Raw genomic sequence first — 115,343 nt, 5'->3', positions numbered from 1 at the left:
GCTCCAGCAATCAACGAAGGGCATCGGCGTTTGTCGGTGCCCTTCGATTTTTCTCTTGCAGATGTCCAGTTTTGAAAACAGTTGAAATTTGACGAACTTTTTGACGAACTTCTCGCCATGCGCTAAACTCTAAAAGCGATTTTGCAGGTGACGAGCGGTTTTCTCGGAAATGGAGCTCGGGATGGAAATAGCTTCCCAAGCTTGTATTCGCGGGTTCGAGTCCCGTCGCCCGCTCCATGAACTTCCCGACCCTGCCTTCCGGCGGGGTCTTTTTTTTTGACGCGGATACGGTTTGGGGCGCGGATGGCCGCTCTTTGGAGATAATCTCGCATAGTGCAACGTCCTTGCGCGAAACGAGACCCCAATGGATGCAGCCTTCCGATACCTCAAATGGAACGACGATGTCGTCGGCCTCGTCGTGCCCGACTTATCGGTGCGCTTCGCGGAGCCGCGCTTCAACACGACGGTCGGCCTGTACACCCACGGCCAAACGTCCTGGACGCCCGACCAGTTCCTGCAGTTCCTCTCCGAGCGCATCATGAGTCCGGCCCGCCGCGACATCGAGCGTCTTCTGTTCCGTTGCGGCCTGTCGGAGTACGACGTGTTCAAGATCGCCGATGCCACTCGCGCCATCAACCCCCGCGACGAGCTGTGGCTGGCCTCGACCCCCGATGCTTCCATGGCCGAGGCGGCCACGGAGGTCTTCGACGCCATCTTCCTGCAGCGCACCGATGCGGCGGGAGACAGCGTCGATACGCCGGAGGGTGCGAACGTGAAGCGCTACGGGGCGAGCCAGGGCGCCTACGGCATCGTGAAGCAGCGCATCAGCCCTCTTTCCACCGACGTCGAGTCGGAGGTGGCTGCGTCCCTGTTGGCCGAGATGCTGGGCATGCCCTGCTGCCGCGCGTGGCGCTTCGGCGACGACGCGGTGTTCAGCGCATTCGAGTACGACTTCACCTGCGAGTACCTGGTGCACATGCGCCGTTTGTTCGATGGCCCGCGCGGCGAGAACGAGCTGGAGAACCTGCTGGCCGTGCGCCCCCAGTACGCCGACGACCTCTACCGCATGATCGCCTTCGACTTCATCACGCGCCAGGACGACCGACACCTGTCGAATATCGCCGTGCTGGTGACTGAGGGCGGCGAGGTGTTCTACCCGCTCTACGACAATGGACGTAGCCTCTTCTACGAGGACACCGAGTCCTTCGCGCGGAAGGCCGCCGCCGACCCGCGCGCCTTCGCCACCACCTTCGGCTACGTCGGCACCTACTGGGACCACGCTCGCGACATTGCCGCTAAGGGCGTGCGCTTCGGCGACCTGCTGAACCTCGACGTGGACGAGCGCACCGTCCGCCAGCTTCTCGTTGAGGCCGGCTTCACCGACTACCGCCTGGAAGCCGCCACGGAATGGATCGCGAATGCGGTGGAATGCCTGAAGTCGCTGGGATGATGAAGGGCGAGCCAAGGGAACCGTTCCTCTGACCTACTCGTGACTTAAAGGTCGAAACTCTCGGGGGCTAGGGCAATCGCTTCTCGGGCGAGTTTCCTCTCGCCCATAGCCGGAGGTAAGCGAAGCCGATGAGGGCGGGCGGAGCCGGCGCCGCTGCCTGCGCCGCATAGATTCCGATGAATCCGCAGCCCAAGGGGGCCGCCAGGAGCCAGGTTAGCCCCATCCTCATGATGAAGGCGTCGATGAGAGAGTTCGCAAGGGCCAGCTTCGGCGTGCCCAGCAGGGCGACCCCGAGGGATGCGACGAAAGCGCGGCGCTGCCTTCCAGAAGGGACGGCGCATGATCTGCGGATACTGACATGGAAAGCCTTTCGATGGGGGTGAATACAAAAAGAGAACGGACGCTTGCCCGTTCTCGTGCCCATCGTTCATGTGCGCAAGCCGAAACAACCTGAGGCGGGTTTTCACGGCCGACGATTGCTCGGGCTCTGCTCCGGTCAGCGTCTCGTCCGTATGCTCCCGAAGCCATCCCAATGCAGAGTTTCATGGCTGTTCCTGTCGATATTTGCAAACGCGAGGATTATCCCACCGGGCAAACGTGCTGGCAAGTAGCTGTTGTGCTGCAGTCGCTTTCATGTGCTCAGGAATAACAACGAATGCCGACTGTTGCCTCAGAGCGCTACTTAGCCTTAAATAGCGCAGAATACGGTTGTATAATCCATTGAAATCAGAAGAAAGATCAATCGTGGTGGTCGGCATGTCTTCCTCTTTTGGTGAAACCTGAAGTATTTTCTTGAGGACGATCGAAAAGCACCGATGGTGAACCAGCAATCGGAAGCTTACGTTAAACATCTATGACCGCGCAGAGGCGGACGAACTCATCGACGTGCATGGAGTGCTGCCCGTTGAGGACGTACCAGAGGCGCTTCCTGCCCACGTCGATCCGGCGGGCGAGCTCGGCCACGCTGATGCTGCGGTCCTGTCGGGCGCGCTCTATCCTCGTGACTATGAGATCGGCCTGGTTCATCCGTCTCCTTGCTCTGAGCTCGCTCCCGGCATCTGGCGCAGGGGCGCGAACCCTTGGAGGTTCTCGAATCGTCGCAAACCGTACCAATTCTCCTGCTACGTATGGGGAAAAGGGCCTACTATAGGGCGGGTTGTTCCCATTTTGGGAACACATGAGGGCAACGAAAGGATGTAGCGATGCGGGAGTCACCTGGCTACGTTTGTTCAGGGGTCATCTGAAAAATGCAACCAATTTTGCTCGAACGCCCGTTCCATCACATTTATTGACGTCAGAGACGCGGAGGAAGATGGGCTATGCGAAAAGCATTCGTATTATGATGCAAACATATGCTTGTTGAGAGAAGGATTGCGGCATGGTGGTATCGAAAAGGAAGTCTCTCGCTGGCATAAATGGCATCCCTTTGGAGCAGGACCAATATGCCGACCCCGTCGTGTTTGGGGTCTCCTCGCGCGCATCCATCGCAAGAGGGACAGTAGGCAAGGTGCTGCTCCCTGGCGGGAGAGTCTGGAACGTCGGAAACATCCTGCGCAAACGCGAGTACGGCGGGGAGTTGTTCGGAAGTTTTGTCGTCCACTACTCGCTCAAGGTCGGAGGATCAGAGAAGGACGTCTGGTGGGAAGACGGCAGATGGTTCTCTCGCGAAGGGGCATAAGGTATAAGGCAGAAGACCGAGGTTAACCTTCCCAGATCGGACTGAATTCCCCGCATGGCTTCACAAGATCGTCGGCTATTGTGGCGCGCCCCTTTCGAGGACGCGCCACGAAACACTTTTGCTCGACCCCCGTACGGCAGACGAGCTCGGTCATACCAGCGCTTCGGGTCATAGCCTGAAGGTCGTTGGCTCGAATGCAGCCCTCGCGACCAATAAAACACCAGGTCGGAACGTAATCTCTGACCATATTTATTCTCTTGAGCAGCTCTATGTGGGCGAATATGGGCTAATTATTTGGCTAAAATACCGTGGAACAACCTGCAACCTGGGAAACCCCGTGAAACGCCAGGGTCACTAACCCAAAACCCTGCCAATCGGCGATCCTGCGATTCCATATTGCGAACGCAAAGCTTCGCGTCCTCCTCCCTTCGTAGAAAAATCCTCTCGCGCCCCTCCGATGGGGCGAATAGAACCGAATAGAACCGAAAAACACCCCTCTCGTTTGCTGCTTACCCGTCCATTCCCAATAATCTATCCAAATATCAAAGAAGAGATGTTTCTTTTCGGAAAGCCGAAGACGGAGAAACGAGCGGGGGGATCTCAGCAGCTTTTTCAAATACCAAAGCGATGGGGGCCGCTAATGGGTCCGGCGATCGCAGCCCTGCTGGTTTGATTTGATAGGCAGGCCGTAGCGTTGCTCAATCTTGAATCGCGTTTGCTTCAGCCGCCCGGCGATGTGCAGATGAGCTGAATGACAGAGCAGATCCGGTGTTTTCCGGATCTGCTCGGTATCGTCAGGTCAAGTGGAAGAGCCGGTCTTCATAAGAACTCATGCTTCATCTGCAACTGCCCAGAAGAAAGGCGGCAGCCGCAATTGCTAGTTCAACGTTACGTCGTAAGATGCCAGCGTCTCGTAAGTGTCATTATCCCAGACCTCAATAACCATCTCGACGTTCGTCATTTCGCTAACGCTTGCGATATCATCGGAATCGGCATAGAAGAACGCGCCCTCTGCCAGCTTGCCAGGCAATACGACTTCGCCGCCCCAGAAATCGACCATCTTGCCATTGACGGAGCACGCATCAGAGGGAACCGTTACGTAGATGGACTTGTCGGATTTATTGTTCACGTCAACAACGTAGCCCGGGCCTTCCCATTCGTCGCTCTTCTTCGCCACGACGTCAATCGTCCACATGTCGTCGTCAACAACGGTGACGGGAGTGAAGGAGGCATCGTAGGTCACTCCGCTGTCGGCAGAAGTAGCGTCATCTCCCTCGTCACTAAGGATGCCCTCCATGCTCGCGGCATCTTCTTTGATCTTCGCTGCCTCTTCTGCGATGACCTTCTGGAAGGTCATCTCCTCGCCATCAACAGCAATCGTAAGCTCTTCGCCATTCAGTTTGCCCGTTACGGAACTGCCTTCGATGGTCAGCGTGAGCTCGGTACTGCTCTTTGCTTCCCAAGTGCCCGATATTTCCTCGCCCATCACATCAAGAACAGCAGTTTTGTCTTCGTTGAGGTCGAGTACGACGTTCATGCCGAACGCCTCCATGGCCGCAATGTCGTCTTCGGTTGCGCCTGCTACGTTCGTCATCTTCCAGCTTCCCTGGAAGTACGCCGAAGCGTCTTTCTGCGCGCCGCTGCAGCCGGTAAACGCAAGGCTCAAAGCGATTACGAGCGCCAGCGCGGTGATTGATAACAGTCTCTTCATGATTTCCGTCCTCCTCAGTTCGAACGTTTTGTTCGTGAGACGGTTGCCTCACACCGCTATTGATACACTTCGAAAGTCTGCTAATCCATTACCTCGTTGTGTATTTTCTCGGGGCAAAAGAAAAATACTTAAATTGAGTAGTGTCGCTGTCTTATTGTACAACCGCAGTTCAATCGCATGATTTCTGAATCAAAGGGCCTAAATCGAATACTTCGGTTCTGCAAGTCGATGCGCGGACAATGTTTTGCTGGCATAATAAGCCGTGAGACTCGATCTTTTTCCTATCTGCTGCATGCAACGATATGAATGGGGGTTGTGCGTATGAGAAGGATGGTCGGCATCATTCTTTCGTTGGCGCTCGCCTGCGGGCTGTTGCTCGATGCCGGCTGCGTCCGCTCGCCGAGCAACCAGCCGACTACCATCACCATCTGGCACGTCTACGGTGGCCAGACAGATTCTCCGCTCAACGATCTCATCGATGTTTTCAACAACACGGTTGGCGTCGAAGAGGGCATCCGGGTTGAGGTCGCCATGGTGTCGGACAACAAGAACATCCACAACGGCATCATTGCCGCAGCGGCGGGAGAGCCAGGGTCGCCGAAGCTGCCCGATATGTTCGTTTCCTATCCGAAGACCGTTCTTGCTCTGCCTGATCAGAGCATCCTTGTCGATTATCGCGATTACTTCACCGAAGACGAGCTTGCAGCCTTCGTGCCAGCTTTTCTGGAAGATGGCGAAGTCGACGGCCATCTTGTGTGTTTGCCCGTTGCCAAGTCAACAGAGTTGCTCTTCGTCAACAAAACCGATTTCGACCGCTTTTCCGCTGCAACAGGCGTAACCCTTGACAGTTTGAGAACGTGGGAGGGTCTCTTTGACGCTTGTTGCGTCTACGAGGAATGGACCGACAGCCTTACGCCGGATATCGAAAGCGACGGGAAGGCGTTTCTCGCCCATGATTACCACTTCGATTACTTCCAAGTGGGCATTGAGTCTCTCGGAACGTCGTTTTTCGACGGTGACGACATCTCGTTCAGCTCGACGTTCGCCCGCGTGTGGCAGCCTTATGCGCGCGCGGCAATCAGCGGAGGCCTGTGGCTGGGAGGCGGCTATGCGACCGATCCCCTTCGGACGGGGGAGGCGGTTGCCAGCGTTGGCTCTTCGGCGAGCGTTCTGTATTACACCAACGAAGTAATTCGCGCCGACAACACCTCCGAAATCGTCGAGTTCGACATCATGCCCGTCCCGACATTCGCCGGCGGGGAGAAGATGGTGATGCAGCGAGGGGCAGGGATATGCACGGTAAAGTCGACGCCCGAAAAGGAGCAAGCCGCCATCCGGTTCCTGAAGTGGCTTACCGACCCCGAGCGCAATAGCCAATTTGCCGTAAGCACCGGCTATATGCCCGTTGTTCAGGAGGCGTACGATTCCTATTTGCCACAATGCATTGAAAAGCTAACCGACCAAAGATACGTTGAGCTTTATCGCGCCTACATAGAAACCCAGCGGGACTACCTGTTTTACAAAGCCCCTCAAACCGATTCGTATCTGCAGCTTGAAGATGCTTTCGAGTCGAACGTGCGAAAGCATCTCTCGGCGGCGCGCAACAGCTTCATCGAATCCGGAGACGAAAGCGGCGCGGCTCTCGACAGGCTCATCGCCGATAGCTACGAGCAGTTCAAGAAGGGATTCTGATAATCCGGCAGCATGGACCCCGGTTACGAGCCATGCGATCGCGGAATGATGGCCTAGCATCTGCTTGTCGGGAGGTCAGATTCCCATAGATTGAAACCGGATTCTCGGTTGGCGAAAGGAGGGAGTCGCGCATGAACCGCATACGGCAGATGACCGAGCTTATGCATGCGACGCGCAAGGAAGTCTCCATGCGGCGCAAGCTTGTCGCATATTGGGCTTCGATGATCTTCGTCCTGCTTGCTGCGATGCTCGTCCTCGCCAGCTTGTTCGGCGTGTTCTCCATCAGGGAGAGCAACCTCCGTCACGCACTCGATGCCCATCATACCAGCACAGTGGCAAGCGTCAAAAAGCAAACGAGCGTGCTTGCCGCCCATGCCATCGCGTTGTCTCAGGAATCTTCGAACGCCCTTGATCACCAGCTGCTCACCCATCCCACATCCAAGCTCAACGACGACCCGGAGGGCATTGCCTGCGCCGAACGCGCGTTGTTCTCCGTGTTGCGCACCGCGCTTGAGACGAGTCCGTGCAGCGGCGCTTTCGTCATCATCGACGCCACTGTCAACACACAGATCGACAACGCCGAAAACTCTCGCGCCGGTGTGTACATCAGGTTTGCGAATCTCAGTGTAAGCGAGGTTGTCGGTCAAGATATCGTTCTATTTCGCGGGACGCCCCAAATCGCTCGGGAAAACAGCCTCGAGCTCCATAATCGGTGGAGGCTGGAGTTCGACAGCTCTCTTATGCCCGGATACGAAACGATGCTCCGCGGTTCGACCGGGAGGGTTTCGGAAAGCTGCCGATGGACAAGCCGTTCGCAGCTTCCCGGCACCTGGGAGGGCGTGGTCATGGTCGTCGCTCCTGTCTGCTCTTCGAACGGAACGGTTCGCGGGGTGTGCGGTCTGGAATTGAACGATTTGCTTTTCAGCCTGTCCCATCCCGCGCAAGATAGCGAGTACAGCTCTGTGATGACGGCCGTAGCCCCTGTAAGCAACGGCGTTGCGGACTTGTCCAAGGGCATGACCGGAGAGCTCAAATCAACGTATCTGTCCGACGCCGAAAAACTCTACGTTCGCGAGGGCTCCGGCTTCAACGTGTATGAGGCGTCAAATGGCACGTTCGTCGGCCTTCACACGCCGCTTGGCCTGCAGACAACAGACGGCGAGGACGTGTGCGCCATCACCCTCGTTCCCCAAGAGTATTACAGCGCGATGGCCTTCGCCGACCGCATGAAGATCATCGTCGCCTCTTCGCTCCTGTTTGTCGTCGCGCTTATGCTGTCCCGGTATTTGTCGCGTCGATTCGTAAGGCCGATATCCGATGCGGTTGACGCCCTCAAGGCGGACGGATCCATCGGGGACGGCCTGACGGGTTTTTCCGAAATAGACGCGCTCGTTTCAGTATTGGATTCGAAAGCGGCGAGCATCAAGCCGAGCTTGCTTCCTCCCGATGTCGCCTCTTTGCTCGATGAGTTTTCGGCTCGTTTCGCCACGCTTACCGCCACGGAGCGCAAGATAGTAAAGCTTTATGCCGACAACTTGGAAACGAGCGAGGTCGCCGAGCGTCTGTTCATCAGCATCCATACCGCACGCAAGCACAATGCGAACATATATCGCAAGCTGAACGTCGGCTCGCGTGAAGAGTTGGTGCTCTATCTGGAGCTGTTCCGCCGATGCAAGAAGCTCGATGCCCTCTTCGGCGAAGGGGGCGTTTCGCAGAATCCGGAGGCTTAGCTGCCGGTCAGGCTCCTGATCAAATTAAGTACTTTCCCGCGTTCGCGTTGAAATACCCAATAAGGTAATGGAACTTCGCGGACCTCCCCCCGCATAATGCAGTCAACGGAAGGGCTCTCGCCCTGACCTCGCCCCGCAATTCAAACCCCGTCTCGGCGCTCGCCAAGAACTGCGCGGCAGCTATCAAGCGGGCTAGGAATGCAGGCGGCCCTTCCTCTGTGGCGTCGCAGTGGCTGAATGCTGCATTCGGTAAGGGAGGATGAACCATGGGACTGTTCGGGAAGCTTTTCGAGAAGAAAGAGTGCGCTATCTGCGGCGGAGAAATCGGTCTTTTGGGCAACCGCAAGCTTGAGGACGGCAACATGTGCAAGGCGTGCGCAGCCAAGCTGTCGCCATGGTTCGATGAGCGCCGGCACTCGACCGTCGCGCAAATCGAGGAGCAGCTTGAATACCGCGAATCTAACAAGGAAAACGTCGCCGCGTTTCGCACGACGCTATCGCTCGGTGAAACCGCCAAGGTTCTTCTCGACGAATACGTAGGCCGCTTCATGGTTACCTCGGCGCGCAATTACTCGGAAGCGAACCCCGATGTGCTCGAGCTTTCCGATATCACGGGATGCACTTACGATATCGACGAGGGCATCGACGAGGTGACGCGTTTCGACGAGAACAACGAGGCCGTAAGCTACGATCCTCCGAGATTCACCCACTCCTACAATTTCTATGTAACCGTTTACGTCAACAACCCGTATTTCGACGATATGCGCTTCAAGGTGAACAGCCGAACCGTCGAAGTCGAAGAGAGGCGCGGGCCTGCGGTTTCTGCGAACCCGGGCAGCATCAACCTCGTTATCGGCTCGCTTTCGGGAGCAGAGACGTTCAATCCCGAAGCCAGCGTCGAGTACTGTACGTACCGCGACCTGTGCGAAAGGATAGTAGCAACCCTTCTTGAGAACCGCCAAAGCGCACGTGAGGAAATCGCAGCGGCGGCGGCGCCCAAAGCAGCGGTTGCGTGCCCGTATTGCGGTGCGACAACAACGCCCACAACGACGAACTGTTGCGAGTTCTGCGGCGGAGCCCTTGGCGATTAGGCTTCGCGCTGAATCGGACACCGGGCAACTGATCAACGGAGGCGGCCATGGCTTCGAGCGTGAAAAACTACCAGTGCCCTTCCTGCACGGGTCCTCTCGGATTCGATGCGGAAACAGGGTTGCTCGTATGCCCCCGACGCCATAGAGGCCCTCTATGGCGTGCGCACCGAACCCGAGGCATCGGCTGAAAAGGCCGACATGGGTTCCAAAGAGGGCGGTTCGCCTTGGAGCCTGGCGGGAACAGGGGGTTCGACGATGCGGAAGAGCAGGAGATGCGATCATGCTGCTGCCCCTCGTGCGGGGCCGAGCTCGTTTGCGATCATGCGACCATAGCCGCGTCGTGTCCCTGCTGCGACAATCCGACCGTGATCCGATCCAGGGTTGCAGGCGCGCTCAGGCCCGATCTCGTTATCCCGTTCAAGTTGGAGAAAGATGCGGCCGTTGCTGCGCTGAAGAAGCATTACGTGAAAAGGCCGTTTCTGCCGAGGTGCTTCAAGGATGAGAATCGAATTCAATCGATCAAAGGGATCTACGTCCCGTTCTTCTTGTTCGACTACACTGCTTCCGGGATCTCTGATTTATATAGTAAATAGTGCATATTTAGACAAAAGGAGAGGCCTCAGCCTCTGTATTTTTTGAGCTCATCTTTCTTGTGCTATGCTGGGCGCGGCAACTTCGCTGAAAGGACTTCCATGGCCGCTCTGCAACCTGATCCCTGTGCGCTCCTTCCCTTTTCCGCCGGACAGCTCACGCCGATGCAGGCGATTGAGGCGCGCCATGCCGTGCGCAGCTACACCGACGAGCCTCTCGCGCCCGAGGCGGTGGAGGCGCTGCGGGAGGCCATCGCCCGGGTGAACGAGGAAGCGAACCTGAACATTCAGCTTGTGCTTGATGAGCCGCGGGCTTTTACCGGCTTTAAGGCGCGGCTTGTGAACTTCACAAATGTGCGCAACTACCTGGCGCTTGTGGGGCCTGAGTGCAAGGAGCTCGACGGCATTCTGGGTTACTACGGCGAGCAGCTGGTGCTGCTGGCCCAGTCGCTCGGACTGAACAGCTGCTGGGTCGGGGGCACCTTCAAGGTGGTGAACCGCGCTTACAATGTGGATCTGGGCCAGAAGCTGGCCGCCGTGGTAGCGCTCGGATATGGGGCCACGCAGGGGGTGCCGCATCGGTCGAAAGCGCCCCAGGAGGTGGCCCCGGGCTACGACGGGGCGCCGGAATGGTTCAAACGCGGGGTGGACGCGGCCCTGCTCGCTCCCACGGCCTTAAACCAGCAAAAGTTCTCCTTCTCGCTTGACGGCGAAGAGAACGACGTGCCGGTGGTGCGCGCATCCACCAAGCGCGGCGCGTTCACCCAGATGGATCTCGGCATCGCCCAGTGTCACTTCGAGATAGGCGCCGGGAACGCCCTCTATCGCTGGGCCGAGTAGTAGGCGTTAGGAGTCAGGAGAACCGGCCCCCCTGACTCACGGCCAGAGAAGAAATTCGCTATCGTTTCCTTGTCTCGCCTCAGGGCGCGGTGCTGTGAGCGGGAATGTGGAAGCCGCTGCAATCGACGCCCTCGTGCTCGAGCAGCCACAATTTGCGATTGATGCCCCCGGCATACCCTGTCAGGCTTTCATGGGCCCCTACTACGCGGTGGCAGGGAACGATGATGCTTATCGGGTTGCGCCCCACTGCGCCCCCGACGGCTTGCGCGCTCATGGACTCTTTGCCCAAATGCGTCGCCACATCCTTTGCCAGGTCACCGTAAGTGCGTACCTCGCCGGACGGTATTTCGCAGAGCAGCTTCCATACGGCCTGTTGAAAGCCGCTCCCGTTCGGCGCCAGGGAAAGCGCGGCGATAGCAGGAGACTCGCCGGCGAAATAGGCGTCCAACCAGTGGGACGCCTGATCGAGATGATCGTTCGCGCCTTCTGTCATCGGCCTGTCCAGGGTACCGGCGAAATACTTCTGACCGTTCAGCCAAAGCCCTTTCAGCCCTTCCTCGCTGGCCGCTAGCGTCAGCATCCCCACCGGGGAATCATACGTGCAAGAAGCATAGTAAGCATCCGTCTTGATGGCCATTTCTTTCCTCCCGGTTCTTCGATGAAAACCACTCTCCGGCGATTTTACCTGTTATCGAGTCAGCCTATGAGCGGTTCGCGTGAAGAAGCCCAAGGAGGGGGAAGATGAAAGACAGCTGCTGGCTCTGGAGAGAGGCAGAATCGGTACCTGTATAGAGGGAGGGTCTCGATGAGGGCTTACTTCAGCCTGCGACCCTATGGGGGTCGGCGCGAGGAACAAAGTGCGACATTCTTGCGTCATAGATGCGGTCGTGATCTGGCATGCTTGCCTCCCGCAAAGCGATATACGGAGGAAGCAATGGCAGCACAGGAAGCAACAGAATTCGTAGCATTTAGTAATGCCCGAATGTTCAATTACGTCGTTTCGAAAGAAGACGTGTGTCAAAAGCTCGTGGAGAGAATTCTTGGCATCGAAGTAGATCGTATCGAGTTCGAAGCAGAGGAACACTCAATTCAGCCGGGCCTGCAGGGCCATGGCGTAAGGCTTGATGTGTACGCGAGAGGAGGCGGGAAATCCTTCGATGTGGAGATGCAGGCCCAAACAGAATTCTATATAGGCTGCCGATTGCGCTACTATCAGTCGGTCATCGACTACGATCTCCTGCGCAAAGGGATGGAATACGGCGATCTGCCGTTCAGCTATATAATTTTTCTTTGTGTGAATGATCCTTTGGGGTCAGGGCTGCCCGTTTATACGGTTGCGCCCCAGTGTGAAGAAATGCCAGAGTGCCATTTGGAAATGCGGTGTAAATGGCTTGTGTTGAATGGAAGCGCATGGGCCCAAGAAGAAGACGAGGGCTTGCGAGCGCTTTTAAAATACATCGAAAGCGGTATAGTTACGGAAGGCGACGAGCTGGTCAAGCAAATCGATCGCTTGGTTTTGGAAGCAAACAACGACGAGAGGGTGAAGGGCGAGATGATATCCGTAAGTACCGTCGAGGAAAATGCTGAGCGTCGCGTCCGTATGGCGAAGAAGTTCTACCGTGAAGAAGGCTTGGAGGAAGGGCGAGCGGAAGGGCGAGCCCAGGAAACGGCTCGCATCACGGCCCTTGTTTCCCGTCTTGTGGCCGATGGGCGCGAAGGGGATCTCGTTCTCCTGGAAGATCCTGAAAAGCTCAGGCTTCTCTTGTCGGAATACTCCCTCTAGCTTGCTGAGTTAAGGGGGGATGTCGGTTCGTTTGGCTCCCCGCGGTTGCTCCGCTTGCGAGGGCTGACCAAGGTCAGCCCCTACGGCGGGGTGGAGTGGAACGGGATGGTCTATTTCCCCGGCATGACCAGCTTCAGCAGGCGCAGCTTCTGCTCGTTGAAGGGCGGGTTGCGGATGCCGGTCTCGATGAGGGTCGATTTCTTCATGGTTGACTTGTAGTGGGTGAACGCGTCAAAGCCCACCTTGCCGTGGTAGGCGCCGATGCCGGAGTTCTGCACGCCGCCGAAGTCCATCCGATTGCTGCTTGCGTGAATGACCACGTCGTTGATGGCGGCCCCGCCGCAGCGCACGGCATCCAGGATGTGCCGCTGGAATGTGCGGCTCTCCGAGAAGATGTAGCAGGCCAGTGGATGCTTGATCGACCGCACAATGTCCAGCGCCTCGTCCACATCGCGCCAGGTGATGACGGGCAGCGCCGGGCCGAAGATCTCCTGGCTCATGAGCGGGTCGTCGATGCGCACGCCCGTCACTACGGTTGGTTCAATCTGCAGTGTCGTGGGGTTGCGCCGGCCGCCGAAGGCGATACGGGTGCCTTGGGGGCGATCGTCGATGAGCTGGCACACCATGTCGAAGTGCTTCTGGTTGATCATGTGCGGGTAGTCGGGGCTGGCCAGCACGTCCTCGCCGTAGTACTCGTGAATCCACCGCTGCAATTCTTCCACGAACTCGTCGGCCACGTCCTCGTGCACAAGCGCGTAGTCGGGCCCCACGCAGGTCTGGCCCGAGTTCAGGCACTTGCCCCAGGCGATGCGCTGGGCGGCGCGACGGATGTCGGCATCGGCGGCGATGAACACAGGGCTCTTGCCGCCAAGCTCCAGGGTGACGCTTGTCAGGTTCTGGGCCGCGGCCGTCATGATCTCACGCCCCACACGCGGGCTGCCGGTGAACATGATCTTGTCGAATTCCACCTGCAACAGCCAGTCGTTCATGTCGTTTGATCCGTGCCAGCAGTACACGTAGCGCGGGTCGAACAGCTCGCGGCACATATCGCGCAGAAACTGCGACGTGTGCGGCGAGGTCTTCGACGGCTTCAGGGCCACGCAGTTGCCCGCGCCGATGGCGTCCACTAGCGGAATGAGCGTCAGCTGCAGCGGGTAGTTCCACGGCGAGAGCACGGCGGCCACGCCGAAGGGGTAGGGGTACACCGTGGACGAGGAGGGGAAATGCGCAAGTGGCGTAGGCACGCGCCGCGGGCGCGCCCATTGGCGCAGCTTTCTCAGGTAAAGGCGAATCTCGTCGTAAACGAGCCCCAGCTCAGTGGCGTACGACTCGAAGGCGGATTTTCCCAGGTCGGCATGGAGGGCATCCAAGGCCTCCTGCTCGTGGGCAAGCAAGTAGGCTTGCAGCCGGCGCAGCTGGCGCAGGCGGAAATCCACGGGTAAGGTGGCGCCGGTTTCGAAGAAGGCCTCCATCTCGTTGATCTGGTTCTGCACGTCAGCCATGGAGGTGGCAACGCCGTAGTTGTTGGGGATGGGGGTCGCGGAAGGCGTGGAAGAGGTATCGTTCATGAGGGGGTTCCTTTCGAGGGAAAGTTACAACCGACGCAGCACGTTCCAGCCGGCCATGGTGATGCAGGAGGGAACGACCTTGCCGATGAGGCGCAGCGCCGCCGACTGAGGGCTCGCGCAGGCCACGGCGAAATGGGCCTTGTTCGCGCAAAGCGCTCGGCGCACCACGTCCTGCGGCGTCTGCTCGCCGAGGAGGTGCCCCACGTCGTGGCCGCCGCCGGAGGTGCGTGCCACCTTCTCGAAGCCGGTCTTCACCCAGGTGGGGCACAGCGCCGTGGCGGTGATACCCGTGCCGTGCAGCTCCCAGCGAAGGGCGCGCGTGTAATGCAGCACGAATGACTTAGTGGCGGCGTACACATTCATATGGGGCAAGGGCGTGAAAGCAGCGGCGGAGGCCACCTGGATGATGCGGCTGCCCCGTTCCATATAGGGCAGCGTCGCACGAGTCATATCCACCAGCCCGCGGCAGTTCAGGTCGATCATGGAATCCACCGCGGCATCGGAGATGGTCTGCCAATCGCCGAACTTGCCGAAGCCGGCCGCGTTCACCAAGAACGTGACGCGGGGGTCTTCCGCGGAAAGCGTTGCGCGAATGTTCGCGATGTCGGCCTCGCTGGTGAGGTCGGCGGCTACCGCGCGGGAGGGCGTGTCCAGCTCGCCGGCCACGTCTGTCAGGGCCTTCTCGTTGCGCGCGACCAGCCACAGCTCGTCGGCCACCTGCCGCGCATCTAGCTGCCGCGCGAACTCGCGCCCCAGCCCGGAGGACGCGCCCGTGATGATGGCTACTCGTTTCGAAGGATTCATGGAAAGCCTCTTTTCTGAACAACCGTGGGTTTAACCTAACAGTCAGAAGGCTGTTTCCGCATTGGAAGCGGGCAACCGTTACAATGATGTGGCTCTATAAAAGCTCGAAAGGACCAAAGCCTCATGGCTGCTGAAAAACCAACGCCGCCCTTCGACACGTTCGTGTTCGACGTGGACGGCACGCTGCTCGATACGCTTGACGACCTCGTCGTGCTCACTAACGACGCGCTTGCCGAATTCAACCTGCCTCCGCGCACCCGCGAGGAGATCAACTCCTATGTGGGCAACGGCGTGAAGGCGCTCATGTACCAGGCGGTTCCTGAAGGGACGCCCCAGGACGTGGCCGACGCCTGCCTCGCCCGCTGGAAGGAGAACTACGGCACCTATCCCAACGACCTGACGAAGCCCTACCCGGGCATCCCCGCCCTGCTAGCCGAGCTGCGTCGGCGCGGCTGCAAGCTGGGCGTGCTGTCGAACAAGTTCGATGGAGGCGTGCAGTTCATCATGAACAAGTGTCTCCCCGACGCTGTGGATGTGCAGCATGGGGAAGGCGGCCCGCAGAACTTCCCACGCAAGCCCGACCCCACAGGGCTGCTCACCACCATTGAAGAGCTGGGAAGCGCGCCGGCGCGCACGGTGTACATCGGCGACTCCCCGGGCGACATCCACGTGGCCCGCAATGCCGGCTGCTATGCGGTCGGTGTGGACTGGGGCTACCATGACCCGGCCGATTTCGCCGCCGAAGGCTGGGAACCCGACCTGCTCGTGAGCGATCCGAAGCAGATTCTCGTTCTTGCTCCGGAAGTCTAGCGCCTGTGTCGCAGCGAGCCCACCTCATACTCTCCTGGGTTATCGTCGCCCTGTGGACGGGCGTGATCTTCTTCATGTCCGCCCACACCGGCAGCGATTTCGACGGCACCGGCCCGCTGGCCGCGATCAAGCGTTGGCTCGTGGGCCTTGCTGCCCCCGTTTTCGGCCCCGATACCGACATCGTGAATGTGGCAGCTCATTTTACCGAGTACCTGATATTCGGTGTGCTGCTCGTTGTGGCCGCGCGGCGCACCTGGCCCGCGCTGGGATGGGGAAAGCTCGCGCTCGTCGCCGTCGCCCTCGCCAGTCTTTACGCCGTGACCGATGAGTTCCACCAGTCCTTCGTCCCCGGCCGCATGTGCGACCCCGCCGACTGGCTCACCGATACGCTGGGGGCTGCATTAGGAGCTGGCACTGCTGTTCTTGCGCTTGAAAAGATGTTGGCAAAGAGGCAAATGGGTTGATCGGGCGAGGCAAGCGGCGGGATCAGAGAGCGAAAGTCTCCGGCAGATCTGGAGGGCGATTTCGGGCGGAAATTTCGACTTGTTAGGCATGTGCATAGGTTCAAGTACGCACCGAATTGCTATGTATAATGTAATTCATGTATTAATATGCGAATCGAATACGATCATCTAATTCGCACTATTATTGAGCGCCTGGCAAACTCTAACAAGTCGAAATTATTGTCCTCGCAAAGCGCTAGTTCTGCGAGAAATGGGCACGAGAAGCTCCTGCGCCTATTCCGCGTCCCCGTAGCCGTCGGGGTTCTGGGACTGCCAGCGCCAGCCGTCTTCGCACATGCGGGCCATGTCGTATTCGGCCGTCCAGCCCAGCTCGTCGCGGGCCTTCGTGGCGTCGGCGTAGCACTCCGCGATGTCGCCGGGGCGCCGGGCCATGATGCGGTAGGGAATCTCGTGACCGCACGCAGCCTCGAAGGCGTGAATCACGTCGAGTACCGACGAGCCCTTCCCCGTGCCCAGGTTGAAGATGCCCACGCCACGGCGCGTTCCGTCTTCCGCCGGCTCGCCGGCCACCGAGCCCACGCCGATCGGCGCGCCGGTACCCACGCGCCCGGCCATCCAATCGAGCGCCGCCACATGGCCGCGGGCCAAGTCCACCACGTGAATGTAGTCGCGCACGCCGGTGCCGTCAGGGGTGGGGTAGTCGTCGCCGAACACACCGACCTGCTCCAGCTTGCCTACGGCCACCTGAGCCACATAGGGCAGCAGGTTGTTCGGAATGCCCTTGGGATCCTCGCCGATGCGACCGGATTCGTGGGCGCCGATGGGATTGAAATAGCGCAGCAGCACGACGTTCCACTCGTTATCGCCCGTGTACAGGTCGGAAAGGATCTGCTCGAGCATCGATTTGGTCCAGCCATAGGGGTTGGTGGCGTCGTGCTTCGGGCAACTCTCAGTGATGGGCACGAACTCCGGCTCGCCGTACACGGTGGCGCTCGACGAGAACACGATGTTCTTGCAGCCGTGCTCGCGAGCAACTTCGCACAGAACCAGGGTGCCGGCGATGTTGTTCCAGTAGTACTCAAGCGGCTTGGCCACCGACTCGCCTACGGCTTTGAAGCCGGCGAAGTGGATAATGACGTCCACGGCGTGCATGGTGAAAATGGTCTCCAGGGCCGCGCGGTCCAGAATGTTCGCCTCGTAGAAGGTGAGAGAGGGCCCCGGCGCAACCTTGCGTACCGCAGCGCCGGCCACAGCCGCGACGGCCTCGGCCTCTTCCTCGTTGGGCAGATCGGCAAACACGGGCGCCACGCCGGTGATTTCGCCCACGCGCCGCACGGCCTCGCGACTGGAATTGCTCAGGTCGTCCACGATGACGACCTGGTAGTTACGCTCGAGCAGTTCCACCACGGTGTGGCTACCGATGAACCCGGCACCCCCCGTCACCAGTACGCAGGTTTCGGCGGGATCTTTCGCAAGCAGGGCGTTCGCCATGGGAGCCTTCTTTCTTGGAAACGACGACGCAGGTTTTGCGCTCTTGAATCGCATGACGCTATGGTATCAGGTTGGGATGGCTTGCCGCTATATTTGATGGAAAGCGCATGGTCAGGGCGGCCAGCGAGTTAGGGGGTTCTCCTGACTCGCTTAGGGCAAGTCAGGAGTCGAGAGAACCGTCCTCCGACTCGCGCCCCCGCCTCACCCGCGCCCAAAGAAAGCCGCCTTCAACGAAAAGGCGACTTCTATGGCTCGCATCCTCTATAATCGTTCTCGCAACAAAACTCGCAGAAAAGGCCCAGGAGGCATTGCTCATGGCTGACATTCATTTTGGAACCGACGGCTGGCGCGCCATCATCGGCGAAGATTTCACGCCCGACAATCTGAACCGCGTCGTCGCGGCGGCGGCCCGCATCTTCAAGGAGGAGGCCGTGGCCGCTGGCCGCGATCCGCAAGCCCCGGGTACGCTCATCGTCGGCCATGATTGCCGCCAGGACGCCCACGCCTATGCCGAGCTGGCCGCGCAGGTGGCCGCAGGCGAGGGCTTCAACGTGCTGCTCACCGAGGACTATTGCCCCACGCCCACGCTGTGCTGGTCGGTGGCCCATAACGACGACGCGGTGGGCGGCATCATGCTCACGAGCTCCCATAACCCCGCCGAGTATCTGGGCGTGAAGCTGCGCATGGCCGACGGCGGCGCGAGCCCCGCCGAGTTCACCGACCGCGTCGAAGCCGTGCTGCCGCCCGAGCCGACGGACATTCTCGGCCCCTTCCAAACGGCCGACCTCATGACCGACTACCTGGCCGCCCTGCGCGAGCTGGTCGACGTCGAGGCCATCCGCGGCGCCAACCTGCGCGTGGTGTGCGATCCGCTTTACGGCGCCGGCCGCCACTATCTGGCTGGCCTTCTGCGCGACATGGGCGTGGAGGTCGTGGAAATCCACAACACGGAGGACCCCACCTTTGCCGGGCTGCATCCCGAGCCCATTCAGCCTTGGGTCGATGAAGGCCTCGCGAAAGTGGGCGAGCTGGGCTACGATGCCCTGTTCATCAACGATGGCGACGCCGACCGCATTGCCGCTGGCGACTCGCGCGGCAACTACGTGAACGCTCACCGCATCATCACGCTGCTCACGAAGCACATGGTCGACCGCGGCGAGACGGGCCGCGTGGTGTCCACGGTGACGGCGTCGGCCATGCTCGACCGCATGTGCCGCAAGCTGGGGCTGGAGCTCGTCAGTACGCCCGTCGGCTTCAAGTGGATCTACGGCGAGATGGAAAAGGGCGGCGTCATGATCGGCGGCGAGGAGTCCGGCGGCATCGGGCTTCCCGATCACGTGAAGGAACGCGACGGCCTGCTCATGGCGCTTTTGCTCACGGAATGCATGGCCCAGTCGGGGAAGGACTTGGGCACGATCATCGACGAGATGCTCGCCGATATCGGCCGCTTGGAGTTCGCTCGCCGCGGCCTTTCTGTCACCGACGATCAGATGGCCCGCTTCCGCGCCGAAACCGTGCCCACGTACACGGCCGACGAGATTGCCGGCAAGCGCGTGCTGGACGTGGATCGTCGCGATGGCGTGAAGCTGCTTTTGGAAGGCGACGCCTGGGTGATGATGCGCCCCTCCGGCACCGAGCCGCTCGTGCGGATCTACGCCGAGGCGGCCACCACCGACGAGGTAAACGAGCTTCTGGACGCTGCCGAAACGGTGGTCACGAGCCTGTAGGCCGTCTCGGCACAACGCGCCCGAAAGGCCGCCAGAGCCACTGTGCCCTGGCGGCCGCCCGACTTTTGAAGCACTGTTTGTAAAACAACCAAAATAGCGAAAAAATAGTGAAATTGGAGTTTCGCTATTCAGAAGGTCTCTCTACCGCAGCTTCTTCAGGAGCGCCCAGGCGCGTTGTTTGTCGGCGGGGGTGTTCATCATGCCTTCGAAGTCTTGGAAGATGGCGGCGGTGCGGCCCATCAGGCGATTGTCGGCATCCAGGGTCACCGGTGTGCGGTAGGCGGCCGAAAGCGCCTCGGCGGCGAAGGCGTCGCAGGCCACAAGCGCCACGGGGTCGAGGCCTTCCACGATGGTTCGCACGTCTTCCGCGCCCAGCTTGCCCTCGGCGGTTTCCACGACCACCTGCGCCAGAGGGGCAGTGCCGAACTCCAAGCTCACCGCCGATTTCTCTAGGGCCTCCAAGGCTGCGTCGCCCAAAGGGGTCTCGCTCAGCACGAGCAGCGTGGAGGTTGGCGCGCCGGTCAGGTGGCTGCCGTACAGCATGAGCACCGATTCGCCCGTTACCTCAAAAATGTTACTTTTCACGGAAGAAATCACACTCCCTCTTGCGCTGCGCTCGCACTCGCGATAAAACATTCCTGTATATAGTAGCAAATTCCAAGGAGGCGCCCATGTGCACCAATGGAGTCAACACCGGCCAGCTGGAAATGATGATCGACCAGATCGACGACCACATTAAGCTCGAGCGCCGCCATGCGCACGATCTGGGGCATTTGGCCTCCGACGCCGGGTTTGCCACGGTGGGGGAAAAGCTGCATGACGTGATGCGCCTGCTCGACGAGGTGCGCGCCGCACTTGACGAGGCCAAAGAGGCCATGGAAGATGACGCGAAGGATGCCGCCGGCTTCACCGTCGCCCGCGTCTAGGCGGCGCGACCGATGAGCAACGACCTTGTTCGTTTCTCCGTGGCCATGCCCGAGGGGCTGCTCATGGAGTTCGACCAGCTGGTGGCTCGCCGCGGCCTGGCGAAGAACCGCAGCGAAGTGGTGCGCGATTTGGTGCGCGACGCCCTCGTGGAAGAAGAGTGCGCAACGCCTGGGGGCCTTGTCATGGGCACGCTCACCATTATTTACGACCACCACTCCAACGATCTGCAGGAGAAGCTGCACACCATTCAGCACGACTACTTCGACACCATCATCTCCACGATGCACGTACATGTGGACGAGCATATGTGCTTGGAGGTTATCGTCATGCGCGGTGAAACGGGCCTCGTGCAAAGCGTGGCCAACCTCATTTTGGGCACCAAGGGCGTGAAGAACGGCAAGCTGGTGCTTACCACCACGGGAAGGTTTATGTAATGGCAGACGAGAAGGTAATGCTGGGGCATGGTTCCGGCGGTTCCATGATGAAGCGCATCATCGACGAGGTGTTCTTCGAGGCCTACGGCACCGACGAGCTTCTGCGCGGCGATGACGCGGCGGTGCTGCCGGCCCTCGCGCCGGGTGAGCGCATCGCCTACTCCACGGACAGCTTCGTGGTGACGCCGCATTTCTTTCCCGGCGGCGACATCGGCCGTTTGGCGGTGTGCGGCACCGTGAACGACGTGGCCACCTCCGGCGCCCGCCCGCTGTATCTCTCCTGCGCCTTCATTCTGGAAGAGGGCTTTCCCATGGATGACCTGCGCCGCATCTGCGCTTCCATGGCCGAGGCGGCGCGCGAGGCCGGCGTACGGTTCGTCACCGGCGACACCAAGGTGGTGAACCGGGGCCATGGCGACGGCATCTATATTAATACGAGTGGCGTGGGCGCTCTCGCCGAGGGCGTGAACTTGGGCGGCGCGCAAATTCGTCCCGGTGATGCAGTGCTGGTGAGCGGCACCCTGGGCGACCATGGCATCACCATCATGAGCTGCCGGGAGGGCTTGAATTTCTCCGCGAACATCGAAAGCGATGCGGCACCGCTGAACCACCTCATCGCCGATGTGCTGGCCGCGGCGCCGCACACCCGTTGCTTCCGCGATCCCACGCGCGGCGGCATTGCCTCGACGCTGAACGAGCTGGCCGAGCAGTCCGGCACCGACATCACCGTGGACGAGGATGCCATTCCCGTGAAGGACGCCGTGCTGGGCGCCTGCGAGATGCTCGGCTACGACGTGATGCAGGTGGCCAACGAGGGCAAGATGGTCTGTGTGGTGGCCGCCGATGAGGCTGAGGCGGCGTTGGCCGCCATGCGGAAGAGTCCCTATGGTGACGACGCCGCCATTATCGGGCGCGTGACCGAGGCCGACCCGGCCCGCGGCCCCAAGGTGTTCCTGCGCACCGCTTTCGGTAGCACCCGCATCTTGGACATGCTCGTCGGCGAGCAGCTTCCCCGTATTTGCTAGTTCGTTACGCACTCCTTAGCCGCCCCCTGAAAAGTTTTCTATTTCTACTTGCGCTTTGGCTCTTTCATGGTATCTTGCGCAGTGAAGTAACGGGGGGCGGAAAGCCCCTGCTTCATAGACGAGGATTATCACCCGAGAACGAAGGAGCTTCCCATGTCTCATCCCGTAATTGAAGCTGACGAGTGCATCGGCTGCGGCATCTGCGTTGACGCGTGCCCCCAGGAAGTGCTCGAGGTCGTCAATGGCGTTGCCGACGCCGTGAACGAGGAAGCTTGCATCGCTTGTGGCGACTGCGTCGAGGAGTGCCCCATGGGTGCTATCCCGGAGATCGTCGAGGACTAACTCTCAATTTTCGGTAAGTGCGATTGAACGCGGAGTCTTCCGGAGTCTCTTTTATCGAAATCCATTGAAAGCCCGTTGCTGCTGCAGCGGGCTTTCTTGCGAATTGAGTAAATGAACACGCAAAATGAGGTAGCCTGTCGTACCTTAAAGGGGTAAAATTGGCGAAATGAAAATGAGTTGCCCCACGAGAAGCAACATTCAGGAGTCACGTCGTATGCGAAAGAGCAACTGGATCATAGCCGCTGTGCTTCTGCTGGCTTCCGTTGCCTTCCTCTGGATTTGGCATGCGTTGCAGTTCGATCTCGTGGACAACCCTCTCGATATCGTGGTGACGGTTGTCTGGTGGGTCGTTATTGTCGCTGCCTGCGTTGCCATTCACTGGGCCGAAAAGAAGCGTCAGGAACGGATCCGCACAATCTTCGTTGCGCCGGGGCTGCTCTACAACAGCGAGATGGGAGTGGTGCGTCTGAGCCCCGATGATGAGGTGGTCGACGCGTTGCAGGCGATTCTCTCGAACCTTACCTATGGGTTCGAATTAGCCGAGCTGCCTGCCAACTCACGAGTGCGCTTCCAGCGCATCGTGCATTCCTCGAAGTTCGGCGATGCGGGAGCCACCTGGGAGGGCGATGTCGTGGAGGTTTCACGCCCCGATCGCCCCAGGGAGTTCCATGATCGCAATGAATTGGCCTCTCTGGTTCGCGGCGCCGTTTAGCAAATTTCTCTGAAGGACTTTCCTTATGGCGGCTTCGGCCGCTTTTTCTTGCCTGTCATTTCCATTTCAGAACAGAAGAATGACAAATTCATATCAAATGCAATGTCATTACCCTATCAATATCCTATCAACTTACCGCAAAAGCGACTTCCTCTTTAAAGCTGCGTAGAATTCTCATCGATATTGAAATCACTCTGCATTATGCGTATCGCCGGTGTTTTCGGTATCGCACTCACAGCCTGAAATGTGAGGATGCAAGGCGGCGAAAAAGCCGCCGGGGTTAAGGAGAAGTTGGTGGAAATGAACACAATACAGCGATTCGCCGACGCGCGTAACTGCCTCGAGGGAAAGATCGTGGCGGTCGCGCTCTCTCTGCTTATGGCGCTCTCGTTTCTGAACGTCTCGGTGTTTGCCGATGCGGCGCTGGCCGTCGAAGGCTTCGATGGTGAAGTGGGCGAGAAGACGACGGAGCCAACGCCGCCTGAAAATGCTCCGGAGAAGGCGTCCGAGAGCGTTTCGACGCCGACGAATGATGGCGCCAGCGAGACGCCCGCCCAGAAAGACGACGGCCCCCTCGATTCTCCGACGTCCGATGGCCTGCAAAACAATGCGGCCGTCCTGACCGTCGACACCGATGATGTGACGGTGGAGCTGACCGCTGCGGGTGCGCTTCCCGAAGGAGCGCGGCTGACGGTTGATGTGGCGGTAAACGACGAAGGCAAGACCGCCATGGAGAAGGCTCTGGAAGAGGGATACGGGCTGTACCGCATCTACCGCCTCGGCCTTGTTGACGAGGCAGGCGACCCGCTCACGCTTTCTGACATGGGCTACCGCGTTACCGTGACGTGGAATGGCATGTTTGCGGGCGAAATGAAGGCGTATCGCATTGATGGTCCCGACACGGTCACTGAAATAACGTTGGAAAAGCCCCTTACGACTCAGGGCGATATCAATCCCAACGCTCTCACGTTCTCCACTGATGTGCTCAATGCTCCCTTTGCGTTCGCCATGCCGACGCCCAGTGACGATGGGGGCGACAAGCCGAGCGGGCCTGCCGACCCGACCAATCCTGAGCAGTCCGTAATTTCGGATGAGAACACCGGTGAAGGCGACGGCGACAACGCCGAAAACGGCAACGGTTTCGGCAAAGAAGGCGACGTGCCCGGCACCGATAACGGCGATACCGGTACAGGCGCTGACGCTGACGTGGACGCTCCCGAGCAGCCTGCGCTGTCCGAGCCCGCCGCGAACAAGCCCGTCGATGACTCGGATAACGAGCATCAGCTCACCCTGTATGTGGGCGAGGTTCGCGATCTGCACCGTTTTGCCGCTTCTGGCGGCACGTGGACTTCCGAAAACTCGGCTGTGGCCGAGGTTGCCACCACAGGCAAGGTGACAGCGATCGCTCCGGGAGACGCGGTGGTGCGCTGCGGCGAGGTTACGATCAACGTTACGGTGCGTCCGGCTCTGACCGAAGACGCCGAAGGCCCTCAGCTTGCCTACTTCTACTTCCTGCCGCCCTCCGAAAATGGTTTGAACGGCGGTGCCGCGGTGGCGGCTGGCAGCGACATGAGCGGCGCTACGTTCCTCGGGTCGGGCGCCGTGTCGTTGCCCTCGGGCTATGATGGGCACAGCGCCCTGCTCAATGGCACGGTGCTGCCCCTCAGCAAGGATGCCAATGGCAACGAGATCCGCAACAATTATGACGTGCAGGTTGTTCCCGGTACCTTCACCATCGGCCCGGCCGGCTCTACGGTGGTGCCGCCGCGCAACCCGCTTCTGCCGCCGCGTTCGAGCCTGGGCGCGGGCATGCCGGCGGGGGCCACGACTCCGGCTGATGCCATTGCCGGCGTGGTGACGACGATGGTCGGAAGCCAGCGCGCTGCTGCCGTGGCCGAGCAGTTCGGGGCTGTGGCGGGCATCATTCTCGACGAGGACGTCCCCATGGCCGCAAGCGTCTCCTTCGATAACGAGGAGCCCGCGGTGACGCGTGTCGGCGGCGAGGTCATCGAGGACGACGCCACGGCTCTGGGCGCCTTCGACGAGCCCCACTGCTGGGTGCACTGGGTGATGCTCATTGGCGTTCTGCTCACGGTGGGCTACGCTGCCGTGGTAGTGGCGAACCGCCTCGGTTACGCCCGCAGGATTGACGACTTCAACAACTCGCTTACCAGCACGGTTACGACGGGAGCCGAAGATACTCGCGCGGCCCGAGTCGCCCATAAGGCCTAAGGGCGCAAGCGGCCGCAGAGGCCGACGAGTCGCACGGATCAGGACGCGCGACCGGCGGCCAACTCCATGGACTGCCCGCACGGATCAGGACGTGCGGGCAGTCTTGTTTTCAGATCTGGTTGAGCAAGTTCGAAGAAGGGTGCGACGGGCTATTGAACCTGCCAGAACCCCGACTTGTCGGAGCCGACGCGGGCGATGAGCCCCAAATCGCGCAGTCGGCGGAAGCTGCGGCGCACGGTGCTCTCGCTGATGTTGAGGTTCTTGGCGATGCGCGGTGCGGTAAGGCGTCCGTCGATATCGAGCATGGCGAGCACTTTCTCGTCATTCAGCGTGAGGCTCGTGTCCTGCTGGGTCGCCCGGGCTCGCGCCGTTTGCTGCACCTCGGGCAGGTCGGGTCGGGCCACGGGCGCGGCGTTGATGGCGTTCGCGTGCGTTATCGAGGCGGTCAAAAGGCTGTCTGAATCCATGGGGAAGCACACCATAGTCTCGTCGTCGCGTAGTTCGAAGATGGGCTCGGGCGTGCCGGCTTCCATGCAGCTCATGCGGATGCGCGAGACCCCGTTGCCCCAGCCGTCGATGATGCCGAGCGAGCGCAGGGCCGCCACGAGATTGGGGTTGTTGGGCCGCGATGTGTGGCGTCCGAGGAGCGCGCCCACGGTCCAGGTGCGGGGCGGTCGGCCCACGTTGTCGATGCAGAGGCGGTCGGTGAACACGCTCACCTGCACGGGGGCGCCGCTGTCGTAGTTCTTGTGGGCGAGCGCGTTCAGCACGGCTTCGTGCACCGCATCCCGAGGCGGTCGACCATGGCCACCGGCGGTGCCGAGACGGTAGGTGCCGTGCGGGGCCGGCTCCTCTTCCGGTAGGTACTTCTCAAAGAGCAGCTCGACGGTTGAGTGCACTTGCTCGATGAGGGAACCGAAGACCTCGTCCTCGTAGATGGGCGTGCCGCCGTGACTTCCAAAAAACCCGATGCGCACCGTGGCGCCGGGGATGTACTGGTGCGGCCGGTTATGCAGCAAAAGGATGCCGGCATTGGTGGGGGTGCCGACGCCGGTCATGAGGCCCGCATGGCGCAGCGTCTGCTCGATGGCCGAGGCCTCGTCAAGGTCGACCGTGAGGTCGGTATCGCGGGCCGCGCCGGTGAAGCGCGTGACGAGGCCCATGTTCAAATCGTCCAAGCTGGCCTGCACCACGGGACGCTGCTCCCACTTGACGTCGGCCTCCATATCGCGCTGCATGAGCCGATCGAGCGCCTCGTCGTCAAGGATGTGGTTCTCGCCATCTTTATAGAAGAAGAAAATACCGCGGAAGCTGATAGGGTCGTTGGCCGGCGGAATAACCACCTCCAAACAGAAACGACCGCTGTCGAGCACCAATTCCACCGCGCAGGTGAGGTTGAGCGATTGCGCGATAAGCCCGGGAATGGTTTTCATGAGGCGGCTTGTGCGTCGCTTCACGGCGCCGCGGCTGTCTACGTCGGCATCCAGAATGAGGCGACCTCCACCGGCGTTGGCGATGCCGCAGACCAGCTCGAGGCATTCCGTGTCACGCCAAGTGGCCCGGCGCGCGATAGGAAGCGAAGATTCGGATGGGAGCATAATGGCCTCTCTTACCCTGGCAGTACCGTCGCATTACATTATATATAAACAGCTGCTCTCTGTTCGACAGCGAGAAGAAGGGAATGCCGGGCTCGTTTTGCAATGAGCGATCGACTCATAGACATAAATCGTTCATATATCGCTTCACGAGAGGCGCTTAGGAAAGTGAAGAGGCACGCGCTCAATTTCTTTGAATTCCCCCTGATAACAGCATTGTTTTAGTTTGGCAACAGAAGCTTCGTGTCGTGTCTGCACCATATTTCGGCGCGTATTGTGCTGGGAAGTGAGCTTGTCTCACTGAATGTTGTTGAGAAAACTTGACAGCACCAGACTAAGGTTTTATAGTGCATCTCAACATCATTCATCTATACGTGAAACTGTGAAAGCGAGGCAGTACACAATGGCTAAGATTCTTGGCATCGACTTGGGCACGACGAACTCCGCCATGGCCGTCATGGAGGGCTCCGAGCCCGAAATTCTGGTGAACGCCGAGGGCGATCGCACCACCCCGTCTGTGGAGGGCTTCCGCAAGGACGGCGAGCGCGTCGTCGGCAAGGCCGCGAAGAACCAGGCGGTCACCAATCCTGAGAACACCGTCTCTTCCGTGAAGCGCTTCATCGGCCGCTCCTACGACGAGACTCCCGAAGAGCAGAAGACCGTCAGCTACAAGGTCCAGAAGGGCAAGGACGGCCGCGCGGTCATCGATATCGACGGCAAGGACTACACTCCCGAGGAGATTTCCGCCATGGTGCTTCAGAAGCTGAAGACCGATGCGGAGAAGCAGGTGGGCCAGCCCATCACCCAGGCTGTCATCACCGTGCCGGCTTACTTTAACGACGCTCAGCGTCAGGCCACCAAGGACGCCGGTAAGATCGCCGGTCTGGAGGTCCTGCGCATCATCAACGAGCCGACCGCTGCGGCGCTCGCTTACGGCCTCGACAAGGTCGACCATGACGAGAAGATCCTCGTCTTCGACCTGGGCGGCGGCACCTTCGACGTGTCCGTGCTGGAGCTCGGCGACGGCGTGTTCGAGGTGGCCTCCACCGCTGGCGACAACCACCTGGGCGGCGACGACTGGGATCAGCGCATCATCGACTGGATGGCCGACAAGTTCCAGGCCGAGAACGGCATCGATTTGCGTAAGGACCCCATGGCCCTGCAGCGTCTGAAGGAAGCGGCCGAGAAGGCGAAGATGGAGCTGTCCTCCACCACGCAGACCAACATCAATCTGCCCTTCATCACCGCCGACGCCTCCGGCCCGAAGCATCTTGACTACACGCTGACCCGCGCCGAGTTCGAGCGCATCACCAAGGATCTGCTCGACCGCTGCAAGAAGCCGGTGGAGCAGGCGCTGAAGGACGCTGGCCTGAAGATGGGCGAAGTTGACGAGGTCATTCTCGTCGGCGGCTCCACCCGTATGCCGGCCGTGCAGGAGCTCGTGAAGCAGCTGACCGGCAAGGCCCCGAACATGTCCGTGAACCCGGACGAGGTCGTGGCCATGGGCGCCGCTGTTCAGGGCGGCGTGCTCGCCGGCGACGTGCAGGGCATCCTGCTGCTCGACGTCACCCCGCTGTCCCTCGGCGTTGAGACCATGGGCGGCGTGATGACCAAGATGATCGAGCGCAACACCACCATCCCGACCCGCAAGACCGAAATCTACTCCACAGCGGCCGACAACCAGACCTCCGTCGAGGTGCACGTCCTGCAGGGCGAGCGCGAGATGGCCGCGGGCAACAAGACGCTGGGCCGCTTCCAGCTGACCGGCATTCCGGCTGCCCGTCGTGGCGTGCCGCAGATCGAGGTTACCTTCGACATCGACGCCAACGGCATCGTGAACGTGTCCGCTAAGGACCTCGGCACCGGCAAGCAGCAGCAGATCACCATCTCCGGCTCCACCGCCCTGTCCGACGACGAAGTGGATCGCATGGTGAAGGACGCCGAGCAGCACGCCGAAGAGGACGCCGCTCGCAAGGAAGAGGCCGAGGTGCGCAACAACGCCGACGCTCTGGTGAACGCCACCCAGCAGACGCTGGACGAGCTGGGCGACAAGGTGCCGGCCGACGCCAAGGCCCAGGCCGAGGAGGCCATCGCCGAAACCAAGAGCGCTCTTGAGGGCACCGACGTCGACGCTATCAAGGCGGCCACCGAGAAGATCCAGCAGGCCGGCTACAAGCTCGCCGAGGTCGTGTACTCCACCGAGGGTGCGGCCGCCGGCGCCCAGGCCGCCGCTGCCGAGACGGCTCCGGCCGATGACACCATCGAGGCCGACTACGAGGTCGTCGATGACGAGAACGAAGGGAAGTAAGAACGATGACTGAGCCCGAGAAGGACCAGGTCACCTCTTCTACTCCTCAGGACATGGCCGCCGATGTGGCGGCCACCGCCTCCGCCGATGACGCCCGCGCGGCCGAGGTGGTTGCCGACGCCGAGGTGATCGAGGCCAACGAGGCCGGTGAGCTGGATGCCGAGCTCGAGCAGGCCGCCGCTGAAGCGGTGGCGAGCGCGATCGAGGAATCCGAGGAGCTGGCCGCCGCCAAGGCCGAGGCCGCCGATTGGCAGGACAAGTACGTGCGCCTGCACGCCGAGTGGGATACCTACCGCCGGCGCATGACCGAGCAGCGCGAGGCCGAGAAGGTCCGCGCCACGGAGAAGCTCATGGAGAGCCTTATCCCGGTGCTCGACGACTTCGCCCGCACGGTGGACTACGCCGAGACCAACGGCGAGACCGGCTTGCTCGGCGGCGTAAAGGCCGTGCAGACCAAGCTGTCCGATACGCTGGCCAAGGGAGGCCTGGTCGTGATCAGCCCCGCCGGTGAGGCATTCGACGCCCTTGAGTGCCAGGCCGTGGGTACGGTGGACGATCCGAGCGTTCCCGATGAAACAGTGGCCCAGGTTTACCAGCCCGGATACAAAATGGGCACTAAGGTCATCAGGCCTGCCATGGTGACGATCACCACGGGCGGCCCCAAGAGGGAAAAGCCCGAAGAAGAGTAAGACGAACGAGGGCGGCCGCAGCTTGGCCGCCCTCGTGCTTGAAAGAGCAATTCTAAGTAACTAACTAAGGTAATGGAGGTGGAACGAATGGCGTCTACGCCCGATTATTACAAAACGCTAGGCGTTCCGCGCACCGCCACGGCCGATGAGATAAAGAAGGCGTTTCGCAAGCTCGCTCGCAAGCATCATCCCGATGCCGGCGGCGACGAGGCCAAGTTCAAAGAGCTGAACGAGGCCTACGAAGTCTTAAGCGACGAGAAGAAGCGCGCGCTTTACGACCAGTACGGCACGGCGAACGAGAACCAGATCCCCCAGGGATGGGGCGGTGGCCAAGGCTTTAACGTCGAGGATATCTTCGGTGGCGGTGGGGCCGGCGGCTTCGGCGGCAGTTGGGCCGACATTCTGGAGAGCATTCGCCACGGTGAAGGTGCGTTTGGGGGCAACTGGGACTTCGGCGGCGGTTTTGGCGGCCAGCCTCAGCCCCGTCGCGGCCAGGATATGAACGTGACGTTGAACGTGACGTTCGACGAAGCGTTCAACGGCACGGAGAAGCGCATCACCGTGCGCATTCCCGGCAAGAGCGAGTCCGACACCCACACGGTGAAGGTGCCCGCCGGTGCTGTCGATGGCGGCCGCGTGCGCCTGAAGGGCCAGGGAGCTCCTGGCGAAAACGGTGGTGCGGCGGGCGACTTGCTCATCACCACTAAGATTGACGCGCATCCCTACTTCGGTCGCGATAAGGCCGACGTGACGGTTGATTTGCCGATCAATGTGGCGGAGGCAGCGCTCGGTGCTTCCATCGTGGTGCCCACGCCCGACGGCAAAAAGATCAAGGTGAAGGTGCCCGCTGGCACGCAAGACGGCAAGGTGCTCACCATTAAAGGCAAAGGAGCGCCCGATCTGAAGAACAAGGGGCAGTTCGGCAACTTGAAGATTCAGATTCACGTTGAAGTGCCCACGGACATGAACGACGAGCAGAAAAAGGCCATGGAGGACTTCCTCGCCGCGACGGGAGAGGAGAAGCGCCCATGGGCCTAGATGACAAGAACCGGCCGCTGTACATGATCAGCATTGCCGCGGAACTGGCGGGCGTGCACCCGCAGACCCTGCGCTCCTACGAGCAGAAAGGTCTGGTCACGCCGCGGCGAACCAGTGGCAACACGCGCATGTACTCCCAGGCCGATATCGATCGGCTCAACCTGATCAACGAGCTGACGAGCGAGGGCATCAACCTCGCCGGTGTCACGCGCATCCTTGATCTGCAGAGCCGGCTGGATGAGCGCGAGGAAGAAGTGGAAGACCTGCACGCGCGGGTGCGCCGCCTCGCCGATCGCGTTCGCGAATTGGAAACCCGCACCCCCGTCGGCGCCATCGTCCGCGTAACGCCGACGAGGCGTTTACCATAAAGGAGAACGTATATGAGACTAGATAAATTGGCGGTGACGGCGCAAGAGGCTTTCCAGAACGCGATGGGCGTTGCTGGCGAAGCCGATGCCGCCGTTATCGAGCCCATTCACTTGCTGAAGGCGCTGCTCGATTCCGACGAGAACAACCTCGCCGCCATCGTGAAGCGCATCGGCGCCGACCCGGTCTGGCTGTCCCAGAACGTGTCCGACGAAATCGCCAAGATGCCCAAGCAGACTGGCGCCACTCCTATGGCCATTCCCGGACAGGACCTTATCAAGGTCATCGATAACTCGGTGAAGATCGCCGAGAAGCTCGGTGACAGCTACGCGACGAGCGAGCACCTGCTCATTGCCCTGTCCGAGGACAAGGGTGCCGCGGGTCGCATCCTCACCACGGCGGGCGTCACCCGCAAGAACATCGAGGCGGCCTACGAGAGCTTGCGCGGCGACACCCGCGTGACCTCGCAGACCGACAAGACCCAGTTCGAAGCGCTGGAACAATACGGCCAGAACCTCACCCAGCAGGCCCGCGAGGGCAAGCTCGATCCGGTTATCGGCCGTAACGAGGAGATCCGCCGCACCATTCAGGTGCTGTCGCGTCGTACGAAGAACAACCCGGTGCTCATTGGCGAGCCCGGCACCGGCAAAACCGCTATCGTCGAGGGTCTGGCCCAGCGCATCGTAGCTGGTGATGTTCCCTCGTCGCTGAAGGATCGCGAGATCGTCTCGCTCGATCTGGGTGCGATGATGGCCGGCGCGAAGTATCGCGGCGAGTTCGAGGATCGTTTGAAGAACGTGCTGCGTGAGGTGAAGGAAGCCGACGGCAACATCATCCTGTTCATCGACGAGCTGCACACCATCGTGGGTGCCGGCGCTGGCGGCGACTCTTCCCTGGACGCGGGCAACATGCTGAAGCCGGCTCTGGCTCGCGGCGAGCTGCGCGCCATCGGTGCCACCACGCTCGATGAGTACCGCAAGTACATCGAGAAGGACGCCGCCTTGGAGCGCCGCTTCCAAACGGTGCTTGTGAGCGAGCCGACGGTGGAGGACACCATCGCCATTCTGCGCGGCCTGAAGGAGAAGTACGAGATCCACCACGGCGTGCGCATCACCGACGGCGCCATCGTGAGCGCGGCCGAGCTTTCCGACCGCTACATCACCGACCGCTTCCTGCCCGATAAGGCTATCGACCTCATGGACGAGGCGGCCAGCCGCCTGCGCATTGAGATCGACTCCATGCCCGAGGAAGTGGATGCCGCCGAGCGCAAGCTCATCCAGATGCAGATCGAGGAACAGGCCCTCATGAAGGAGACCGACATGGCCTCCCAGGAACGCCTGGAGAAGCTGCGCCACGACATCGCGGCCGCCCAGGAATCCCTCGATTCCCAGAAGGCTGAGTGGCAGAACGAGAAGGACGCCATCGTCGACGTGCAGAACCTCAAGGCCGAGTTGGAAAGCGCTCAGCTTGATGAGGAGCGCGCCACCCGCGAGGGCAACCTGCAGCTCGCTTCCGAGATCCGCTACTCGCGCATTCCCCAGCTGCAGCAGCAGCTGCACGTGGCCGAGGAAGCCGTGAAGATGAAGCAGCAGGACGGCGCTATCCTGAAGGAAGAGGTTTCCGAAGAGGAGATCGCGTCGGTCGTGGCTGCCTGGACGGGCATCCCCGTGGCCAAGATGATGCAGGGCGAGATGGAAAAGCTCGTCGATTTGGAAGAGGTTCTGAAGGGCCGCGTCATCGGCCAGGACGAGGCCGTGGGTGTCGTGGCCGGTGCCATCCGCCGCAACCGTGCGGGACTTTCCGACCCGAACCGTCCCATTGGCTCTTTCCTGTTCCTCGGCCCCACCGGCGTGGGCAAGACCGAGCTGGCCAAGACGCTGGCCGAGTACCTGTTCGATTCCGAGAAGGCCATGGTACGCATCGACATGTCCGAGTACATGGAGAAGTTCTCCGTGCAGCGCCTGATCGGAGCGCCTCCGGGATACGTGGGCTACGACGAGGGCGGCCAGCTCACCGAAGCCGTGCGCCGCAATCCCTACTGCGTGGTGCTGCTCGACGAGATGGAGAAGGCCCATCCCGACGTGTTCAACATCCTGTTGCAGGTGCTCGATGACGGACGGCTCACCGATGGCCAGGGCCGCGTGGTGAACTTCAAGAACTGCATCATCATCATGACCTCCAACGTGGGAAGCCAGATCATCCGCGAGCATGCAGCCGAGGGTCGCGCCTACGACGAGGCCCAGGCCACCGGTGGCGAGACCATGGGCGAGATGGCCGAGAAGATGATGTCCATGACGCCCGAGCAGGCCGCCAAGCGCATGCAGGAGTTCACGAACAAGATTCAGGATGCCCTTTCCACGACGTTCCGCCCCGAGTTCCTGAATCGTATCGACGACGTGATCACCTTCAACGAGCTGTCCATCTCGGCTATCGAGCCTATCGTGGATCTGCAGCTCGAGCAGGTGCGCGACCGCCTGCAGGCTCGTCATATCACCTTGGACGTGACGCCGGCGGCCATGGAGCACTTGGCCATCGACGGCTACGATCCGGTGTACGGCGCCCGTCCGCTGAAGCGCCTCATCCAGCGCGAGGTGGTCGACCGCATCGCCGAGCGCGTCATCACTGGCGAGCTGCGCGACCGCAGCCACGTGCTCATCGACATCGATGCCGAGGGCAACTACGCCTGCCGCATCGAGGGCCCCATGGACCTGGATGGCCTGAACCTGGACGATCCCAGCTTCCTGACCGCCGGTGCCGACCCTAAGGAAACGTTGCAGGATCTGGATACTCTGAGCAACGGCGACCTCGGCGAGGATCCCATCGCCTAGTAAAAGGAGGGGCGACCTCGCCCCTCCGCGCACCGGTTTCCGGCATTATCGCCCGAACCCCCGCTCCGCTGTTCTCCTTCGGCTCAGGCGCCGCTCCTTCATGCTTTCATGGAGCGACTTGGGGTCGCGGATGGACAGCGTTCAGAGGTCTCGGTCAGCGACACCGGAAGCTGGCGCGCTACTCAACCGCATACCTCTTTCACAGCAAGCGCCCCGGGCAGCCAAGACCCGGGGCGCTTTTTGGTCACGAAGGTCCTTCCGTCCGTGTGGATAGCGACATCGTGACCGCGGTGACGATGAAAGCCTCCGTGCTGCGAAGCTGGGGGTTGGCGCTTACGACAGCGATTCGAGCATATCCAGGAGCTCCTCGCGCGAATGAATGTCCAGTTTCAGATAAATACTGCGTACCTGGGAGCGCACGGTGTGGAAGGAGACGGTGAATTGTTCTGCGATGGACTTCATCGTGTGTCCCTTGGCCAAAGGGACGAGAACGGCCGCTTCCCGCTCGGTGAGGTCGTGTTCCTTTGCGAGGTGAGCGCATTTGTCCTCGAGCGGCGAGGCGCTGGCGGCCGGCGATCGATGGGGGAGGCCAGTGTAGAAGAACCCGAATATCAGCACGAGCAGGGAGATCACGAGAAAGATCAGGGCGAGCACCAAAGCCGAGGGAGGGTCGAGGGCAAAGACCGTAACCAGAATCTCGCTTGCGAGGCGCGATGCGAAGAACAGGAATGCCGCCAGGCGAAAGCCGAGACAGGCAGGCTTTCCGACAGCGCTCGCCAACGTGCCCGGCAGGAAGAACATGAGTCCTCCCAGGAGGAACGCCGCCGTGTTGAGGAGGAAGGCGATGAGGTGTAAGCCGCTTTCGGGAAAAAGGATGACAAGCAGAGCGCTCAAGCAAATAAGGAGCACAAAGCCCGAGGCAAGCCAGAGGCCCGTGCGTAGCACAAAGGGCCTTCTCTGGAAGTAGAGCGCGAAAGCCCCCGTGACTACGACGCCCGCAAACGATGTAGTGGCAATCGAAATACCCGCCGAAGGTGTGAACACGGTGCGGAAGGCGAAGCTGAGCAAGCTGTAGGCGCAGATAGCTAGAGGCACGAGCGCCGAGAATTCGGATCGATCTTCCGGCGACGCCGGAGCCTCCTCTTCTGGAGGCAATGGAGCAAGGAGAACGTCAAGGGCGACGGCGACGAGCATCAGCACGAGAAGCCCGAAGCGCGCGGGGACGGTCAGCGCCATGTAGAAGGTGAGCGCAAGCACGGCCACTATTCCCGCGCAAAGCATTTGGAAGGATCCGCGCCGGGCCGAAAGGGGTCGGGCCATGCGCGACCAGAGGCAGAGGAGTGAGGCGCAGGTCGCACCCATGAGCACTTGGCGAAGAACAAGGTATTGGAGGAGCTCGCCGGAAGGAACGAGGGGCTGGGCAACCAAGAGCGTCGCAGTTGCAAGGCCGAACGCGAGAGAGGCGAACAGCGAGGGAGCGGGGCGGCCTTTTTTGGCGAGAGGGAGAGAGATGGCGAGCAGGGCGATAAAAGCTATCTGCCACGAGAAGGAGAGCATTGCCGGCGAAGCGTCCGATCCGGCTCCTGCGATTGCCGTCTGCCCCATGGCTATGAGCAGCCAACCCCAAATGAGGCCGGACAACAAGGCGAGCCGAACCGTAGCGGGCAAGGTTGACCCCTTCGGATCGTCCTGTTCGCACACGTAGCCTTTTTCGCGTCGCGCCATCAAATAACCTGTCCCCACCTGCCATTTAACACAAAATGAACGAGTGAATCGCGGGCATTTAGCTCATCGGGGGCGATGAACTGCCACCCCTTTTCCCCGATTCTCTTCGCGGCGGAATTATACCGCTGCGTAAAGGAAAAGGAAACATGGAACAAGGAGGGTAAGAATGAAGGAAAATGTCACTGCCGAGGTTTTCCCCACGCTGCGCAACATCTCGCTTTCGCGCAGGACGTTTGTCGCCTGTGCGGCCATTGCGGCCGCCCAGGCTGCTCTCGTGTCTGCGGGGTGCGCTCCCGAGGTGCAACCATCGGGGGAGGGACTTGCCTCGACCGCGGCGTTTGCCCCGGGGACGTATACGGCGTCCGCGCCCGGCAAGAAGGGCCCGGTGACTGTCGAGGTGCGCATGTCCGAAAATGCCATCGAGAGCGTCGAGATCGTGGAGTTCGAAGACACCGAGCGCATCAGTGCCCCGGCTCGCGAGCGGGTGCCGCAGCAGATCGTGGAGCTGCAGAGCTTGAACGTAGACACCGTGGCGGGCGCCACGCTGACGAGTATGGCCATCATCGAGGGCGTGGCTGATTGCGTCAACCAGGCGAACGGAGACGCTTCGGCGCTGAAGAAGGCCGCATCGCCGGAGAAGTCGGATGAGACCAAGGAGATCCAGGCAGATCTCGTGGTGTGCGGCGCTGGTGGTGCCGGCATGGCCGCCGCCGTCGCCGCGGCCCAGCAGGGCTTGGATGTGGTGGTGTTCGAGAAAACCGCCTATGCTGGCGGCAACGCGCTGGTCAGCGGTGGCTGGCTCGAGGTGTTCGAAGGCGTCGACGACATGAAGCCTGACATGACGGACGGCAACCGCGACATGTTCCATGCGACGCTCCAGAAGAGTCTGGACAATGGCGTTCCCAAGGACTTCGTCGATGCCGTGCAGGCCGACTTCGATGCGTATTTCGCCGCGGGCAACACGAAGGTGTACGACTCCATGGAGTACTACGCCCTGGACTACGCCTCGCGCAATGGCGGCCCGGCGAAGGAGTACTGGCTCCCCTATGCCCACAAAGTGAACGATCTGAACAACTGGCTTTTCGATCAGGGCTACACCGTGAGTGGCACGCTGGTCGGCATCGTCGGGTTCCCGTGGCCGCGCAAGGCCCATGCGGTGGACAAGGAGAACGGCGAGGGCTTCTTCAGCGTGTTCGACAACACGGTGGAGACCCAGAACCTCCCGATCACCTTCCTCTTCGAGACGCCCGTTTCCGAGCTGATCGTGGACGGCAAGGCTGTGGTGGGAGCCTCTGGCCAGTGCGCTGACGGCACCACTTATCGTGTTATGGCGGATCGCGGCGTCATTCTGGCTACTGGCGGTTATTCCGGCAATCCCGATCTGCTGAAGAAGTACAACGAGATGTGGCCCTGGGATGAGTCCACGGTTATTCCGACGACCAACAGCTACGGCCACACGGGCGATGGTCACGTGCTTGCCGAGGGCCTGGGAGCCGAGCTGAAGAACATGGGGCGTCAGATGGTGTTCCCCATTGCTGACTCCATCGACTATTCGACGGAGACTATCGTCGGCAATGCCGGTCTGGGGCTCTTCGTCAACGTGAACGGCGAGCGCTTCATCAACGAGTCGCTCGATCGCTTCGCCCTGTCCGCCGCCGTAATGAAGCAGCCCGAGGAGAAGCTGTTCATCATCAGCGATGCGCTCAACTCCGGTCTTGTGAACGGCTACAACGAGCAGGGCTACAGTGCGGACAAGCTCATCGAGGAGAGCAAGCTCTTCCGGGCGGACAGCATTGAGGAGCTGGCCCAGATGATCGGCGCCGATCCCTCGGTGCTTGCGAAGGCGGTTGACGATTACAACGCCATCGCACGTGGAGACGTGGCGGACACGGTGTTCGGCCGCGAGAACATGAGCGAGAAAGACGCTATCGTCGAGGCTCCCTTCTACGCCTCCCCGCGTACCTGGGCCGCCCATGTGACCATCGGCGGCGTTGCCGTCGGTCCCGATTACCAGGCCCTCACGGCCGACGGTGCGGGTATTGAGGGCCTCTATGTCGTGGGCGAATGCTCCGACGGCAACAGCGGTGTCTCCAGCATGAGCACAGGCCTTTCCTGCGTCAACCAGATGCTCGCCTAATCAGCCCCTCCCCATGGACGAGGCCCTCGCCGAACGGTCGGGGGCCTCGTTTGTGCTTGGTGGCCCTATGCCGGTTACGCAGCCACCTTCTCGGCGTTGCGACCTTGATCCAGTCCGCCGAAACGACTTTGGAGCTGTGCCGGCTATGCCGCGGCCTTCTCGGCTTTGCGAGCCTTGCGGGCGGCGGCGCGCTTCTGCATGGCGTCCACGCAGGTGGCCACGGCGGCATCACCCGTGACGTTCACCGTGGTGCGCATCATGTCCAGGATGCGGTCGACGCCGGCCACGAGTGCCACGCCCTCCACAGGTAGGCCCACCGACTGCAGCACCATGGCCAGCATGATCATGCCGCTGCCCGGCACGCCGGCGGTGCCGATGGAGGCCAGCACGGCGGTCATCACGATGGTCAGCTGCTGGCCGATAGAAAGGTCGATGCCGAACACCTGGGCGATGAAGATGGCGCACACGCCCTGGTAGATGGCGGTGCCGTCCATGTTGATGGTGGCGCCGAGCGGCAGCACGAACGAGGTGACCTCCTTCGACACACCCATCTTCTCGGTGCACTCCATATTAATGGGTAGCGTGCCCATAGATGATGCCGAGGCGAAGGCGAAGCCCATGACCGGCATTTCGCCGCGTAAGAACTTCAGCGGGTTCATGCGCGCGAACACCTTGATGATGCCCGAGTACACCAGCACGATCTGGCAGATCATGGCCAGGTACGCCACCACGATGAGCCACAGCAGCGGTCGCAGCACGTCGATGCCGTTGTTGGCGATGACGGGGCAGATGAGCCCGAACACGCCGAAGGGCGCCACCAGAATGATGCCGCGCATGATGGCGATGCACACGTCCGACATGGCGTTGCAGATTTTGATGACCGGCTCGGCCTTCTTCCCCGCGGCGATCATGCCGAAGCCGAACACCACGGCGATGACGATGACCTGCAACATGGTGGCGTCGGCCATGGGCTGGAAGAAGTTCGACGGGAACATGTTCACGATGGTGTCGATGAGTGACGGCGGCTCAGTGGCCTCATAAGAAAGCTCGCCCGAGGGCATGGTGTAGCCCGCGCCCACGTTCATCACGTTCGCGAAGATAAGGCCCAGCGTGACGGCACAGGCCGTGGTGGCCAGGTAGAACAGCACCGTTTTGCCGCCGATGGCGCCGACTTTCTTCACGTCGTCCAGCGACACGACGCCGGCGATGATGGAGAACAGCACCAATGGCACGACGATCATCTTGATGAGGTTCAAGAAGATGGTGCCGAAGGGCTTGATGTAGGTGTCAGCAATCTCCGGCGCTCCTTGCAACGCCATGCCGGCCAGCACGCCCAAAATGAGCGCGATGAAAATCCAGGTCGTCAGCGACAGGCGCTTGAACCACGGTTTCGGCTTGTCGTGGCCGTCCCCCTTGCTGCCGCCGTCAGGCGTCGATGGGGTTGCCTCGGCGGCGTCGGCAGGTGCCGAAATGATGGAGTCGTCGGCCATGGCAGTGCGTCCTTTCCCTTCGTGCATAAACCGCCCCTATTATAAGCATATCTGCAGGGAAATTAGGGCACGCGGCAAAGCGCTGCCAAGCGCAGCCAAGCGATCTAACGGCCCTGCAACAAATGGGGGAACGAGCCGCGCTGCTGTAGGGGAAGGGCCATAATGGCAACGAGGGGCGCTGGGGACGCTCCGGCGCGAGATGTGTGGAACGACATTTCTGCCCGAAGAAGATGGAGGCGACATGTTATGGTGTGCCGCACTTCAGGGGACGACATGCATGAAAGGAACGATGCTATGGATCGCAAGGAAATAGTTGCCGCCGCCGATGCTTACTGGGACGCTCATCGCGATGCCATCGTGGCCGATATCGCCAAGCTCGTGGAAATTCCCTCCACGGAGGATTTGGCCGCGGCCGCTCCCAGGGCTCCCTACGGGCCGGGCCCCGCTGCCGCGCTGGCGGCGGCGCTCGAGATTGCCGAGGGCATGGGCATGAGCGCCACCAACTGCGAGGGTCATATCGGGTTCGCCGATCTGCCCGGCGAGACCGACACCCAGCTGGGCATCATCGGGCACATGGACGTGGTGCCCGCTGGCCCGGGTTGGACGTTCGAGCCCTTCAAAGTGACGGAAAAGGACGGCTTCCTCATGGGCCGCGGCTGCTTGGACGACAAGGGCCCCTCGGTGGTGGCCCTGCACGCGGTGAAGTGCCTGGCGGGGCTCGATGTGGCGCGCCCCTACACCATCCGCTTTTTGTTCGGTGCCAACGAGGAAACCTCCATGGCTGACGTGGCGTGGTACCTCGAGAACTACGAGAGCCCGGCGTTCCTCTTCACGCCCGATGCCGACTTCCCCGTGTGCTACGGCGAGAAGGGCGGCTACGACGGGTGCATCACGAGCGCGCCCATCGCCGACCCGGTGATTCTGGACATCTCTGGCGGCGTGGTGACCAACGCGGTGCCCGGCGAGGCCTGGGCCGTCGTGCGCGCCGATGCCGCCGCGCTGCCCGCGGCCGAGCGCATTACCGTGGAAGACGCCGGCGACGGCACGGCGCGCATCGATGCTACGGGTGTGAATGCCCATGCCGCCTGGCCCGAGCGTGGCATCTCCGCCATCATGCTGTTGGCGAACTACCTGCTGGAGAACGGCCTGTGCAACCAGCAAGAACGCGAGTTCTTGGAACTCGTGCAAAGCCTCGTGTCCGACACCACCGGCGCCGGCGTGGGCATCGCCACGGCCGACGAGTACTTCGGACCGCTCACGGTAGTGGGCGGCACCATCCGCAAAGAGGGCGACCGCCTCGTGCAGACCATGGATAGCCGCTGGCCCACGTCCATCACGGCCGAGGAAATCACGGCCGCACTGACGAAGCTCACGGACAATATCGGTGCCACCTTCGAGAATACCCTGCTCATGGTGCCCTTCCTCGTGAAGCCCGACGATCCGGAGATTCAGGTGCTGCAGGACGCCTTCCAGTTCGTGACCGGCGACACCGAGCACAAGCCCTTCACCATCGGCGGCGGCACCTACGCCCGCGAGTTCAAGAAGGGCGCGTCTTTCGGCGTGAACATGCCCTGGATCGAGAACCCCGATTGGGTCGGTGGCGAGCACGGCCCCGACGAGGGCGTCTCCGAAGAGCTGCTGAAGACCTCCTTCAAGATCTACGTGCTGGCTCTCGCCGAGCTGCAGGGGTTGAAGATCGTGTAGAGGCGCTTCTCCCTCGACCTTGTTTCCCGGGCCCTGCATTCGCTGCAGGGCCTTTTTTGCGATTGGGCGTCGGCGGAGGCGCGGGCATAGGCATTTTCGATACTCTCATCTGGAATTAACCCGTGATTTCCTGATGATCGGACATGACGGCCCGTCAGCTGTGCTATAGAATAGATTAAATGCAATCAGAGGTTTACTTTTTGGAGGACGACGTGCTTAACGCAATTATCGTTGACGACGAGGCGCCTGCCCGTTCTGAACTGCGCTTTCTTCTCGATGAGGTCGGCGGAGTTGAAGTGACAGCCGAAGCTGCCAACGTGCGCGAGGCTATCGAGAAGCTGAAAGAGTATCCCTGCGACGTCATGTTCATGGATGTGAACATGCCCGAGGCCACTGGCCTTCAACTGGCCGAGGCTCTGCAGCATCTGAAGTTCCCTCCGGCGGTGGTGTTCGTGACGGCTTATTCCGAGCACGCGCTGGACGCCTTCAAGGTCAGCGCCATCGACTACTTGGTCAAGCCGGTGGAGACCGAGCGCTTGGCCCAGGCCATCGCCCGCGTGCGCGAGCAGGTGGCCCTGCACCTGCAGGCTCACAAGTCCGAGCGCATCCCCGTGGAAAAGGGCGGCAAGAAGATCCTCATCGGCATCGACAAGATCCGCTTCGTCATGGCCCGCGACGACTACGCCTACCTGCAGACCGATACCGACCGCTACTTCTCCACGGTGAGCCTGGCCCAGTTGGAGAAGCGCCTCGACGGCCACGGATTCTTCCGCGTGCACCGCGGCTATCTGGTGAACCTGTCTATGGTGGAGGAGATTGAGTCCGTCTCCGGCGGCACGCTGCTGCTTACGCTGAACGGCGTGGAGGAGAAGATCCCCGTGTCCCGCCGCCGTGTGAGCTCGCTCAAGAAGGCGCTGAACCTGTAGGACGCCTCGCTCTGAATGATGCGCTGACGAGCCCCGCCCAGGGGCTCGTTTCGTTCACAGAACCGCCATAGGGTTGTGGGGATGCGGGCGCGCTTCGGCGGCGTTTGCTAGAATATTTCCACTAGATTAACGAGGAGGGGCCCCGGTGCCAGGCGCAAGGGGCCCGTTTGCAATTCTGCTGGCTGGCGGAAATTGCCCAGAGAGAAGAGGAGCGCCATGCTCTCCGTTGACGTTGAGAAGCTGTATCCGGCGGCAAAGACCCTGGTGAAAGCTCGTGCGGCAAGCCGCATTCATGCCAAGGACGCCACGCTGTACGATTTCTCCCCCGAGGCGCAAGCGTGCGCGAGCGACTACATGGGATGGGTCGATCTGGCCACCAGCCCCTTGTGCGACATGGACGCTATCCAGGCTTTCGCCGACGAGGTGGTGGAAGCGGGTCTCGACACCATTCTGCTCATCGGCCAGGGCGGTTCCACTCAGGCGCCCATGACCATCACGAAATACAACAAACACGATTCCACTCGGGTGAAGTTCCGCACGCTGGATTCCGACTCGCCCGTGCGCGTGCGCGAGATGCTCACCATCTGCGATCCTCATCGCACGCTGGTCATCATCTCCTCGAAGAGCGGCGGTACCATCGAGCCGCGCATGCTGCTGGAGGCCGTGCGCGCCTCCTTCGAGAAGGAGCTCGGCGAGCACGTGGTGAAGCACCTGGTCGCCATCACCGACCCGGGTAGCGACCTCGATCGCCAAGCCCGCAAGGAGGGCTGGCGCGCCGTGTTCTCCGGTGAGCCCACGGTGGGAGGCCGTTTCTCGGCTCTCTCTGTATTCGGGTTGGTGCCGGCGGCGCTCACGGGTATCGATATGGAGGCCTTCATGGCCCACGCCCGCGAGGCCGAGGAGGCCTGTTCGGAAGACGCCATCGACAACCCGGCCATCAACCTGGCGGCGTTCCTCTACGACAATTACCTGAAGGGCCGCAACAAGTTCTCGTTCCTCACCCCCAAGCGCGGGCGCGTGCTGGGCCTGTGGATCGAGCAGCTGGTGGCCGAGTCGCTGGGCAAGAACGGTGAGGGCATTCTGCCGAACATCGAGATCGACTCGCTGCTGCTCACGGAAGACCCGGGCGATCGGTCCATCATCATGTACCAGACCCAGACCGACCTGTGGGACGAGCGCCGCAACTTCGAGATGAGCCTCGCTTACATCGACCCGGCTATCCCGCGGCTGAACTACCGCATCGATACCGTGGAAGAGTTGGCCGAGCACTTCGTCATGTGGGAGTACGCCATCGCCATGTGCGGCTATCTCATGCAGGTGTGTCCTTTCGACCAGCCCGACGTGGCCTCCGCGAAGGCCGAGGTGCTCGACATCCTGAAGAATGGCCAGCCCGAGCCCGATTTCACTGAGGTGTTCACCGACGAGGTAGACATGGGTCGTGTGGAAGTCTCCTTCGCCCCCATGTTCGAGGGCTGTGAGGACTTGCACGAGACGCTGTATGCGCTGCTGTCCTCCATTCAGCCCGGCGATTTCTTCGCGTTGAACGCCTTCCTGCCGTTCACGGGCGAGGGCCGGCGCGAGGCTATCGAGCAGATTCGCCACGGGGTGGCCGAGTCCTTCGGCTGCGTGTCCTGCCTGGAAGTGGGGCCGCGCTACCTGCATTCCACAGGTCAGCTGCAGAAGGGTGGCCCGAACATGGGCGTCTTCCTCATTCTGTCGGCCGACGAGTTGAAGGATATTCCGCTTCCGGAAGGGGCATCTGCGTCCAGTCTCGGCGAGCTGGCGAAAGCCCAGGCCGCAGGCGACTTGGTGACGCTGGTCAAGCGCGGGCGTCGCTGCGTGCATCTGCATCTGCCGGACAACTCCGGCGTGACGCTGCGCCAGCTGGCTCAGGTGGTTGACGATGTGATTGCCGACATTCTGACCGATCGCGCCTTGGCCGAGGCCGCTGCCATGGCCGAGGACGAAGAGCTGGCCGAGGCTACCGTGGTCGTGGAGGCCGCCGAAGCGAGTGAAACTGCCGTGGAAGCCGAGTTCGCCGAAGCGTCCCAGGACGCCGATGCTGAGGCCGTGGCCGCAGAAGTTGCCGCCGCCGAGGGCGAGGCCAGCGAAGCGTAGGCGTTCCCCGCATCCTCTCAAATGGGCAATTCATCCTGATGAAGTGAGGTTGATTCCCGTTGAAAGTCGCGTTGTATTACACTACACTTGCGCGCACGGACGAGCGGACTGCTTCTTTCGTCGAAGGGAGCAGCTATGTACGTAAGCTGGATGGAACTCCTCACGTTTTGTTTGGTGATCGTAGCGGTGATTGATTTGACCGCGCGCTTGCGGCAGTAGCCGCGCGGGCGACAATGAAAAAGCCGCCCCTCGCATAGGAAGAACGGCTCTTCATCACATTAGAACAGGTAATGTGAAGCAGTCGTGCCCGAATGCAGCGGGCCTCCGCTTGTCCGTAGTATATCGCGCTAAAGGGCCCAAGGCAAGGGAGCGGTTTATGATTGATGCGGTCGATATTCATGTGAAGGGCATTGTGCAAGGAGTGGGGTTTCGCCCCTTCGTTTACCGGATGGCGAAGAAGTACCTCATCAACGGCTGGGTGCTGAACGCTGCCGACGGCGTGTACATTCATGCCGAGGGCGAGAGCAAGCTGGTGGACGAGTTCATCATGGAGCTCTCGGACAATCCTCCGGCCGCGTCCCGCGTAGAGGAGATCGACATCAAGGAAGTGCCCCTGGAGGACTTCGACAGCTTCGAGATCCGCTTTTCCGACGATGATGCCGTAGAAGAGACGACGCTCGTCTCGCCCGAGCTTGCCACGTGCGAGGACTGCGTGCGCGAGCTGTTCAACCCCAACGATCGCCGCTACCGGTATCCGTTCATCAACTGCACGAACTGCGGGCCGCGCTTCACCATCATCGACCACTTGCCCTATGACCGGGTGGCCACGTCCATGGCGGCCTTCCCCATGTGCGAGAAGTGCGCCGCCGAGTACGCCGATCCGCTCGACCGCCGCTTCCACGCCCAGCCCGATGCCTGCTTTGAATGTGGCCCTTCGGTGACGTGGAGCGTTGGGACTGACGATGATAAGCTCGTCGGTAAGACGCGCGAGGAGTCGGATGCCATTTTCGCGGCGGCGGTGGAGATGCTCATGGAAGGGAAGATTTTGTCCGTGAAGGGGCTGGGGGGCTTTCATCTTGTGTGCGACGCGAACAATGCCGAGGCGGTGGCCGAGCTGCGCCGGCGCAAGCGGCGCGACGGGAAGGCCTTCGCCGTCATGGCGCCGGCGGTGGCTGCAGTCCGGGCGCTGTGCTTCGTGAGCGAGGAGGAGGAAGCGGTGCTCACCGGGGCGTCGCGGCCCATCGTGCTCTTGCGCAAGCGCCCCGACGGGGCCATCGGGGCCGGCGTGGCCGACAGGCTTTCCGAGCTGGGTGTCATGGTTCCCTACACGCCGGTGCAGCATCTGCTTATGCACGATTTCGCGGAGGCTTGGGAGGCGGCGCATCCTGAAGAGGCGGCCGCGGCCTGCGCCCCCGGCACGCCTGTGCCGCTTTTGGTAATGACCTCGGGTAACGTGCATGACGAGCCCATCTGCATCGCCGACGAGGAGGCCCGCGAGAAGCTGGCCGGCATCGCCGATGCCTTTTTAGGGAACAATCGCCCCATCCTTACGCGCTTCGACGATTCGGTCGTGCGGCTGATCCAGGTGGATGAGGTCGACGGGAAGCCCGGGCACGCCATCCAGTTCCTGCGCCGGGCGCGGGGCTATGCGCCTGTGCCCGTGTCGGTGGCGGCCGAGGGCGCTGCGCCTGCCGAGGGCGTCATTTTCGCCGCCGGCCCTGAACAGAAGAACACCTTCACGCTGCTGCGCGGCACCGACGGCTTCGTATCCCAGCACATCGGAGACGTGGAAAACGCCGAGACCTACGACGCGTGGCTGGCCACGAAGGATCGCTTCGAGAGCCTCTTCGAAATGGAGCCTGCGGCGGTGGCATGCGACTTGCACCCCGAGTACCTGACGAGCAAATGGGCCCATCACCAGGGACTTCCTGTGACCGAAGTGCAGCATCACCATGCCCACATTGTGTCGGTCATGGCCGAGCACGGGCTGACCGACGCAGTCTGCGGCATCGCCTTCGACGGCACGGGCTATGGCGTGGATGGGGCCATCTGGGGAGGCGAGGTGCTGCTGGCCAACCGCTCCAATTTCGAGCGCTTCGCCAACTTCGCCTACGTGCCCATGCCTGGAGGAGCTGCGGCCATCAAGCATCCGCTGCGCATGGCCTATGGCGTGCTGTGGGCCTACGACCTGCTGGAACATCCAGCTGCCGCGGTGGCTTTGGCGCCTCTGGGCGATGAGGCCGAGGTGTGCGACACCATGATCGAGCGCGGGCTGAACACGCCCATGACGTCCTCGGTCGGGCGCCTGTTCGACGCGGCCAGCGCTCTGCTGGGCATTTGCACGGAGCCCAGCTACGAGGGCGAGGGGGCCATCCTTCTGGAGGCGGCTATGGAAGCCGCCGGGGCCGACGTGGCCGGCGCTGCGGCTGTCGAAGAGACCGCGGGCGTGGCAGGTGAGGACGAGCTGGCGGCGAGGGAGCGCTACGCCGTCATCGTCGAGAAGAACACCGCCACCGAGACAAGTACCGCGCAGGACACCTCGGTGCTGCTCCTGGATGCCGAGCCCACCTTCCACGCGTTGCTGGACGACCTGTCGGCGGGAGTGCCGGCGTCCGTCATCAGCCGTCGCTTCCACGATGCCATGGTTGGCGCCATCGTCATGAACGCCGAGTTGGTGCGAGCCATGTACGACATTTCCACGGTGGCGCTGTCGGGTGGCGTGTTCATGAACCGCTACCTTGTGGAGCACGTGCTGGCTGACTTGGCCGCTGCTGGTTTCACCGTCGCCATCAACCGCGATCTGCCCCCCAACGACGGTTGCATCAGCCTGGGTGAAGCCGTGGTGGCTTCCGCTCGTTCGGGCGAGTAGGGCGCCTCTCGAAACCTCGCCGACTTCCTTGGGCGAACCTGCGACAATGGGGCATTGAGAAACGAATCGAAGGAGTAGCGTATGTGCTTGGCAATTCCTGCTAAGGTGGCGGCCCTGGAAGAGGGGAACTTGGCCACTGTCGATATTCTGGGTGTGACCCGCGAGATTTCCGTCGACCTGACGCCCCAGGTGCAGGTGGGCGACTACGTGCTCGTGCACGCCGGCTTCGCCATCGAGGTGGTGGACGAGCAGTTCGCCCTGGAGACCATCGAGCTGGTAAAGCAGTTCCCCGAACTGGCCGATTTGAACGAGGCTCCCATGCCGGCCTAAGGAGGGGCGGCAATGAAAAAGCCGCCCCTCGCATAGGAAGAACGGCTCTTCATCACATTAATAGGAGTAATGTGAAGCAGTCGTGCCCGGTGCCACGGGCATTCCGCTTGTCCGCATTCTACACCCTTGAAGGAGTGGTTGCAAGAATGGACGCCATGCAGCAAGAACTGAAGGCATTCAAAGATCCGGCGTTGGCGCGGGGGCTCATCGAGTCCATTCAAGCGCTGGCCCCGGAGTCTGCTACGCTGATGGAAGTGTGCGGCACCCACACCGTGGCCATTGCGCGCAACGGCATTCGCGGCCTTATGCCCGAGGGGGTTCATCTGGCGTCGGGCCCTGGATGTCCGGTGTGCGTGACGAGCAACCACGACATCGACAAGGTAATCGCGCTGGCCCGTGTGCCGGAAGTGGCCATCGCCACCTTCGGCGATATGACCCGCGTGCCCGGCTCCACGTCCAGCTTGCTGGCCGAGCAGGCGGCGGGGCGCTCGGTGGAGATCGTTTACTCGCCGCTGGACGCCCTGCGTCTGGCGCAGGAGAACCCGGATCGGCAAATCGTCTTCGTCGGCGTGGGCTTCGAAACCACCACGCCGCTCGTAGCTATGGCCATCAAACGAGCGCGCGCCATGGACCTTGCGAACTTCACCGTATACGGCGCCCACAAGAACATGCCCGGGGCGCTGGAGGTCATCATCAACGACCCCTCGCTGAAGCTGGATGCGCTCATTTTGCCGGGGCATGTGTCCACCATCATCGGGGCGGAGCCTTACCGCTTCCTGGCCGAGAAGTACGGCATTCCCGGCGTCATCACCGGCTTCGAGCCAGTGGACGTGCTCCAGGGCATCGCCATGATCATGCGCCAGCTGCACGAGGGACGCGCCGACATCGAGATCGCCTATGCCCGCGGCGTGATGCCCGAGGGCAACCCGGTGGCGCTCGCCGCCATCGACGAGGTGTTCGAGACCTGCGCGGCCACCTGGCGCGGCTTGGGCGAGATTCCTGGCAGCGGCTACCGCATTCGCGACGAGTTCGCCGAGTTCGACGCCATGCGCCGTTTTCAGCCCGACGTGGAAGAGGTGCGCGAGCACAAAGGCTGCCGCTGCGGGGACGTGCTCCGCGGCATCATGGCCCCGAGCGAGTGCCCGCTGTTCCGGAAGGTTTGCACGCCGGAGAACCCCGTGGGCCCCTGTATGGTCTCCAGTGAGGGCAGCTGCGCGGCATATTATCGGTACTACTAGATAGAGGTTCCGTTCGCCCTGGCGGGACGAACGGACGAGCCGATGCTGCAGGTGCGATTGCGATTGCACAGTCGCAACCTCGCTGATTTTCTTGGGCGAATCCGGGATGAGATGAAGATGGAACAGAAAAGTCACTACATGTACGTGTTGGAATGCGCCGACGGCTCGCTGTACACGGGCTATGCCGTGGATGTGCAGGCACGGCTGGCGGCGCACAACGCTGGCAAGGGAGCGAAGTACACCCGCGCCCGGCTGCCGGTGAGCTTGCTTGCCTATGCCGAGTTTGCCAGCAAACATGATGCCATGCATGCGGAATACATCTTCAAGCAGCTTTCCCGCAACGAGAAGGATGTCCTGCTCTCATCTGCCTCCCATTCAAATTTCGAAGAGGCCTTGACAAGCATACTCACCTGACATCGCTCAACGGGCGCGACCTAGAAGAAGCAGCAAGTCACATCGCCTTCGTGAATCTGGTGGCAAATGCCAGTTCGACCCCGAAATGGTAAGAGGGGGGAGGCCATTTCGGCTATGAAGTGGCACTTTCTGGCCATTTCGGCCTTCAACTGGCAGTGCGGTACGCCATTTCGGGGTCGAACTGGCATCTGCCCCTTGAATTTTGAAGATACCTAAGCTGACGGGTGGCGTTGATCGGTTGGGCCGGAGATTTGCTTGGGGCCCAGGTTCAATTCCTGCAGGTAGCTGCTGGGCTCGATGTCGCAGGTGCGGACGCCGTTGCGCAAGCGGATGCGGGGGATATGAAGACGCAGGCGCTCGGCGGTTTCCAAATCGCAGCTTTCGAAGCTGGTGAAGAGAAGCCGTCGGGTGGCGCGCTGCTCGGCCAGCGCAATGGTGTCCCGGTCGGTCGCTTCCTGGCGGACACGGGCGCCGCCGACGATGACGCCGGGGTCGCACATATCGCGCGAGGGGATGAAGCCGTTCACGAAGCCGCCGAAGATGACGACGTCGAAGGTGTGGCCGAAGAGGTCTTCGGGGGCGGCGATGGCGACGGCCGGTGCGGGTGACGTTGGAGTCGCCGCTGCATCGTTTTCACGCGTTTCAGTAAGGTTGGCGAGGGAGAGGGCCGTGTCGGCTTTGGACGAAGAAGAGCTCTCACGTGCTCGATTGGCTGCGGCCGCCGGCGAGGTGACGATTGTCGGCTGGTCGTTCCCGCTGCGCTTTGCAAGCAGTCTTTGCGCCTCGCGATAGGGGGTGAGCAGGCTTTGGGTGAAGGGGCTTGTTGCGGGAAGGCCGGGCAGGGCGTCGGCGTCCAGTGCGGCGAGAGCTTCGGCAAGATTGAGGCCCTGGGGTTGCGCGATGCGCCGCAGCTCTGAGACGGCGGCGGATCGTCCGAGGGCGTCGTCGAAGCTGAGCCATTGGCGCCAGGCAACGGGGTCTCCTGCAGGGGAGAAGGCCGCTGGCGCGTTATGGGTGCCGGCGTTGTTGGGGTTGGCGGCAAGCGGGTCGGACGGGTCTGCAGGTTGCGAGGCGCTTCGATAAAGTTGCCCCAAAATGCGTTCGCGCTCGTCGTCGCTGACGGGGGCGAGGTTGCCTTTTGGGGCCTTGAGGGCGGGATGGCCCAGCGAAGTTGCGGGAATACCCACGGACGCGAGCGCTCGCTGTAGATTGGTACGCCAGATGCGGTTAGTGCCCACGACGGCGATGACGCGCGGGTCGGTGCCGCAGGTCAGCTCCTCGGCAATGGCGCAAGCGATGAGGCCCATCTCGCTGGCAAGGTCGGGTGCCGCCTCCCAGGCGCGGTCAAGGGGATGGAAGGGCGTCTCCAGCGTCACGCGCTGCAGCGGGGCGTGGGCCGCTTCAAATTCTTCGAACCCCGTGGTGCAAGGGTAGGGCTCGAAGGCGGGGAGAATGTCGTCTTCGCTGCCAGCTATGGCGATCTTGTCGGTGGCGAGCAGGTTCACCAAGTGCTGGGAGGCGCGACTCATCAGCAGATAGTCATCCGCCAGCACGACGGGCGAGCCGAAGCGCTGGCGCAGCGCCGGTTCGGCTTCCAAAGCGCGCACGGCCAGGTTCACGGCTTCGCCCGGCAAGACGGCCTCTTCGAAAATGAGGATGCTGCGGGCCAGATCGAGAACGGCCTGTTCTTCGGTGGTCTGAATCCAGTCGGGGTCGCTGTCGCCCAGGTTCGCAAGGCCGCATTGCAGAAAGGCCCACAGCTCGCGCAGGCGTCGGCGCTTCAGGCCGCACGTTTTCAGATCCTCGTAGAAAACGGCCTCCTCGGCTTGGCTGAGCACGCGGCCGCCTCGGCCCGTGGCCCGCTGAGCGAGAGGATCGGCCAGAATGCGGCAGGCGTAATCGAAGGGTGTGGTTACCAGGCCCGTGCACAGGCCCGTGCGTGGGCCGTGCTGACAGGCGGCGGATTCGGCAGGCCCTGCGGCCTCTGCGGGCGCGTCCGCCAGTCCGCGCTGCGAAAGGCGAAGCGCGGCGTCATCAATCGTCACAGGAGATGCGCAGAAGAACAGAAATGGCGGCTGGGTGTTGGGGCTCGCGGGAGCCGCCTCGGCCCAGGCCGCGGCGCGTTCGACGAGCGCACCCGTTTTGCCCGAGCGGGGATCGCCCGTGATGCAAAGCGCTTCAGCTGCTGTTGGCGATAGGGTCATAGGTTGCCTTCTGCTCGAAGTTTCGGGAAAGGGAGGCCCAGCAGTTCGAGGACATTGGGGAATCGAGACCGCCGGGCTCCCCCTGAACGGCCTTTCGCAGGGGCGCAGGAAGGGGAGGCGCCTGATGCGGTAGGGATCCGAAGCGAAGGGAGGGGAAGAGAAAGCTTCGGGAAATGGGGAGTGCCGCATCGAAGGAGGAGGGGAAAGGCCGGTCAGGGAGAGGCTGGGCTGCGGTGTGATGGTCGTGCAGGTAGAAGGGCTTGCCTGCACGGGCGCCGCGCCCAGCTTCTTCCCAAGGAGAGGAGGCGGGCGTTACGAGAGAGCCTCGGACGGCTCGTCAAGGTCGAGGTCGGGCTCGACAGCCGGAGTGCCGCTCGCCCCAGCCGGCGTCGGCTCGAGCGCCGGGGCGCCGGCTTTCTTGGGGGCGATGAGCGGGAAGGTGATGGCGTGGCCGGGGCACGCGTCGGCGCAGGCGCGGCAGCGGGTGCACTCGTTGAAGGTGGCGCCCAGCTCCGGATGACGCGGGTTGATGGCCACCTCGCACACCTCTGCGCAGCGTCCGCAGGTGGCGCCATGAGCGGTTTCCAGGCATTTCTCATCGTCGATGGCCGGCTGGAACGTGCGGTTGGCGCGACCGATGAGGCTCATGAACGACGAGATGGGGCACAGGTGCGAGCACCATTTACGGAAGAAGATCACCTCGACGGCTATCAGCGCCGGGATGATGAGCACCGACCAGGTGACATCGCTGCCGCCGAACAGCGCGATAAGCAGAAACACCATGGCGAACGACAGACCCACGGGGCATACCAGGCAGAATACCGGGAATCCGAAGATGGCGGCGGAAAGCAGGGTGCCGCCCAGGATAATGTGGCGGGAATCGGCCGGCTTTCGGTCGGCGCAGGAGGAGCATCCGCCCGCGCACGAGGTTTTCAGGGCGCGCTTCTCGGCGGCGGAAAGGGGCGTGGCCTTCGTTGCTGGCGCCGCTGAGGTAGCTTCGGTTGCGGAGGGGCGACCGAGGTCGCCCCCTACGGAGGAGATCCCAGGGGCAGCGTCGGGCGCGGAGGAGATCCCGGAGGCAGTCCCTGCCGTAGAGGTGCCGCCCTTCTTGAAGATGCCGCGCAGCTTGCTCCACACGGGCACAGGGCAGAGCCACCCGCAGAAGGCGCGGCCCAGAAGCAGGATGGCAGCCACGGCCAGCACAATGGAGATGACCGCTCGCGGCACGAGCATCTTGCTGGCGAGCATGGTGCCCAAGGCTCCGATCGGGCAGATAAGCGAAATGGATTCCCAGCCGAAGGCCGACAGCGTGCCCGCGCTGACGTGGGCGGCGTAGGCCACGCCGGCCGCGCCCAGCAGGGCCAGAGGGATGATGATGCGAAGTTTCTGGCTCATGACGACTCCTTAGGCCTCGCTCTCGGGAACGACGATGATGGCGCGCGAGGTGGCGCCGGTGGTGTAGGAGCCCTCTTTCTGGGACACGCACACGCTTTGGCAGGCACCGCACCCGTTGCAGTGGTCGGGTATGACGACCGGGCGCATGTTCTCGTCCAGCTCGATGGCCTCGTAGGGGCACGCGTCGTAGCAGAACCGGCAGCCGTTGTTCTTGTCCCAGGCCAGGCACCATTCGCGAATGAGCACGGCCTTGCCGATGATGGTGGTTTCGGCGGTCGCGTCGGCGGGCAGCGCCAGCGCCTCGGTGGGGCAGGCCGCCACACACAGCGGAACCCCGTCGTTCTCATCGGCGCAGAAGTCGCACCAGCCGTCGTTGAAGTTCGTCGTGGGAGTACGCACGGAGACGATGCCGTCCTCGATGTGGGCCGGACGCAGCGCGCCGCGCGGGCAGGCTTCCACGCAGCGTTCGCAGCGAATGCACGACGCCACAAGCCGGCTCTCGTCCTGGCCTCCGGGTGGCCGCACCTGGGCCTCCGCGGGCACCAGCTTCAAGCCGCCCATGGCCAGAAGCACGCCGGCTCCTCCCACGCCCAAGGCGAAGGTGCGCCGGGACATGCCCGCGCCTTCTCGTTTCTTCTCGTCTCCCATGTCTTCTCCTCTACTTAGAGGGCCGACGCGACGGATGCGACCGGCCCGAACGCTAGTCCTCCGCGAGCAGCTCTTCCAGTACCTCGCGGTCGGTCTCTAGAAAGCCCTCCGTGAGGAAGGCGAGTCCCCGGTAGAAATCGGTCTTGGCGAACTTCTTCACCTCGGCGGTGAGCAGCGGCGCCCAGCTGTCCAGGTGCACGTCGAGGAAGTTGTACTGCGCGCGCACCCACGACGTTGCTGTGTCGGTATCGCCCTTGCAGAGCGCTTCTGCGGTGCGGTCGGAGAGAATTTGCAGGTACTCCAGCTCCAGCGCAATGTGATCCTCGCCCTCCTTCCAGCTCTCCTGCTTGGAAAGCCCAGCGGCACGGTACAGCGCGAGCACCTCGTCGCGGGCGCTCTGCATGAGCAGGCGCTTCTCGCTGGAGTACACGCTTTCGAAGGGATAGGCCGCCGCATGGCCCGAATAGCCGTGGCCGAAGAAGGTGCGCATGTAATCGGCGGCCAGCTCGGTTAACGTGTTCTCCCAAATGCCGGAGAGGTAGGTGGTGATGAGGCGGTTGCCCGTATCGCCGGCGTCGGTGCCGGTCTCGATGGGCCACAGCGTGTCGTGCAGCTCGTCGAGTAGCTCGGCGTCCACTTCCTTGGCGTACAGGCGCGACAGCAGCCCGTAGGTGGCACTGCGGTGCTTGAACAGCTCGATCAGCTCGGACGGCGCGAGAGCCGTCTCTTCCAGAATTTCCTCAGTCATGGCTCCTCCTTACCAGTTCACGCCATCGGTGAGGGTGGGTACATTGGCGCACGTCACGTCGTCAACGGCGGGCACTTCGTAGTCGTCGACCACCTTGGCCAGCGCGCCGGCCAGCGCCGCACGGCCCGCATCGGTGGCGTGCCAGGCGCCGTCGGCCCAAACGAAGGCGCCGGCGCGCTCCAGGCTTTCCACGAAATGCTGCACGTAGAAGCGACGGTTCTCGGCGATGGCCGGATCGGTGTCGACGGCCACGGACATGAGTCCCATGCCGGTGCCCTCTTCGGTGTCGGCCATGAGCAGAATGCGCTTGTACACGGGGAGGAACTCGGGCTCCTTGGCGAAGAGGCGCTCGATGCGCGCGGCGGGGTCGTCCTCGGCGAGCACCGTGGCGCCCGCTTCGGTGGTCTGCCAGTACACCGGTGGCGGGGTGGTGGGGCGCCAGAAGGTGCGGCCGTCCACCTCGACTTGCTCGGGCGCGCGCACCTCGTCGGTGTAGGGCTCGCCGGCATCGGTTACGCGCGCAAGGCCGCCGGCCACTTCCAGCATGGTGCAGAAGTTAGAAGGCGTGTACACGGAGAACTTCCGGCCGCTGATGCGCTCGACGGCTTCCTTCATGGCGCTGGTTGCCATCGGCGCCTCGCAGGCGGCCAGGATGCCCAGCAGCGTGGCGCGGTGCGGGCGCATCTGGGACAGAAGCTCGTGGGTGCGCTCGTCGGCAGGGCGGGCGGCGTAGGCCGGATCATCGGTGCGCACCGAGTTCTCGATGACGGGCACGCGATCGGGGTCGGGGGGCAGAAACTCCGTGCGTCCCTCCACGTTGGGCAGGAATATCTCGGAGGAGTCCAGCTCGGCGGGCTCATCGCTGACGGCCCAGGTGTCGAGGGTCGGGTCGAAGCTGAAGTTGAACGCGGACAAATCCGGTGTGCTCACGGGAGCTCCTTTCTAGTTCAGGCCGGCATCGCGCAGAAAGCGCTGGCTGCCGACGGTGGTCGGCCGTGCCGCTCCCATCTCGCTGATGAAGTGCGTGGGAGTCAGACAGGCAAGGGAGACACCGTCGCGGGTGATCGTGCGGCGGTAGGGAAGGCGAATCTGATCGGCCAGGGCAACGTCCGCCTGAGCGAAATAGGAGAGCACCACATGGGGCCGATCGCCGGCGACAAGGCGGGCGAAGGCGGCGCGCTGCTCCTCTTGGGCCGCCCGGCTCGCTTTGTCGTCGCCTGTGGCCGCCGCCGTGGGCATAAGGCCTTCAGTGCAGCCGACAACGAACAGCCACTCGACGTTTCTCTTCGGGGCGCGGAAGTCGAAGATGACGGCGGCGCTACCGCTCGGTACTTCGCCGGCCTCTGCGATGCAGGCGCGCACGCCCATGACCTTGCAGGCCTGGGCCAGCTGTACGGCCCAGGTGCGGTTCGGCACGGAGAAGCCGATATGATGGGGCAGCACGGCGTGATCGCGCAGCAGCACGGCGGCTCCTGCGGCAATGCCGCGCACCTCATCGGCGGGGCTTTCCCACTTCACGAGGGCGTGCACGCCACGCATCTCTTGGGGCTGCTGGGCCGCTGCGGACGCGTCGTTGCGCGAGACGGGCGAGTTGGCGGAAGCGTTCTCGGGTGCCATGGGTATCTCCGCTAGCCGACGAAAGCCGCTGCGACGGAATCGTAGGTGCGTGTTGCGCCATCGGCCCCGATGACGGCCCACAGGGTGTAATCGACGGGGAAGTCGAAGGGGTCTTCCTCCTCTTCTTCCTCTTCGCGCTGGGGACGCGGCAGTGCCTCGGAGTCGGTGGGAGGCACGGCGGTGTTTTCGTAGCTCTTGGCGATGACGTCCTCGGCGAGAAGTTCCTCGCGGGTCTTCTCCGGCGCGGGTTCGGCTGCCTCGTCGGCAACGCCGCCGCTCGGCGCCTCCTCGTCGGTGTCGGGCTCTTCCAAAACCTCCGGATGCTCGGCTGCCCAGGCCTCCCAGGCGGCGTCGCGCTGAGCGTTCCATGATTCGGCGCAAGGCAGCTCCACGCGCACGGCCTCGGCGAAGGTGCCGTCGTTGCGCAGATTGCGAGCGGCGGTGACCCGTTCGGCTACGGCTTCGTCGACGGCGCCTGCGCCCTGGGGCCGCACCGCGACGGTGAAGGCTCCGGCGCCCAGTTCGATATCCAAGGTATCGAAGTGCACTTCCGGATAGCCGATCTTGCGCTGGCGATCGTTAAACACCTTCATGTTGTTGCCGATCTTGCGCAGCATGTTGCCGATCCAAGGCCCCACGATGGTTTCCCACCGCTCGTCGGCGCCTTCGTCGGCAGAGTTAAGATAAGAGTAGGTGCCCATGTTCACGATGAGACGCGCCGTGTTGCGCACGGGGGCGTCCTCCGTGCTTTCACACGCATGGGTGCGAATAACGGGCGTGCCGATGTGGGCATAGCTCCGATTGATTTCGAGGATGGTCTGCTCGGCGGCGACGCGCTCATCCAAATCGAGCACGAGCGTCAGCGACGGTCTTAGCAGTGCCATGTTCCCTCCTTTTCTCTCGATTCCCCAATACGCCGAGAAGTTTAGGAGGGCTTTCATAGCCAGAATAATATGGCTCCTATGATTTTGCCTATGAAATGGCCTTTATGATGACGAAAACGCCAAGGGGGCTGCGCCCCGCGGCCTTTGTTCCGCAGCGGCTGGGACAAAGGCCGCGGGTCGCGGTTCCGGTCGATACGCAGAGAGGACGCAAGGGGGAATCATGGCGAGCATCGATACCATGCTGGGACTCATCGGGAAGCTGGAAAGCCCGTACATCACCGTGCACCAGGAGCGGTGTGCGCTTGTTCGCAACCGTCACGCCGACTGCCTGCGCTGCGCCGAGTCCTGCGCGTCGGGCTGCATCTCCTACGACGGCGAGGTGCTCACCGTGTCGCCGGAGAAGTGCATCGGCTGCGGCACCTGCGCCACGGTGTGCCCCACCTGCGCCCTGGAGGCCCACCACCCGAGCGATGCGGCCCTCACGGCGGCGGCCCGCGCATCGCTTGCGGCCAACGAGGGCGCGGCCTATCTCGGTTGCGGCGAGCTTTTGGAGCGGGCGCGCGGCCGCTACGATGAAGAAAAGATCGTGCGTGTGGAATGCCTTGGCCGCGTGGACGAGTCCCTCCTGGCCGATCTTGCCGTGGAAGGCGCCCGAGAGGTGGTGCTCATCCACGGCGACTGCGAGCGCTGCGATCACGGGCGGGGTCGCGCCTGCGCCGAGGCGGTGGTGGAAACCGCCGAGAAGCTGCTGGAAATTTGGGGCGCGCCCATGACCGTGCGCTTCTCGGGAAAGCTGCCGGCCTCGGCCAAGAGGGCCGCCGACTACGACAGCGGGCGCCGCGCCGTGCTCGCGGAAGGCGCCGCGCTGGCCGCCCGTGCCGGGGTAGTCGTAGCGGAAACGGCGGTGACCGAGGCGCTGGGTGACGCCAGCAACGCGGATGCCGAGGGCGCGTCGGTCGCCGATGCCCGCGACGTGGGTCGCTATCTCAAAGTGATGGACGACGGTACGCTGCCCCATTTTATCCCCGACCGTCGCGAGCGTTTGCTCGACAGCCTGGCGGCCTTGGGCGAGCCGGAGGACGTCATGGTGGACACGCGCCTGTGGGGTCACGTCGTCATCGACACCGATGCGTGCGCCTCCTGCCAGATGTGCGCCGTGTTCTGCCCCACCGGCGCTTTGGCGAAGTTCACCGACGCCGACGGCACCTTCGGCGTGGAGCACCGTCCGAGCGACTGCGTGAAATGCCGCAGCTGCGAGGCCATCTGCCCCGAGCACGCCATCGAAATCTCCGAGGAGGTCTTCGCCGTGGATCTCCTGGGCGGCGTCACCGACCGCTACGTCATGCGCCCCCGCGCCGTGCAGCACGACACCCCCCACACCATCTGGCACAAAGCCCAAACCATGATGAAAACCGACCAAGTCTACGAGCGCTAATCCACCACCATGGATTCCACCAGATCGATGAGCTCGTGCTGGGAGTGGACGTCCAGCTTGCGGTAGATGTGACGCATGTGGGTGTTGGCCGTGCCCGCGGAAATGTAGAGAGCCTCCTGGATGGCGGCGGAATTGCGGCCCTTCGCCAAAAGGAACAGCACCTCGGTTTCCTTGCGCGACAGCAAAAAGGTATCGGCCACGGCGGCGCACTTCCGTTTGAAGCGTCCGGCGCGCTGCTCGGGAGATTCTTGGACGGCGGGAGTGGCTGGCTCCGGAATATCGCCCGGTGCAGAAGAGACGGCTCCCGGCGTATCAGATGGCATCGGCACCACGGCTTCTTCGACGGAAGGTTTGCTTGCGGCAACTTCCCCGCCCATCAGCTCTTCCAAGTCGGTCTGGTCGTCCAGCAGAGGGCAGAGGCGACCGCGTATGAGCGTGCTGCGCATCTCGGCGCCGTTGGGCAGCGTCGCAACGCCGAGGGTCAGCGCGATGAGCCCGACCAAAGCCAGCATCATCGGTTCGGTCGACGCCGCTTCCAAAAGACCGCCTGGCTGCAGCATGAGAAAACCGGCGAGGGAGCCGGCGGACAGAAGGCCGTGACCGAAGCCGAAGGTGGTAAAGGCGCTCACACGGTAGCTCTGGGCGATGTCGGCGTACATGACCCACAGGCACGCTTCCAGCATGAAGTAGGAGCCGAACAGGGCGAAGCAGCGGAAGGTGCCGTCGGCGCCATAGGGGGTGCACAGCGTCACGAGCAGTACGGCGATGAGGGGCACGAGCACGCGGAAGGCGAAGTTGCGCGACTTGCGCAGCGTGAGCATGGCCATGATGAGGGCTGCGCAAGCGAACAGGCTCGCCGCGAACACCGAGAAGGAGAAGGCGCTTTCCGCACCGCCCGCGGCCAGAAGCAGGTCCAGCAAAGGCCCGGTGAGCGCGCAGCAGCGTAGGATGCCCAGAAGCACGCCGAAAACGACCGAGGGAACACCGAGGCGCCCTACGAAGGAGGCGGTGCGCACGGGCATGGTCATGAACGAGAACTCCAGCTTGTCCACCAGATCGGCGGAGCATTTGTTCAGGCAGAGCAACTCGAGGAATGGCAGAGCCAGACATAGAAGGGCGCCGGCCGGCACAAAAGCCGCGCTCACGACGAGGGTGAGGGCGAACGCCAGCGCGCTCACCACCATGGAAAGCGCCGCGCACAGCGCAATGGTGGGCAGGTCGCACACGCTGAAGGAGACACCGAAGCTCATGAGCAGCATGGCCGATCCCACGCCGCTCGCCACGCCGGCAAGCACGAAGAGCGCGGCAGCCAAGGGCCCTACCGAGACCATGTTCCCCGCCATGCACAGAAGCGTCGCGCAGGCCACCAAAAACGCCGCGATCGCACGGTTGCGGCGGATGTGCGCCGGCGTGTCGAAGAGTTGGCGGGCCTGTTTCAGAAACACGGCGTACAGCAGCAACGCCACGGCGTGGAAGACGCCGGAGGTGGCGGAAAGCAGCAGCTGCATTGAATCCGCTTCGGGAAAGAGGATGTACTGCCCGTTGAACATGAAGAGATAGACCCAGGCCCAGTGCAGACCGAATCCCACGATAAGCGCCGGCGATACTTTCCCGGGCGCCCCGGTCTCCTCCTCGCGGTATTCCACTTCAACTTTGATATACGGCAGCTTCATAGTTCCCCTGTTCCAGCGCATCATGCAACAAGGTGCCCGGTATGGCGGCCCCTTGCCTTTCGTCCATGCAGCTGCTCCCCCGTATGTCCGCAGCAGAATTATGTCCTGCGATGATAACACAGAGTCAGCAGCCGGCGCGAAAAATCGTGCGGATGCGGGCCGTTTTAGAGAATCCGCAGATCAAAACGGCTCATATGATCCTCTCCCCTCAGAATAATAGTCCCAAATCATAAGCCTCCTATGAAGGGGGACGATGCGCGCCTCCGTAGAATGGCGGCCGTAAGGCACCGTCCTGTCAGCGTCCCGGGGAAACCGGCGAGGGCGCGGAGGTAGCGGGCGCAACGCACAGCGCCAGCCTTCCGCCGAGTCGGGGGACAAGCCGCTCCATTTCGGTGCAGGAGAGAAACGGCAAAGGAAAAGGAAAGAGAGAGGTGGGGATTTTATGGCACAGCTAACCATGTCGCGTCGCAACTTCATGAAGACGATGGCTATCACCGGTGCGGCTGCAGCAGTAAGTTCCTCGGCGGTCGCGCCCATGCGAGCTCTCGCCGAAGATGCCGACGCTACCGCTGGCGAGCTGAAGCACGTGCGCACGTGCTGCCGTGCTTGCGGCAAGGTGGAGTGCGGCGTCTGGGTGACGGTGCAGGACGGCAAGGCCATCAAGGTCGAAGGCGACGAATCGGCACCCCAAAGCCGCGGCCATTGCTGCGCGAAGTCGCAGTCGTCCATGCATGCGGCCTATCACCCCGATCGTCTGCGTTACCCCGTGAAGCGCACGAACCCCAAGGGCTCCGATGATCCCGGTTGGGTGCGCATCACCCTGGACGAGGCCTTCGAGCTGTCGGGCCAGGGCCTGGGCGAGGTCGTCGATAAGTACGGCGGACAGTCCATCTTCGTTATGTGCGGCACCTCGCGCGTGTGGTCGCTTGGCCCCTACCAGGGCATGAAGCAGCTGTTCGGTACGCCGAACGCGCACTTGGCCTACCAGGTCTGCAAGGGCCCGCGCCACTGGGCAGGCATCATGACCGACGAGATGGGTTCCCCCTGGATGGAGGTGGAGGCCGAGCCGAAGGTGTACCTGCAGTGGGGCACCGCCGTGGAGTACTCCAACTACGACACCACTAACCGCACCATTTCGGACGTGGCCCCGCATGCCACGGCGCACATCTGCGTCGATCCGCGCGTGACGCCGCTTTCCAAGGAAGCCGACATCTGGCTGCCGCTGCGCCCCGGCACCGACGGCGCGCTGGCGCTCGGCTGGTTCAACTGGATCATCGAGAACGAGGCCTACGACGACACCATGGTGCGCCGCTGGTCCAACGCCACCTTCCTGTTCTGCGACGACAAGCCCTGGAAGACCGAGGGCTGGCTTGTGGAGGGCAACGGCGGCATCGACATGCGCACGAAGCTCATCACCGAGGCCGACATCATCGAGGGCGGCAAGTACCAGCGCTTCATGGTATGGGACGAGAACAACAACCGTTTGACCTACTGGGATGCCGAAGAGGGCAAGTGGGAAGGCGAGATGCACAAGATCCCGACCACGGGCTCCTTCATCGAGCATCCGCTCGAGGGTCTCGTGGCTCCCGGCTGGCTGCCCGACCCGTCGGTGTGGTGCGACCCGGCCGACGCCAAGTTCGACGCCTATTGGGATGAAGGCAACGAGAAGGGCAAGGTCACGAATCCGGCCGGCCTGCCCAAAAAGCCCGCGCTGTTCCCCGGCGAGGTGGCCGTTACCCTGAAGGACGGCAAGACCTACCAGTGCCGCACCGTGTGGGACGGCTTCCACGATCTGACGAGCCAGTACACCTGGGACAAGGTGGAGGAGATCACCGGCGTGCCCGGCGAGAAGGCCGAAGAGGCCGTGAAGGTGTGGACGACCCGCGTCGATCCGCGCCACGGCAACGGCGGCATCCACTTCCAGCTGGCCACCGACCAGAACGGCAACTCCATCCAGAACTGCCGCGTGCTGCAGATGCTCTCCTGCGTGACGGGCAACTCCGACGAGCCCGCCGGCAACCGCGGTTCCTGCAAGAGCCAGTTCGACGGCAACCCGGGCCGCTCCAACATGCAGAAGGCGGCGCCGTGGGGCGATGCTGCGAAGGTGTGGCCGGGCCGCGACTACTCGCTGGAGGAAGTCGCCAAGCACATGCAGGACTTCGTGCAGTACCTCATCGACGAGGACTCCCCGCTCGCCGAGCGCTACGGCAACAAGGTGCCCACCGACGAGGAGGCCATCGTCATCGCCAAGCGCATGGGCGGTGCCATGCTTCCCTCCCAGGGCTGGCCGAACCCGACGACCATCTTCATGCGCCAGGCCGGCCAGGTGGACGCCGATCGCTTCCCGCTCAACCGCTTCTGGGCTCGCTGGGCCGACGCGAACTGCATCTGGGACGCCTGCCTGCAGGATCCCGATTGGTCGCTGGCCATGGAGAACGAAAACAAGGAAGTGGGCTACAACGTCAAGGAGACCCTGTACGCCCTGCACGGCGGCGTGTGCCAGTCCGGCGACATCATGAATATGGGCAACATTGCCCGCGCCTGGGACGCCACCACGCAGCTCGACTTCTTTGTCGACATCAACCTGTGGTTCTGCCCCAACAACGGCAACGCTGACATCATCTTCCCCTGCCAGCATTGGATGGAGCTCGATTCCACCCGCGTCTCCCAGGGTTCCGGCGGCATGTTCGGCTGCTGCTGTGCGGCCATCGAGCCTCCGGGAGAGACCATCTATGACCCCGACTGGAACGTGGGCATGTACAAGGCCATGGGCGTGCCGTGGAACACGAAGGATCCGGACGCCGCTCCGGCCGAGAACCTCAACTATGCGCCGCAGTGCCAGACCTTCATCGACAAGTGGACCGAACAGCTGGGCGACGACTACGACGCCTCCGGCGCGCCGAGCTACCTATGGCCCGACCACGACCGCGTGCTGAAGGACAACGTGGACAAGTGGTGCACCGCCGAGTTCCCCGAGGGCCCCACCTGGGCCGAGGCCAAGCAGTGGTTCACCGATCACGGTTGGATGGACTGCCGCGAGTGGCATCCCGAGCGCTGGGGCACCTTCCGCCGCCACGAGATGGGCTGGCGTCGTCAGCAGGGCGGCTTCAACCTGTTCCCGCTCGTGGACTTCCATCCCGGCTTCATGACCGCCTCCGGTTTGGTGGAGATCTGGTCGCTCGTGTGCGAGGCCTACATCTGCAACATGGGCGAGGTGCCGGAGGGCTCCGACAAGTGGGCGCACTCCGACCTGCCGCAGTTCCAGGGCGACGACGACCGCTTCCCGATCTACCGCGAGCCCACCGACTCGCCGGTGGTGAAGCCCGAGCTGTACGATGCCGCGCTCGTTGACCAGGCCGATGACACTTACTTCATGAACCATGGCTACAAGGACACCCTGAAGGCCATGCCCGACAACATCTTCCTGATGACCACGGGCTCCCGCCAGCCCACCTACTTCCACTCCGAGCATCGCCAGCTGCCCTGGTGCCGCGAGGTGTGGCCGTCTCCCCGCATCGAGATGAACCCGAAGGATGCCGAGCGGTTGGGCCTCAAGCAGGGCGACTGGGTGTGGATCGAGACGCCGTGGGGCAAGGTCCGCGAGGTGCTCGATCTGTACTACGGCATCTCCCAGGGCGTGGTGAATGCCAACCATGCCTGGTGGTTCCCCGAGTTCGACACCGCCTCTCACGGCTTCGAGCTGGTGGGCATCAACGTGGTGAACGACCCCTACGGTCAGGACACCGTCGGCGGCTGCGCCACGATGCGCTCCACCCCGACCATCGTGTACAAGGCCACGGCCGAGAATTCCCCGTTCGGCAATCCGGTTCCGTGTGATCCGAATGGCGTCGAATGTATCCATGATGCCTCCGACCCGCGCCTGCGCGAGTGGGTGCCCACGGGCAAGGGCGTGCGCGCCCGCTTCGAAGGCGAACCCGAGTGGGATGGGAGCGTGATGTAAGATGGCTCGCTACGCTATCGTTACCGACCTGAACCGTTGCGTGGGCTGCCAGGCCTGCTCGGCGGCCTGCAAGACCATCAACGGCGTTATGCCCGGCGATTTCTGGATCAAGACGCTGCGCATCGGCCCCACCCCCAAAGAGGGCGGTTCCGGCGACTGGCCCGATGTGGAGATGTACTTCCTCCCCATCCAGTGCCAGCACTGCGAAGATCCCGAGTGTGTGAAGGTGTGCCCGACCCAGGCGTCGCACGTGACCGAGGACGGCACGGTGCAGATTGACAAGGACAAGTGCATCGGCTGCCAGTTCTGCGCCATGGCCTGCCCCTACGGCGTGCGCTACCTGAACGAGGAGGAGCGCGTCGTTGAGAAGTGCACGCTCTGCCAGCAGCGTACCGCCCAGGGCGAGCTGCCCCAGTGCGTGGCCCAGTGCGGCTCGCGCGCCCGCTTCTTCGGCGACTTGGACGAGGGCTTGGAGTCCTTCCAGGCTTTGGCGCCCACCCATGATCTGGCGACTCCCTACGAGGAGATGATGCAGAACCGCACGACGCTCGGAGAGTGGGTCGAGCCCTTCACCGAGGCCGATGTGTACCATCTGACCGACACGGGCAACGGCCCGAAGCATTGCTACATCCTGCGCAATCGCAAGTGGCAAGGAGAGGAGTAACGAGGTTCCGGCGGCGCTAACGCGCCGTCGGACCGCTCGACGCTGCGGCTCCGACAGGCACCTGGCCTTGCCCCTTGTTTCGCGCACGGCGTTGGCCAAAGCCAACTTGGCGCGAAGGCGGGGCAATTCCAGGCGCCTGTCGGACCCTCGCTGACTTCCTTGGGCATACCTATGATTAGTTAGGAATTGATTATGGAATTACAATGGCCTCTTATTCTGTTCACGACGCTGCTCGCTTGGGCGGCGGGCGTGTTCGGTGCGCAGTGCCTCTACGCGCTGCGCGGGCAGGGCACCCGCGCCCAGATGCCGGCGCTCATCACCTCGGCCGTGCTGCTGGTCGTGGGCGGCATCGCGGTGTTCTTCCATCTTGAGCACTGGGAGCGCATCTTCAACGGCTTCGGCCACCTGAGCAGCGGCATCACCCAGGAGCTCATCGCCATCGTGGTGCTCGCGGTGGTCATGGTGGTGTACTTCGTGTACCTGCGTCGCGGAGGCGACGAGGCCAAGGTGCCCGCTTGGCTCGCAGCGGTCGGCCTAGTGCTGGCCGTGGTGCTCGTCGCCGTCATGGGCCACTCCTACATGATGGCCTCGCTGCCCGCCTGGGATTCCGTGCTGCAGATCGGCTCGCTTCTGGGCGCGGCTTGCGGCTTCGGCCCGGCCACCATGGCGGTGCTGTGCGCCGTGAAGGACGAGTCGCTCGACTATACCGCCAAGGTGAACGTCATCGGCCAGATCGTGAACGTGGTGCTTGTGGTGGCCTACCTCGTCGCTATGCAGGCGACGGTGGGCGCCTACACCCAGGTGGACTTCTGGTTCGACCCGACCCAGCCCACCATGGACATCGCTCCGACGGGCGTCACCGAGCCCCTCTCCGGCGCCTCGCTGCCCTTCTCGGTGGTCGCGCTCATCGCCGCGGCGTGCGGCGTGGCCGGCGCCTTCGTCGGCAAGGCGAAGAAGGATTGGAAGGTGTGGGGCGCGGTCTGCGTGGCCTGCGTGCTCGTGAGCGCGCTCGCCCTGCGCGTCGTGTTCTACATGACCGGCATCTCCATCTACCCGTTCTTCTAGAAGCAGATGGGGCGCGTGCCCGTGCGGCGCGCGTCCTAGCTTTGACGGACAGGCTGTCCGAACGGACTCAGCTTCCCGCAAAATGTCACAACTGAGAAGGCCTCCCCAGCGGGAGGCCTTCCTTGCGTTCGGAGATGGTGCGCGGCTTAGATGCGGCCTAGCTCAGCTTGCTGCCGAGATCTTTGACGGCGGCTACCTTGTCAGGCACCGTGTCTGAGCTGCCTAATAGTTGAGGCCGAAGGCCCACAGCGGCACGACGTTGGCGAAGCCGTACTCGATGTCGTCCTTGACCACATATCCCTTCTCCGCATTCTGCAGCTGATCGAAACCTTTGCTCTTGCCGCCCACCTCGAAGGTGATGCCGTCGATTTCGAAATCGGATACGGGGGATGCTGTCACCAGGTGGTTGACGCGCATTTGGTTGAAGAAGAAGGTCTCGCGAATCGTCCCTCGGTCGGAGCTCTCGTCGCCGAGGTTCATGAGGATGTTGGGATTGTCCAGATACACTTTCTCAACTTTACCGAGAAGGTTGATGGACGAGCCGGATTGCCTGAGCCGGGCTATCATCCCCGCTTTCTCCATGAACATGAAGTAGTCCTCAAGATTGTTGCGGCTCACCTCGATCTTGCCGGCAATGCTCGCCATGCTCGGCTTGAAGGGGGCCATGGTGCTTATGAGGGCCATCAGACGTTTGAGTTTGCGGCCGGTCGCGGCGTTCATGTTGGCGAATTGCGGTATGTCCACTTCCAAGGTGCGCATGATCACCTGGCCGAGTTCGATCTCGAATTCGGGATCGCTTCCAAACGGGTAGTAGCCGCTTGCGAGGTATTCTCTGAAAAGGGGAAGGGGGTGCTCGACTTCTGGGATTGCGGCCTTGTGGGCGAGTATCTCCTCGAGCGTGTAGGGCTCGCAGCTGATGTTGTGGCGCATGGCGAGAAACTCTCGGAAGGAGAGGCCCTGCAGGTGGTACTTGGGTGCCCGACGGCTGAGGTCTGCCTCGCCTTTTTCGATGTCGAGCACCGAGGAACCGGTGAAGCGCACGTGCAGGTGGGGGAAGGAATCGTAGATCGCTTTCAGTTCGCGTGACCACTCTTCGTATTTGTGCACCTCGTCGATATAGAGAAAGGTGCCGCCGTTTTTCGAGAAAGCCTCGGCGGTATCGAAGAGCGTGTGCTCCGAGAAGTACATGCTGTCGGCAAATACGAAGAGGGACTCATTTGTCTGGTCGCTGTTGAGGATGTGCTGAAGGAGAAGGGTCGTCTTGCCCACGCCGCGAGGGCCGACAATGCCGAGCATGCGGCTCTCCCAATGAATATGCGGGTAGAGATACCGAACAAATTGGTTCGGCGTGCTAGCGAGCAGTCGATACATATTTTCATAGAGCTGATCCACGGGTGCCTCTTTCAATATTGCACTCATTGAGTGCAATATTTTAGCATATTCTGCACTCAATGAGTGCAACTTTCCTTTTAACTCTTTTAGGTTGCTCTAAAAGTTTTAGGTCGCTTTAACTCATTTAGCGAAGAAAGGCCTCCCAGTTGCGGGAGGCCTTTGAGGTCGCAGGAACGCTCTGCCGGTTGCCGCTAGCCCAGCTTACTGCCGAGCTCCTTGGCGGCGGCTGCCTTGTCGAAGTTGCCGCCGGTGCGCTTGGTGAGCTCGCCCATGGCGCGGCCCATGTCCTTCTTCGTGGAAGCGCCCGTGTTAGCGAGCACTTCCTCAATGAGCGCCGCCAGCTCGTCGCCTTCCACCTGCTTCGGCAGGTACTCCTCCAGGATGGCCACCTGCTCGGTGAGGGTGTCGGTGCGCTCTTGGTTGTTCCCCGCTTTGATGGAGCCGTCGAGTGTCTCCTTCGTCTGCTTGATGGTGCGCTTGAGCATGGCGTCCACGTCGGCCTCGGTCACCTCGCGCCGCTCGTTTACCTCGATGGCCTTAAGCTCGGTGTGCACCTGGCGCAGAATGTCGCGCCGATGGTTGTCGCGCGCCTTCATGGCCGCTTTGATCTCATCCTGCAGCTGCTGGTATTCCATGAGCGTCCTTTCTCGGAAAATGATTGCCCTTATTATAGCGCGCTCTGCCGCTTCCCTGCCCCTCCCCGTAGGGGGCGACCTTGGTCGCCCCTCTCGACTGGCGAGATCACCTCGGTCGAGGAGGGCTGACCAAGGCCAGCCCCTACGGGACAAAGCATGCGGGGTTATGGTGGAAGGAGACTGGGGGCTATCCCTGTTGCAGCGAGCCCTTCACGATGCCGCGGGCGGCAAGGTAGGTCACCAGCATGTAGCCGCCGTAAATGACCAGCGTGAGGCCAGCGGCCATCATGATGGGGCCGACCGAGGACACGCCAATGGCGTCCAGCAGGGAATCGGACAGTACGCCGATGGCGCAGACGGAATGGCATACCGCCAGCCCCAGCGGCACGAGGAAGTACACGAGCACTTGGGCGAGCAGCGACCGATAGATCATGCCTCGGTCGCAGCCGAGCTTCCACAGGATGCGGTAGCGCGGTGTCGAATCGGACGCTTGGGAGAGCTGCTGGATGGCCAAAATGGCTGCCGTGGAAATGAGGAAGACGAAGCCGATGTAAAGTGCCAGGTACGTGATCATGAGGCGCAGCCCGGCAGACTGGGAGAGCATTTCGTTCGCCGTGAGAATGCGCGTGACCGGCCACAAGAGGCTCGCGTAGGGGTCGTCGGCGCCCTGGGCGCCCTTCTCGAACCCGCCCATGTCCCGCGGCTGCAGCGCGGCCACGATGTCGTCCAAGGCCGCGTCGTTCTCGCCGGCGGTCTTGCCGTTGTCGGCGTACATCACGTTCAGGTACTGGGTGTCGGGAATGCAGCCCTCTGCGCGCAGGGCTTCCACGGCCTCGTCGGGGGTGATGACGACCAGGGCCGTGGCCGCCATGGCGTTGTCCTCCAGCTGCGTGTCGTACAGAGGGCCGGCCAGCGCGTAGTCGGTGCCGGCGATGGTCACCGTGGGAGCCGCATCCAGCACGGCCTGGGCCAAGGGCGTCACCATGTCCATGTTGTTCGCCAAGGCGCAGGTGCCCGCTGCCAGTTCCACGGGATCCTGGCCTTGTAGGGCGCGGGCGCCGTTGAAGTCGGAGAGCGATACCACGGTGAGATGCGTTGTGCGTACGGAGCCCAAGTCGTCCAAGCGCAGTGTCGACGGATCAACGCCGGTGGCCTCGGCAGCGGCAACGAGGGGGTCGTAGGTCATATCCGGGGCTGAATAGGCGCTCACCTGGGCGAAGGCACCTACGGTCTCGGCCCACAGCTCCGGTGCGGCCTCTTGCAGGGCGGCGGCCATATCCCAGTTGTAAGCTTCCGCCTGGGACAGGCGCTCCGGTGCCTCGGCCTCCATCTCGGCGCGGCGCTCAAGCGGGTTGCCCGACGAGGAGGTCTTCGACCCGTCGGGTCCGTACCACACGGCCGCCTCCAGGGTGGCGGAGTAGGGGTTCGCCGCCTCAGTGCCGCCAACGAACACCTCCACGAGCCCCATGCCCGAGGAGAACACGGTGATGGAGAAGAACAGCAGAACGCACACGGCCCATAGCGACAAAAACGCTGTGTTCACCTTGCTAGCGATCTGGCGCACGGTGAACAGGTTCAGCTTGCGCAGGTACACGCCGCGCAGCCGCGTGAGCACGGCAATGGCGAAGCCGGCGAGCGACCAGAAGAACAGCAGCGATCCCACGAGCATGGCGATGGTGGCGCGGATGAACTCGGGCTGGTCCAGCATCACCAGACCGTTTTCGATGAGCTGCTCGTAGGCATAGACGAGGATAGCCACCGCTGAGACGAACCCCACGAGGCAGACCCACGGGTTGCGCACGCCGGCGCGCTCGTTCTTCTCGCCGGCGCGGATGAGGTCGATGAGCTTGCAGCGGCTCACGGTGATGGTGTTGAAGGCGGCCACCACCACGTAAATGGCAGCGAAGCAGGCGAGCGTGACGAGGAAGGCGTCGGGGGAGAACACGAACTGGTAGTTGGTCATCGTCGTGCCGAACAGCGCGGCGGTGAAAAACGACAGTCCCTGGGAGAGCAGCACGCCGCAGATGAGGCCCACGGCCAGGGAAAGCAGCCCCACGAGCACCGTCTCGTACAGCACGATGCGCGACACATGGCCCGGCGTCATGCCCAGCACCAGGTAGGTGCCGAACTCCCGCTTGCGGCGGCGGATGAGGAACTGGTTGGCGTACAGAATGAGGAAGCCCAGCACGCAGGCCACCACCACGGAGAACATGCCCAGGATGTAGGTGGTGGAATCGAACACGCTGCGCGAGGCCGAGGTTTCCATATCGAAGAGGATCTGCTGGCTGCCGATGGAGTTGAACGCGTAGAACACCGCCACACCGAACAGCAGCGTGATGAAGTAGACGGCGTAGTCGCGCACCGATCGGCGGATGTTGCGCAGGGCGAGCTTAAGATACATGGCCGGCCTCCCCGCCGAGGAACGACACGACCTCCATGATGCGAGCGAAGAACGCGTCGCGGCTCTCATCGCCCCGACGCAGCTCGTTGAACACGGCGCCGTCCTTGATAAACAGCACGCGGCTGGTGTAGCTGGCGGCGAAGGCGTCGTGGGTGACCATCATGATGGTGGCGCCCATCTGGGTGTTCATCATCTCCATGATCTCCAGCATCACCGTGGCGGCACGGGAATCGAGGGCGCCGGTGGGCTCGTCGGCTAAAATGAGCTTCGGGTCGGTGACCATGGCACGGGCCGCGGCCACGCGCTGCTTCTGGCCGCCGGACATCTGGTAGGGGTACTTCTGCAGCACGCCATCCACACCGAGGCGCGCGGCCATGGCGTTCACCTTGCCGGGAATGGCGCGGGCCGGCTCGCCCTTGATGGTGAGGGCCAGCGAGATGTTCTCGAAGCCGGTGAGCGTGTCCAGCAGGTTCGAGTCTTGGAAGATGAAGCCGAGGTCGTCGCGGCGGAACTTCGCCAACTGGCGCTTCGACATGCCGGTGATATCGCGGCCGCCCACGATGATGTGCCCGCTCGTGACCGTATCGATGGTAGAGACGCAGTTCAGAAGCGTTGTTTTGCCAGAGCCCGAGGGACCCATGATGCCGACGAACTCGCCGGCGGCCACGTCGAAGCTGACGCCGGCCAGCGCGTGGGTGACCGAGTCGCGGCTGCCGAAGACCTTCTCGATGGAGCGCACGGAGAGGATTGGGGAGCCTGCGTTGACGGGGTGGCCGGCTTGAGAAGCGTGGGTTGGGTCGGCTGCGCGGTGGGCGCCATGGGCGGTGTGGGCGCCCCTTCCGCCGGCGCTGGCCGCGGAGGCGGCGCCGGCCACGTAGTTCTCGCGGGAGAAAGCGGCGGCGATGCCGTCGAGGGTCGTCGTGCCGTCGCCATCGAGGGGCACAGGCGTGCCAGGATCGGTCGGACGCGGGCCGAAGGCCGAGGGGGTGGGTTCGGTGTACACTTCGGCCATTAGTAGCTCCTCTCGGTTTTGGGCAGCTGGTGGGAGATGAAGGCTCCCACGGCCCCGATGATAGCAAGCGTCAGGATGATTTTCCCTGCAGTGTTCACGACAGTCCTTTCTCTCGGATGTGCGGCTCGCGTTCCGCCTGTTCGGAGACGGTTTGATGGATTGCTTCATCCCTCCGGAGGCGGCTACGCGGCATTCCGATTCGCTCAGACAGTCCTCGCTGGTATCGAAGGTGTCGGGGGTGTTTGCTCCCTTTCGCGTATCGCCTTCGATACCATCTGCGGAACTCGCTCGGTCGGAACGCCCCGTATCCGCCTCCTGCATTTGACGGATCGCGAGCTTGATTTCATCCTAAAGAGGAGGTGTGTATGGTTCCATCGATCGGACTTACGGTTGACTTACGAATGTGTTAGGTTGCGCAGGTTTCTACCTGTTTCTACCTGGCCGCCTCTTCTAAGCGCCGAAGAGTTCCTTGCGGGTGCGGTCGTGGGGGAAGGTGAGGATGACGCGGGTGCCGGTGCCCTCCTCGCTGGCGAGGCCCACATGCAGGCCCATGGAGGCGCACAGGCTCGCCACCAGGTAAAGGCCCATGCCCGTGGCCGAACCGTGGGCGCGGCCGACCTGACCGGTGAAACCGCGCTCGAAGACGCGGGGCACGTCGGCGGCGGGAATGCCGCAGCCGTTATCGCGCACCTCAAGTACTGTGCGGCCGCGGGAGGTGCCGGGCTCCTCTTCGCGGGCGGTAAACGTAAGCGTGGTGGCGCCGTACTTCGCCGCGTTTACGATCACCTGCCCCAAGATGAACACGAGCCAGGGCTCGTCGGCCAGCACCGTCATGGCATCCGGAATGTCGAAGGCAGGGGTGCAGCCCTTCTCGATGAGGAACCGGCTGTGGCGCTTGCAAGCCTCCCGCGCCGCGTCGGCCAAATTCACCTCACGGATGGCGTAGTCGCGCTCGACCGAGGTGGATCGCGCGTAGTAGAGGGCCTGATCCACCTGGGCTTCGATGCGCTCCAGCTCGCGGGCCACTTTGGCGGATTCGGGGCCCGGGTTGTTGGCCAGCATGAGCTTGATGGCGGCGATGGGCGTCTTGATCTCGTGGATCCACAGTTCCACGTAACGGCGGTAGGCAGCCTCATTGTCGCGCAGGGCTGCCGTCTCCTCGGCTGAAAGCTGTGCGAGGCGCGAGGCCGTATCGTAGGCGATCTTCCCGTCCAGAAAGGGCGGCTCGGCGATGAGGGAGGGAAGCACGCAAGCTTGGCGCAGCTGCCCGGTAAGGTGGTGCAATTCGTGGTAGAAAGCGGCCTTGCGGCGGTAGTCCAGAAAGCCGGCGCCCAGCGCGATGAGCGTGAGGACGTCGGCGACGAGCAGCGTGCCCGCCGAGTTCACGCCGAGGGCCGGCAGAATGAGCACGGTGCTTGCAAGGGCCAGCAGAAACGCCGCCAGACCGATGACGTTGTCGCGCACGTAGGTGGCCGGCGTGAAGGGGGCGATGGGCGTATCCGCCTCGCCTGTGCCGTGCCCGCTCATACGGCGTACCCGACGCCGCGGCGGGTAGTGAGGAAGTCCTCCGGCACGCCCAAAGCTCCCAGCGTCTTGCGTAGGCGGTTCACGTTCACCGTCAGCGTGTTGTCGTCGATGAAGGCGTCGGATTCCCACAGGGCGCACATGATCTCGCTGCGGGGTACCACCACGCCGGGGTTGCGCATGAGCGTCTGCAGGATGCGCAGCTCGTTGCGCGTGAGCTCGGCGGTGCGTCCTCGGAATTCCACGGTGCCGGCGCCCATGTTCAACGTCACGCCTTTGTGAAGGATCGTCATACCGGCGGCGGGACTCGCGCTGCGCCGCAGTAGCGCCTGCAGATGCGCGAGCAGCACGGCGGGCCGATAGGGCTTGGTCACGTAATCGTCGGCCCCCAGGTTCATAGCCATCACCTCGTCGAACTCGCTTTCCGAAGAGGTGAGCATGAGGATGGGCACCGAGCTTTTGGCCCGGATGTCGCGGCAAATGGAATGCCCGTCGGCGCCGGGCAGCTTCAAATCGAGCACGATGCAGTCGGGCTCGGCAGCGAGGGCACGGGCCGCGGTGTCGCCCCAGGTGCCCTCGTAGGCCGCCACGGCGTAGCCGGAAAGCTCCAGCACGTGGGCCAGCTCCGTGCGCAGGGCGGTATCGTCTTCGATGAGGTAAATGCGCTGGGCCATGGCTGCCTCTCTTTCGGCGGTGTTCACAGGTGCCGTCCGCGCAGGGCGTGGCGCTCGGGCATAAGGCCCAGGCGCGAGGTTCGGACGTGGGGCTCGCGCGCAAGGCTCGGGCGCGGTAGCGCGGGCGCGAGGTTCGGGCGCTCAGGCGCGACGGCAAGCATCGCAGCCCATTGTAAGCCCGCGCGCCGTCCCCGCCCCCAGCAACTTCCAACCTTACGCAACCGTAAGTTGGTTACCAGTTTTACTCGGAAGGCGTGCTCGACCGCTCGATAGTAAGCGAATGGGCGGAATTTGCCTGAGATCTTGAGTTATAAGCGTCAGCAGAAGAAAAATGCGGACGAAATTAACGAACAATGTACAAAGAAAGGGTGCGAATGTGTGAGCAGACGCTGATAACTCGTGATTCTGCGCAATTTTAAGGCTGTTCGTCGCCAATGGTGCCTCCTTGCGGCATTGCGACTCCGTCTCGGTCGGCGCGGGGAACGGATCGGGACATTCCCGCGTCATTTCTTCTGCCGCCACGACACCTACGGCAAAGGCGAGCCCGTCTACATGATCGAGCGCCGGTGTGGGGCCCATCCCGACCTCGCCGTGGGTGACGACTCCCCCTGGGTGGTGTTGAACGCCTCGGCGTGGGAGGCCTCCGCCGACCCCGGGCTGCGGGATGTGCTACGATACCTCCGGACCGGGGAGGCCGAAGGGCCCCTGTCGTCGGAGATCGACGCCCTGGTCGGCGTGTTCAACGAGGACAGGGAGTGGGTGGACCGCGTGCTTACCTACGAGCAGGAGACCGAGATGCGCTGCCGCCGGGCGCGCGAGGAGGGCCGTGAGGAAGGCCGAGAGGAAGGTCGCGAGGAGGGCCGGGAGGAAGGCGAGGCCCGGCTTGGCGCCCTCATCGGCGCTCTGCTGGCCGACGGCCGCTCCGAAGACGTGGCCGCGGCGGTGGAGGGCAAGGTGCGCCGCGAGGAGCTCTACGCCGAGCTCGGAATATGAGGCCAGCGCGCTTATACCGTGCGCATTACGCCTGAAGGCGATGCGCTGGCCGAGAAGCGCTGCGCCGCGCAGTCCGAGGTGGCCGATCGCATTCTGTCGACCCTGACGCCCGAGGAGATCGAGTCGTTGAACGTTCTCACGGAGAAGATCATCCACCAGTGCAAGGACATGGGCGCCCGCGGTGAGCGCAAGCATGGTCGCCACTATCGTCATGGCAAGGGCCGCGGCTGCCGCAAGTAGCGTTCGGCATGTCCCCGATGCCTTTTCAGATAATGGCCTCCCAGGGGCCATTATTTTTCTCAAAGATTATTCTTGACATAGAATAACTCATCGCTATAATAGATTTCGACAGAGCGGGAGATACGAACCCCCCCTCTCCTCTTCTCTCCTCCGCACGCGCCTATCCCCCCCGGGCGCCAAGGACACTCATTTGCGAGCCCGGGATCCCCCTCCCCGGGCTCGCAACACGTCGGGGCCGGTCGCTTCGGAGGAAGGGCGGCCCCTTCCTGCTCCTTACTTCAAAAATTACGAATCTGCACAGGGAAGAATGCGAGATCTGCGCATTTGCACGAACTCTGCGTTATCCGTCGCGCAAAAAGAGCGCAAATGCGTAAATCTTGCGGGGGCACGATGGGGGAAGAGGGGAATCATGCGCATTTTTCTTCCTTAAGAATCCCTAAGGTTTCGTCGCGAAGGCGAAAAGTGGGGTAGTATGGTCGGGAAAACGTGGCGGCCTTCGCGAGGCCGTCTGAATTTGGCGGCTTGTGGGGAGTCGCTTGGAAGAAGGGCCGGCTGAAGAGCTCCGCCCGAACGAGGAAGGATTCAGCTATGCGAGAGATGCCCGCCAACCAACTGAACCCGCGCATCAAGAGCGTCTGGCGCATTAATGATGCCATTTGGATCGCGGTCTCGTTCCTGTGCTGCTTTCTGCCCTTCGCTATCATAGCGCTGGTGGCACCGGAAGAAGCGTGGGCTGGCGTGGTGGCTCTAATCGTGGCCATTGTGTTCGCGGCGCTGCTTGTGCTGTGCGTGGTGGTGCTGCCGCCCATTCGCTATGCTCGTTGGCGCTACGAGCTTACGCTGGATTACCTGGATATTGCTCGCGGCATCTTCTGGCGCAAGCGCTTCGTCATTCCGTTCATCCGCGTACAGAACACTGACACGCGCCAAGGACCCATCCTGCGCGCCTTCGGGCTGTCCAGCGTCACCGTGGCCACAGCCGCCGGCGAACACGAGATTCCCGGCCTCGGCATCGAAGAGGCCGACGTGCTGCGCGATCGTGCCGCCGAGCTGGCGCGTCTGGCCCGAGAGGACGTATAAATGAGCGCGCCGAACGTGCCCCCGCAGGTGCCCGCGCCCGCGCCGAACGTGCCCCCTGCGGCGGCTGCCCCATCGACTGAGCTGCCGCGCCACCATGTGCACCACAGCTATATCTGGCTCGAAAGCGTGCGCACGATCTTCATCATTGCCGTATGCGTTGTGGTGGCGAACTTCTCCACCATCATTGGGCTCGTTGCCGAAGAGGGCATGGGCGCCGAGGCCGGGTTCATCATGGCGGTGGCTGGCATCGGCACGCTGGTGGTCATCCTCATTACGTTTGGCATCGTCGCCGGGCTGCGCGTCGTTGGCTACAAGCACCTGTACTTCACCGTCGGCCCCGACGAGTTCACGCTGTGCTCCGGCATCTTCAACAAGAAGCAGGTGCACGTGCCCTACCAGCGGGTCCAGTCCGTGGACCAGCGGGCGACGCTCCTTCAGCGACTGTTCGGCGTGTGCACGGTTTCCATCGATACGGCCGGCGGCGCGGCGAACAAGGCCGTCGTGGTGTCCTACGTCACCAAGGCCCAGGCCGAGTGGCTGCGCGCCGAGCTCTACAACCGCAAGAATGCTCTGGCCGCTCAGGCTGCCGTTGCGTCGGGCATGGCGGGTGCAGCGAGTACGGCCGCGACGGGCATGGCGGGTGCGGGCGCCCCGGTTCCGCAGTCGGCGGAGGCCGGCATTGCGGCTATGGCCCAGGGGGCGGCGGCCTTTGCCGGCAACGTGCCGAGCCCGGCCGTCGCGGGCAACGTGCTCGATGTGGGCGTTGAGGCATGGAACCAAGTGGGCGGTGTGTTCGCCGGCCCTGCTCAAGATACCGGCCGCGTTACCTACGAGTACGGTCTCACTAACAAGGAGCTGTTCTTCGCGGGTCTTTCCAACACCACATCGGTGGGGCTCGTCTTCGCCGGTCTGGTTGTCGGCGTGCTGCAAATCGTCGGTTTCATCTTCGACGTGATGGGGGATGCAGCCGATGGCGCTGTGGAAAGTGCCCTAGTTTTTGCCGGCTCCCAGGCTTCGGCCTACCTGATCGGGGCCGTTTCGGTGGGGATCATCGTGCTGGTGCTCGTGCTGTGGGTGTTCTCGGCGTTGGGTTCCTGCATCGGCTACGGCGGCTTCAAGGCGCGCCGTCGCAACAACCGTATCGAGGTGGAACACGGCTTGCTGCAGCATACCTTCCAAGGCATCGACATCGACCGCGTGCAGTCCGTGGTCGTGAAGCAGAGCTTTATCCGCCGTCTGCTCGGCTACTGCGAGCTGTCTCTCGGCAAGATTGACGCCGCCACGGGCGAGGATAGCGGCAATAAGCAGAACACTCTGGCCAATCAGGGGATCATCATCCACCCCTTCGTGAAGATGAACCGTGTGCCGGAAATCCTCGCCGGGCTCGTGCCGGAGTTCTCCGATCTTCCCCAGGAGGCGAAGCCCGTCGCGAAGGTGGCGCTGCGCCGAGCCGTGCTGCGCCAGAGCATCTGGTTCGGCGGCGGCTTCTGGCTGGCCGTGGTAGTCACCGTGTGCCTAGTGGTTTTCGGTTGGGTGAATGGAGAAGTTGCGACTGGCGGCATCGAACTCGATTCCGAGGATCTGTTCCTTCTGAGCATTGGGTGGAACGTGATCGTGGTGGGTGGCTATGCGCTGGCGGCCGTCCTCTTCATCGTCGATATAGTGAACGCCGTGCTGTGGGCCCGCGAGTCCAGCTTCGCCTACAACCACCGCTTCATGCAGGTGAGCAACGGCGGCCTTTCTCGAGAAACAGTGAGTTTCCCGCGCCAGAAAATCCAGTTCGGCTGCACGAAGAGCAACCCGTTGCAGCGCCGTGCGGGCACCGACACGCTGCTCGCCACGACGGCGGCCGGTTCCGGCGGCACCACGACGACGCTCATCGACGCCTCCCACGCCGACGCCATGGCGTGGCTCGACTGGCTGAAGCCCGGCGGCAACCAGTAATCCCGGAAAATATGGTAAAGTACCGCCCATGAGTAAAACAGACGACACTGCAAATTCGAAGCCGGCCTTCCTCGATTTCCTGCGCCCCAAACGCGAAAGCGTTACCGAGGACGAGATCAAGGACATGGTGGCCGAGAATATCGAGCTTCTCGAAGACGAGAAGCGCATGATCAACGACATCCTCGATTTGGCCGACATGACGGTGCGCGAAATCATGAAGCCGCGCGTCGACATGATCATGGCCGAGGACACCGAACCGGCCCGCGCGGCGCTCGACCGCATGCGCGGCACGGGCTATTCCCGCCTGCCGGTCTATCACGAGGAAGTGGACGAGGTCATAGGCCTCGTGTCCTACAAAGACCTCATCGGCCCTCTGCTGGACGGCCGCATCGAAGACCCGGTGGCTGAGTTCATGTACGAGCCGCTTTACGTGCCCGAGACGAAAAACGTGCTGAAGCTTTTGTCGGAGCTGCAAGAGGCCCGCATGCAGATGGCCATCGTCGTGGACGAATACGGTGGCACCGACGGCCTCATCACCATGGAGGACATCATCGAGGAGATCGTCGGCGAGATTGCCGACGAGACCGACAACGATCGCGACCTCATTGTGCTTGTCGAACCGAACCAGTGGCGCGTCGACGGTCGCTTTCCCGTGGAGGATGCCGTGGAACTCGGCTGGCCCGTGGAAGAATCCGACGACTACGAGACACTTGCGGGCTGGATCATCCACGAGCTGGACTCCGTGCCCCGGGTGGGCGACGAGCTGCTGGTCGACGGCTACGCCTTCAAGGTGGTGAAGATGCGCCGCTCGCGCATTTCCATCGTGCAGGTGAAGAAGTTGCCATCGGTAAGTTGTGAAGAGTCGGTAACGACTGCCTGACAGCGCTCAGGATCGCACCCGCGAGACCTGCGGGAACCCAGAAAGTGCGTTTTGTCAAGCGAACAAAGCGTGGATGTCGGCTACCGCCTCGGCACGGTTTCAGCCAACTAGGGTAAAATATCCGCGACATAAAACAGCATAGCATTCTTTACTGCAGCAATCCCACACCCTAATCCAGCACGCTGCGCCGCTCGAGCGGTTTAGTTTCGTGCTGTCGAGAAAGGGAATGAGTGGTCACAAGGCGCAAACAGAGTCATCGCAAAACCGTCGTGCTGGCGATGGTTGCGCTCTGCGTGCTGCCGATGCTGGCCGTGGGCTTCCTTGATGCTGGTTGGGCGTCCGCCGGTTCTCACGACATGGGGGCGACCACCTTCGGTCTCGCTCGTCAGTCCGCCGAGAACCCCAGCGCTTCCGATGTTTCCCCCGACACCGTGCAAGACAAGTCCGACGCGGACGTTCTCGCTGTGGAAGACGTCGCCGAGGAAGCAGCGCTGAAGACCGCCTCGTCCCGCGATGTGAGCGCCGGCGTGCAGGAAATCGCCGACGAGGAAGAGGCCGCGCGTCTGGCCGCCGAGGAAGCCGCTCGCGTCGCCGAGCAGGAGGCCATCGATCGGGCCGACGCCACGCGCTCCCGCTACTACGCTACCTTCGGCAGCCTGCCGGCCGGCGATGTAGATTTCTCCATCGGTCGCGAGGCGTTCATCGAAGAATGGTCCGCGCGCATCAACGATTACCTGTTCGGCAGCCCTCTGTCTGGCTACGGCGAGACCTTCGCCGAGGCGGCCTGGGAAGCGGGCATCGACCCGCGCTGGTCTCCGGCCATTTCCAACACCGAGTCCACCAAGGGCCGTGTTTGCTTCAAGTCCCACAACGCTTGGGGCTGGGATCAGACCAACTGGCCCGATTGGGACACGGCCATCCGCTCCCACGTGGCCGGTCTGGCTCGGGGCTATGGTTTCACCATCAGCTACTCCTACGCCATGCGCTACTGCCCCCCGAACTACGACAACTGGTATCGGGATACGCTGAATCAGATGCAATTAATCTAATAGGTTCCGTTCGCCCTGACGGGACGAACGGACTGGTCGACGCTGCGGATCCGACAGGCGCCTGCCCTCGCACCTCAAAGCTTACCCTCGCGTACCGAAGTACGCTCAGCCGCTTTTCGGCACGATTGCAGGCGCCTGTCGGCTCCTCGCTGACTTCCTTGGGCGATCAGGTGCGTTTATAATGGCCCTACTTAAGGAATAAGAAAGAGGTAGGGAATGAGCAACGTGATTGTGGTCGGGTGCGGGCGCGTGGGGTCGCAGCTGGCCAATATGCTCTCGGACAACGGCAACAACGTCTGCTGCATCGACAAGAACGCCGATGCCTTCGCGAACCTCGGCCGCAACTTCAACGGCAGCACCGTGCAGGGCGTGGGCTTCGACGAGGACGTGCTCATCCGTGCCGGCGTGGAAGAGTGCGATGTGCTGGCCGCCGTCACCCAGCTGGACAACACGAACCTCATGTGCGCGGAGGTGGCCAACCATCTGTTCGGTGTGCCCCACGTCATCTCGCGCCTGTACAATCCCGACCACGAGCGCGCCTATATGCAGCTGGGCATCGACTACGTCTGCGGCACGTCACTGGTGGCCGAGGATGTGTTCTCGAAGATTGTGTCAGGCCACGGTTCCCACATCGACACGTTCGGTGAATTCGAGGTACTCCGGTTCACGCTGGATCTTTCCAGCCGCGACAACGCCAAAACGATCCGCGTCTCGGAACTCGAGCGCGATCATGAGGTGCGTATTATCGCCTTCGAACGTGCCGACGGCTCCGCGTCCTCCATCCCGACGCCCGATTCGCTGCTGTACGCCGGCGACTCCATTCTCGCCTGCGTGCGCCACGACGTCATCGCGCAATTCTCGCGCTACATTCTGGATTAGGTGATACCCATGTACATCGTTATCGCTGGCGGCGGCAAAATCGGGTCGTATCTGGCTGGCATCATGTTGAAGAGCGGCAACGAGGTGGCGGTCATCGAGCAAAGGCTCGCCACGGCCGATCGCCTCTCCGTGCAGCTGACAGGCCCGTACCTCGTCATTCACGGCGACGGCTGCGACTCGCGCTACCAGGAGGACGCGGGCATCCGCCAGGCCGATGTGTTCGTGGCCACCACGGGCCAGGACGATTCGAATCTCGTATCCTGCGAAATCGCCCAGCGCGTGTTCCGCGTGCCCCGCTGCATCGCTCGCGTGAACAATCCGAAAAACGAGCGCATCTTCCGCGAGGTGGGCATCGAATGCGTGTCCTCTACGACGCTCATTGCGAACCTCATCGAGGAGGAAGCGCTTTTGGGCTCGGTATCCGTCGTGTCGTCGCTGACTCACGGCAACGTGGCCTTAGCCGAGGTGATGGTGCCGCGCATGCGCCACTTCTCCAACGAGGACGGCGTGCTCATCAACGAGGTGCTGCTGCCGGACAACGCCATCATCGCGGCCGTGGCTAGCGGAGGGGACGTGGAAGTGGCCAATGACGAGACGGTGCTGCATCCGGGAGATAAGGCCATCGTAGTGGCGGATGAGGACGTGCTGGATGACGTGCGGCTGGCGTTTCGGGGGCTCTAGTGGTTGTGGAAAGGGCCGGTTGCATGTCGCTTGGGGCGGAATCAGGGGGTACCTTGATTCGCGGTCGCACGTCGCCGGGGGAGGAGCTACGGGGTATTCCAATTCGCTCAGACAGTCCTCGCTCGGCGGAACAGCCCACTGGACTGTTCCGTTCGCTGCGGAACTCGCTCGGTTGGAACACCTCGTATCTCCTCTTCGCCGCCATCTTGCTGATAGTTTGCCTCCTGCCCTTTTGCATGCCCGGAAAAGCTCTGGCGACGGATTATCGGTGCTCGGAGGTGGACTTGCTGGCATCGGTGGAGACCGACGGGTCGGTGCACATGACCGATCAGCGCATCTTCGACCTCACGGAAGGGGAGAGCGCGCCGGAGCGGTTGAAGTGGCTCTACGATGGGTTCATCGAAGGGGCTGAGGTTACTATCGAACGGGTGCGCATGGCGCCGGTGGATGGCGATGGTGCGCTTGCCGGGGAGTGGACGGAGCTTCCCGAGACGACGTTCCTTTTGCCCTGGCGCGGCGGCGGAGGGCCCGAGCACGACGCCTGGGCCTACGACAAGTTTCAACATACGCTCTACGCCTTTGTGGACGCCATGCCCGAGCGCGTCATGTTCGAGGTGGTCTACCGCGTGGAAGACGCCATCGAGGCCTTCGACGACGCGGCCGACTTCCAATGGCTTTATGTTCCCCAGGACTACGATGTGGCCTTGGCCGATGTGCGAGCAGAAGTGGTGCTGCCTGTGGCGGCCGACGATTCCGTGAAGGTCATGGAAAACGTTTATGCGTGGGGTCACGGCCCTGCCGATGGCGAGGTGGACATCCGCTCCGACGGTACGGTGATCTTTACGGATCCTGCGGTCGAGCCCACGATGTACGCCAAAGCGCGGGTGATGTTCCCCGTCGAGTGGCTGACGAACCTGAGCGAGGAGGCGCGCCTGGCGAATCAGGGCACCCTGCAGTACTACTGGACGAGCCGTTACGAGGAAACGTGGGTCGATACGGATACGTCTCAGGAGGTCATTCGTCTTGGGCTGGCTTTGGGGCTGCTGGGCTTGTCTGCGGCGTTGCTGCTGGCGGCGCTCATCGTTTGGTGGCGCTGGGGCCGAGAGCGGCCGCCGGCGTTTCGCGACGATTATTGGATGAACCCGCCTGCCGACGCCATGGCGCCAGCCGTGCTCGGTCGTCTATGGCGCTGGAACCACGAGAGCCCCGACGACATAGTAGCCACGGTGCTCGATATGGTGCGTCGCGGTGTTCTTGAAGTGCGAGACGATGAGCTGGTCATACCTGCCGCGGGAGAGGAGCCGGCGAAGAGGGTCGAGAGTGGGTCGGCCGCCGCCCTTGCTGCGCCTCGGGCCGCTGATGTTGGTGCGGATGATGCGCCCGACGCGGCTGACGCGGTCAACGCAGAGCAGGCCGCCCTCGATGCGGCCACGCTGCGGCTGCTGCGCATGGTCGCCACGGGCGGTCGGACACTCAGCCGCGCCAAGCTTTCCGCTTTGGCCCACGAACATCCGCGCGATCTTTTGGAGGCCAGCGCGGCCTGGCAGCGTCGCCTCACCGCTTTGGTTGAGCCCTACGGCTTCTTCGATACAGCCTCCCGTCGCGCTCAGCATGTCGTTTTGGGGGCAGCGATTTTCCTGGCGGTTGTCGCGGTAGCGGCCATCATTTGGGTCAGCTGGCGTGCTGGCGTGCTCGCTCTGGCCACGGCGGCGGCCATGGGGGTGCTCGGCAACTACACCATGCGGCGCTCCCCCGAGGGCAACGACATCGCCGCCCATGCCAAGGCCTTGCGCAACTGGATGCGCGATGGCGGCTGGTCGCTCGAGGGCGACAAGCTTGCTCCCGACGAGCGCGCGGCGCTCATTCCGTATGCCTATCTGTTCGGTGCGCTGAAATCCCTCGGATTCGGTGCTTCCGCAGACGCAGAGGGCGCCGATGCCGGGGATGCCGCCATGGCGGTTCGGGGGAAGGCCCCGATGGCTGCCGGCGCCGCCCCTGCCGATGAAGCGGCGTTCCTCGCCACCCTGGCTCCGGTGTTTTCCCAATCCTTAGACGAAGCGTTACGTGCCGCCCATAAGCGCGCTGAAGTATCATAGGGGCGAAGCTGCCCATCCGTTTCGGCGACCATAGCCCGGCCGTCGGCACCTTCTACGAGAAAGGTCTTGATATGAAAGAGAAGTCCTTCGAACCCGGTCGCGACAACATCGTGCTCATCGGCATGCCCGGTGCGGGCAAGTCGACCTTGGGCATCGTGCTGGCGAAGATTCTCTGCATGGATTTCGTCGACGCCGATCTGCTCATTCAGCAGTCCTGCGACAAATCGCTCCAGCGTCTCATCGACACTCTGGGCCCCGATGCCTTCCTCGAGATTGAAAACCAGGTGCTTTCCGAAATGTCCTTCGAGCATTCCGTCATCGCCACCGGCGGCTCGGCCATCTACAGCGAGCCGGCCATGAACCACCTGTCCGAGATCGGCCGCGTGGTGTATCTGAAGATCAGCTTCGACGAGCTGAAGTGCCGTCTGGCCGACTTCTCCGAGCGCGGCGTGGTCATGCGCGACGGCATCGGCATGAGCCTGCGCGACCTCTACGACGAGCGCCTGCCGCTCTACGAGAAGTACGCCGACATCACTGTGGATGTGAACGATCTGTCCATCACCGCCGCCGCCCGCAAGGTCGCCGCCGCCCTGAAGTAGCGGCTCGGTTTCGCATCGACGGGAAACCGGCGGAAAACAGCGCCACTTTTTCGCGGGGCGTTCAAAATACCCTGATAATATCGCCTAACTTTAGCCCGCTGTAGGGTAGAATACGGGCATGTCTTGCGTCGGCGAGGGTCGGCGCGTATATCCGAGGCCGTTTTCCTGCGACGAATCCCTGGTTCGGGCGTGCTTATCGCGCTCTGTTGGATTCGACCGCAGAAAGGCGAGCCCGTTTGGAAGGCGATCCAGGTTGCAGGGCCTGGCGCGCTTTCGGAAAGGAAGCATCTATGGCCGATTTGAACGAGATGCTCGTCGCTTGGACTGGTGAGATCGACTCCTTTATGTACACCTACATTCTGGTGATCTTGCTGGTGTTCGTGGGCATCTACTACACCATCCGCACCAAGGCGGTGCAAATTCGCTACATCAAGGACATGTTCACTCAGCTGACGGAGAAAAAGCATGTCCAGGGCGAGAAATCCATCTCGTCCTTCCAGGCCCTCATGGTGTCCACCGCCTCGCGCGTGGGCACGGGCAACATCGCCGGCATCGCCACGGCCGTGGCCACGGGCGGTCCGGGCGCCATCTTCTGGATGTGGCTCATGGCGCTTATCGGCGCGGCTTCAGCCTTCATCGAGTCCACGCTCGCGCAGATCTACAAGATTCGCGGCAAGGAAGGCGAGTTCCGCGGCGGTCCGGCCTACTACATTCAGCAGGGCCTGGGGCAGCGCTGGCTCGGCATCATCTTCGCCTGGGCGCTCATCCTGTGCTTCGCCTTCGGCTTCAACGGCCTGCAGGCGTTCAACATGACTTCGGCGCTCGAGTACTACATCCCCGACTACGCCACCAACGGCACGGCGGTCGGCGTGGGCATCGTGCTCATCGTGTTCACCGCTTTCGTCATTTTCGGCGGCGCGAAGCGCATCTCCATCATCACCTCCATCATCGTGCCCATCATGGCTATCGCCTACATTCTCATTGCGCTGTGGACCACGATCGCCAACATCGGCGAGCTGCCGGCCGTGTTCGGCACCATCTTCCAGTCGGCTTTCAACTTCCAGTCCATCGCGGGCGGCTTTGCCGGCTCGGTGGTTATGCTCGGCATCAAGCGCGGTCTGTTCTCCAATGAGGCCGGCATGGGCTCGGCCCCGAACGCCGCCGCCACCGCCAGCGTGTCGCATCCGGTGAAGCAGGGCCTCGTGCAGAGCCTGTCCGTGTACATCGATACGCTGCTCATCTGCACCTGCTCGGCTATGATGGTCATGGTGTTTTGGGTGCAGGATCCCGAGACTGCCATGGCGCTCAACGGCATGCCGCTCGTGCAGATGGCCGTGAACAACGCCGTCGGCGAGGTTGGCATCCACTTCATCACCTTCGCGATCTTCGCCTTCGCGTTCTCCAGCCTCATCGGCAACTACTTCTATGCCGAGACGAACTTCCGCTACATCTTCAAGAATACCAAGTGGGGCATGCTCATCTTCCGCGTGCTGTGTCTGGCCGCCATCTTCTACGGCTGCGTGAACAGCTTCGATCTGGCGTGGAATTTGGCCGACATCTTCATGGGCTTCATGGCCATCATCAACCTTGTGGCCATTCTGCTGCTCGGCAAGTGGGCCTTGGCCGCGCTGGATGACTACACTCGCCAGCGCAAGGAGGGCAAGGATCCGGTGTTCATCGCCGCCAGCGTGCCCGGCATGCCCGCCTGCGAGTGCTGGACCACCGCGGATCTGCCGAACTTCGGCGACAATCCGGTGGAGGAGTACATCGAGGAAGCCGCATCGCTCGACTCGGAGGGCTTGAGGTAGAGGCTTTTACCCGTAGGGGCGGTGCTTGCGCCGCCCTGCAACAGAGGGTTTCTGAAAGGGCGGCGGCTCGCAAGGGTCGCCGCTTTTTATTAGCGTGTTTACCTTCGTAGGGGGCGACCAAGGTCGCCCCTTCCAGCAGCGGTGAACAAGCGGTGCTTGGCATCGCCCTGACGGGACGTCCGTTCCTGCAATCGACACCTTGCGCCCTAGTGCTATACTTTCCCGGAACAAAACGGCGGCCCAGGCGGCCGCATTAGGGGAGGGCGTAACAGCTATGATCGATATTCCAAGTCCGGCTGTGGCCGTCGTGGGGCGGCACAACTCCGGCAAAACGACGCTCATCGAGCGGCTCATCGCCGAGCTGGTGGGCCGCGGGCTCGACGTGGGTTCCATCAAACACCATTCCCATCGCGGGTTCGATATCGATATTCCCGGCAAGGACTCCTACCGCCACAGGGCCGCCGGCGCCTCCGAAACGGTTATTGCGGCCCCGGGGCAGGTGGCGCGCATCAAGACCGTGGAAGACGAGGTGGAGTGCAGCGAGCTGGTGCGCTCGATGCCGAATCACGACATCATTGTGGTGGAGGGCTACCGCAAAAGCGGGTTGCCCACCATCGAGATCATGCGCTCGGGCAACGAGGCCGACTGCCGTGCGGCTCGCCTGTTCGTGAAGGCGGCCCGGGAGGGCCTGCCTTTGACGACGGACTTCACGCAGCTGGGGCGCGCGGTCGACCGCGCGGGCAACGCGGCTGGGCGCGACGGCGCGGGCGAAGTACCGGGTTTGGGCGAGATGCCGGGCGCGTCCGACTACTCGGCTGCCGCCGATGCTGCGGCCAAGATGCCTTCCACCAACACGGTGGCTGTGGTGACCGACATTCCCGAGGCCGAGGAGGCTGCGGCGCTCTATGGCATTCCCGCCATCGGTCTTGAAGATGTGGCCGCTTTGGCCGACTTCCTTTCCGAGCACTACGTGCGGCCGCGCGTCACGGTGGTCATTCAGGCCGGTGGCGAGTCGCGGCGCATGGGCCAGTCGAAGGCAACGGTGCCCTTTGCGGGACGTCCCCTCATCTGCCGTCTCGTCGAGCGTCTGTCGCCCGTGGCCGATGAGCTTATCATCACCACCAACGAGGCCGACAAGCTGGGCTTTCTCCATGATATGTACCCCGATCTGACCATCAGGCTCGTGGGCGACGCCTATGCAGAACGAGGCGCTTTGCCCGGGCTCTATACCGCGCTTGCTGCTGCCGAGAACCCGTACGTGGCCGTTGTGGCCTGCGACATGGTGTTCGCGAGCGCGCGTTTGGTGGTGGCCGAGGCGCTTGCCATGCACGAAAGCGGAGCCGACGTGGTGGCTCCCTCCAACAAGCACGGCTTCGAGCCGCTGCATGCCATGTACCGCAAAGAGGGCTGCCTCGGCGCTGTTCACGCTCGCACCGAGCGGGGCGAGAAGCGCGTGCAGAGCTTCTTCGATGACCCGGCCGTCACGGTGCTGCCCTTTAACCAGGACCGCGTCCTGGAGGTCGAGCCCCGCGGTGGCTGCTTCATCAACGCCAACACGCCCGAAGAGCTGGCTCGCATCGAGCAGTCCTACCTCGGCGAATAGCAGAAAGGGGTTCGCGCCATGCCGAACTTGAACGATATCATGGAGATGATGGACGCCCTGGAGACGAAGGCCATCATCACGATCCCCACGTTCTGCGTGGCTGTGCGCAACCGCCACTCCTCCTGCCGCAAATGCGTCGACGCGTGTTTGGCCGACGCCATCACCATCGAGAAGAACGAGCTGAACATCGACGCTGGGGCGTGCGTGGCCTGCGGGGCCTGCGTGGCGGTGTGCCCTACCTCGGCGTTGGTTCCCATGGATCCGATGCCCGACGACTTGGCCGGCGCTGTGGCCGAGACGACCAACGCGGCTGATGGCCTGACGGTCATCGCCTGCGCTCGCAAAGCGGCCCGCAACGTGGGCGACCCCGACAAGTACGCGGTGGTGCCCTGCCTTGCTCGCATGGAGGAAGAGCTGCTGGTGGAACTGGTGGCCCGCGGTATTCCCGAGATCTGCCTGGTGGACGGTGACTGCCGCACCTGCAAGTACCGGGGCGCGGTGCCCGCCATCGACGATACCGTGGAATCGACCCGCACCCTCATCGAGGCCATGGGGTCGGACGCGCAGATCACGCGCACCTCGGAGTTCCCGGCTTCGGTGCAGGTGGAGGACATGCGAAAGGCCGTCGGCGCCGCCCGGCGCGAGTTCTTCACTTCCTCGGGCCACTACGCCAAGGACGTGGCGAAGTCGGCGGCCGAGAAGGTCGTGAACGACAAGCTGACGCAGCTTCATTTGCAGAAGCAGGAGCAGTCGCTGCGGGAGAAGCTGGGCGTGAAGAACGGTGCGGGCAAGATGCCCACCATCGAGGCCGAGCGCAACATCGCCATTCTGGATGCCATGAGCCGCATCGGCGATCCGGACGAGCCGGTCGTCGACGAGATGTTCACGCGCATCTTCGGCGACATCGCCATCGATGTCGAGAAATGCTCCGGCTGCGGTATGTGCGTCATGTTCTGTCCCACCGACGCGCTGCGCAAGGCGGTGGATCGGCACCCGGACGAGGGTAAGGCGTACTTGGAGTTCCAGGTTTCCGACTGCGTCCAGTGCAATTTGTGCGCCGACGCCTGTCTGAAGAAGTGCATCGAGATCGTGCCTGTCGTCTCCATGAAGGAGCTGTTCGATTTCGAGCCGCGTCTCGTGGAGATCTCCGCCGCTAAGAAGGGCAACAAGCTGTTCAACCGGAACAAGTAGGTTCCTTGGGCGAACCTGTGGCTTTCGCCCCTTTTTATTGCATTGGTCTGTGCTATACTAGCCAACGCTCTAGTGCTTTAGCACAGTAAAGAAGTAAAGTGGGGAAGACGAGAGACTTCCCTGGCGTACCTTTTTAGGGAGGACCGAATGAAGAAACTGACGAAGATCGCCGCTGCGGCTGCGGCTCTGTGCCTGGGGGCCGCGCTTCTGGCCGGCTGCTCGGGCTCGAACGATGCGGCAAGCAACGCGGCTGACAACGGCGCTGCCGCTAACCCCGATGCCACGACGCTCATCGTGGGCCTGGACAACGCTTACCCGCCCTATGGCTTCATCGGCGACGATGGCAACCTGACCGGCTTCGACATTGATCTGGCCACCGAGGTGGCCGCGCGCAATGGTTGGAATCTCGAGCTTGAAGCCATCGACTGGGATGCTAAGGACGCGCTGCTGAACCAGGGTACCATCAACTGCATCTGGAACGGCTTTACCATGGAGGGCCGTGAGGCCGACTACGCGTTCTCGAAGCCCTACATGCACAACGAGCAGGTCGTTGTCGTGAAGAAGGACTCGGGAATCAACTCTCTGGATGATCTGGCCGACAAGAACGTTATGACCCAGGTCGATTCCGCCGCCCTTGACGTGCTGGAGGGCGACCAGAAGGATCTGGCCGACACCTTCGCCGGCGGCAAGACCCAGACCATCGGCGACTACAACAACGCCTTCATGCAGCTGGAGTCCGGTGCGGTGGATGCCGTGGCCTGCGACCTGTCCATCGCCGACTACCAGATGGCTGCCAAGCCCGACATGTTCGTGAAGCTTGAGCCGCTGTCCACCGAGAACTACGCCGTGGGCTTCGCCAAGGACGGCGATACGGCCATGATCGATGCGGTGAACAAGACGCTGAAGGAGATGTACGACGACGGCACCATCGCCAAGCTGTGCGAGAAGTGGGGCGAGTACGGTATCTCCATCGACAACTGGGTGCTGGTAGATTAATTAACAACCTCGCTGACTTCCTTGGGCGCATCCCGGAGTCAGGGAGAATTTAATTAAAAGGGAGGGCGAGGCTCTTGGGGCCTTGCCCTTCTTGTGGGTTTAAGAGCGACGATGAGAGGACGTGGAGATGGAATTCTCGGTCATGATGGGGATTCTCATGGAAGGTTTCGCCCTGACGGCGGAGATCTTCCTCATCACGCTGGTGGGCTCGCTGCCTTTGGGCGTGGTGGTCGCTCTGGCGCGCATGAGCAAGTTTAAGCCGCTGGCGTGGCTGGCGCAGCTTTACATCTCCATCCTGCGCGGCACGCCGCTTATGCTGCAGCTCATGGCCATCATGTTCGGGCCTTACTACATCTTCGGCCTGAACATGGGCAGTGATTGGAAGTTCTGGGCCTGCGCTATCGGCTTCATCCTGAATTACGCCGCCTACTTCGCTGAAATCTATCGTTCGGGCATCCAGTCTATTCCGCGTGGTCAGTACGAGGCGGCCGAGGTACTGGGCTACACCAAAGCCCAGACCTTCATGAAGATTGTGCTTCCCCAGGTCATCAAGCGTATTCTGCCGGCTATGGGCAACGAGGTCATCACGCTGGTGAAAGACACGTCGCTCGCGTTCGTGCTCGGCATCATGGAGATGTTCTCCGCTGCGAAGGCCCTGGCCGCCAGCGAGGTGTCCATGGTTCCCTACGCCATCGCGGCTCTCATCTACTGGGTGTTCTGCCTGCTCATCGAATTCATCCTGAACCGTGTCGAGAAGCGTCTCGATTATTACCACGACTAGGAGGCGTTTCATGGAAAGCAAAGCGGTCGTAAGCCTCACCAACGGTAAGAAGGCGTTTGGGAACAACGAGGTTCTGAAGGACATTTCGCTGACGGTGAATGCCGGCGATGTGCTGGCCATCATCGGGCCCTCGGGCGGCGGCAAGTCGACGCTTCTGCGTTGCATGACGCTGTTAGAAACCCTTGATTCGGGCGATCTTTCCTACGGCGATCTCACGGTGTGCGCCAACGATGCCGCGGGGCGCGCTGTGTACGGGGGCAAGGACGTCATCGCCGCCGCAAAGACTCGTTTCGGGCTCGTGTTCCAGAATTTCAACCTGTTCCCGCACTACACCGTGCTGCAGAACGTCACCGATGCGCTCATCTGCGTGCAGAAGATGCCGAAGGACGAGGCCCTCGCTCGCGGTCGCGAGCTTCTGGCCCGCATGGGCCTGGCGGACAAGGAATCGATGGTGCCGTGCGACCTATCCGGCGGTCAGCAGCAGCGTGTGGCCATCGCCCGGGCCATGGCCATGAACCCGGACGTGCTGTTCTTCGACGAGCCCACGAGCGCGTTGGATCCGGAGTTGACCCGCGAGGTGCTGAAGGTCATCCGCGATCTGGCGGCCGAGCACATGACCATGGTCATCGTCACCCATGAGATGGGCTTCGCCCGCGATGTGGCCGATCACCTCATCTTCATGGACGGCGGTGTCATCGTGGAGCAGGGGCCGGCTAGCGAGGTCATCAACAACCCCCAGCACGATCGCACCCGCGCGTTTCTGGCGAATTACGATCGCGACTAGGCGCTCGCTTGCGTTCTCGCATCGCCTCGAGGGTGGCTCGAAGACGGCTCGAAAGCGGCTCGGCGGCGGCCGGCGCGGGGTGCGGTGGCCCATGCACGGTCGGCGTGCGTCGTTGCATCTCCGCAGCGGCTGGTGCGCGTACACCGATTGGTGTATCTCTGTGACGCAAGCGTGACGAAGGGTTGCCATAACGGTTGAGAAGTTCTAGGGCGTGCTAAGGTTTGGCGCACATAAGGACAACCTCACTCGAAGGAGCCTTCCATGACTGATTCCAATACCACTCCTGTGCCCTCGGGCGATTCCGCCTCGGGAGGCCAGAACCCTGCCTCGCAGCAGCCTGTGCCGCTGCAGCCGACCCAGCCTGCGCCCTACAGTTCCCAGGGCACCCAGCCTTACGGTGGTCAGCAAGCTTATGCGGGCCAGGCAGGCTATGGCGCTCAGCAGTCCTACGGCTATGGAGCCCAGCAGACTTCCGGCTCCGCGCAGCATTCCGCCGCCCAGCCTTACGGCCAACAAACCTACGAGGCCGAGCCCGTGTCGATGCATGCCCAGCATGCGGCTCCCAAGGGCAACGGCGGTAAGACCTTCCTTATCGCCTTCGCCGGCGCGCTCGTGGCCTGCGTGCTCGCCTTCGGCGTCTGGGGCATTGTGGGCGCGATGATTCCGGACGGTTCTAACTCGGGTGCCTCAACAGTTGTCACCGATCCCTCCACCGGCGAGACGACGGTCATCGCGCCCAGCGAGGATCCGACGTTGGCCGAGGCCGTGTCCGCGAAGTGCTTGCCCTCTGTGGCCGCCATCACGGTGTACGCCGAGGCTTCTCAGAATGACGCGATGAGCCAGTACTTCGGCTACCAGTACGGTGGCCAGGGCGACGGGTCGGGCGATCTGGTGGCCTATTCCCAGGGATCTGGCGTCGTGCTGACCGAGGATGGCTACATCATCACCAACAACCATGTGGTGGAAGGCGGCAGCGCCTACGAGGTCATGGTCGCCGGAGAGACCTACGAGGCCGATCTCGTGGGCACCGATCCCTCCTCCGATGTGGCCGTGCTGAAGGCCAAGGACGCCAGCGGTCTTACGGTTATGGAGCTTGGCGACTCCGACAACCTGACCATCGGCGAGTGGGTTATGACGTTGGGCAGCCCCTTCGGCTTGGAGCAGTCGGTGGCCACGGGCATCGTATCTGCCACGAGCCGCTCCCAGATTATGGACGCCCAGGAATCGATGCAGTCCGGCGGCACGGGGGAGATTACCATTTACCCGAACATGATCCAGACCGACGCGGCCATCAACCCCGGCAACTCCGGCGGCGCGCTCGTGGATGACGAGGGCAAGCTCATCGGCATCAACACGCTGATCACCTCGTACTCCGGCAACTACTCCGGCGTCGGCTTCGCCATTCCCGTGAACTACGCCATCAACTTGGCCCAGCAGATCATCGCCGGTGAGACGCCGACCCACGCCCAGCTCGGCGTGAGCCTCTCCACGGTGAGCGCGGCGACGGCGTCTCGCTACGGGCTGCCCGTCGACACCGGCGCCTACGTGGCCGCCGTCACCCCCGACTCCGGTGCGGCTGCGGCGGGCATCGTGCCTGGCGACATCGTCACTGCCTTCGATGGACAGGCGGTTGAGTCGGCTTCCGACCTCATGCTGGACGTGCGTACCAAGAACCCCGGCGACACCGTCACCCTCACGGTGAACAGCGGTGGCCAGGAGAAAGAGGTGCAGGTGACCCTGGGCGACGACTCCGCCAGCCAAAAGGCCAAGCAGGAGCAGCAGAGCCAGGAGCAGTCGATGAACGGCTACAGCCTGGAAGACCTCTTCGGCGGCCGCCAGCGCTAACCGGCGTGACGCGTGGGCGTGTGCCGCTCACTGCGTCCACGTCACAGCTCGATCAATCTCGGCCCCTCCTCGGAGGGGCCATTTTAATGGCTAATAATCCTGGCGCACCATGGGAAATATAGCGCCATCTGCTAAGATGCGCCGCAAATCATGTCATATTCGGCATTCGAGGTCTTGCGTCTGCCGCATACTAACTGCACTATCCCATGATGCGCAGAGGAGCGTGCAGTGAGGTTCGGCCCTAACGTAGTGGAGCACGCTCCCTTTTCCATCCCCATGATCGGCAACACCGCGACTGGCTATGTTATCGGCCTGACTCCCGAAGGCGCCGCCGTGTGCCACCGCATGTTCGCCGAGGACGTGCCCGAGGCAGAGGTCGCTGCGGTGAATGCGGATTTGCCCGCCCATTTGCGCCGTGGCGGCTTTGTCGTGGAAGATGTGGAGGCCGACGACGTAACATTGGGGAAAGGCGTGGAAGGCGTCGAACGTGCGGAAGGCGTCGGGGCTGGGAATGCCGCTGCGGCTGCATCCGCGCCGTCCGCGTCCGCTGTGCCCGCGCCGCTGCAGTCGGCGTACCTGCATGTCACCCACCATTGCAACTTGAACTGCATCGGCTGCTACTCGGCGGTGGACGCCCGCAACGCCCGGCGCGACCTGACGCTGGACGAGTTGCGGGGCATCATCGACGCCTTGGCCGATGCCGGCTGTCAGCACCTGGTCATCTCCGGTGGCGAGCCCTTCCTGCGCGACGATTTGCCCGCCATTGTCGCCTACGCGCGCGAACGCGGCATCGACTCGGTGGACGTGCTCACCAACGGCACGGCCGTCACGCCGGAGAAGCTCGCCGACATCGCGCCCTACGTGGGTCGCGTTTCGGTGTCCTTCGACGGGCCCAATGCCGAAGCGGCGCCCGTCATCCGCCGCGAGCCGCTGTTCGACCGCTTGGTAGCGGCGGTGAAGATGATTCGCGAGGCGGGCATTCAGCCCCACATCATTCCGACGGCCCACGGCGGCAACATCGATGCCCTGGGTGAGTACGTGGCTTTGGCCGACTCGCTGGGGGCCACCATGAACTTCAGCCTGCTGTCCGCACCCGTGGAAAACGAGGATCTGTCAGCGGTTCTTCCTGACGATGCGGCACTCGAGCGTTTGGCGCAGGCAACGCTGGCCCTGTCGCGCGACGGGGTGCCCGTGTTGTCCGACACGCCGGTGAGCACGCGCTTGACGACGACGTGCGGCTGCGGGGCGGGATGCACCATGGTAAGCGTATCGGCCGATGGTGAGGTATTCCCGTGCCACATGATGCACGATGAGGCGTTTAGCTTGGGATCGCTTTTGGAAGACTCCGGCTGCTTGGCCGCGCGCCATGCCCCTGCGCCCCGCGTGGCCGAGCTGGGCGCCTGCGCCGACTGCGACATCCGCTATCTGTGCGGGGGTGGTTGCCGCGCTCGCGCCTATTTCGCCACGGGCGACGTCGAGGCCCGCGATCCCTATTGTTCCCTCGTGCGGACGTTCTACCGTCTGCTTTTTGAGGCCATGCTAGCCCGCAACTAAAGAAAGGAGGTGGAGTATGCTGTTCTATAGCGATATCGAGCCGCAGAGCGTTTGCTATTTCATTGGACCTCCGGGCACTGTTTGTCTCAAAATTGGTCTGTAAAGACGTACGAAGATGCGGCAATTGGCAGCAATGCGCCGGTTGCCGCGTCATCTGAAGAATGGGGAATTGTGAAAGAATCTAGTGATTTTGGCTTAATAATGGCGCTAAGAAAGTTGAAAAGAACATGCAAGGCGCTGAAGCTATGTTTTCTGGTCGCAACAATTGTTCTTTCGATATTCTGGATCGTGGTTGTGGCAACGTTGCTCATGGGGTGGTTGAATGGCGGTGCTGGTGCGATAAATGCTGTGCTGTATGCAGTATTGTATGGCGCTTTCGTCGTTCTTATATTGTGGAATTTGACCAAATTGTTTGACGGCGTAGGTAGAGAAGATGCGCCGTTTTCGAGTTCTCAAGCTGACCGTTTGCAGACAATTGCAGTTATTGCTTTGGCGGTTGTCATTCTTGATTTCCTGATTTCAATAGGTTTCATTTTTGAACCAGCGCCAGAAATTGGCTTCGGCATGGTCGCAAACAATGGAGTTGCTGAGCCAACTCTGAATATCAACATCGGTATGCTAGCCTTTTCTGCTATTATGTACTCACTTTCGGCAATATTTCGATATGCTGCGCTGCTACAGCAACTCAGCGACGAAACCGTGTAAGGGAGCTGCTATGCCTATTATTCCTCGTCTTGACCGAGTGATGGCGGATTGCAAGATGTCCGTCAACGAGCTTTCCCAGCGCATCGACATCTCGCCGGTGAACATTTCGCGCATGCGTCGCGGTCACATCAAGGCCGTGCGTTTCTCCACCATGGAGCGCATTTGCGAAGTGCTCCAGTGCCAGCCGGGCGACCTGTTCGAGTACGTTTCCCCTGAGCCGGGCACCGATGAGGCCGTCGAGCTGGACGCCATCATCAACCGCCCCATCGAGGAGCCGGCCCGCAAGCCCATCGGCGCCGTCTCCCGCATCCCTGTGAACGTGGCCAACTAGTCTTTGCCACAACCCGCACCTCACAGGACGCCTCACCGGGCGTCCTTTTTCATGCCCGCGAAACACCCCCGAAAAGTGCTCCCCGAGAGCTGCACCCCCGAGAAACACATTTTCAGGAAACGCGCCTGTGCTCCGACGCCCCTTTTTGCAGCATCGAGGAGGTTCCGTAGAGGCAGAAGGATCGACCTCGTCAGATGAAGGACGTCTTTCTGGCAAGTTTTCCAAGCTTTTCGACATGGCCTGTTTGCAGTGGATCAACTGATGACATTCAAGCTGTCTAGATCTCGCCGAAGATTGCTGGGAACGTCATCGGGAGCAACACGGCGGGCACGATTCGGGCCGGCGAGCGTCTCGACAGGACTGTCGATCTTGTGCTGAAGAGGAAGGACATCTGGGACGAGATCCAGATGTCCCAGGCGACGAGGAAGGCTCGGGATCTGTCGAGAGCGGACACAGTGAAGACGACCGTGGGGAAGAGGAATGGGTCGGCAGCCGATGCTTTCAAGAAGGAATACGGGAAAGACTCGGTGCCTGCTGGTTACGATGTCGATCATGTAATAGATCTTCAGCTGGGAAGCGCCGACCATGTGAGCAACATGCGCCCCCTCGACGCCAGCGTCAACCGGAGCATGGGAGCTCAGATACGCTATCCGATAAAGGATCTTCCAGAAGGCACCAAATCGGCAACGTGATATTCGAGTGAAAGGAAGCGAGATGTTCGACTTGTTCAAGAGGAGGAAGGGCCGCGGGGCCCGGCGGAGGGCGACCCCTCGATGTTCGCGGAGTTTCTGGAGTACTTCGGGGAGGCCCCGGTCCTCGAGGACGGGGCGGCCGATCCCTACGACGCGTTCATCGACGGCCTGGGCGGCCGGTCGTTCGGCGATGGAGTGTTCAGGGTGTTCGAGCGCAGTGATCTCGAGAGATGGCATCGGGTGGTGTCCGGATGCTTCACGAAGCTTCGCGGTGAGTTTAATCTGATCGGATACGATTGGATGGGGCGGTGCTTTGCGGTTGATCAACGGGACGGCGATGGGAAGGAGCTCGTGGTTCTCCTGGAAATCGCAACTCTCGATATGTACTATATCGGGAAAGACGTGGCAGTCTTCCTGAACGAGGTTATGCCGAATCAGAGCGAGGCGTGTCTTGGGGTCGGGAGGTATCGGGAGTGGCTGGAGGGGCATGCGCCCGTGGGATGCATGGAATGCGGCGGCTACAGGATCCCTCTCTTCCTCGGCGGGGAGGACTCCCTGGAGAACATGGAGGTCTCCGACATGGAGGTGTACTGGGATATGACTGACCAGCTGTGGGAGGCCGTGAAGGACCTGCCCGAGGGCACCAAGATAGGCAACATCAGCTTCGAGTAGGGCGAGCCCCCCCCAAACCGGAATGAGGCCTTTGAACGGCGATCTGAGCGAGGTGCTCGATGATTTGGGTCTCCGCTACTTCGAGGGAAATGCCAATTCGCTTCGTGCGGGGCAGGCCTTTATGAAAGCCGGCGCTTGAACCTCACGCTGCTGACGTTGTGCGCGATGGTCAAGTACCCATGGGGCGTTCGCGAGGCCGTCTTTATCTCCGCATCCTGTTCGCCAAGGATGGTAGAGGAAGGCGACGGGGGAAGGGCATGGCCGCGGTCGAGATCGTCCCCTGCGTGAGGCTCGGTCCCATTGTCTTCGGCGAGAAATCATATGAAATGGATGCGAATGCGGAGCTGTCGGAAGGCCCTATTGTGACGAAAGGTCGATAGCCGAGGTCGGCGAGGGGCGGGCGGGGACTCCGATGCGACTCTGCTGCGGCACAAGTGCGGTCGGCGCGGGGAACTGATCGGGGCATTCCCGCGTCATTTCCGCGGTCGCGCTGTCGTAGGCTTGGGGAATCGTGATGTCCGATGAGAGGATTCCGCCATGCCGAAGAGATTTCTGAAGTTCTCCGATCGATGGATGTTCAACCGCGTGCTGTGCGAGGAGGAGGTGTGCCGCAAGGTCCTGCGCGCCGCGCTGGGGATAGAGGTGGGCGAGATAGCCTACCTGAACGCCGAGCAGGCGAAGGAGCCGGCGGCGGCGAGCCGCGGCGTCCGCATGGACGTGTTCGCACGGGAGGGAAGCCGCGTGTTCGACATCGAGATGCAGGTCTCCCCCGAGGGCCGGATAGGGCGACGGATGCGCTACTACCAGGCAGCGATCGACGCGACGGAGCTGGGCCCCGGGGAAGATTACGGGCTGCTCCCGGAGAGCTTCGTCGTGTTCTTCTGCGCGACCGACCCCTTCAGGGCGGGCAAGGCTATCTATTCGATCGAGCGAACCTGTCTGGAGCTTCCCGGGCTGGTCGCGGGGGACGACTCGCACTGGCGCGTGTTCAACGCATCGGCTGCCGAGGATGTCGCCGACCCCGACCTGCGCGATTTGCTACACTACGTGGCGACGGGGCGGCCCGAGGGCGCGCTGTCCCGAGAGATAGACTCCCTCGTGGAGGAATACAACCGTGACCGGGAGTGGGTGACCAAGGTGCTGACCTACGAGCAGGATACCGAGATGCGCTGCCGCCGGGCAGAGGCCAGGGGCATCGAGCAGGGCATGGAGCAGGGCATGGAGCAGGGCATGGACAGGCTGGGAACTCTCGTCGGCCTCCTTCTGGACGCGGGGCGTCTCGACGATGCCAGACGGGTTTCCGAGGATGCTGCCTATCGCGATGAAATGCTCGCGGAGTTCGGGCTGAAAGCGAGCGAGTAGACAACGGGAAAAGCGTCGCGGAGAGTTGCCCTCCGCTGCGAATGCTATCGGCCTGGTATGAAACTATCACCTTAAAATTATTGAAAACGTGCTACTATGTTAAATAAATCATGAGGCATCCGCACCGCTATGGAAGAGCTGCAGCTGTGCAGGTGCCTGAAGGAGCACGCAGGAGCGCTTTCTGGGCGGATGGGAGCATGCTATGCCTATTGTGTCGAAGTTGAAGGTGGTCATGGCCGACCGCGACATCAGCGTCAACGAGCTGTCGGAGAAGGTGGGGCGTTCGGCGGTGAACCTCTCCCACTTGCGCTGCAATCACTCAAAAGGTATTCGAATCTCGCTGCTGGAGGATTTGTGTCGCGAGCTGCACTGCCAACCGGGCGATTTACTCGTGTACGAGCCGCCCGCTCGCGAGGAGCAGGACTGACCGAGCCGGCGGGTGTCGCCGAGGCGTCTTTCGTCATCTTTCCTTTAAAAAGACACGGGAAAGATGCTTAAGAGCTTGCACGAGCCTTTCGCTCGCTCGCTCGATTGATGGGGGGGGGCGAGAGGAAGTTCTTCACCTTAGAAGTTGATGAGGGCGCCCAAGGGAACATCGAGGGCATCGGCGATTTCGATATATTTGGCGATGCCCGTGTTGTGCTTGCCGGCCTCGATGCGGGCGATGACGGCTTGGTCGGTGTGCACCATGAGGGCAAGCCTTTGCTGGGAAAGGTTCTGGGCAATGCGATGCGCCCTGATCTGCTGACCAAGCGAGTGAATGCGGGCTTGCACCTTTTCCTGTTCGTCGTTCATGGGGCCAAGAGTACGTTGATGACGAATCAGTCATAGGTCATATATGACATAACTAGGCAATTTCTGAAGAATGGGCGCACGGGAAGAGTGGCTGCCTGGCGTCTGCGCGATATGCGTTTCTGCCCGCAGTGGTCTGCACGACGGTTTGCGGTTCAGCGGGAGAGGGTTCGGGTAAGCCCCTATGCTCGCGCCTCAGCACTGAGCTAATTCTTTGATCTTGGAAGGCTGACGCTGCGTTGGCGAGGGACTTCGGGTAATATGTATCCGTTTACAAGATCCTGCCGACGAAGGGATGTACTCGATGGCGAACGAATACAAGTACGATCGCGTGCTGCTCAAGCTATCTGGCGAGGCGCTCGCCGGCGATCAGGGGTACGGCATTGACCCGCGAGTGGTCGATGACCTTGCCGAGGAGATCGCCGAGATCGTTCACGATGGCGTGCAGCTGGCTGTGGTTGTCGGCGGGGGCAACATCTTCCGCGGCCTGGCCGGATCGGCCGAGGGCATGGATCGCTCCCAGGCCGATTACATCGGCATGCTGGCCACGGTGATGAATGCGCTCGCTCTGCAGGACGCCTTCGAGCGCCACGGCATCTTCTCCCGCGTGCAGAGCGCCATCAATATGCAGGAAGTGTCCGAGCCCTACATTCGCCGCCGAGCGATCCGCCATTTGGAGAAGGGGCGCGTCGTCATTTTGGCGGCCGGCACGGGCAATCCCTATTTCACGACCGATACGACGGCGGCCCTGCGCGCCTGCGAGCTGGACGTCGATTGCGTCATGAAGGCCACGAAGGTCGATGGCGTCTACGATGCCGACCCGATGAAGAATCCCGACGCGCACCGGTTCGACCATATCAGCTATATGGAGGTGCTGAGCCAGGGGCTGCATGTCATGGATGCCACGGCCACCTCGCTTTGCATGGACAACGACGTGCCCATGATCGTTTTCGATCTCACCAAGCCGGGCAACATCAAGGCCGCTCTGCAGGGCGAGCCGGTGGGCACGGTGGTCGAGTAGGCGCCTGGGGCGCAGGCCGCGCTGGAGCCGCTTGTCGGCGCGACAGCGAGGACGAGCGTATGCCGCGGGTCGCGAGGCTCGTGGCGGATTCTAGAAGGATTTCAGGGGGAGGAGCCCCTGAGTGATTAGGGAGGAAACCCTCATGGCAGATATCGACGAGATTCTGATGAGCGCGGAAGAGCGCATGGAAAAGGCCATCACGGCGCTGAAGGAGAACTTCATGGGCGTGCGCACGGGCCGCGCCAACGCCATGGTGCTCGATCGCATCAAGGTGGACTACTACGGCGTGCCCACGCCGGTGAACCAGATGGCTGGCGTGAAGACGCCCGAGGCCCATCTGCTGGTCATCGAACCTTGGGACAAGGGCATGCTGCGTGCCATTGAGCACGCCATCCTCGAGAGCGATTTGGGCGTGACCCCGAACAACGACGGCTCGGTCATTCGCCTGCCGTTCCCGAGCCTGACCGAGGAGCGCCGCCGCGATCTGGTGAAGCAGTGCAAGACCTACGCCGAGGAAGCGCGCGTGGCCGTGCGCAATGCGCGCCGCGACGCGAACACCGCGATCGAGAAGGCCGTGAAGAACGACAACCTTCCCGAAGACGAATCGAAGCGGGCCGAGGCCGAGATCCAGAAGATGACTGATCGGTTCGTTGCCGAGGTCGACGAGGTTCTGAAGAAGAAGGAAGCCGAGGTCATGGAGATCTAGGGGGTTCACTGGCTTCACGAACGACCGGTGGGTAGGGATGAATAAGGATTTAGATTACATATTTCCGGATCCGCCCGAGGGGGTTGATCCTCGGGCGCTTGATCCGGAGAGGATTCCCGAGTCGGTGGCCATCATCATGGATGGCAACGGGCGCTGGGCCAAGAAGCGCGCGCTGAATCGCCTGAAGGGCCATAAGGCCGGCATCGAGGCGGTGCGAGAGGCCATTCGCTGCGCGTCGGATCTTGGGGTGCGCTATCTGACCATCTACTCGTTTTCCACGGAGAACTGGAAGCGGCCCGAAGATGAGGTCGTGGGGCTGATGGATCTGTTCGCCAAGACCATGCTCGCCGAAGTGGACGGCCTTCATGAAGAGGGCGTGCGCGTGCGAACGATCGGCGATCTCTCGGCGCTTCCCGCAGAGACGCGCGAGGCTTTCGATGAGGCTTGGGAGAAGACGCGCGACAACGACGGTATGACGCTGGTGGTGGCCGTGAACTACGGTGGCCGTCAGGAAATACTGCGCGCTTGCCGGGGCTGCATGCGCGAGGCGGTGCTTTTGGGCGAAGAGACCGGGGAAGTGATAGAGCCTACCGAGGAGATGTTCGAGCGGGGGCTGTACACGTTCGGGATGCCCGACCCCGATCTGGTCATTCGCACTTCGGGCGAGATGCGCATCTCGAACTTCCTGCTGTGGCAGATCGCCTATTCCGAATTCGTGGTCACCGATGTGCTGTGGCCCGACTTCAACCGCTACACCTTCCTGGAGTGCCTGCTCGAGTATCAGGGGCGGAACCGCCGTTTCGGGGGCGTGGCCTAAATGCGCGGGGGGATTTCCGACGAAGAGAAGAAGGATCGAGCCCGAGCGGCGCGCGAGCGATTGCGCCGAGGCGACCATGGTCGTCGCGTGCGTTCGGAAGAGCGCGGAAGTGTGTCGGCTGCCCGTGGGGCAGCGGCTTCTGATGGGAGGAGTGCATCTCCGGGCGAGGCGAGTGCGCCCCCGGAGGAGCGCACTCATTTGCTCGACCGGCTGCAGCCCGATGAGGAACGCGACTTGCCTCCCGTCGTCTGCGATGCGGAATCGGCCCCCGAAGGTCCTCCCTGGCACTACGACCTCTCCGACGAGGAGCGCGCCGCCCGCGAGGAGAAGCGCGAGACGCGCCAGGAGAAGCGCGATCGCCTGAAGCAGAAGGCGTTGGACAAGACGCCGGACAAGCTGCGCAATCCCTCCGATCTTCAAGTGCGTTTCCGTACCGGGGTAATTTACACGGCGGCGACGGTCATCTGCGTGCTGGCCGGCAACATCCCCATGGTGCTCATGCTGATGGTCGTCGCCGGCATTTGCGCCGGCGAGTTCTTCTACATGCTGCGCTCCGATGCGAAGCTGCCCAACGAGATGCTCGGCATCATCGCGGCCGTGCTCTACCCCTTAAGCGTGTACATTGCCGGTCTGGTGGGCGCGATGCTGGTGAGTTTGGCTCTTCTGCTGGCTCTCTTGGTGTGGTACGTGTTCTGGCTGCGGGCCCGCATCCCCGATGTGGGGGTGAGCTTCTTCGGCGCTGCCTACACGGGCCTTTTGCTGTGCGGACTGGTGATTATCCGTGTGTCGCTGCCGGCGCCGTGGGGCGGCGTCTGCGTGCTTCTGCTGTTCTTGTCGGTGTGGGCCAACGACGCCTTCGCCTATTTGGTGGGGAGCAAAATCGGCAGGCACAAACTGGCACCGCGCACGAGCCCGAAGAAGAGCTGGGAAGGGTTCATCGCCGGTCTGGTGGGGTCGGTGATATTTTGGTGCCTCATGACGCTGGTGCCCGGCATCACCATGGCCATTCCTCAGTCTATTGTCTTCGGCATCATTTCCGGCTGCATGGGCGTGCTGGGCGACTTGGCGGAGAGCCGCATCAAGCGAAACTCCGGGTTCAAGGACTCCGGCACCATTATGCCCGGCCACGGCGGCCTGCTCGATCGGAGCGACTCGCTGTTCCTCACCTCCATCACGGCAGCTATCCTTCTGATAGCCGGCGGTTGCATTCCCTATGCTCTTTTCTAGGCGATTCGTCTCGGTTCGCTCTTTGCGTGTCCTGTCATAGTGAAAGGGGTTCTCATGGCCAAACGGCGCATTGCGGTACTCGGCTCTACGGGATCCATCGGTACCCAGACCCTCGATGTCGTGCGCCAGCACGGCGATAAGCTGGAGATCGTCGGCCTTGCGGTGAACAGCTCCTTGGATGTCCTGCTCGCTCAAGCCCGGGAATTCGGCGTGCGCCATCTGGCGGTAGGGAATGCCGCTTTGGCGAACGACCCTCGTTGCGATGAGGCGCGGGCTCTCGTGCGGTCGCTGGCCCTTCCCGAGGGCCAGGAGGGCGTGGAGGCGAGCTTCGGTGTTGGTTCCGAAGCCGTCGTGGCTCTCGCCCAACTGCCCGAGGTGGATGTCGTCGTGAACGCTCTGGTAGGAGCAGCTGGCTTGGAGGCGAGCTATGCGACGCTGAAGGCAGGCAAGGTGCTCGCTTTGGCCAACAAGGAGTCGCTTGTGGTGGGCGGCGATCTCATCATGCCACTGGCCGCCTCGGTGGATGCGGCCCGGCGTGCTTCCGGTGCCGCTCCGGCGACAGGGCCGGCAGGCGCGCTCATGCCCATCGATTCGGAGCATGGAGCCATCTACCAATGTCTGCTCGGAGAGAACCCGCGCGAGGTCTCGAAGCTGTGGGTGACGGCTTCGGGCGGCCCGTTCCGGGGCAAGACGATCGCCGACTTGGAGGCGGTCACGCCGGTCCAGGCTCTGGCGCACCCCACCTGGAATATGGGGGCCAAGATATCCATCGACTCCTCGACGCTGATGAACAAAGGGCTCGAAGTCATCGAGGCGCACCACTTGTTCGCGATGCCCTACGATCAGATCGAGGTGGTAGTGCAGCCCCAGAGCGCTATCCATTCGATGGTGGAGTTTACCGATGGGTCGGTTCTGGCTCATTTGGGTACGACCGATATGCGCATTCCCATTCAATTTGCTCTCTCCTATCCCGAGCGGTGGGAGGCTCCCGTGAAACCGCTCGATTTTCGGACGTTGGGCTCGCTGGAATTTGCGGCGCCCGATGTATATACGTTCCGCTGTCTTTCTCTGGCTCGTCATGCAGGTGAGGTGGGGGGCACGCTGCCCGCCGTCATGAATGCTGCCAACGAAGTGGCGGTGGCGGCATTTCTCGCCGAGCAGATCGGCTACCTCGATATCGCCCGCTGCGTCGAGGCGACCATGGACGCCCACGAAGGGGCAGGCGTCCAAGTCGTGGAGAGCCTCGAGCAGCTGAAGGCCGTCGACGCATGGGGCCGCGCCTTCGCAAGCGAGTGGGCCCGGGGGCGGCAGAGTTAGCGGCGCCGCCCCCGGAAGCGTTCTCAGCGGCGCTTGCGGTAGGCGACGAAGGCAGCGCCGGCGCCGGCGACGGCGAGCAGGGCGACCAAACAAATCACCGTAAGGCTCTCGTCTCCCGTTTGAGCGAGGCGAGAGGTTCGGGCGACGCGCGTCGGCTCGGGCTCGTCGGCCTCGGGCTCTGCGGGCTTTTCCGGCTCGTCGCCGCCGGTCGGCGGCAGCGGCAGGTCGGGATAGGCGTAGGAGACGGTCTGCCCCTCATCCTCGATATCGGCGTGGAGGGCCACCTCGATGTCGTCGTGCAGCAGCGATTCGAAGACCACGAGGCTTACGCCGTCCAAGTTGGCGCCGGGAATGGTGATCTCGACATCCACCGTGCCCGAGGATTCCTCGGGGATGAACCGGTGGCTTACCATGACCACTTTACCCTCCACGAGCCACGGGGCGTTTTCCTCTTTGTCCATGAGCACGGCGGATAGCTCGTACTCCTCGCCGGGGGTCAGTCCCTGGTAGCTGACGGTGTCGATGATGGTGACCTCTTCGGCTGGCACGCCTTCGTGAGTGCCGGTGGCGGCGTCGACGGCCGTTGTGCCGATGGCGATAGGGCTCACGGCGATGGTCTGCTTGCGGTCGGCGAGATCGCGGTGCGAGGCTACTTCGACGCCATCTTGCAGAAGCGTCTCGAAGATGACGAGGTTGGTGTCCTCGGTGATCGCCGAGGCGTCGAAGGCGAAGGTCACGTTCGCGTACCCGTTGTAATCCTCGGGAGTGAACTCAAGCTCGGCGGTGACTTCTTCCTCATTCACGAGGAACGGCTCTCCGGTGGCTTTGTCCATGAGGGTTCCCCGAAGCAGATAGGGCTCTTCGGGTTCTAGGCCAGAATAAGTGACTCGGTCGATGACGACGGCCTTGGTGTCGGCGCTGATCTGCGTGTCGTACAGATCGTCGGACAGACCGTCGTAGGCACTCGTGCGGATCGTGGGCTTGTCGGTGCCCGTGTTGTTGAGAGTGCCTAAGTCGACGACGAGCCCCTCATCGCTCTCGTCAACCACGATTTCATCGCGGATCATCTCGAAGATTGCGTTGGCCGGGCATCGAAGCTCTTCCAGCTCGTACGTGTCAAAGGGCAGTGCGCCCAGTCCATTGTCCGCAGCGACGGACGCCCCTTCGGCATTGAGACCGAACCAGATCCCCGCTGTGGCATCAAGGGCCTCGGTGTCCAACGTAAGTGGCATCTGGAAGCTGCCGTCAGGAGCGGTGAACTGCGCGTCATTGGCGTTCGTGTTCGCGTCGTGGGGATGGCCCGGGGTAGATTCCGTGGAAGCGAGCCCGTTCTTGTCCGTGACGAGGATGTGCCATTCGCCGGTCGTCTTCGAGGTGAGCTTGAAGGGGATGCCGGCCAGCTTCGCGGCGCCGTCGGCGCGCTTCATGAAGCGCAGATCGGTGCGGGCGACGCGGTCGGTGACGAGATCGCCGTTCTGCTCTGCATCGAAGGTCTCGATAATCTCGCCATCGGTGTCGGCATCGGTGACGTGGCGCACGTGCACGGTCTCGTCGAGAAGGTAGCCACGCGGTGCCTTCACTTCCTGGATGGCATAGGTGCCGATGGGAAGCGCGATGCGGCCGTTGGAGAGCTTGTAGAACGCATCACCTGCCACCTTGTAGGGAAGCTCTTCGGTTGTTCCGTCGGCCAAAGTGTGTGTGAAGCTGCCTTCCGCCTCGTCGAGCAAGAAGGCGCCCTCGTCGTTGGTGCGCACGACCCAGCTTGCTTGCGGCTCGAGGGTCTTAAGGGCGTCCAGGGAAGCGTTCTTGGCCGCATAATAATCGATGCGGAAGTGGGCATCGCCGAGGGTGGCAGCACCCTGCGCATGGCTCTGACCGCTTTGAGCATCCTTCTTCTGGATAAGAAGGGAGAGGGGATTCAACTTTGCCTTGTCGCTGACGGCAGTGGTATTCACGCGGGTGACGGAACGATCAGCGACGGTCACGGCATAGGTTCGGCTATCCAGAGCATAGCCCTCCAGAGGGCGCTTGGTCTCGCGCACCCAATAGGAGCCGATGGGCATCTCGTCGATGCGTCCGTAGCCGTCGGCATCGCCGTTCAGGCTCGTACGGATTTCGCGGACGAGCTTTGTGCAGGCCGAGTCCGCGTACACGCCATAGACGGCGCCCGCCAAGGTATAGCCGGGGTGTCCCATCGTGACCTCGGGATAGCCCGACTGCTTGAGCAAGTCGATGGAGCCGCGCATGGGTTCATCGGCAAAGGATACTTGGCACACGACGCTCTCGTCGCTGGTTGCCTCCACGGTCGCCTTCTGGACGGCGCTGTTCAGGCGGAATCCGGGCGGGGCGAACAGTTCGCAGAAGTAATAGTCGCCGCCCTCGATGTCCTCGGCGACCGCACTTCTGCCATCCGCCCCGGTAACGAGGGTAAACGAAGCATTGGCCTGAGCCCAGGTGCGGGCCGCCTGCCAGCTTCCCCAGGCGCCCTTGGCAGCCTGCTCGGCCGCCGCTTCGGCGCTTGCACGAGTGGAGAAGGCGCCGAACACCGCGTTGGCGAGCGAGTAATTCCCGTTGGCGTTGGAGATGGCGGGGTTGGCGGAGGTTTTCACGACCTGGGCGCGCCCGGTGTTGATGGGCTCCACCAGCAGGTAGCCGACAACGTCCTGGAACTCCTTGTTGGTGGCAGCGGATCGAGCATCGATTTTGTAGTAGAACTTGTACCATCCGTTGTACGCGGATTGCGAGCCGGTGTAGGTGCCCTTGTAAGTGATGTAGTTGTCGCCGTTGGGGTTGCTTGCCACGGCGCCGTAGCCGTTGGAAACGCCGGCAGTACCGCAGGTGGCTTGGGCCATGGCGCGGTTGGTGGGTGCGCTTCCCCCGCTGTAGTTGGTGTCCTTGTAGTCGTTGCCCGTGGTGAGGAAGCGAGCGCGGTAGTCGCTGCCGGTGCGCGAGGTGGCGAAGGGCGCATCGGCGCCGTTGCGGGCGGCGATCGTCTCGTAAAGGAACGCGTCCACGACGGCGTCGAAGCTGCTCGATGCGGTGTTCAGCACGTAGTCGTTGAAGTTCGTTCCCTGGGAAACTCCGTTCACCCAGTGCTGAGAGGTGCCGAAGAAAGCGCCGAACCCATAAGAGCCTACCAGATCGCTGGGGAACCCATAGGCCTCCTGTTTGCGGGGCATGTCGACATCGAAGGTTTCGAGGCGCATATAGGGGTTGAGCGCGTAGTGCTTCTCGGTCTGGCCGGGGAAGGCGGCTGCGAAGGGGGCGATGCCGCCAGCCTCGGCGAGGATATCGGGAATGTCCGAGGCGATGGTCGTTGTCTCTTCGCCGACGGTGAGCTCCTGCGGACTCGTGTCGAGGTCGGCGAGCACAAAGCGCTCATAGGCGGGATGTGCGGGCGATAGCTCGAAGACGATGCCGAGGGTGTCCAGGGTGTTCGCATAGGACTCAGGGATGCTTACGGTGCCCGCTGCGGCATCAAGGGAGCACTCATCGGTAATGTCGCGCTGGCGGTCGCCGAAGGTGGCGTAGTGCTCGTACACGGCGAAGCTGAGCGCTTCGTCGAGGCCAAGCGCTCCGCCCTCATCGACCGTGGCGACAATGTGCCCTTCTTGCAGGTCGTATGGCGCGGTGATGCTGGCGAAGTCGATGGTCTCGCCCGCAGAGTCTTTAAAGTGGAACATGACGGGCACCCCCTCGGTTTCCGTGGCGACTGCCGAGGTCGCAGGGGCGCACATCGCGGGGATGAGGCCCACGAGCAGTAGGAAGGCAAGAACCATGTTGAAAAGGGCGCGGCCTCCTTGGAGGGGCGGGCGCGCGGGGACGGGATCGAGTGAATCCACGGTGACTCCTCTCTGCGCGGCCACGTGTCCGCGCTGCTCGATTGACGAAAGAGAGTCAGGCGTGGGGCGCAATCGTGACGTCCGTGTCTCGAAGGAATGCGGGCTGGAAGGTTTGGCGTACGGCGCCCGATGCCTGACGCCGATAACCTTACGAGAGCCGAACCGTAGAAATGACGCGGGAATGTCCCAGTTCGTTCCCTCCCTCGACCGTGCGGAAGTCGTATTTTTTTGCGACGAAAAAGCGGTCGGCGCGAGGAGCCAAAAGGGACTTCGACGGGTCTTCAGTGGGAAAAGGGCGGGACTTCGAGGCGCTCGATTCTCAAGCGGCGGTAGCAAAGGCGCGTGCCTCGCGCTCGCTGTGGCGGTAGCCAAGGCGGCGGGCGCAGCCGGCAGATTTGGTGTACGTCCCTCCGAAACCATGGAGGGATCGTAGCCAGCTTGTAGTTATTTTCCGAGACGGCTCTCCAAGGGAAAGACAAAGGGTGCCCGCTTTCTATAATGACCAGCGACACCCGTTCCTGCCCCGCGAGGCAGGAAATCTCTCATATATAAGGAGACATCTGTGGACATCCTCATCATGATCGTCTGCGCCGTTATCAGCATCGGCTTCCTTGTGTTCATCCACGAGGGCGGCCACTACCTGGCCGCTCGGGCCTTCGGCGTGCGCGTGACCGAGTTCATGCTGGGCCTGCCCGGCCCCTCCATCGGCTTCACGAAGGGCGAGACCCGCTATGGCGTCACGGCCGTGCCCCTCGGCGGCTACGCGAAGGTGTGCGGCATGGAGGCCGGCCCTTTGCAGCCGCACCTGCAGGAGGCGCTCGCGTCGCTTTACCGCCGCGGCATCGCCAACATGGAAGACGTGGCCCGCGATTGCGGCATCAGCGACGACGAAGCCTACAATGCCCTGGAAGAGCTGGTGGAATGGGGCAGCGTCATCGGACCTTCCAAGGCCGATCAGTACAACACCTACCGCGCCCCGCGCGTCTCTCCTGGCAAGCGCGCTCTGAAGAAGGCGGCCGCCGCGGGTCTGCCGGCACCCGCAACCTATGAGCTGGGCCAAGCCCGAGAGGTGGCCGACCCCCAGGCTCTCTACGAATCGGAGTACCGTCAGCAGTACCGCTCGCTGCCCTTCTGGAAGCGCTCGGTCATTCTTCTGGCGGGCATTTTCATGAACCTGCTGTTCGCCATGCTCGTGTTCGTTGTGGTGTTCTCCGTCATCGGCTTTCAGGTGCAGCACCCCGAGACCGGCGAGATCACGACCATCCACGCCTCGGTGCTGCAGGCGCTGCAGGCCGGCTTCATGTACATCGGCATGGTGATTCAGGCGGTCGTGGGCCTGTTCAACCCGGCTACGGCGGCTCAGACGGTGTCCGATTCCACCTCCATCGTCGGCATCGCCGTCATGTCGAAAGACTACTTCCAGGCGGGCCTTGTGGAGGCACTGGAGTTCATGGCCATGATCTCGGTCTCGCTGGGCATCATGAACCTGCTGCCCATCCCGCCACTCGATGGCGGCCGCTTCGTGGTGGAAATCTTCCAGAAGGGCACCCGCAAGACAGTGTCCCAGAAGGCCATGAACTATATGTCGCTGGCCGGTATGGCGCTCTTCCTCGGCTTCTTCGTCATCATGCTGAACCAGGACATCCAGCGGTTCGTCTTTGGAAATTGGGGCTAGCTTGTTCCGATCGCCTTGGTGGATGATCGGGCAGCGCGAGGTTCCGCTCCGTTCGCTATTGTGATGGGATTGGGCGTCTTTGGTCCGGCAAGCTCTATAATTGCTTGGAACTGATGTGTTCTAAGGAATGCCTATGATCAAGGAATTGAAGCCCCATGACCGCACGCGGCGGATCATGGTGGGAGACGTGCCCGTGGGAGGCGGCGCTCCGGTGGCAGTGCAGTCGATGCTGAACGTCGCCGCCGACGATGTGGCCGCCAACCTCGCGCAGATCGAGGCGCTGGCCGAGGCCGGCTGCGAGATCGTGCGCATGGCCATCCCCCGGCGCGACTGTCTGGATGCGTTTGAGGCCGTGTGCGCCGCATCGCCTTTGCCCGTGGTGGCCGACATCCACTTCGACGCCCGCATCGCCATTGAGGCGGCGGCTCGCGGGGCGGCCAAGTTGCGCATCAATCCCGGCAACATCGGCGGTCTGGAGGCGACGCGCGAGGTGATCGCCGCGGCGGCTGCGGCGGGTATTCCTATCCGCATCGGGGTGAACGCCGGATCGCTCGATGACGCGCTGGCGGCCCGCGACGACCTGACGCTGCCCGAGAAGCTGGCCGCCTCCGCCACCGAGTACGTGCGCTTCTTCGAAGACGAATGCGACTTCCACGACATCGTTGTGTCGGCGAAGGCCCACGACGTGCAGACCACCATCGACACGTACCGCCTGCTGGCCGCCGAGCTGCCCCAGGTGCCGCTGCACATCGGCGTCACCGAGGCGGGCACGGCTTTCCAGGGCATCATAAAAAGCGCCAGCGGTCTGGGCGTTCTTCTGGAAGAGGGCATCGGCGACACCATGCGCATCTCGCTCACGGACGACCCCGTGGTGGAAGTGCGGGCCTGCTGGACGCTGCTCGGCGCGCTCGATTTGCGCCGCCGCACCCCCGAGCTCATCAGCTGCCCCACCTGCGGGCGCTGCCAGGTGAACCTCATCGGGCTGGCGCAGGAAGTGGAAGAGCGCCTCGCTACGGTGGACAAGCCGGTGAAAGTGGCGGTCATGGGGTGTGTGGTAAACGGGCCGGGGGAAGCCGCCGATGCCGATATCGGGGTGGCTTGCGGAGCGGGCGCGGGCGTTGTTTTCTCCCATGGTAAAATCGTCCGCAAAGTGCAAGAGTCGGAAATTGTTTCTGCCCTTATGGAGGAGTTGGAGAACCTATGACCCAGATTCTGCGTATGAGCAACCTGTACGCCCCCACCTTGAAGGAAGACCCGTCGGACGCCGACATCGATAGTGCGCGCCTGCTTCTGCGCGCGGGCATGCTGCGCAAGGCCGCCTCGGGCCTGTACACGTTCCTTCCCCTGGGCTTCCGCGTGCTGAAGAAGATCGAGAACATCGTGCGCGAGGAAATGGATGCTTCGGGCGCCCAGGAGATTCTCATGCCGGTGCTGCAGCCGGCGGAGCTGTGGGAGGAAAGCGGCCGCCTGAACGACTACGGTCCCGAGCTCATGCGCCTTACCGACCGCCACGACCGCGAGATGTGCCTCGGTCCCACCCACGAGGAGATCATCGTGGCGCTCGTGCGCAACGAGCTGCGCTCCTACAAGGAACTGCCTCAGAACCTCTACCAAATTCAGACGAAGTACCGCGACGAGATTCGCCCGCGCTTCGGTCTTTTGCGCTCCCGCGAGTTCGTCATGAAGGACGCCTACAGCTTCAACGCCACCCAGGAGTCGCTGCAGGAAACCTACGACGCCATGGGGAAGGCCTACGGCGCCATCTGCACCCGCTGCGGCTTGGATTACCGCGAGGTGGAGGCCGATGGCGGCCAGATCGGCGGCAAGGTGACGACCGAATTCATGGCGCTGGCGGAATCGGGTGAGGCCGATCTCGTGTACTGCTCGTGCGGTTACGCGGCCGATGCCGAGGCCGGCGCGTGTCTGGCCCGCCCCACGCTCTACGAGGTGGGCGCCATGGAGAAGATCGCCACCCCTGGCGTGCATACCATCACCGAGCTGGCGGAATTTTTGAGCATCCCCGAGTCGTCCACGGTGAAGGCGCTCTCGGGTAAGGACGCCGAGGGCAACCTCGTCTGTCTGTTCATTCCGGGCGATCACGAGCTGAACGAGCTGAAGATCGAGGGCCTTGTGCCCGGCTTCACGCTGTTGACCGACGAGGAGATGATCTCCTTCGGCCTGTGCAAGGGCTCCATGGGCCCGGTGGGGCTGCCGGAGGGCGCCCGCGTCATCGCCGCTACCAGCTTGCAGGCCATCCCGCAGTGGGTGGTGGGTGCCAACGAGGATGGCTACCACTACGTGGGCGCGCGCCTGGGCGAGGATTTCCAGGTGGACGAGTGGGCCGACCTGGCCACGGTGAAGCCTGGCGACTGCTGCCCCGAGTGCGGGCTTCCGCTGGAAGGCGCCCGCGGCATCGAAGTGGCCCAGATCTTCCAGCTTGGCGACAAGTACTCCCGCGCCATGGGCGCTACCTTCATGGACGAGGACGGCGAGGAGAAGCCCTTCATCATGGGCTGCTACGGCGTGGGCATCTCGCGCACGCTGGCCGCCATCGTGGAGCAGCACAACGACGAGCACGGCATCATGTGGCCGTTGTCGGTGGCGCCGGCCCACATTTGCGTGGTGCCGCTCACGGTGGGTGATGCCGAGGTGCAGCCTATGGCCGAGAAGATCGCGAAGGACTTGGCCGAGCTCGGCTTCGAGGTGGTCATCGACGATCGCGACGAGCGCGCTGGCGTGAAGTTCAACGACGCCGACCTCATCGGCTGGCCCGTGCAGATCGTCGTGGGCAAGCGCGGTCTGAAAGAGGGCAAGGTCGAGATGAAGCTGCGCCGCACCGGCGAGAAGAAGGAGGTGGCGCTGGACGCTCTGGCCGAGATGATGGGCTTTGCCCGCCGCGCCATGCGCGACAACGTCCTGCACGGTGCCGGTACCGGTGCCTTCGCCGCTATTTTCGGGTAAGACAGCATTCCGCCGTTGCCGACGCAACGGCGGGAACGTCGATGCTGCGGTTCCGACAGGCACCTGGCCTTGCCTTTCAGCACTTTCCCTCACAGCCGCAAGGCTGCTCGGCCGTGCTTCAAGGCACTAAAAGCTTCTACGGTCGCTATTTATCTAGAGAAAACACCTGATCAGAGCCCCTGTCAAAGACTTTTGGCAGGGGTTTTCGTTGGCTGTAGGGTTGTGCCAAAGAGTTTTGGTGGTACGCTGCGGCGTGTCATGTCACTCTGATCGCGAAAGGACGCGTTGTGGAACTCAAGGAGCATCTCAAGGAGCATCGGAACCGGCTGGGGCTGTCCCAGGAGGACGTGGCCGAGCGCATTTTCGTATCGCGCCAGACCATTTCCAATTGGGAGACCGACCGCACCTACCCCGATGTGCAGAGCCTTCTGCTGCTCAGCGAGATCTTCGGCACGTCCATCGATGAGCTCGTGAAAGGAGACGTGGCAACGATGGAAAAGGCGATAGAGAACGATTGGAAGACCATGAGCCGCCTGACGGTGGCAGCTTGGGCGCTTGTGGGCGTCGGGTTGGTGTGCGTGACGGTGGGGTTCGCGGTGCCCACGGCCCCCTCCTCGCTCATGCCGAAGTGCACCGAGAGCGAGGTACTGGGAATTGTGCTGTTTCTTGCGCTGTGGGTTTTAGGATGTATTCTGCTCGGCATGGTGGAGTCGATGAAGAAGAAGTACGATCTGGTCACCTATCGCGACATTGTGGCGTACTCCCGCGGCGAGGAGCCGGTGCGCGACAACGAGGCCTTCGGACGCAAGCACCCGGTAGCTTCGGCCGGTCTGAAAATGGGAGTAAGCGCCGTGTCGGGGTTCGTGGTAGCCTACGTGGTCTTGAAGCTGATCCTGGGATAGCGTCCGCGGACGGCCGAATGCGAGCGCGCGGGAGCGCAGGGCGAGCGGGTGCGCGCACTCATTCGCGGCAGATTTCCTAACCAAATCAATCAACCTTTGACGGGGCGGTAACGGTGCTGCCCCGTTGGCCTGCGCGGGGCGGGGGCGCTCGTATAGTAGAGGGTGCGAAATCACCGTCGAGATAAGGGAGGTCCCGAAATGACGACGATTGCCGATGGGTTGAAAGATGTGTTCCTGGCCGGCGTAGGCGCCATGGCGCTTGGCGCGGAGAAAACCCAGGAGCTGGTGGAGTCGTTGATCGCCAAGGGCGAGATCACCGTGGAGCAGGGCAAGGCTATCAACTCCGAGGTGCTGAAGCAGGCCCAGGCCACGGCCGAGCGCGTGGGCCAGCAGGCCCAGACCGCGGCCGGCGAGGCGGCCCGTGAGGCCCAGGCGGCTGCGAGCCATCTGACCGATCAGGCCAAGACCGCCGCCGAGCTGGCGAAGGAACAGGTCGAAAGCGCTGCGTCCATGGCCCGCTCCCAGGCCGAGATGGCCGCCGATGCCGCCAAGAAGGCGGCCGGCGAGGCCAAGAAAGATTCCGCTGATTTCGCCACAGCGCTGAAGCACGACGTGTTGGAAGCGCAGATGGCCATGATGACCTCCGAGCAGCGCGCCGAGTTCGCCAAGAAGGCCGCCGAAATCGCCGCCCGCGATAGCGTGACAAAGGCAGAGTAACGTTGCTGCAAGATGGCCTCGCAGGACCGCATTTTGCTCGCGGGGCCTGAAACGCGGAGCCCGATTGCCTCGTCTTCCGCTGGGCGCTTGCTTCCATCTTGTGCCTTTGTCCCTCGTGCCGCTTTTCGAATCATCTCCCTCGGTAGTTCAGAGTAGCGCTCATTGCCAAGCCGGCATTGGCACAGTCAGAAGCGCTTTCCCCAAGAGCAAGGTTGCGTCCTCTGGCAGCGAGCGCGTGGTTGCTTGCCCTAGGGGAGGGGCTGGTGCCGGTTTTGTCAACCCAAGGGGCGAAAATGTGCAGCAAACGACGATAGGCAGAGTTTTGTCTGCTGCCTGCACTTCCCCTTTCCCTCAGTGGGAACCTCTAAGGAAAACATGAGTGCGTGTGACCTGGGAAAACTCCAGACGTCGTTCGGGCTCGGCCATCGAAGCGGCTATTATTCTCGATTGAGGATTCTTCCAATCGTCGTTTGCTGCACAAGAACCCGGATTCCGCCGACAAAACCGAAGTCGAATCGAGCCGCAATGCCCTAGAGCGGAGGCTGCTCTTGGGGCGGCGTGGGTTCATCGGGGATGGGGCCGGCGACTTGGAATGGTCGGGCCCTTTCGGATCTGACGGGATCGGCGCCTTCTCCTCCAGCACGATCGGCACGTGGCGGTCGGCTTTCGCTGCGGGAAAGAAGGGTTATTCGCGGAGTGCGGCTCCGGCGTCATGTAACCGCGGAAGGCGCCGCCCGATACGCGGATCGCTTGCCCTCCATGCTACAATGCCCCCATGGTGCGAACCGATGACATATACGAGCTGCGGCTGTTCGACCGGCCGCTTCTGCGCTTCTCGTTCGGGGAGGACGATCCCGTTCTCCTCCGCGAGTGGGACGCCTCGGCCGAGGGGCTGATGCCCCTGGGTCTCGAACTTACCGATGAGGGGCTGTGGCGCTGGTTGTCCACGCGGGCTATTCCGCAGAATCGGCGGTTCGCGACGGAGCTGTGCCGGTCGCTGGGGCTTTCCACAAACGATCGCAGCGGCATCCTCGCGGTGTCGAAGGCGCTTTCGCTGAACGACTCCTATTGGATCGCGCCTGCGAACAGCGAGGACGCCTTTGCCGCGTGCAATCTGTTCGACAACGGGTTCTCCTCGGTGCTCGCCGCGGTGGCCTATACCGGTGTGGTGAGCGATCAGCGCGGGCTCACGCCGGCCACCCCCGAGTTGACCACCAATGGGAACTTGTGCAAGGCGTGGCGCATCGAGGAGGACGGCGTGCGCCGCCTGTACAAGGGCAGCTCCGATGACCATGGCGAATACGGCGAGGCTCGCGCCGAGTTCCTCGCCTCTCAGATTGCCGAGGCCATGGGTCTGAATGCCGTGCACTACGGACTCGCGCGGTGGGATGCTGCGACACAGAACGTGTGCTGCACCTGTGATTGCTTCTGCACGCCCGAAGTTTCCTACGTGCCCCAGGCGCTGGCGTTCGGCCAATCGTCACATACCGCGGCGGTGAAGTCGTACCTGCGCTGGGGGCTGCCCCACTTCGAGGATTACGCCTCTATGATGGTGTTCGACGCGCTCATCTACAACACCGACCGGCATTTGACGAACTTCGGCGTGCTGCGGAACAGTCGTACGGGCGAGCTGCTCGACATGGCCCCCGTGTTCGACAACGGCCGCTCGCTGTTCTTCAACTTGGCCTTCGATCAGGTGGATTCCTTCCCGAACGAGGCCCAGTTCGTGCTGCCCTCCTGGCCCCAGGTCACCTTCGACGAGCAGGCGGCGCGCCTCATAGGGCCGCGGCAGA

At 62.4% G+C, this 115,343-nt stretch carries 96 protein-coding genes and 1 tRNA gene (2 of these 97 cut by a window edge); 70 read left to right on the top strand and 27 right to left on the bottom strand.

What is annotated here, in order from left to right; genetic code table 11:
• Positions 1–6, top strand: a tRNA-Gly gene (locus tag GO707_RS04075) (it extends 68 nt beyond the left edge of the window).
• A 358-nt stretch (positions 7–364) separates the two neighbouring features.
• Positions 365–1,450: a hypothetical protein gene (locus GO707_RS04070; RefSeq protein WP_157012188.1), complete on the top strand. Its 1,086-nt coding sequence runs from the start codon at positions 365–367 to the stop codon at positions 1,448–1,450.
• Between the two features lie 542 nt (positions 1,451–1,992).
• Here GO707_RS04070 and GO707_RS04065 read toward each other — a convergent pair.
• Entirely contained in the window at positions 1,993–2,208 is a 216-nt protein-coding gene (locus tag GO707_RS04065; RefSeq protein ID WP_147272648.1) for a hypothetical protein, read from the bottom strand.
• Between the two features lie 85 nt (positions 2,209–2,293).
• Positions 2,294–2,476, bottom strand: coding sequence for a helix-turn-helix domain-containing protein (locus tag GO707_RS04060; RefSeq protein WP_198161007.1), 183 nt, complete (start codon positions 2,474–2,476; stop codon positions 2,294–2,296).
• A gap of 352 nt (positions 2,477–2,828) precedes the next feature.
• Here GO707_RS04060 and GO707_RS04055 point away from each other — a divergent pair, with 352 nt between their 5' ends.
• Complete coding sequence (locus tag GO707_RS04055; protein WP_114538572.1) at positions 2,829–3,128, top strand: hypothetical protein; 300 nt, start codon at positions 2,829–2,831, stop codon at positions 3,126–3,128.
• Between the two features lie 877 nt (positions 3,129–4,005).
• Here GO707_RS04055 and GO707_RS04050 read toward each other — a convergent pair.
• Entirely contained in the window at positions 4,006–4,839 is an 834-nt protein-coding gene (locus GO707_RS04050) for a hypothetical protein (protein WP_157012186.1), read from the bottom strand.
• Between the two features lie 330 nt (positions 4,840–5,169).
• Here GO707_RS04050 and GO707_RS04045 point away from each other — a divergent pair, with 330 nt between their 5' ends.
• The 5 genes from GO707_RS04045 (at position 5,170) to GO707_RS04030 (ending at position 10,782) form a co-directional block, all read left to right on the top strand.
• Positions 5,170–6,531 (top strand): extracellular solute-binding protein, encoded by a 1,362-nt coding sequence (locus tag GO707_RS04045; RefSeq protein WP_198161006.1) that lies wholly within the window; start codon positions 5,170–5,172, stop codon positions 6,529–6,531.
• Between the two features lie 131 nt (positions 6,532–6,662).
• A complete protein-coding gene (locus GO707_RS04040; protein WP_157012184.1) occupies positions 6,663–8,261 on the top strand; it encodes a helix-turn-helix transcriptional regulator in 1,599 nt (532 codons plus the stop codon).
• Positions 8,262–8,527: 266 nt separating this feature from the next.
• Positions 8,528–9,352 (top strand): DUF4428 domain-containing protein, encoded by an 825-nt coding sequence (locus tag GO707_RS04035; RefSeq protein ID WP_114538577.1) that lies wholly within the window; start codon positions 8,528–8,530, stop codon positions 9,350–9,352.
• 47 nt (positions 9,353–9,399) lie between these two features.
• Positions 9,400–9,540 (top strand): Trm112 family protein, encoded by a 141-nt coding sequence (locus GO707_RS12855; protein ID WP_367891183.1) that lies wholly within the window; start codon positions 9,400–9,402, stop codon positions 9,538–9,540.
• Positions 9,541–10,044: 504 nt separating this feature from the next.
• Complete coding sequence (locus tag GO707_RS04030) at positions 10,045–10,782, top strand: nitroreductase family protein (RefSeq protein WP_198161004.1); 738 nt, start codon at positions 10,045–10,047, stop codon at positions 10,780–10,782.
• A gap of 79 nt (positions 10,783–10,861) precedes the next feature.
• Here the strand turns inward: GO707_RS04030 and GO707_RS04025 are convergent, their stop codons facing one another.
• Entirely contained in the window at positions 10,862–11,419 is a 558-nt protein-coding gene (locus GO707_RS04025) for a methylated-DNA--[protein]-cysteine S-methyltransferase (protein ID WP_114538579.1), read from the bottom strand.
• A gap of 297 nt (positions 11,420–11,716) precedes the next feature.
• Between GO707_RS04025 and GO707_RS04020 the strand changes: the two genes are divergently transcribed.
• Positions 11,717–12,565 (top strand): PD-(D/E)XK nuclease family transposase, encoded by an 849-nt coding sequence (locus GO707_RS04020; protein ID WP_114538580.1) that lies wholly within the window; start codon positions 11,717–11,719, stop codon positions 12,563–12,565.
• 110 nt (positions 12,566–12,675) lie between these two features.
• Here the strand turns inward: GO707_RS04020 and GO707_RS04015 are convergent, their stop codons facing one another.
• The gene (locus GO707_RS04015) at positions 12,676–14,133 is read right to left on the bottom strand and encodes an aldehyde dehydrogenase family protein (protein WP_114538581.1); all 1,458 of its coding nucleotides are present in this window, start codon (positions 14,131–14,133) and stop codon (positions 12,676–12,678) included.
• Between the two features lie 24 nt (positions 14,134–14,157).
• Entirely contained in the window at positions 14,158–14,937 is a 780-nt protein-coding gene (locus tag GO707_RS04010) for an SDR family NAD(P)-dependent oxidoreductase (RefSeq protein ID WP_114538582.1), read from the bottom strand.
• A 123-nt stretch (positions 14,938–15,060) separates the two neighbouring features.
• On the opposite strand from GO707_RS04010, the gene GO707_RS04005 reads away from it, so the two are divergent.
• Positions 15,061–15,747, top strand: coding sequence for an HAD family hydrolase (locus tag GO707_RS04005; protein WP_114538583.1), 687 nt, complete (start codon positions 15,061–15,063; stop codon positions 15,745–15,747).
• Positions 15,748–15,752: 5 nt separating this feature from the next.
• Positions 15,753–16,211: a VanZ family protein gene (locus GO707_RS04000; protein WP_227069931.1), complete on the top strand. Its 459-nt coding sequence runs from the start codon at positions 15,753–15,755 to the stop codon at positions 16,209–16,211.
• Between the two features lie 273 nt (positions 16,212–16,484).
• Here GO707_RS04000 and galE read toward each other — a convergent pair whose 3' ends face one another.
• On the bottom strand, positions 16,485–17,702 hold the full coding sequence (gene galE / locus GO707_RS03995; RefSeq protein ID WP_114538584.1) for a UDP-glucose 4-epimerase GalE: 1,218 nt from the start codon (positions 17,700–17,702) through the stop codon (positions 16,485–16,487).
• A 314-nt stretch (positions 17,703–18,016) separates the two neighbouring features.
• Here galE and GO707_RS03990 point away from each other — a divergent pair, with 314 nt between their 5' ends.
• The gene (locus GO707_RS03990; protein WP_157012183.1) at positions 18,017–19,429 is read left to right on the top strand and encodes a phosphohexomutase domain-containing protein; all 1,413 of its coding nucleotides are present in this window, start codon (positions 18,017–18,019) and stop codon (positions 19,427–19,429) included.
• 141 nt (positions 19,430–19,570) lie between these two features.
• Here GO707_RS03990 and GO707_RS03985 read toward each other — a convergent pair whose 3' ends face one another.
• The gene (locus GO707_RS03985; protein ID WP_147272649.1) at positions 19,571–20,014 is read right to left on the bottom strand and encodes a hypothetical protein; all 444 of its coding nucleotides are present in this window, start codon (positions 20,012–20,014) and stop codon (positions 19,571–19,573) included.
• Positions 20,015–20,100: 86 nt separating this feature from the next.
• Here GO707_RS03985 and GO707_RS03980 point away from each other — a divergent pair, with 86 nt between their 5' ends.
• The 6 genes from GO707_RS03980 to GO707_RS03955 all read left to right on the top strand — a co-directional run bounded on the left by GO707_RS03980 (position 20,101) and on the right by GO707_RS03955 (position 25,101).
• Entirely contained in the window at positions 20,101–20,355 is a 255-nt protein-coding gene (locus tag GO707_RS03980; protein WP_114538587.1) for a dynein gamma chain protein, read from the top strand.
• Between the two features lie 12 nt (positions 20,356–20,367).
• Complete coding sequence (nikR, locus tag GO707_RS03975) at positions 20,368–20,790, top strand: nickel-responsive transcriptional regulator NikR (protein WP_022738200.1); 423 nt, start codon at positions 20,368–20,370, stop codon at positions 20,788–20,790.
• The gene (hypE, locus tag GO707_RS03970; RefSeq protein WP_114538588.1) at positions 20,790–21,815 is read left to right on the top strand and encodes a hydrogenase expression/formation protein HypE; all 1,026 of its coding nucleotides are present in this window, start codon (positions 20,790–20,792) and stop codon (positions 21,813–21,815) included. The genes nikR and hypE overlap by 1 nt, the downstream gene beginning before the upstream one ends.
• 153 nt (positions 21,816–21,968) lie before the next feature.
• Complete coding sequence (locus tag GO707_RS03965; protein WP_022738207.1) at positions 21,969–22,157, top strand: 4Fe-4S binding protein; 189 nt, start codon at positions 21,969–21,971, stop codon at positions 22,155–22,157.
• Between the two features lie 214 nt (positions 22,158–22,371).
• Positions 22,372–22,869 (top strand): hypothetical protein, encoded by a 498-nt coding sequence (locus GO707_RS03960; protein WP_114538589.1) that lies wholly within the window; start codon positions 22,372–22,374, stop codon positions 22,867–22,869.
• A 300-nt stretch (positions 22,870–23,169) separates the two neighbouring features.
• Complete coding sequence (locus GO707_RS03955; RefSeq protein WP_181869617.1) at positions 23,170–25,101, top strand: hypothetical protein; 1,932 nt, start codon at positions 23,170–23,172, stop codon at positions 25,099–25,101.
• 149 nt (positions 25,102–25,250) lie between these two features.
• Here GO707_RS03955 and GO707_RS03950 read toward each other — a convergent pair whose 3' ends face one another.
• A complete protein-coding gene (locus GO707_RS03950) occupies positions 25,251–26,699 on the bottom strand; it encodes an ATP-binding protein (protein ID WP_114538591.1) in 1,449 nt (482 codons plus the stop codon).
• 400 nt (positions 26,700–27,099) lie between these two features.
• On the opposite strand from GO707_RS03950, the gene dnaK reads away from it, so the two are divergent.
• The 5 genes from dnaK (at position 27,100) to GO707_RS03925 (ending at position 33,925) form a co-directional block, all read left to right on the top strand.
• Positions 27,100–29,004: a molecular chaperone DnaK gene (gene dnaK / locus GO707_RS03945; protein WP_114538592.1), complete on the top strand. Its 1,905-nt coding sequence runs from the start codon at positions 27,100–27,102 to the stop codon at positions 29,002–29,004.
• 5 nt (positions 29,005–29,009) lie between these two features.
• Entirely contained in the window at positions 29,010–29,693 is a 684-nt protein-coding gene (locus GO707_RS03940) for a nucleotide exchange factor GrpE (RefSeq protein WP_114538593.1), read from the top strand.
• Positions 29,694–29,780: 87 nt separating this feature from the next.
• Positions 29,781–30,731, top strand: a complete 951-nt coding sequence (locus GO707_RS03935; RefSeq protein WP_022738233.1) for a DnaJ C-terminal domain-containing protein — start codon at positions 29,781–29,783, stop codon at positions 30,729–30,731.
• A complete protein-coding gene (locus tag GO707_RS03930) occupies positions 30,722–31,099 on the top strand; it encodes a heat shock protein transcriptional repressor HspR (protein ID WP_114538594.1) in 378 nt (125 codons plus the stop codon). Before GO707_RS03935 ends, GO707_RS03930 begins: the two co-directional genes overlap by 10 nt.
• Positions 31,100–31,111: 12 nt before the next feature.
• Complete coding sequence (locus GO707_RS03925) at positions 31,112–33,925, top strand: ATP-dependent Clp protease ATP-binding subunit (RefSeq protein ID WP_114538595.1); 2,814 nt, start codon at positions 31,112–31,114, stop codon at positions 33,923–33,925.
• 333 nt (positions 33,926–34,258) lie between these two features.
• Here the strand turns inward: GO707_RS03925 and GO707_RS03920 are convergent, their stop codons facing one another.
• The gene (locus GO707_RS03920) at positions 34,259–35,593 is read right to left on the bottom strand and encodes a helix-turn-helix transcriptional regulator (RefSeq protein WP_181869618.1); all 1,335 of its coding nucleotides are present in this window, start codon (positions 35,591–35,593) and stop codon (positions 34,259–34,261) included.
• A 223-nt stretch (positions 35,594–35,816) separates the two neighbouring features.
• On the opposite strand from GO707_RS03920, the gene GO707_RS03915 reads away from it, so the two are divergent.
• Complete coding sequence (locus GO707_RS03915; protein ID WP_114538597.1) at positions 35,817–37,787, top strand: FAD-dependent oxidoreductase; 1,971 nt, start codon at positions 35,817–35,819, stop codon at positions 37,785–37,787.
• 143 nt (positions 37,788–37,930) lie between these two features.
• Here GO707_RS03915 and GO707_RS03910 read toward each other — a convergent pair whose 3' ends face one another.
• Positions 37,931–39,304 carry a dicarboxylate/amino acid:cation symporter gene (locus tag GO707_RS03910; RefSeq protein ID WP_227069928.1) on the bottom strand — a complete coding sequence of 458 codons (1,374 nt, stop codon included), beginning with the start codon at positions 39,302–39,304 and terminating at the stop codon, positions 37,931–37,933.
• 267 nt (positions 39,305–39,571) lie between these two features.
• Here GO707_RS03910 and GO707_RS03905 point away from each other — a divergent pair, with 267 nt between their 5' ends.
• The 7 genes from GO707_RS03905 to GO707_RS03875 all read left to right on the top strand — a co-directional run bounded on the left by GO707_RS03905 (position 39,572) and on the right by GO707_RS03875 (position 48,876).
• Positions 39,572–40,981 (top strand): Sapep family Mn(2+)-dependent dipeptidase, encoded by a 1,410-nt coding sequence (locus GO707_RS03905; RefSeq protein WP_114538599.1) that lies wholly within the window; start codon positions 39,572–39,574, stop codon positions 40,979–40,981.
• A 212-nt stretch (positions 40,982–41,193) separates the two neighbouring features.
• Complete coding sequence (locus tag GO707_RS03900; RefSeq protein WP_041714276.1) at positions 41,194–41,907, top strand: LytR/AlgR family response regulator transcription factor; 714 nt, start codon at positions 41,194–41,196, stop codon at positions 41,905–41,907.
• A gap of 216 nt (positions 41,908–42,123) precedes the next feature.
• Positions 42,124–44,025 carry a glucose-6-phosphate isomerase gene (locus GO707_RS03895; protein WP_114538600.1) on the top strand — a complete coding sequence of 634 codons (1,902 nt, stop codon included), beginning with the start codon at positions 42,124–42,126 and terminating at the stop codon, positions 44,023–44,025.
• Between the two features lie 376 nt (positions 44,026–44,401).
• Complete coding sequence (gene hypF, locus GO707_RS03890; RefSeq protein WP_114538601.1) at positions 44,402–46,894, top strand: carbamoyltransferase HypF; 2,493 nt, start codon at positions 44,402–44,404, stop codon at positions 46,892–46,894.
• Between the two features lie 81 nt (positions 46,895–46,975).
• Positions 46,976–47,224, top strand: coding sequence for a HypC/HybG/HupF family hydrogenase formation chaperone (locus tag GO707_RS03885; RefSeq protein ID WP_114538602.1), 249 nt, complete (start codon positions 46,976–46,978; stop codon positions 47,222–47,224).
• Positions 47,225–47,370: 146 nt separating this feature from the next.
• Entirely contained in the window at positions 47,371–48,462 is a 1,092-nt protein-coding gene (gene hypD, locus GO707_RS03880) for a hydrogenase formation protein HypD (RefSeq protein WP_114538603.1), read from the top strand.
• A 117-nt stretch (positions 48,463–48,579) separates the two neighbouring features.
• The gene (locus GO707_RS03875) at positions 48,580–48,876 is read left to right on the top strand and encodes a GIY-YIG nuclease family protein (protein ID WP_114538604.1); all 297 of its coding nucleotides are present in this window, start codon (positions 48,580–48,582) and stop codon (positions 48,874–48,876) included.
• A 212-nt stretch (positions 48,877–49,088) separates the two neighbouring features.
• Here the strand turns inward: GO707_RS03875 and GO707_RS03870 are convergent, their stop codons facing one another.
• The 7 genes from GO707_RS03870 to GO707_RS03840 all read right to left on the bottom strand — a co-directional run bounded on the left by GO707_RS03870 (position 49,089) and on the right by GO707_RS03840 (position 56,372).
• A complete protein-coding gene (locus tag GO707_RS03870) occupies positions 49,089–51,080 on the bottom strand; it encodes a hypothetical protein (protein ID WP_157012179.1) in 1,992 nt (663 codons plus the stop codon).
• Positions 51,081–51,392: 312 nt separating this feature from the next.
• Positions 51,393–52,475 carry a 4Fe-4S binding protein gene (locus GO707_RS12555; protein WP_114538606.1) on the bottom strand — a complete coding sequence of 361 codons (1,083 nt, stop codon included), beginning with the start codon at positions 52,473–52,475 and terminating at the stop codon, positions 51,393–51,395.
• A 9-nt stretch (positions 52,476–52,484) separates the two neighbouring features.
• The gene (locus GO707_RS03860) at positions 52,485–53,123 is read right to left on the bottom strand and encodes a 4Fe-4S dicluster domain-containing protein (RefSeq protein WP_114538607.1); all 639 of its coding nucleotides are present in this window, start codon (positions 53,121–53,123) and stop codon (positions 52,485–52,487) included.
• A gap of 52 nt (positions 53,124–53,175) precedes the next feature.
• Positions 53,176–53,871: a TorD/DmsD family molecular chaperone gene (locus tag GO707_RS03855; protein ID WP_114538608.1), complete on the bottom strand. Its 696-nt coding sequence runs from the start codon at positions 53,869–53,871 to the stop codon at positions 53,176–53,178.
• Positions 53,872–53,880: 9 nt separating this feature from the next.
• Positions 53,881–54,801, bottom strand: coding sequence for a hypothetical protein (locus GO707_RS03850; RefSeq protein ID WP_114538609.1), 921 nt, complete (start codon positions 54,799–54,801; stop codon positions 53,881–53,883).
• Between the two features lie 12 nt (positions 54,802–54,813).
• Positions 54,814–55,488, bottom strand: a complete 675-nt coding sequence (locus GO707_RS03845; RefSeq protein WP_157012177.1) for a hypothetical protein — start codon at positions 55,486–55,488, stop codon at positions 54,814–54,816.
• Between the two features lie 11 nt (positions 55,489–55,499).
• Positions 55,500–56,372: a hypothetical protein gene (locus tag GO707_RS03840; RefSeq protein ID WP_114538611.1), complete on the bottom strand. Its 873-nt coding sequence runs from the start codon at positions 56,370–56,372 to the stop codon at positions 55,500–55,502.
• Positions 56,373–56,592: 220 nt separating this feature from the next.
• Between GO707_RS03840 and GO707_RS03835 the strand changes: the two genes are divergently transcribed.
• Positions 56,593–57,807: a 4Fe-4S binding protein gene (locus GO707_RS03835; RefSeq protein ID WP_114538612.1), complete on the top strand. Its 1,215-nt coding sequence runs from the start codon at positions 56,593–56,595 to the stop codon at positions 57,805–57,807.
• Here GO707_RS03835 and GO707_RS03830 read toward each other — a convergent pair.
• Positions 57,804–59,480, bottom strand: coding sequence for a helix-turn-helix transcriptional regulator (locus GO707_RS03830; RefSeq protein WP_198161003.1), 1,677 nt, complete (start codon positions 59,478–59,480; stop codon positions 57,804–57,806). The two genes, GO707_RS03835 and GO707_RS03830, sit on opposite strands and share 4 nt — an antisense overlap.
• Before the next feature lie 442 nt (positions 59,481–59,922).
• Between GO707_RS03830 and GO707_RS03825 the strand changes: the two genes are divergently transcribed.
• From GO707_RS03825 to GO707_RS03815, 3 genes are all read left to right on the top strand, one after another.
• Positions 59,923–63,441, top strand: a complete 3,519-nt coding sequence (locus GO707_RS03825) for a molybdopterin dinucleotide binding domain-containing protein (protein ID WP_157012174.1) — start codon at positions 59,923–59,925, stop codon at positions 63,439–63,441.
• Position 63,442: 1 nt separating this feature from the next.
• The gene (locus tag GO707_RS03820) at positions 63,443–64,105 is read left to right on the top strand and encodes a 4Fe-4S dicluster domain-containing protein (protein ID WP_114538615.1); all 663 of its coding nucleotides are present in this window, start codon (positions 63,443–63,445) and stop codon (positions 64,103–64,105) included.
• A 192-nt stretch (positions 64,106–64,297) separates the two neighbouring features.
• Positions 64,298–65,170 carry a dimethyl sulfoxide reductase anchor subunit family protein gene (locus GO707_RS03815; protein ID WP_114538616.1) on the top strand — a complete coding sequence of 291 codons (873 nt, stop codon included), beginning with the start codon at positions 64,298–64,300 and terminating at the stop codon, positions 65,168–65,170.
• A 222-nt stretch (positions 65,171–65,392) separates the two neighbouring features.
• On the opposite strand, the gene GO707_RS03810 is transcribed toward GO707_RS03815, so the two are convergent.
• From GO707_RS03810 to GO707_RS03785, 6 genes are all read right to left on the bottom strand, one after another.
• The gene (locus tag GO707_RS03810) at positions 65,393–66,631 is read right to left on the bottom strand and encodes an ATP-binding protein (RefSeq protein ID WP_198161002.1); all 1,239 of its coding nucleotides are present in this window, start codon (positions 66,629–66,631) and stop codon (positions 65,393–65,395) included.
• A gap of 122 nt (positions 66,632–66,753) precedes the next feature.
• Complete coding sequence (locus GO707_RS03805; RefSeq protein WP_157012172.1) at positions 66,754–67,197, bottom strand: GatB/YqeY domain-containing protein; 444 nt, start codon at positions 67,195–67,197, stop codon at positions 66,754–66,756.
• A gap of 187 nt (positions 67,198–67,384) precedes the next feature.
• Entirely contained in the window at positions 67,385–69,598 is a 2,214-nt protein-coding gene (locus tag GO707_RS03800; RefSeq protein ID WP_114538618.1) for an ABC transporter permease, read from the bottom strand.
• Complete coding sequence (locus tag GO707_RS03795) at positions 69,588–70,346, bottom strand: ABC transporter ATP-binding protein (RefSeq protein WP_227069953.1); 759 nt, start codon at positions 70,344–70,346, stop codon at positions 69,588–69,590. Before GO707_RS03795 ends, GO707_RS03800 begins: the two co-directional genes overlap by 11 nt.
• 714 nt (positions 70,347–71,060) lie before the next feature.
• Positions 71,061–72,137: a sensor histidine kinase gene (locus GO707_RS03790; RefSeq protein WP_114538620.1), complete on the bottom strand. Its 1,077-nt coding sequence runs from the start codon at positions 72,135–72,137 to the stop codon at positions 71,061–71,063.
• The gene (locus GO707_RS03785) at positions 72,134–72,808 is read right to left on the bottom strand and encodes a response regulator transcription factor (protein ID WP_114538621.1); all 675 of its coding nucleotides are present in this window, start codon (positions 72,806–72,808) and stop codon (positions 72,134–72,136) included. The genes GO707_RS03790 and GO707_RS03785 overlap by 4 nt, the downstream gene beginning before the upstream one ends.
• Positions 72,809–73,207: 399 nt before the next feature.
• Here GO707_RS03785 and GO707_RS03780 point away from each other — a divergent pair, with 399 nt between their 5' ends.
• From GO707_RS03780 to GO707_RS03665, 24 genes are all read left to right on the top strand, one after another.
• On the top strand, positions 73,208–73,801 hold the full coding sequence (locus tag GO707_RS03780; RefSeq protein ID WP_147272650.1) for a hypothetical protein: 594 nt from the start codon (positions 73,208–73,210) through the stop codon (positions 73,799–73,801).
• Between the two features lie 18 nt (positions 73,802–73,819).
• Positions 73,820–74,041 (top strand): hypothetical protein, encoded by a 222-nt coding sequence (locus GO707_RS03775; protein WP_114538623.1) that lies wholly within the window; start codon positions 73,820–73,822, stop codon positions 74,039–74,041.
• A gap of 588 nt (positions 74,042–74,629) precedes the next feature.
• Positions 74,630–75,121 carry a PH domain-containing protein gene (locus GO707_RS03770; RefSeq protein WP_114538624.1) on the top strand — a complete coding sequence of 164 codons (492 nt, stop codon included), beginning with the start codon at positions 74,630–74,632 and terminating at the stop codon, positions 75,119–75,121.
• Positions 75,122–77,065: a PH domain-containing protein gene (locus GO707_RS03765; protein WP_157012170.1), complete on the top strand. Its 1,944-nt coding sequence runs from the start codon at positions 75,122–75,124 to the stop codon at positions 77,063–77,065.
• A 28-nt stretch (positions 77,066–77,093) separates the two neighbouring features.
• Positions 77,094–77,945 (top strand): hemolysin family protein, encoded by an 852-nt coding sequence (locus GO707_RS03760; protein WP_022738324.1) that lies wholly within the window; start codon positions 77,094–77,096, stop codon positions 77,943–77,945.
• Between the two features lie 230 nt (positions 77,946–78,175).
• Entirely contained in the window at positions 78,176–78,994 is an 819-nt protein-coding gene (locus tag GO707_RS03755) for a hypothetical protein (protein ID WP_022738328.1), read from the top strand.
• 216 nt (positions 78,995–79,210) lie between these two features.
• A complete protein-coding gene (locus tag GO707_RS03750; RefSeq protein WP_114538628.1) occupies positions 79,211–79,873 on the top strand; it encodes a potassium channel family protein in 663 nt (220 codons plus the stop codon).
• Between the two features lie 9 nt (positions 79,874–79,882).
• Complete coding sequence (locus GO707_RS03745) at positions 79,883–80,554, top strand: potassium channel family protein (RefSeq protein WP_157012168.1); 672 nt, start codon at positions 79,883–79,885, stop codon at positions 80,552–80,554.
• 284 nt (positions 80,555–80,838) lie between these two features.
• On the top strand, positions 80,839–82,650 hold the full coding sequence (locus GO707_RS03740) for a DUF2207 family protein (RefSeq protein ID WP_198161001.1): 1,812 nt from the start codon (positions 80,839–80,841) through the stop codon (positions 82,648–82,650).
• A 71-nt stretch (positions 82,651–82,721) separates the two neighbouring features.
• On the top strand, positions 82,722–83,249 hold the full coding sequence (locus GO707_RS03735; RefSeq protein WP_022738346.1) for a shikimate kinase: 528 nt from the start codon (positions 82,722–82,724) through the stop codon (positions 83,247–83,249).
• Positions 83,250–83,539: 290 nt separating this feature from the next.
• Positions 83,540–85,057, top strand: coding sequence for an alanine/glycine:cation symporter family protein (locus GO707_RS03730; protein WP_157012164.1), 1,518 nt, complete (start codon positions 83,540–83,542; stop codon positions 85,055–85,057).
• A 274-nt stretch (positions 85,058–85,331) separates the two neighbouring features.
• Positions 85,332–86,660: a molybdopterin-guanine dinucleotide biosynthesis protein B gene (gene mobB / locus GO707_RS03725; protein ID WP_157012162.1), complete on the top strand. Its 1,329-nt coding sequence runs from the start codon at positions 85,332–85,334 to the stop codon at positions 86,658–86,660.
• A gap of 18 nt (positions 86,661–86,678) precedes the next feature.
• Positions 86,679–87,851: a 4Fe-4S binding protein gene (locus GO707_RS03720; protein ID WP_157012161.1), complete on the top strand. Its 1,173-nt coding sequence runs from the start codon at positions 86,679–86,681 to the stop codon at positions 87,849–87,851.
• Positions 87,852–87,998: 147 nt separating this feature from the next.
• Positions 87,999–88,847: an amino acid ABC transporter substrate-binding protein gene (locus GO707_RS03715; protein WP_157012159.1), complete on the top strand. Its 849-nt coding sequence runs from the start codon at positions 87,999–88,001 to the stop codon at positions 88,845–88,847.
• Between the two features lie 127 nt (positions 88,848–88,974).
• Positions 88,975–89,628: an amino acid ABC transporter permease gene (locus GO707_RS03710; RefSeq protein WP_157012157.1), complete on the top strand. Its 654-nt coding sequence runs from the start codon at positions 88,975–88,977 to the stop codon at positions 89,626–89,628.
• Positions 89,629–89,638: 10 nt separating this feature from the next.
• Positions 89,639–90,412, top strand: coding sequence for an amino acid ABC transporter ATP-binding protein (locus tag GO707_RS03705; protein ID WP_157012155.1), 774 nt, complete (start codon positions 89,639–89,641; stop codon positions 90,410–90,412).
• Between the two features lie 261 nt (positions 90,413–90,673).
• The gene (locus tag GO707_RS03700) at positions 90,674–92,257 is read left to right on the top strand and encodes a S1C family serine protease (RefSeq protein WP_232325571.1); all 1,584 of its coding nucleotides are present in this window, start codon (positions 90,674–90,676) and stop codon (positions 92,255–92,257) included.
• Positions 92,258–92,485: 228 nt separating this feature from the next.
• Positions 92,486–93,811 (top strand): radical SAM/SPASM domain-containing protein, encoded by a 1,326-nt coding sequence (locus GO707_RS03695; RefSeq protein ID WP_157012153.1) that lies wholly within the window; start codon positions 92,486–92,488, stop codon positions 93,809–93,811.
• Between the two features lie 171 nt (positions 93,812–93,982).
• Complete coding sequence (locus GO707_RS03690) at positions 93,983–94,516, top strand: DUF2975 domain-containing protein (protein WP_157012151.1); 534 nt, start codon at positions 93,983–93,985, stop codon at positions 94,514–94,516.
• 10 nt (positions 94,517–94,526) lie between these two features.
• Entirely contained in the window at positions 94,527–94,847 is a 321-nt protein-coding gene (locus GO707_RS03685) for a helix-turn-helix domain-containing protein (RefSeq protein WP_157012149.1), read from the top strand.
• 371 nt (positions 94,848–95,218) lie between these two features.
• On the top strand, positions 95,219–95,539 hold the full coding sequence (locus GO707_RS03680; protein WP_114538642.1) for an HNH endonuclease signature motif containing protein: 321 nt from the start codon (positions 95,219–95,221) through the stop codon (positions 95,537–95,539).
• Positions 95,540–95,620: 81 nt separating this feature from the next.
• Entirely contained in the window at positions 95,621–96,211 is a 591-nt protein-coding gene (locus GO707_RS03675; protein WP_157012147.1) for a T6SS immunity protein Tdi1 domain-containing protein, read from the top strand.
• A 537-nt stretch (positions 96,212–96,748) separates the two neighbouring features.
• The gene (locus tag GO707_RS03670) at positions 96,749–97,573 is read left to right on the top strand and encodes an Rpn family recombination-promoting nuclease/putative transposase (protein ID WP_157012146.1); all 825 of its coding nucleotides are present in this window, start codon (positions 96,749–96,751) and stop codon (positions 97,571–97,573) included.
• 202 nt (positions 97,574–97,775) lie between these two features.
• Positions 97,776–98,000, top strand: a complete 225-nt coding sequence (locus GO707_RS03665; RefSeq protein ID WP_157012144.1) for a helix-turn-helix domain-containing protein — start codon at positions 97,776–97,778, stop codon at positions 97,998–98,000.
• 137 nt (positions 98,001–98,137) lie between these two features.
• Here the strand turns inward: GO707_RS03665 and GO707_RS03660 are convergent, their stop codons facing one another.
• Positions 98,138–98,368, bottom strand: a complete 231-nt coding sequence (locus GO707_RS03660) for a helix-turn-helix domain-containing protein (protein ID WP_114548229.1) — start codon at positions 98,366–98,368, stop codon at positions 98,138–98,140.
• 301 nt (positions 98,369–98,669) lie between these two features.
• On the opposite strand from GO707_RS03660, the gene pyrH reads away from it, so the two are divergent.
• The 5 genes from pyrH to dxr all read left to right on the top strand — a co-directional run bounded on the left by pyrH (position 98,670) and on the right by dxr (position 103,453).
• Positions 98,670–99,386 carry a UMP kinase gene (gene pyrH, locus GO707_RS03655; protein ID WP_114538647.1) on the top strand — a complete coding sequence of 239 codons (717 nt, stop codon included), beginning with the start codon at positions 98,670–98,672 and terminating at the stop codon, positions 99,384–99,386.
• Between the two features lie 142 nt (positions 99,387–99,528).
• Positions 99,529–100,092, top strand: a complete 564-nt coding sequence (gene frr, locus GO707_RS03650; RefSeq protein WP_114538648.1) for a ribosome recycling factor — start codon at positions 99,529–99,531, stop codon at positions 100,090–100,092.
• A 37-nt stretch (positions 100,093–100,129) separates the two neighbouring features.
• Positions 100,130–100,909: an isoprenyl transferase gene (locus GO707_RS03645; protein WP_022738414.1), complete on the top strand. Its 780-nt coding sequence runs from the start codon at positions 100,130–100,132 to the stop codon at positions 100,907–100,909.
• A 360-nt stretch (positions 100,910–101,269) separates the two neighbouring features.
• Positions 101,270–102,136, top strand: coding sequence for a phosphatidate cytidylyltransferase (locus tag GO707_RS03640; protein ID WP_227069951.1), 867 nt, complete (start codon positions 101,270–101,272; stop codon positions 102,134–102,136).
• 54 nt (positions 102,137–102,190) lie between these two features.
• Positions 102,191–103,453 carry a 1-deoxy-D-xylulose-5-phosphate reductoisomerase gene (gene dxr, locus GO707_RS03635; protein WP_157012140.1) on the top strand — a complete coding sequence of 421 codons (1,263 nt, stop codon included), beginning with the start codon at positions 102,191–102,193 and terminating at the stop codon, positions 103,451–103,453.
• Positions 103,454–103,476: 23 nt separating this feature from the next.
• Here the strand turns inward: dxr and GO707_RS03630 are convergent, their stop codons facing one another.
• Entirely contained in the window at positions 103,477–107,295 is a 3,819-nt protein-coding gene (locus tag GO707_RS03630) for a VaFE repeat-containing surface-anchored protein (RefSeq protein ID WP_114538652.1), read from the bottom strand.
• 562 nt (positions 107,296–107,857) lie between these two features.
• Between GO707_RS03630 and GO707_RS03625 the strand changes: the two genes are divergently transcribed.
• From GO707_RS03625 to GO707_RS03600, 6 genes are all read left to right on the top strand, one after another.
• Positions 107,858–108,970 (top strand): site-2 protease family protein, encoded by a 1,113-nt coding sequence (locus tag GO707_RS03625; protein WP_114538653.1) that lies wholly within the window; start codon positions 107,858–107,860, stop codon positions 108,968–108,970.
• A 133-nt stretch (positions 108,971–109,103) separates the two neighbouring features.
• Positions 109,104–110,174, top strand: coding sequence for a flavodoxin-dependent (E)-4-hydroxy-3-methylbut-2-enyl-diphosphate synthase (gene ispG, locus GO707_RS03620; RefSeq protein ID WP_114538654.1), 1,071 nt, complete (start codon positions 109,104–109,106; stop codon positions 110,172–110,174).
• Positions 110,171–111,931, top strand: coding sequence for a proline--tRNA ligase (locus GO707_RS03615; RefSeq protein ID WP_157012136.1), 1,761 nt, complete (start codon positions 110,171–110,173; stop codon positions 111,929–111,931). The genes ispG and GO707_RS03615 overlap by 4 nt, the downstream gene beginning before the upstream one ends.
• Before the next feature lie 287 nt (positions 111,932–112,218).
• The gene (locus tag GO707_RS03610) at positions 112,219–112,833 is read left to right on the top strand and encodes a helix-turn-helix transcriptional regulator (protein ID WP_173111515.1); all 615 of its coding nucleotides are present in this window, start codon (positions 112,219–112,221) and stop codon (positions 112,831–112,833) included.
• A gap of 198 nt (positions 112,834–113,031) precedes the next feature.
• The gene (locus GO707_RS03605) at positions 113,032–113,550 is read left to right on the top strand and encodes a hypothetical protein (RefSeq protein WP_157012133.1); all 519 of its coding nucleotides are present in this window, start codon (positions 113,032–113,034) and stop codon (positions 113,548–113,550) included.
• A gap of 775 nt (positions 113,551–114,325) precedes the next feature.
• Positions 114,326–115,343 carry the 5' portion of a HipA domain-containing protein gene (locus GO707_RS03600; RefSeq protein WP_114538658.1) on the top strand. The gene runs 164 nt beyond the window's last position, so only the first 1,018 of its 1,182 coding nucleotides appear in the window; its start codon is at positions 114,326–114,328; the stop codon falls past the right edge of the window.

The organism is Adlercreutzia rubneri, from assembly GCF_009755265.1.
GTDB lineage: Bacteria > Actinomycetota > Coriobacteriia > Coriobacteriales > Eggerthellaceae > Adlercreutzia > Adlercreutzia rubneri.
The sequence above is the reverse complement of the archived record's forward strand: the minus strand, read 5'-3'. Positions and strand labels throughout refer to the sequence as shown.

Coding starts and splice junctions, on each gene's coding strand:
- GO707_RS04070 (WP_157012188.1), top strand. CDS start 365: ATGGATGCAGCCTTCCGATACCTCAAATGGAACGACGATGTCGTCGGC.
- GO707_RS04065 (WP_147272648.1), bottom strand. CDS start 2,208: ATGCCGACCACCACGATTGATCTTTCTTCTGATTTCAATGGATTATAC.
- GO707_RS04060 (WP_198161007.1), bottom strand. CDS start 2,476: ATGAACCAGGCCGATCTCATAGTCACGAGGATAGAGCGCGCCCGACAG.
- GO707_RS04055 (WP_114538572.1), top strand. CDS start 2,829: ATGGTGGTATCGAAAAGGAAGTCTCTCGCTGGCATAAATGGCATCCCT.
- GO707_RS04050 (WP_157012186.1), bottom strand. CDS start 4,839: ATGAAGAGACTGTTATCAATCACCGCGCTGGCGCTCGTAATCGCTTTG.
- GO707_RS04045 (WP_198161006.1), top strand. CDS start 5,170: ATGGTCGGCATCATTCTTTCGTTGGCGCTCGCCTGCGGGCTGTTGCTC.
- GO707_RS04040 (WP_157012184.1), top strand. CDS start 6,663: ATGAACCGCATACGGCAGATGACCGAGCTTATGCATGCGACGCGCAAG.
- GO707_RS04035 (WP_114538577.1), top strand. CDS start 8,528: ATGGGACTGTTCGGGAAGCTTTTCGAGAAGAAAGAGTGCGCTATCTGC.
- GO707_RS12855 (WP_367891183.1), top strand. CDS start 9,400: ATGGCTTCGAGCGTGAAAAACTACCAGTGCCCTTCCTGCACGGGTCCT.
- GO707_RS04030 (WP_198161004.1), top strand. CDS start 10,045: ATGGCCGCTCTGCAACCTGATCCCTGTGCGCTCCTTCCCTTTTCCGCC.
- GO707_RS04025 (WP_114538579.1), bottom strand. CDS start 11,419: ATGGCCATCAAGACGGATGCTTACTATGCTTCTTGCACGTATGATTCC.
- GO707_RS04020 (WP_114538580.1), top strand. CDS start 11,717: ATGGCAGCACAGGAAGCAACAGAATTCGTAGCATTTAGTAATGCCCGA.
- GO707_RS04015 (WP_114538581.1), bottom strand. CDS start 14,133: ATGAACGATACCTCTTCCACGCCTTCCGCGACCCCCATCCCCAACAAC.
- GO707_RS04010 (WP_114538582.1), bottom strand. CDS start 14,937: ATGAATCCTTCGAAACGAGTAGCCATCATCACGGGCGCGTCCTCCGGG.
- GO707_RS04005 (WP_114538583.1), top strand. CDS start 15,061: ATGGCTGCTGAAAAACCAACGCCGCCCTTCGACACGTTCGTGTTCGAC.
- galE (WP_114538584.1), bottom strand. CDS start 17,702: ATGGCGAACGCCCTGCTTGCGAAAGATCCCGCCGAAACCTGCGTACTG.
- GO707_RS03990 (WP_157012183.1), top strand. CDS start 18,017: ATGGCTGACATTCATTTTGGAACCGACGGCTGGCGCGCCATCATCGGC.
- GO707_RS03980 (WP_114538587.1), top strand. CDS start 20,101: ATGTGCACCAATGGAGTCAACACCGGCCAGCTGGAAATGATGATCGAC.
- nikR (WP_022738200.1), top strand. CDS start 20,368: ATGAGCAACGACCTTGTTCGTTTCTCCGTGGCCATGCCCGAGGGGCTG.
- hypE (WP_114538588.1), top strand. CDS start 20,790: ATGGCAGACGAGAAGGTAATGCTGGGGCATGGTTCCGGCGGTTCCATG.
- GO707_RS03965 (WP_022738207.1), top strand. CDS start 21,969: ATGTCTCATCCCGTAATTGAAGCTGACGAGTGCATCGGCTGCGGCATC.
- GO707_RS03960 (WP_114538589.1), top strand. CDS start 22,372: ATGCGAAAGAGCAACTGGATCATAGCCGCTGTGCTTCTGCTGGCTTCC.
- GO707_RS03955 (WP_181869617.1), top strand. CDS start 23,170: ATGAACACAATACAGCGATTCGCCGACGCGCGTAACTGCCTCGAGGGA.
- GO707_RS03950 (WP_114538591.1), bottom strand. CDS start 26,699: ATGCTCCCATCCGAATCTTCGCTTCCTATCGCGCGCCGGGCCACTTGG.
- dnaK (WP_114538592.1), top strand. CDS start 27,100: ATGGCTAAGATTCTTGGCATCGACTTGGGCACGACGAACTCCGCCATG.
- GO707_RS03940 (WP_114538593.1), top strand. CDS start 29,010: ATGACTGAGCCCGAGAAGGACCAGGTCACCTCTTCTACTCCTCAGGAC.
- GO707_RS03935 (WP_022738233.1), top strand. CDS start 29,781: ATGGCGTCTACGCCCGATTATTACAAAACGCTAGGCGTTCCGCGCACC.
- GO707_RS03930 (WP_114538594.1), top strand. CDS start 30,722: ATGGGCCTAGATGACAAGAACCGGCCGCTGTACATGATCAGCATTGCC.
- GO707_RS03925 (WP_114538595.1), top strand. CDS start 31,112: ATGAGACTAGATAAATTGGCGGTGACGGCGCAAGAGGCTTTCCAGAAC.
- GO707_RS03915 (WP_114538597.1), top strand. CDS start 35,817: ATGAAGGAAAATGTCACTGCCGAGGTTTTCCCCACGCTGCGCAACATC.
- GO707_RS03910 (WP_227069928.1), bottom strand. CDS start 39,304: ATGCACGAAGGGAAAGGACGCACTGCCATGGCCGACGACTCCATCATT.
- GO707_RS03905 (WP_114538599.1), top strand. CDS start 39,572: ATGGATCGCAAGGAAATAGTTGCCGCCGCCGATGCTTACTGGGACGCT.
- GO707_RS03895 (WP_114538600.1), top strand. CDS start 42,124: ATGCTCTCCGTTGACGTTGAGAAGCTGTATCCGGCGGCAAAGACCCTG.
- hypF (WP_114538601.1), top strand. CDS start 44,402: ATGATTGATGCGGTCGATATTCATGTGAAGGGCATTGTGCAAGGAGTG.
- GO707_RS03885 (WP_114538602.1), top strand. CDS start 46,976: ATGTGCTTGGCAATTCCTGCTAAGGTGGCGGCCCTGGAAGAGGGGAAC.
- hypD (WP_114538603.1), top strand. CDS start 47,371: ATGGACGCCATGCAGCAAGAACTGAAGGCATTCAAAGATCCGGCGTTG.
- GO707_RS03875 (WP_114538604.1), top strand. CDS start 48,580: ATGGAACAGAAAAGTCACTACATGTACGTGTTGGAATGCGCCGACGGC.
- GO707_RS03870 (WP_157012179.1), bottom strand. CDS start 51,080: ATGACCCTATCGCCAACAGCAGCTGAAGCGCTTTGCATCACGGGCGAT.
- GO707_RS12555 (WP_114538606.1), bottom strand. CDS start 52,475: ATGAGCCAGAAACTTCGCATCATCATCCCTCTGGCCCTGCTGGGCGCG.
- GO707_RS03860 (WP_114538607.1), bottom strand. CDS start 53,123: ATGGGAGACGAGAAGAAACGAGAAGGCGCGGGCATGTCCCGGCGCACC.
- GO707_RS03855 (WP_114538608.1), bottom strand. CDS start 53,871: ATGACTGAGGAAATTCTGGAAGAGACGGCTCTCGCGCCGTCCGAGCTG.
- GO707_RS03845 (WP_157012177.1), bottom strand. CDS start 55,488: ATGGCACCCGAGAACGCTTCCGCCAACTCGCCCGTCTCGCGCAACGAC.
- GO707_RS03840 (WP_114538611.1), bottom strand. CDS start 56,372: ATGGCACTGCTAAGACCGTCGCTGACGCTCGTGCTCGATTTGGATGAG.
- GO707_RS03835 (WP_114538612.1), top strand. CDS start 56,593: ATGGCGAGCATCGATACCATGCTGGGACTCATCGGGAAGCTGGAAAGC.
- GO707_RS03830 (WP_198161003.1), bottom strand. CDS start 59,480: ATGAAGCTGCCGTATATCAAAGTTGAAGTGGAATACCGCGAGGAGGAG.
- GO707_RS03825 (WP_157012174.1), top strand. CDS start 59,923: ATGGCACAGCTAACCATGTCGCGTCGCAACTTCATGAAGACGATGGCT.
- GO707_RS03820 (WP_114538615.1), top strand. CDS start 63,443: ATGGCTCGCTACGCTATCGTTACCGACCTGAACCGTTGCGTGGGCTGC.
- GO707_RS03815 (WP_114538616.1), top strand. CDS start 64,298: ATGGAATTACAATGGCCTCTTATTCTGTTCACGACGCTGCTCGCTTGG.
- GO707_RS03805 (WP_157012172.1), bottom strand. CDS start 67,197: ATGGAATACCAGCAGCTGCAGGATGAGATCAAAGCGGCCATGAAGGCG.
- GO707_RS03800 (WP_114538618.1), bottom strand. CDS start 69,598: ATGTATCTTAAGCTCGCCCTGCGCAACATCCGCCGATCGGTGCGCGAC.
- GO707_RS03790 (WP_114538620.1), bottom strand. CDS start 72,137: ATGAGCGGGCACGGCACAGGCGAGGCGGATACGCCCATCGCCCCCTTC.
- GO707_RS03785 (WP_114538621.1), bottom strand. CDS start 72,808: ATGGCCCAGCGCATTTACCTCATCGAAGACGATACCGCCCTGCGCACG.
- GO707_RS03770 (WP_114538624.1), top strand. CDS start 74,630: ATGCGAGAGATGCCCGCCAACCAACTGAACCCGCGCATCAAGAGCGTC.
- GO707_RS03765 (WP_157012170.1), top strand. CDS start 75,122: ATGAGCGCGCCGAACGTGCCCCCGCAGGTGCCCGCGCCCGCGCCGAAC.
- GO707_RS03760 (WP_022738324.1), top strand. CDS start 77,094: ATGAGTAAAACAGACGACACTGCAAATTCGAAGCCGGCCTTCCTCGAT.
- GO707_RS03750 (WP_114538628.1), top strand. CDS start 79,211: ATGAGCAACGTGATTGTGGTCGGGTGCGGGCGCGTGGGGTCGCAGCTG.
- GO707_RS03745 (WP_157012168.1), top strand. CDS start 79,883: ATGTACATCGTTATCGCTGGCGGCGGCAAAATCGGGTCGTATCTGGCT.
- GO707_RS03735 (WP_022738346.1), top strand. CDS start 82,722: ATGAAAGAGAAGTCCTTCGAACCCGGTCGCGACAACATCGTGCTCATC.
- GO707_RS03730 (WP_157012164.1), top strand. CDS start 83,540: ATGGCCGATTTGAACGAGATGCTCGTCGCTTGGACTGGTGAGATCGAC.
- mobB (WP_157012162.1), top strand. CDS start 85,332: ATGATCGATATTCCAAGTCCGGCTGTGGCCGTCGTGGGGCGGCACAAC.
- GO707_RS03720 (WP_157012161.1), top strand. CDS start 86,679: ATGCCGAACTTGAACGATATCATGGAGATGATGGACGCCCTGGAGACG.
- GO707_RS03715 (WP_157012159.1), top strand. CDS start 87,999: ATGAAGAAACTGACGAAGATCGCCGCTGCGGCTGCGGCTCTGTGCCTG.
- GO707_RS03710 (WP_157012157.1), top strand. CDS start 88,975: ATGGAATTCTCGGTCATGATGGGGATTCTCATGGAAGGTTTCGCCCTG.
- GO707_RS03705 (WP_157012155.1), top strand. CDS start 89,639: ATGGAAAGCAAAGCGGTCGTAAGCCTCACCAACGGTAAGAAGGCGTTT.
- GO707_RS03700 (WP_232325571.1), top strand. CDS start 90,674: ATGACTGATTCCAATACCACTCCTGTGCCCTCGGGCGATTCCGCCTCG.
- GO707_RS03685 (WP_157012149.1), top strand. CDS start 94,527: ATGCCTATTATTCCTCGTCTTGACCGAGTGATGGCGGATTGCAAGATG.
- GO707_RS03675 (WP_157012147.1), top strand. CDS start 95,621: ATGTTCGCGGAGTTTCTGGAGTACTTCGGGGAGGCCCCGGTCCTCGAG.
- GO707_RS03670 (WP_157012146.1), top strand. CDS start 96,749: ATGCCGAAGAGATTTCTGAAGTTCTCCGATCGATGGATGTTCAACCGC.
- GO707_RS03665 (WP_157012144.1), top strand. CDS start 97,776: ATGCCTATTGTGTCGAAGTTGAAGGTGGTCATGGCCGACCGCGACATC.
- GO707_RS03660 (WP_114548229.1), bottom strand. CDS start 98,368: ATGAACGACGAACAGGAAAAGGTGCAAGCCCGCATTCACTCGCTTGGT.
- pyrH (WP_114538647.1), top strand. CDS start 98,670: ATGGCGAACGAATACAAGTACGATCGCGTGCTGCTCAAGCTATCTGGC.
- frr (WP_114538648.1), top strand. CDS start 99,529: ATGGCAGATATCGACGAGATTCTGATGAGCGCGGAAGAGCGCATGGAA.
- GO707_RS03645 (WP_022738414.1), top strand. CDS start 100,130: ATGAATAAGGATTTAGATTACATATTTCCGGATCCGCCCGAGGGGGTT.
- dxr (WP_157012140.1), top strand. CDS start 102,191: ATGGCCAAACGGCGCATTGCGGTACTCGGCTCTACGGGATCCATCGGT.
- ispG (WP_114538654.1), top strand. CDS start 109,104: ATGATCAAGGAATTGAAGCCCCATGACCGCACGCGGCGGATCATGGTG.
- GO707_RS03615 (WP_157012136.1), top strand. CDS start 110,171: ATGACCCAGATTCTGCGTATGAGCAACCTGTACGCCCCCACCTTGAAG.
- GO707_RS03605 (WP_157012133.1), top strand. CDS start 113,032: ATGACGACGATTGCCGATGGGTTGAAAGATGTGTTCCTGGCCGGCGTA.